This window comes from Paracoccus sulfuroxidans (assembly GCF_007830335.1).
Classification (GTDB): Bacteria; Pseudomonadota; Alphaproteobacteria; order Rhodobacterales; family Rhodobacteraceae; genus Paracoccus; species Paracoccus sulfuroxidans.
In genome coordinates this window covers 49,322-159,938 of sequence record NZ_VLKU01000005.1, presented here as the reverse complement: position 1 = coordinate 159,938, position 110,617 = coordinate 49,322, and the positions used below count along the sequence as shown (strand labels likewise).

Genomic DNA, 110,617 nt, shown 5'->3' with positions numbered 1-110,617 from the left:
GATCCGCGACAGCGGCGTGAAGGGGCTGACGGTCGCCTCGAACAACGCGGGCGTCGATGATTTCGGTCTGGGGGTGCTGCTGCAGACCCGGCAGATCAAGAAGATGATCTCATCCTATGTCGGCGAGAACGCGGAATTCATGCGCCAGTATCTGAGCGGAGAGCTTGAGCTGGAATTCAACCCGCAGGGCACGCTGGCCGAGCGGATGCGGGCTGGTGGGGCCGGTATCCCCGGTTTCTACACCAAGACCGGCGTTGGCACCGTCATCGCCGAGGGCAAGGAGCACAAGGATTTCGACGGCGAGACCTATATCCTTGAGCGCGGGATCGTATCCGATCTGGCCATCGTGAAGGGCTGGAAGGCCGACGAATCCGGCAACGTCGTCTTCCGCAAGACGGCGCGCAACTTCAACGTCCCCGCCGCGAAATCGGGCCGCGTTTGCGTCTGCGAGGTCGAGGAAATCGTCCCGACCGGTAGCCTTGATCCCGATTGCATCCACCTGCCGGGCATCTATGTCCATCGCCTGATCCAGGGGCAGCACGAAAAGCGCATCGAACAGCGCACCACCCGCAAGAAGGAGGCCGTGTGATGGCCGGTTGGGACCGCAATCAGATGGCGGCGCGGGCCGCGCAGGAGCTTCAGGACGGCTGGTACGTGAACCTTGGCATCGGCATTCCGACGCTGGTCGCGAACTACATCCCCGAGGGGGTGGAGGTCACGCTGCAATCGGAAAACGGCATGCTGGGCATCGGGCCCTTCCCCTATGAGGGCGAGGAAGACCCTGATCTGATCAACGCCGGCAAGCAGACGGTGACTGAGCTGCCGCAGACCGCCTATTTTGACAGCGCCGAAAGCTTTGCGATGATCCGCGGTGGCAAGATCGCCATGGCGATCCTTGGCGCGATGGAAGTGGCCGAGAATGGCGATCTGGCGAACTGGATGATCCCGAAGAAGCTGGTCAAAGGCATGGGCGGCGCGATGGATCTGGTTGCGGGCGTCAAGCGCGTGGTCGTGGTCATGGATCACACCAACAAGGCCGGGGAATCGAAGGTCTTGAAGGAATGCACGCTGCCCCTGACCGGCAAGGCCGTGGTGGACCGCATCATCACCAACCTTGGCGTTCTGGACGTCGTGGACGGCGGGTTGAAGATCGTTGAACTGGCCGACGGGATCAGCGAAGACGAGATGCGCAACTCGACCGAGGCGACAATCGTCGGGTGATTGCGGCCCGCGGTTGCCTTAACGGCAACGTCGGGTTGACTTCATCCGGTATATATCCCACAAGGCCGCAATCCCGGGTTGCGGTCTTTTAAGTCTCGGGAAATATTGGCTGAATTCGTCAGCCTGCCCGACTGTTACCTGTTCATTACGTTCACTCTTGCGGGCAATACACGCCCTAATTGCGTCTGTCGGCCTCCCGCGCCTCGATGCTAGAATGAACAGGAAGAAGCCATGCCCGATACCAACGTCAACCTTATGTGGTTGGGGAATCGCGCGTTGCTGGACAGCACGCCAAACAGCAACATCACGCAAACGCAGGCCAATGCGATCCGGAACTGGACCGCGCAAGGGTCGGACCAGCTTGAGGCGGTGTCGCTGCGGGGCAATTACTACGAGACCTCGGATGTGAACGGTCCGCATTTCCGCACGACCTATCTTGCGACCTCTTCGGCGCCTGCCAGCCAGTTCACCTATACCAGCCCGTCAACGGGGCAGGTGGTTTCGGGCATCCGCATCCAGACCTTCTTGCAGGCGAACTACAGCATCACCGTTCACGATGGTGCGGGGAATGCGACGGTCGTCAAGCAGACCGGCGTGCTGATCCAGATGAGCAATGGCGACCTGTTCTTCCGGCCCTCGACTTCGACACTGAATGCTTGGGACAATATCGACCGCATCTCGGAGGTGACGATCGACTCGGTTTCGGTGCTGACCAGTCATGTTGCGACGATGGGTTTCAAGGCCAGCATCTTCGACCTGACTGTCGTCTGCTTCACGCGCGGCACCCTGATCGACACCCCCGATGGTCCGCGCCCGGTCGAGGATCTGCGCATTGGCGATCTGGTCCTGACGCTGGACCGTGGTGCGCAGCCGATCCGCTGGATCGGATCGCGCAAGCTGGATATCGAACTGGCCTGCGTTCCGCGCCTTCGCCCGGTTCGCATCCGTGCAGACGCGCTTGGCGCGGGCGTGCCCAAATCCGATCTGCTGGTCTCACCGCAGCATCGCGTCCTTCTGCGCTCGCGCATCGCGGCGCGGATGTTCGGAGCGGCCGAGGTGCTGGTGGCGGCGAAATCCCTGCTGGGGCTTGACGGGATCGAGGTTGCGGATGATCTGCCCGAGGTTGAATATTTCCACTTCACCTTCGATCAGCATGAGATTGTCGTCGCCAATGGCGCCGAGGCCGAGTCGCTGTTCCCCGGGCCCGAGGCGCTGAAAGCCGTCAGCCCTGCTGCACGCCGCGAACTGGCAGAAATCTTCGTCGACCTTGCCAACCAATCGCCCGAGCCCGCGCGTGAGATCGTCAAGGGCGCGCGCCTGCGCAAGCTGGCCGATCGCCACGCATCGAACGCACGTGCTCTGGTCGATCAACCGGCCATGGCGTGACCAAAGCCTGGAGGCGGGGGCGCTTTTCCCTGTCTCCGCCTTCGGCTAAGGTCCGGGATCATGACCCAGACCCTTTCCGCCGATGACATCGCCCAGCTTTTCACCCGAGACGGTCATTACTTGCGTGCGCGCTGGGGGCGACCGGTCGCCCCGGTGATCTTCGGGCTGGATGACGACAGCCTCGCGATTTTCCGCAATGCGCTGACGGCGGTGCTGCAGGATATCCGCCACCAGATGGTCGAGACTGACCCCGAGATGGGGGCGAATATGATGACCTTTTTCCTGCGCGACTGGGCCGAGCTTGAGGGCATTCCGGATCTTGAACATCTGACCGGCCAGACCGACCTGCTCGCGCGGCTGACGGCGCAGGGCGCGGATCAGTACCGCCTGTTTCGCTTTGACCCCGATGGCGGCATCCGCGCCTCGATCTGTTTCGTGAACATGGGCGGTGGGCTGGCCGATGCCCATCCGGGGCAGTTGGCTGAAACTCTGGCGGTGCGCGCGCTGCTGACATTTGCGGGGGATGTGGCGGTCTCGCCCCGGATCGCGGCGCTTCTGCGGGCGGCCTATGATCCGGTCCTTCCGGTCGCGGCGGATGATCCCTCGGACGCGCTGCGGCTGTTTGCCCGGATGGGCGCGCGCAATGCATAGGTTTCAGGTCCGCGTCTATTACGAGGACACCGATCTGGCGGGGATCGTCTATTACGCGAATTACCTGCGCTTCATCGAGCGCGGGCGCAGCGAATGGCTGCGCGATCTGGGCATTGATCAGGTCGCATTGAAGGCCGAAGGGCTGGTCTTTGCCGTCCGCCGCGTCGAGGCTGATTACCTGCAGCCCGCGAAGTATGACGATCTGCTTGAGGTCCACTCAAGCCTTCGCACGCAGTCGCCCGCGCGGATGGTTCTGCACCAGGAGGTCAGGCGGGGCGAGGTGCTGCTGTTTGCCGCTGACGTCACGCTGGTGGCGATTGGCGAGGATGGGCGACCACGGCGGTTGCCTGCCGCGCTGGTCACGCGAATGGCGGCAGCGGCTGACCCCGGAAAAGCCTGAACTCACCTGAAAGTTGACGCAGAATTGACACCTGTGGGGATTGCCTGGCGGGCGGTCTCTGGTATCTGGCAGGCGAGAAGCCGCAGGTCAGCGGCCATTAGGACAGGCCAAATTTCATGGAACAACTTGCCGCCGCCGCTCAGCCGGTCGACTATTCACTGATTGCGCTGTTCGCGCGCGCCTCGATCACGGTGCAGATCGTGATGGTGATCCTGGTGCTGGCATCGTTCTGGGCCTGGGCGATCATCATCCAGAAATTCATCACCTTTGCGGCGGTGCGTCGCGACTCGGACCGGTTTGACCGGGCCTTCTGGTCGGGCCAGCCGCTGGACGATCTGTTCGACCGCATCGGCGACACCCCCTCGGGCGCGGCCGAGCGCGTCTTTGGCGCGGGCATGACCGAGTGGCGGCGCAGCCACAAGGACGACGGCGACCTGATCGCGGGCGCTCCGGCGCGGATCGACCGGGCGATGACCGTGGCGATCAACCGCGAAAACGACCGCCTGACCCGGGGCCTGCCGTTCCTGGCGACCGTGGGCTCGACCGCGCCGTTCATCGGCCTCTTCGGGACGGTCTGGGGCATCAAGAACTCGTTCGAGGACATCGCGATCTCGCAGAACACCTCGCTGGCCGTCGTGGCGCCGGGCATTGCCGAGGCGCTGGTTGCGACCGCGCTTGGCCTGCTGGCGGCCATCCCGGCGGTGATCTTCTATAACAAGCTCAGCACCGATGCGGACCGGATCACCGGGAACTTCGAATCCTTCGGGGATGAGTTCTCGACCATCCTGTCGCGCCAGCTGGACGAGGAATAAATGGCGGGCGGAGTCGTCAGAAAGCAGCGGTCCGGACGGCGTCGCGCCCGTTCGAAGCCGATGGCCGAGATCAACGTCACGCCCTTCGTGGACGTGATGCTGGTGCTGCTGATCATCTTCATGGTCGCCGCGCCTATGCTGACGGTCGGCGTTCCGCTGGAACTGCCCAAGACCGCCGCGCAATCGGTTCCGGCCGAGCCGGAAGAGCCGCTGAGCGTGTCGATCACCCCCGAGGGGCCGATCATGGTCATGACCAGCGAAGTCCCCGAGGCCGAGCTGATCCCGCGCCTGCAGGCCGTCATCGCCGAGCGGCAGAGCGACAAGATCTATCTGCGTGCGGATGGGGCGCTGCCCTATGCCCGCGTGATGGAGGTCATGGGTGCCCTGAACGCGGCCGGTTTCAGCAACATCGTTCTGGTGACCGATGCAGGCGGGCCGCGGATGAACGGCCAAGCCGGCGAAGGCTGACATTATGGAGCGCAGCGATCGCATCGGGTACTGGGCGTCGGGACTGGCGCATGTCGGCCTGATCGGCTGGGTGATTGTGGGTGGGGCCCTGTTCCGCCCGCAGCCGCTTGAGGCGATCCGGATGACCGATGTCTCGACCATGTCCGAGGCGGACTTTCAGGCCATTGCCGCCGCCGCAGCCGGTGCGGGCCCGGTCGCCGACAATGCCGCGACCACGCCTGCCCAGCCGCAGGCCCCCGCCGATGAAAATCTGGCCGGTGCCCCCGAGGCCGTCAGCCCGCCCGCGCCCGATACGCAGGTGGCTGTTCTGGCCCGTCCCGACCGGCGCCCGGAAGCGCGCCCGGATCTGAGCGATATCGCCAATCCAAACCCGCCCGTCACCGTCGAGACCGTGGCGCCGCAGCCGGTGCCTCCTGCCCAGACGACCGAGACCGCAGCCCCGCCGCAGGCGCAGGACCGCCCGGACCCGAACCGCGCGCCCGCCCAGCCGCCCGAGACTGCCGCCACCCGCTCGGCGCTGGCCCCGCAAAGCTCTCCGCGTCCGCGTGGTCGCCCCGATGGGCTGGCCGAGGCCGCGCAGGCGCGTCAGGCAGCGCAGGCTGCCGCGCGTCGCGAAGCCGCGCTGGCCCGCGAGGCCCAGGAAGCCGCAGCCGAGCAGGCCGCGTCTGCCGAAAGGGCGCGCGATGAAGCCGCCCGCCGCAGCGCCGCCGAACAGGAACGGCAAGAACGCCGCGAAGCCGAATCCCGCGAGGCCGCTGCCGAGCAGGAGCGTCGTGCCTCCGAGGCTGCCGAGCGCAGCCGTCGTCAGGCCGCCGCCGATGCCGAGGCCGCGAAGAAGGAAGAAGAGCGCAAGGCCGCCGAGGCGCGCAAGGCCGAGGAAGAGCGCAAGGCCGCTTCAGATCGTGAAGCCGCTGCCGAACGTCGCGCGGCCGCAGAACGTCGTGAAGCCGAGGCACGCGAAGCCGCCGCCGAGCGCGAAGCGGCAGCCGCCCGCGCCCAGAAAGAGGCTGACGAGGCCGCTGCCGCCGCCCGCGCCAAAGAGCGGGCCGATGCCGAGCGTCGCGCGAAGGAAGAAGAGGCGACCCGTGCGGCGCTGGCCGCCGCGCAGGAAAGCGAGCGTGGCTCTGCCGGACAGGGTGGCGGTGGTGCTGCCGCCAGCGGTCCGCCCTTGTCGCAGGGCGAAAAGGACGGGTTCCGCGTTGCCGTGCAGCAGTGCTGGAACCGTGGCACGCTGTCGACCGAAGCCAGCAATACAGCGGTCTCGGTTAGTTTCTCGATGTCGCAGGACGGCAAGGTGGACGTCGGTTCGATCCGCATGGCGGGCAGCAGTGGCGGCTCGGACGGTGCGGTCAAGCAGGCCTTCGACGCCGCGCGTCGTGCGATCCAGCGCTGTGAGAAGGGCGGCTACAAGCTGCCGCCCGAGAAATACAACCGTTGGAAAGACGTGATCATCGACTTCAATCCGGACGGGAGGGCCAGCATAAGATGAGGTTGGCATCCCCCCCCGTGACCCGATATTCTGCAACCGCAAGCGCTAAGGGGCTGATACATGTTGCGTAGAACTTTGCTGACCTCCGTCCTCGCTCTGGCTTCTCTGGGGCTGGTGGCACCTGCCACGGCACAGGATGGCCCGCTGCGAATCGAAATCACCGACGGTGTCATCGAACCGATGCCCTTTGCCATCGTGGCCTTTGACGAGGGCGGCGCGGGCGAATTCCGCGAACAGGTGCGCAGCCTCGTGGCCGCCGACCTGACCGGCACGGGCCTCTTCCGCGAGATCCCCGCGAACGCCCATATCGCGCGCCCCGACAGCTTCTCGGCCCCGGTGTCCTATGAGGACTGGAAGGCGATCAACGCGCAGGCGCTGGTCACCGTCGGCGTCAGCTCGCAAGGCGGCAAGGTCGTGGTGAAGTTCCGGCTGTTCGACGTGTTTTCGGGCCAACCGCTGGGCGACGGGATGCAGTTCGACGCCAGCAGCGGCAACTGGCGCCGCGCGGCCCACAAGGCCGCCGATCAGGTCTATGCCCGCCTGACGGGCGAGGGCCCCTATTTCGACAGCCGCGTGGCTTTCGTGCAGGAAAGCGGCCCCAAGGACGCCCGCCGCAAGCGCATCGGCATCATGGATTACGACGGCGCGAACACGCGCTGGATGACCGACGATTCCGCGCTGGTGCTGGCACCGCGCTTCTCGCCGGACGGCAACCGCGTGCTTTACACCTCTTACGCCTCGGGCTTCCCGCGCGTCATGCTGATGGACGTGAACTCGATGTCGTCGCGCTCGATGGGCGAACAGCCCGGCACGATGAGCTTCTCGCCGCGCTTCTCGCCCGACGGGCGCTGGATCGTCTTCTCGCTGGAGCAGGGCGGCAACACCGACATCTATCAGATGGACGCAGGTTCGGGCGCGATGCGCGCGCTGACCAACGCCCCCTCGATCGAGACCTCGCCCAGCTACAGCCCCGACGGCAGCAAGATCGTGTTTGAAAGCGACCGCTCGGGCAAGCCGCAGCTTTACGTCATGGGTGCCAGCGGCGGAGAGCCGACCCGCATCAGCTTTGGCGACGGCAGCTATGGCACGCCGGTCTGGTCGCCGCGCGGCGATATGATCGCCTTCACCCGCAAGGTGGGCGGCAAATTCCACATCGGCGTGATGCGCACCGATGGTTCGGAAGAAAAAATGCTGACAGAATCGTTCCTTGACGAAGGCCCCACCTGGGCCCCCAATGGGCGCGTTGTCATGTTTACCCGCGTGACGCCGGGCGGCGATGGCCAGCCTCGGCTGCATTCGGTGGATATTACGGGGCGCAACATGCGTCCGGTGCAGGTTCAGGGCGCGGCCTCGGACCCCAGCTGGGGCCCCTTGCTGCCTTAAGGCGCGGAGAATGGATAAGGTTATGAATAAATACGTTAAATTCGCCGCGATTGGCGCGATCATCGCAGTCTCGGCCTGTTCGCGGCCCGCAGGCCAGGGACCGGCGGTGACCGATCCCTATGGCAGCGGCAACGCGGGTGCAGGTGTCGGCGGCGTCGGAGTGGGCGGGCTGAACAGCCCCGAATACTTCCGCTCGACCATCGGTGACACGGTGCTGTTCCCGCTGGATCAGTCGACGCTGACGCCCGAGGCGCGCCAGACCCTGACCGGCCAGGCGGGCTGGCTGAACCAGAACCTGGGCTATTCCACCGTGATCGAGGGCCATGCCGACGAACAGGGCACGCGCGAATACAACATCGCCCTTGGCGCACGCCGCGCCAGCTCGGTGCAGGAATACCTGATCTCGCAGGGCGTGGCGGCGAACCGCATCCGCACCGTCAGCTATGGCAAGGAGCGTCCGCTGGCGATCTGCTCGACCGAGGAATGCTACACCAAGAACCGGCGCGCGGTGACGGCTGTCAGCCCGGGGGCTGGCAGCTGATGCGTCGGCTGCTTCTGGCAGCGGGTCTGATGCTGGCGGCCTTCCCGGCCGTCGCACAGGACCGCGCCGCGACGCTGGCGGATCTGCGCAGCGAGCTGTCGCAGCTTTCCGGCGACCTGCAGTCGCTGCGCAGCGAGCTGGTGGCCTCGGGCTCGATGGGCTACGCGGCCGCCGGTGGCGTCAGCGCCATCGACCGGATGAACGCGATGGAATCGCGGCTGATGCAGCTGACCGGCCAGACCGAGCAGTTGCAGAACCGCATCGACCGGATCGTCAAGGACGGCACCACCCGGATCGGCGATATCGAGTTCCGCTTGTGCGAGATGGAAGAGGGCTGCGACCTTGGCGCCCTGACCACGCCCACGCTGGGCGAGACGAACAACGGTGGCGGCGGTTCGGCCCTGCCCCCGTCCGATCAGCAGGGCTCGCTGGGGACCGGTGCGTCCCCGGCTGCCCCCAGGACCAATACCCCATCGGCCGGGGCCGCGACTGCTGCGGAACGCGCCGATTTCGACCGGGCCCGGGAGGTGCTCGGTCAAGGTGACTTTCGTCGTGCTGCGGACCTCTTCGCGGCCGTCGCCCAAACCCATGCAGGCGGCCCACTGACCGCCGAGGCGCTGTTCCTGAAAGGGGCGGCGCTGGACAGTGCGGGTGATCTTCCGGCGGCAGGCATCGCCTGGCTGGAAAGCTTCGCCGCAGCGCCTGACGGGCCGCAGGCCCCCGATGCCCTGCTGGGCCTGTCGCGCGCCATGTCGGCCGCCGGAGAACCCCGGGACGGCTGCTTCTATCTTCAGGAAATCATGATCCGTTTTGCCGCCGCACCGCAGGCCGTCGAGGCCGAGAAGCGCGCCATGGCCTCGGGCTGCGAGGATGTCACCGACTCGGCCGAGGTCGAGGGGATGGACCCCGAGGCTGCCGCCGACCTGCAATATGTCGAATGAATTAGGCGTCTCGGTTTTCCGGGCGCTGGATCGGTTGGCGGGCGATATGGGCGCGCTTGGCGTCGCCTTGTCGGGCGGCGGCGATTCGATGGCGCTGCTGCATCTGGCCCATGACTGGGCGGCGGGCCGTCGCCTGATGGCCGCGACCGTGGACCATGGCTTGCGCGAAGGCTCGGCGCAGGAGGCTGCGCTGGCAGGCGAGGCGGCGCAGCGGCTGGGCGTGCCGCATGCCGTATTGCATTGGCAACATGACGAGATCCGGGGAAACCTGATGGCCGCCGCGCGCGAGGCTCGGCTGGCGCTGCTGTCGGAATGGGCGCTGCGCAACGGGCTTTCCGCCGTGCTGCTGGGCCATACGCAGGACGATCAGGCGGAAACGCTGCTGATGCGTCTGGGCCGGGGGGCGGGCGTCGACGGGCTGTCGGGCATGGCCGAGGCGCGCCGTTCGGACGGGATGCTGTGGCTGCGCCCGCTGCTGGGCGTCCAGCGTCAGGCGCTGCGCGACTGGCTGGTCGAGCGCCGAATCACCTGGGTCGAGGACCCGTCGAACGAGAACCCCGATTTCGAACGTGTCCGGGTGCGCAAGGCCATGGAGGCGCTGCATCTTCCCACCGCGCAACTGGCCAGCGTGACGGCGAATCTCGCCTCGGCCCGCGATGCGCTGCAGGTCTTTGCGCAGCAGGTCGCGACGGGGGCAGAGATGCGGGCGGGCTCGCTTCTGCTGCCGCTGGGCGCGTTCAGCCGAGCCCCGGATGAGATCCGGCGGCGACTAATGGTCGCAGGCGTACAGGTGGTCGCGGCGGCCCCTTACCCCCCGCGCCGGGAAACCGTCGCCCATGCGCTGCGGGCCGTCGGGGCGGGGTTTCGCACCACGCTGGACGGGGTGATCGTGCAACCGGCGGCAGGCTGGCTGCACTTTATCCGAGAGCCTGCGACCGCCAACCGCGCGGGGCAGATCGCGCCCGATATCGACGGTATGGCGCTGTGGGACGGGCGTTGGCGGCTTGCTGGCATTGCTCCGGGCGAAACAGTCGGCGCGCTTGGCCATGATGCGCTGGCCAAGCTTGACTGGCGCGCCTCGGGCCTTTTGCGGGACGAGGCCGCATCGACCCCGGCGGTCTGGCAGGCGGGCGCGCTGGTGGCCGCGCCGGTCCTGCGTTCCCATCCCCGGATCACCGCCGAACCACTAAGAACCGAGGGTGAATTCCGCCGTTTGCTCTATTCGCATTGAACCTCGTGGCGGAATCCCTATTTTTACTTCAAAGCTTCAAACCCCGCGGAGGACAGCCTTTGGGCAATGCGCGCAATATCGCTTTCTGGGTTGTGCTGTTTCTGATGATCCTTGCGCTGTTCAACCTGTTCAGCGACGGATCGGCGCAGATGAACAGCCGCCAGATCAGCTATTCCGATTTCATCCAGCGGGTGGAAAAGGATCAGGTCACCGGCGTCACGATTGATGGCGAGAACATTGCCATCACCGACAAGGACGGCAAGCACTACGCCACCGTGCGTCCGCAGGGCGAGGAAATCGCTGACCGCCTGATCAACAAGAATGTCGAGGTTCGGGTCGAACGCCAGCAGCAGTCGGGCTTCATGTCCATGCTGGGCGTCTGGCTTCCCTTCATCCTGCTGATCGGCGTCTGGATCTTCTTCATGAACCGCATGCAGGGCGGCGGCAAAGGCGGCGCGATGGGCTTTGGCAAATCGCGCGCCAAGCTGCTGACCGAAAAGCATGGCCGCGTCACCTTTGACGACGTGGCGGGCATCGACGAGGCCAAGGAAGAGCTGGAAGAGATCGTCGAATTCCTGCGCAACCCGCAGAAATTCAGCCGCCTTGGCGGCAAGATCCCGAAAGGCGCGCTGCTGGTCGGCCCTCCGGGCACCGGTAAGACGCTGCTCGCCCGTGCCATCGCGGGTGAGGCGGGCGTGCCCTTCTTCACCATCTCGGGTTCGGATTTCGTCGAGATGTTCGTCGGTGTCGGCGCAAGCCGCGTCCGCGACATGTTCGAGCAGGCCAAGAAATCGGCCCCCTGCATCGTCTTCATCGACGAGATCGACGCCGTGGGCCGCGCCCGTGGTGTCGGCATCGGCGGCGGCAATGATGAACGCGAACAGACCCTCAACCAGCTTCTGGTCGAGATGGACGGTTTCGACGCGAACGAAGGCGTCATCATCATCGCCGCGACGAACCGCAAGGACGTGCTCGACCCCGCGCTGCTGCGTCCGGGCCGCTTCGACCGCCAGATCTATGTGCCGAACCCCGACATCAAGGGCCGCGAAAAGATCCTGAACGTCCACGCCCGCAAGGTGCCGGTCGGCCCCGACGTCGACCTGCGCATCATCGCGCGCGGCACGCCCGGTTTCTCGGGTGCGGATCTGATGAACCTGGTGAACGAGGCGGCGCTGACCGCTGCCCGTATCGGTCGCCGCTTCGTCTCGATGGAGGATTTCGAGAATGCGAAGGACAAGGTGATGCTGGGCGTCGAACGCCGCAGCATGGTCCTGACGCCCGAGCAGAAGGAAAAGACCGCCTATCACGAGGCTGGCCACGCCATCGTCGGCCTGAGCCTGCCGAAATGTGACCCGGTTTATAAGGCCACGATCATTCCGCGCGGTGGTGCGCTTGGCATGGTGGTTTCGCTGCCCGAGATGGACCGGCTGAACTACCACAAGGACGAGGCCAAGCAGAAGATCACCATGACCATGGCCGGGAAGGCCGCCGAGATCATCAAATACGGTGAGGAAGGCGTCTCGAACGGTCCGGCGGGCGACATCCAGCAGGCCTCGGCGCTGGCGCGTGCGATGGTGATGCGTTGGGGCATGTCTGACAAGGTGGGTGCCGTCGATTATTCGGAAGCGCATGAAGGCTATTCGGGCAATACCGCAGGCTTCTCGATCAGCGCCAGCACCAAGGAGCTGATCGAAAGCGAAGTCCGCGAGATGATCGAGACCGGCTATCAGGAAGCCCGCCGCATCCTGATCGAGAAGAGCGAAGAGTTCGAGCGTCTGGCCAAGGGGCTTCTGGAATATGAGACCCTGACCGGCGAAGAAATCGGCAAGGTCATCCGGGGCGAGGCTCTGGGCGGCGATGACAATTCGGGCGGGTCCTCGATCCCGTCGGTGACGTCCCTGCCGAAAACCGGCCCCTCGGTCGCGCCCCCGGCCGCCGAGCCGCAGCCACAGGGCTGAGCCGAGCCCAAGTCAAACGAGAACCCCCGCGCGCAAGCCCGGGGGTTTTTCTTTCTTCGGTTAGCGCGCCATGTCGGTGCTGAAGCTGAGATTGGCGCCTTCACCCAGACCGAAGTCCTTGGCACCTGCGTTGAGGATTTCGCCGATCTGGTCGCGGGCCTTCGCTGGCAGGTTCTGCGCGGCGTCCCAGACCCGGATCATGCTGCCCAGCGCCTGCTGCTGCGGCGCGTCAAGACCCATTTTGGTCAGCCAAGGGACCGGATGCGGCTCGGCCGCCTCGATGATGGCCGGGCCGATTTCTGGGAAGGTCAGGATATCGTCAATCCTGAGCGGCCACGGGTCGTCAGGGGGCCATCTGCGGATTTTGGCATAGAGATCGATGCAGTGTTTCTCTCCGTTAATCCAGAAACAGACTTGTGCTGGCATGATGAACCTCACAAATGAAAATCAATACGTGAAAAGTTCATTCATTCTGCGCCTCATGGCCGAGTCGTCCAACGGCGGTGACGGGCGTCGTCGCTGTCAGAAAGGACAGGTGCGGGGCCTCAGGGCCGCGCATGTGGCAGATTCGGCCCCCGGGCCCCAGGTTCACAGCAGCAGAAGCATCGCTGCGCCAAGCGCCAGACCCAGGGCAAACCCGAAGTTGATGATGACTGCGGCCGGGCTCATGTTGCGCTCCTTTCCCTGATCGCGGGTGCGACCCCCATGCTTTGATCTGAGGGCAAATCGTGCACATCGGCCAGATCTGACATCGATCGGCGGAAATTCGCTCATCAACTGTGGCATTTCAAACATACTATCGACTTGCGCGAAGGGCTTTGGGCGTGCATCCCTCGCGCATGACCCAAAGACCTGATCCCGCCCAAGAGCTTCCGCAGGGTTCGGCAATGCCAGACCTTCGCGCACGAATCGACCGCCTTGATGAAAGACTGATTGCCCTTCTGGCCGAGCGTTCGGCCCTGATCGACGAGGCAGCACGCATCAAGGCGAAAGAGGGGCTGCCCGCGCGGATCACGTCCCGGGTTGACGAAGTGGCAGAGAATGCCCGCCGCAATGCCGCCGCCGCCGGTCTGGACCCCGATCTGGCCGAGGGCGTCTGGCGTCTCATGATGGAACATTTCATCGCACAGGAAGATCGCGCACTCGAACAACTACGGAGAACCGAATGACTGCTACCCGAATCGACGGAAAGGCTTTCGCTGAGGAACTGCGAAAGAAAATCGCCGCGCAGGTCGCGCAGCTGAAGGCGGATCGCGGGATCGTCCCCGGTCTGGCAGTGGTTCTGGTCGGAGAAGATCCGGCAAGTTCGGTCTATGTGCGCAACAAGGCCAAGCAGACCGCCGAAGTCGGCATGCACAGCTATGAGCACAAGCTGCCCGCCTCGACCTCGCAGGAGGAGCTGCTGACGCTGATCGCCCGGCTGAACGCCGACAAGGCGGTGAACGGCATTCTGGTGCAGCTTCCCCTGCCCAAGCATCTGGATGAAGAGGCGGTCATCAACGCGATCTCGGTCGAGAAGGACGTGGACGGTTTCTCGATCCAGAACGTCGGCCGCCTGTCCACCGGGCAGAAGGCGATGGTGCCCTGCACGCCGCTGGGCTGCCTGATGCTGCTGCGCGACCAGCTGGGCGATCTGTCGGGGATGAGCGCGGTGGTCATCGGCCGCTCGAACATCGTCGGCAAGCCGATGGCGCAGCTTCTGCTGGGCGACAGCGCGACGGTGACGATTGCGCATTCCCGCACCAAGGACCTGCCCTCGGTCTGCCAGAAAGCCGATATCGTCGTGGCCGCCGTGGGGCGTCCGATGATGGTCAAGGCGAACTGGATCAAGCCGGGCGCGACGGTGATCGACGTGGGCATCAACCGCACCGATGACGGGCTGGTGGGCGATGTCGACCCGGCCGTGGCCGATGTCGCGGGCGCGATGACGCCGGTTCCGGGCGGCGTGGGTCCCATGACCATCGCCTGCCTGCTGGCCAATACCCTGACCGCGACCGCGCGGGTGAATGGCCTGCCGGACCCCGAAGGCCTGACGATCTGAGATTTCCGGCACAGGGCCCCGCCGGGGCCCTGTCTGCCATCAGACCGGGATCATCGTTCCTTGCAGCATCGCGACATGGCGGCGCTGATCGCCCGTTTCAGCCCAGACATCCCCCGCCACGACCATGATCCGACGCCCGGGCCGGATCACCCGACCGATCGCGACCAGCCGGTCGCCGCTCGCGGGCGCCAGCAGGTTGATCTTCATCTCGACCGTCATCACCTCGGCCTCTGCGGGCATCAGGGTCAGCGCGGCATAGCCCGCCGCCGTATCCCCGATCGAGAAGGCCAGCCCCGCATGCCCAACGTCATGCTGCTGCCGCGCCAGAGGCAGGATCGGCGCGGTGATGGTCACCTCGCCGCTGCGCACCTCGGTCAGTTCGGCCCCCAGCGTCGTCATCAGCGACTGGCGCGCATAGCTGGCGCGCACGCGGGCCTCGGTTTCAGGCGAGGTGGGCGGGGCATCACTCATCAAACAGGCTCTCCTGAGTTCGGGGGGCGTCAAGGCCAAGGTGCCGCCAGCCCAGCCGGGCCAGCATGCGACCCCGGGGCGTGCGGGCGACAAGGCCCTGCTGCATCAGATAGGGCTCGATGACCTCTTCAATGGCATCGCGGCTTTCCGACAGCGCAGCCGAGAGGGTCTCGACCCCGACCGGGCCGCCGCCATAATGCTCGGCCATCAGCGACAGATAGCGGCGGTCGGCCTGATCCAGCCCCAACTCATCCACGCCCAGCCGGGTCAGGGCGATATCGGCAATCTCTCGCGACAGGCGACCGTCGCCCTCGACCAGCGCGAAATCGATAACCCGGCGCAGCAGGCGTCCGGCGATGCGGGGCGTGCCACGGGCACGGCGGGCGATTTCGCGCGTGCCGGCGGGGTCGCTGTCGATGCCCAGAAGCCGTGCCCCGCGCGAGACGATCAGGTCCAGCTCATCGATGGTATAGAACTGCAGCCGCGTTGGGATGCCGAAACGGTCGCGCAGAGGCGTCGTCAGCAGGCCAAGCCGCGTCGTCGCCCCGACCAGCGTGAAGGGCTGCAGCTCGATCCGCACGGTGCGCGCGGCGGGGCCTTCGCCGATGACCAGATCCAGCTCGAAATCCTCCATCGCGGGATAGAGAATTTCCTCGACCGCCGGATTCATGCGGTGGATCTCGTCGATGAACAGGACGTCGCGCGCCTCAAGGTTGGTCAGGATCGCGGCCAGATCGCCCGCACGCGCCAGCACCGGACCCGAGGTCATCTTGAAGTTCACGCCCAGCTCGCGCGCCATGATCTGCGCCAGCGTGGTCTTGCCCAGTCCGGGCGGGCCGTGGAACAGCGTGTGATCCATCGCCTTGCCGCGCATCCGGGCGCTTTCGATGAAGACGCGCAGGTTCGCCCGCGCCTCGGCCTGACCCACGAAATCCGTCAGCTGCTGGGGGCGCAGCGCGCGGTCTTCGGAATCGCCCTCCATCGGGTCGGGGCGCAGCATGGGTTCGGGTGCGCTCATCCCTGCCTCGCCATGGCTTGCAGGCGGGCGATGCGCTCTTCGGTCGGGGGATGGGTGGCAAACAGCCGGTCCATGCGCAGCGCGTGCAGCGGGTTGATGATATACATCGATGCGGCCGCCGGGTTGCGCTCGGCCGGTTCGTTCACGATGCGCTGCGAGGTCTGCGCGATCCGCGCCAAGGCCGAGGCCAGCGCAAGAGGCTGGCCGCTGATCTCGGCCCCGGTGCGGTCGGCCTCATATTCCCGCGTGCGCGAGATGGCCATCTGCACCAGACCCGCCGCCAGCGGGGCGAAGATCATCGCCACCAGCGCGCCCAGCCCGCCGCCGCGATTGTCGTCCCGCCCGCCCATCATGCTGGAAAACATCATCATATTGCCCAGCATGGCAATCGCGCCCGCCAGCGTCGCCGTGACCGTCATGGTCAGCGTGTCGCGGTGGCGGATATGGGCCAGCTCATGCGCGATGACGCCCGCAAGCTCATCCCGGCTCAGCAGGCGCATGATGCCCTGCGTGACCGCGACCGCCGCATTCTGCGGGTCGCGCCCGGTGGCAAAGGCGTTCGGCTGTTCGGTCTGCAGGATATAGACCTTGGGCATCGGCAGGCCCGCGCGTTGCGCGAGCGTCGCCACCATGTCGAACAGTTCGGGGGCCTGATCGCGGCGGATCTCGACCGCGCCCTGCTGGCGCAGGATCGCCTTGTCGCTGTTCCACCAGGCCCAGACATTGGTCGCCCCCGCCAGCACCAGCGCCAGAATGGCGCCGCCCTGACCGCCCAGCAGCCAACCCATGCCCATCACCAGCGCGGTCATCACCGCCATCAGGACGAAGGTGCGAAGGTTTCCTTGCATCGTCTTACTCCTTTGGTGCCAGCAGCCGCAGGGCCGCGCGGATCAACGCGGGCGTGGTGGCACCGGGTTCCGCGCCTGCGGCCTCGGCCACGGCAGCGGCGGCCTCGGACGGAGCATAACCCAGGTTCGAGAGCGCCGACAGCGCATCCGCACTGGCGCTGGCCGCCGAGGCCTGCGCCGCGCGCGACGGTTTCGGCGCGGGGGCCGGGGCCTCGGGCGCGTCGCCAACGTCTACGACCGGCATCGGCCCCGGATCGACGGTCAGCGCGCCGCCAAGCGCCATGATGGCGGGGGCCTTGTCCTTCAGCTCCATCACGATCCGCTGCGCGAGTTTCGGGCCGACGCCCGGCGCCTTGCGCACCGTCGACCAGTCGCCAAGCGCCAGCGCGCGGGCCAGCGCATCCGGCCCCAGCGTGCCCAGAATGGCCATCGCCACCTTCGAGCCGACGCCCTGAACCGAGGTCAGCAGGCGGTGCCATTCCTTCTCGATCAGGGTGGTGAAGCCGAAAAGCTGCAGCAGGTCCTCGCGCACCAGCAGTTCGGTATAAAGCGCCGCTGCCTGACCCACGGGGGGCAGGGTGGCGGCGGTGCGTTCATTGACATGGACGATATAGCCCACGCCGCGCACGTCGATCAGCACATGATCCTGCGCCCGGTGCAGGATGACGCCAGCAATCCGCCCGATCATGCCGAGGCCTTGATGCGCAGGGACCGGCCCTGAAGGTGATGGGCGTGGCAGATGGCGATGGCCAGCGCGTCGGCGGCGTCCGGCCCCGCCAGCTCGACGCCGGGCAGCATGAAGCGCACCATATGTTCGACCTGTTCCTTGCCCGCATGGCCGACGCCAACGACGGCCTTCTTGACGGCATTGGGGGCGTATTCCCCGATCTCAAGCCCGGCTTCCGCCGGGGCCAGCAGGGCGATCCCGCGCGCCTGACCCAGCTTCAGCGTGCCGACGGCATCCTTGTTGACGAAGGTCTGTTCGACCGCCGCCGCATCGGGCGCATGGGTCGCGATGACCTGCGACAGGCCCCGGAACAGCACCAGCAATCTGGGCCCCAGATCTCCCCCGTCCGAGTGGATGATGCCATTCGCCACATGCCTCAGCCGGGGGCCATCGGTCTCGATGACGCCCCAACCCATGTTCCGCAGCCCGGGGTCTATCCCGATGATCTTCATGCCTGTTTCCTTTTTTCGCGTCATTAGCACGAAACGCGAACATCGCCTAGCGTCTTCCGTGTCTGGGTTGACACCGGGGGGGGCATCCCCCAGACAAAACCAAACAGCGAAGAGTGAGCATGTCCATAGCCCTGATCGCCCTGATGCCGTTCATCGGGGCCCTGTTCCCAGGACTTCTGATCCGTTCCGGCCGCGATGTCGCGGCGCTTGCCTGCGGGACGGCCACCCTGATTGCGTTGATCGGCCTTGTGATCCACGCCCCTGCCGTCTTGGCGGGAGAGGTCCTCACCTCGCGCATCGAATGGGTGCCGCAACTGGGTCTGGCCGCGAATTTCCGGCTGGACGGGCTGGGGCTGCTGTTCGGGCTGCTGATCCTGGGGATCGGCCTGCTGATCATCGCCTATGCCCGTGCCTATCTGTCCGACCGCGACGAATCCGGCCGCTTCTTCACCTATCTGATGCTGTTCCAGGGCGCGATGATGGGCATCGTGCTGTCCGACAACATCCTGCTTTTGCTGATTTTCTGGGAGCTGACCTCGCTGTCCTCCTTCCTGCTGATCGGCTTTCGCAAGGAAACCGAGGCAGGCCGTCGCGGCGCACGCATGGCGCTGACCGTGACCGGCATGGGCGGCCTTGCGATGATCGCGGGCATGCTTCTGCTGGGCAGTATCGCGGGAAGCTATGAGCTTTCGGACATCCTGACCCAGCGTGAGGCCGTTCAGGCAAGCCCGATGTATCTGCCCGCGCTGCTGCTGATCCTGCTGGGCGCCTTCACCAAATCGGCGCAATTCCCCTTCCATTTCTGGTTGCCGCACGCGATGGCCGCGCCGACGCCGGTTTCGGCCTATCTGCATTCGGCGACCATGGTGAAGGCGGGGATCTTCGTGATGGCGCGGCTGTGGCCGGTGCTGTCCGGCACGCCTGAATGGTTCTGGCTGGTCACTGGCGCGGGTCTGGTGACCATGCTGCTGGGCGCGGCGGTTGCCGTGTTCCGCGACGATCTGAAGGATTTGCTGGCCTATTCGACGGTCTCGCATCTGGGCCTGATCACCATGTTGCTGGGCTTTGGCACGCGCGAGGCCGCGATTGCCGCCGTCTTCCACATCATCAACCACGCGACCTTCAAGGCCGCGCTGTTCATGACCGCCGGGATCATCGACCATGAGACCGGCACGCGCTCGATCGCGCGTCTGGGCGGGCTGATGCGGCTGATGCCGATCGTCTTCACCATCGGCACGATTGCCGCCCTGTCGATGGCGGGCGTGCCGCCGCTGAACGGCTTCCTGTCGAAAGAGCTGATGCTGGAAGAGGCGGCCCATACCAGCTTTGGCGGCCCGCATGTGCTGATGGTGCTGGCGACCTTCGCCGCGATGCTGTCGGTCTGCTATTCGCTGCGCTTCATCTGGCAGGTCTTCATGGGGCCCAAGCGCACCGACTATCCGCTGAAGCCGCATGATCCGGGCTTCGGGCTTTGGGCCTCGCCCGCGCTGCTGGCGGTGCTGGTGATTCTGATCGGCCTTGCGCCGCAGGTCATGGCGGGCTGGCTGGTCGAGGCATCGGCCAGCGCGGTCACGCAAGAGGCGCTGCACCCGCATCTGGCCCTGTGGCATGGTGTCACACCTGCGCTGATGATGTCGGGCATCGCGCTCATCGGCGGGGTGATCCTGCTGGCGCTGCAGCCGCGCCTGCTGGCGATCCGCAACAGCTTCCGCCGCCCCGATGCGAAAACCATCTTCGAGGCGCTGGTCAACGCCTGCGTCGGTCTGGCGCAAAAGCTGACCGACGGGCTGACCAATGGCTCGATGGCGCGGTCGCTGGCGGCGATGACGCTGATGGTGGTGATCTGCGGCACCTGGGCCTTCAGCAGCGGGCAGCTGTCCGCGCTGGACCGCCCGATGCTGCCGATCCAGCCGGTGGCGCTGATCGGCTGGTTCCTTGTCGTGGTCGCGACCGTCTGCCTGATCTTCTGGCACCGCAACCGCGTGCTGTCGCTGATCATGGTGGGGATCATCGGGCTGATCGTCTCGGGCTGTTTCGTCTATCTCTCGGCGCCTGATCTGGCGCTGACGCAGATCTCGGTTGAGGTGGTGACGGTCATCCTGCTGCTGCTGGCGCTGAACTTCCTGCCGGGGCACAGCCCGGTTGAAAGCGGCGATCTGCGGCGCGGCTGGCATGTCTTCATCGCGACGCTGGCGGGGCTTGCCATCGGCGGGCTCTCCTATGCCGTGCTGCGCAGCGATTTCGCATTCGCGCCGATCTCGGGCTATATGCTGGCGAACAGCCATGATCTGGGCGGCGGCGACAATGTCGTGAACGTCATTCTGGTCGACTTCCGCGGCTATGACACCTTTGGCGAGATCACCGTGCTGGGCATCGCCGCGCTGACGATCTTTGCCCTGACCGAGACGCTGATCCGTGGGGCCTCGCTGCGCAGGCTGGCCGACTGGATCTCGGGGCGGTCGCGGGCGGGCGATCAGGACCCGCTGATGCTGGTGGTGGCGTCGCGGATCATCCTGCCGATGTCGCTGATGGTCGCCATGTTCATCTTCCTGCGCGGCCATAACCAGCCGGGCGGAGGCTTCGTGGCGGGGCTGATCGTTTCGGTCGCGCTGGTCCTGCAATATATCGGCTCGGGTCTGGTCTGGACCGAGGCGCGCCAGCGCGTCCCCTATCATGGGCTGATCGGCGCGGGCGTTCTGGCCGCCGGGATCACCGGGCTTGGCGCATGGTTCGCGGGCAAGCCCTTCCTGACCTCGGCCTTTGGCTATGTGAAGCTGCCGGGGCTGGAGGAGTTCGAGCTGGCCTCGGCCATGGGCTTTGACCTTGGCGTGTTCCTGTGCGTCGTGGGCGCGGTGATGCTGGCGCTGAACTCGCTGTCGCGGATCGCGCAGAAGGCGCGCCAAAGCATCGCAAGCGAAGGGGGCCTCTGATGGAATTGCTGGTATCCAGTGCAATCGGCCTTCTGACGGCGGCGGGCATCTATCTGGTGCTGCGCCAGCGCAGCTTCCCGGTGGTGCTGGGGATGACGCTGCTGAGCTATGCGATCAACGTCTTCCTGTTCGCGACCGGGCGGCTGGTGGTCAACGCGCCGCCGGTCCTGCAAAAGGGCGTCACGACCTATACCGACCCGCTGCCGCAGGCGCTGGTCCTGACGGCCATCGTGATCTCGTTCGGGATGACCGCCGTCGTGGTGGTGATGGCCATCGGCAGCTTCCTGGAGGGCGGCGATGACCGCATCGACATGCCAGAGGCCGACCGCATCCCCGAGACGGGCGACACGCAGAGAGGGCCGCGGGCATGAACCATCTGATGATTGCCCCGGTCCTGCTGCCCGCCGTCCTGGGCGCGCTTCAGCTTCTGTGGATGCGGGGCGACCTGCCGCTGCAACGGGTGTTTTCGAGCACCGGCACCGCGCTTCTGGTCGTCGTGGCGCTGATCCTGCTGGGGCAGGCCTCGGCGGGCGAGGTGATGGTCTATCGCCTTGGCAACTGGGCCGCGCCCTTCGGCATCGTGCTGATGCTGGACCGGCTGGCGGCGATGATGGTGCTGCTGACCTCGGTCGTGGCGCTGATCGTGCAGATTTACGCCATCGGCTCGGGCTGGGACCGCAAGGGCTGGCATTTCCATGCGCTGTGGCAGTTCCAGCTGATGGGCGTCTGCGGCGCTTTCCTGACCGGCGACGCCTTCAACCTGTTTGTCTTTTTCGAGATCCTGCTGATCGCCAGTTACGGCCTGATGACCCATGGCGGGGGCGAGATGCGGGTCCGCGCGGGCGTGCAATATGTGGTGGTGAACCTGGCGGGCTCGGCGCTGTTTCTGGTGGCGTTGGGCGTGCTTTACGCGGTCACCGGCACGCTGAACATGGCCGATATGGCCGCGCGCGTGGCCCAGATGCCGCCCGAGGATACCGCGCTGCTGCGCACCGGGGCCGTGCTGATCATGCTGGTCTTTGCGATCAAGGCGGCGCTGGTGCCGCTGCATTTCTGGCTGCCCTCGACCTATGGCAATGCGCCGGGGCCGGTGGCGGCGCTGTTCGCGATCATGACCAAGGTCGGCGTCTATGCGATCATCCGCTTCTTCACGCTGATCTTTCCGCATGACACCGTGGCGGGGACGCTGGCCAGTGAGATCCTGCTGCCTGCCGCGCTGATCACGCTGGCCGTGGGCCAGATCGGCATCATGGGCAGCCGCCAGCTTCTGCGGGTGGGTGCATTCGCCGCCCTTGGCTCGGTCGGGACGCTGATGATCGCGGTCTCGCAGATGAATGCCGAGGCGATGACGGCGGCGATCTATTACATGGTCCATTCGACGCTGGCGGCGGCGACGCTATTTCTGGTGCTGGACCTCAGCGCGCGCTGGCGCGGAGATTACTGGCTGCGCGCCGGTACGGTGATGCCGCAATCCGGGCTGGTCTCGGCGTTGTTCTTTGCGGCGGCGGTGGCCGTGGTGGGGCTGCCGCCGTTCTCGGGCTTCATCGGCAAGCTGATGGTGCTGGATGCGACGGCGGGCGCGCCCGCGATGCCGCTGATCTGGTCGGTGATCCTGGTGACCTCGCTGATCGCGCTGGTCGGCATGTCGCGGGTCGGCACGAAGCTATACCTGAAACCCTTTGGCGAGGTCGTGCTGGGCGGCGGAGGCGGCTCTGCCGATTTCCCGACCGCGCCCCTTCGCAGCGATGAGCCCGCGCCCTGGCTGTCGGTCACCGCGATCATGGCGCTTCTGGCGACCGTGCTGGCGCTGACGGTCTTTGCAGGCCCCGCGACCCGCTTTGCGCAAGCGACGGCCGATCAGCTTTACGACCCGGCGCTGTATCTCAAGGCGGTGCTGGCCGATCAGGAGGGCACGAAATGATCCGCCGCATCCTGCCCCACCCGTTCATGACCCTGATGCTGATTGCCATCTGGATGATGCTGGTCAATCGCTGGGCCGTCGGCTCGCTGGTCTTTGCGATCATGCTGGGCATCGCGATCCCGCTGATCACTGCGCCCTATTGGCCCGACAGCGCGCGCTATCGCAGGCCGGGCAAGATCCCCGCGTTTCTGGGGATTGTCGTCTGGGACATCATCAAGGCCAATATCGCCGTCTCGCGCATCGTGTTGTTCATGCCGCGCGACCAGTTGCGCCCGGCGTGGATCTCGATCCCGCTGGAGCTGACCCAGCCCGAGGCGATCAGCGCGCTGGCTGCCACCATCACCCTGACGCCCGGCACCGTCAGCTGCGACCTGTCCGAGGACGGAGGATCGCTGCTGGTCCATTGCCTGCATGCGCCCGAGCCGCAGGACGTGCTGGACGAGATCAAGACCCGCTACGAATCCCGCCTGAAGGAGATCTTCGCATGATCGCCTATGCGCTTTGGCTGGCCTTTGCGGCCTATGGGGTGTCGCTGCTGTTTTGCCTCTACCGCATTGTCGTCGGGCCCACGATCCCCGACCGCGCGCTGGCGCTGGATACGATGACCGTCAATGTCATCGCGCTTCTGACGCTGTTCGGCATCCAGCACGGCACGACGATGTTCTTCGAGGCGTCGATGCTGTTTGCCATGCTGGGCTTCGTGTCGACCGTGGCTTTCGCGAAATTCGTCCTGCGTGGCGACATCATCGAATAGGCAGGGACATCATGGAACTGATCGCTGAAATCGTCGTGACCTTCCTTCTGCTTTGCGGGGCCTATTTCGGCTTCGTCGGCTCTTACAGTCTGGTGCGGCTGCCCGACTCGATGATGCGGCTGCACGGGCCGACGAAATCGGCGACGCTGGGCGTGGGCTCGGTGCTGGTCGCCTCGCTGGTCTGGATGCCGGTCTTTGGCGGCATCGTCAGCTGGCACGAGCTGCTGATCCCGCTGTTCCTGTTCCTGACCGCGCCGCTGACCGGCAATTTCATCGCCAAGGCGATCATGCACCTGTCCCTGCGCCCCGAGGATCTGCCGAAGCCCACCACGGGCGGCACCTGGCGCACCTATGGCCATGATTCGCGCCCGCCGGTTCCGGAAACCGAAGGCCCGAATGAAAAGTGACGCCGCGCGGGCTGCGGGCGTCACCTTGATCGGTTGAGGCGGAGGGGTCGGCTTACAGCAGACCCGCGTGCGCCAGCGCCTTGTCGATCTGCTGCTTGGTGCCAGCGGTCAGGCCGACCAGCGGCAGCCGCACCCGGTCATTGCACAGACCCAGCCGCGACATGGCGTATTTCACGCCAACCGCGCCCGGTTCAAGGAAGATGGCGATGTGCAGCGGCATGAGCTTGTCCTGATACTCCAGCGCCTTGGCGTAATCGCCCGCCAGCGTGGCCTCCTGGAACTGGGCGCACAGCTTTGGCGCGACGTTCGCGGTGACCGAGATGCAGCCGGTGCCGCCATGGGCGTTGAAGCCAAGCGCGGTCGCATCCTCGCCCGACAGCTGGATGAAGTCGTTGCCGCAGGTGATGCGCTGCATCGACACGCGCTCCAGCTTGCCGGTGGCATCCTTGACGCCAACGATGCGCGGCAGCTTCGCCAGCTCGCCCATGGTTTCGGGCGACATGTCGATGACCGAGCGGCCGGGGATGTTGTAGATGATGATCGGCAGGTCCGACGCATCATGCACGGCGGTGAAATGCGCGATCAGCCCGGCTTGCGTCGGCTTGTTGTAATAGGGCGTCACCACCAGCGCACCCTGTGCGCCTGCGGTCTGCGCCGCCTGGATCAGGCTGACGCCTTCGCGGGTCGAGTTCGAGCCCGCGCCCGCGATGACCGGCACCCGGCCGGCGGCGATCTTCACGACGACTTCGGTGACCTTGTTATGTTCATCATGGCTGAGCGTGGGGCTTTCGCCGGTGGTGCCGACCGGGACAAGACCGTGAGAGCCTTGCTCGATGTGCCACTCGACCAGCTTCTCGAGCCCCGTAAGATCAAGTTCGCCATCTGCGGTGAAGGGCGTGACCAGCGCGGGCATGGAGCCTTTGAACATGACAGTATCCTGAAGTTGGGTTCAAACCGGCCATACATGGGCAAAGGCCGCTTGCCAAGGTTGTGAGTTGCGGCATCGTGCCGCTTCCCGCACAAATGCGCTTATGATGCATCCATTGAAAACCCGGCTTCTCGGCTCTGTCCTTGCGCTGGCGGCAAGCCTTGCCGCGCTGCCTGCCATGGCCGAGGACAAGGACCAGCTGGCACGCGCGCTGGCGGCGGCGGGCGCGCGCGACTGGACAGCGGCGACTGAGGCGGCGGCACGCTCGGGGCCGATGGCGGCGGCGCTGATCGACTGGCAGCGGCTTCGCGCCGGGCAGGGCACATGGGCCGAGTATCGCGACTTTGCCGCCCGGCATGGCGACTGGCCGGGAATGGCGCTGTTTTACCAGCGCGGCGATGTGCTGCTGCGCCCAGATCTGCCTGCGGATGAGGTGATCGGCTGGTTCGGTGACCGGCGTCCCGACACGGTGACCGGGGCCATCGCCTATATCTCGGCGCTGCGGCAGACCGATCCGCAGGCCGCCGAGGCCGAGCTTGAGCGTTTCTGGATCAACCAGCCGCTGAACGCGACCGAGCAGCGCCGCTTCCTTGACCGTTTCGGGGCCGAGCTGGTGCCGCTGCATGACAAGCGGCTGGCGACCCTGCTCGACCTTGGCGAATGGCAGGCCGCGCAGGCCATGCTGCCGATGGGCTCGACCGATGCGGCACGGCTGGCGCGGACGCGCATCGCCATGCAATCGGGGCAGGCGGGTGTCGACCGGCTGATCCTCGCGCTGCCCGACAGCCAGCGTGACGATGCCGGGCTGGCGCTGGACCGCTTCCGCTGGCGGGTGAAGTCGAAAATGGGCGATCTGGCCCGCGATCTGATGCTGGAACGCTCGACCAGCGCCGAGGCGCTGCGGCTGCCGATGGAATGGGCCACGCGCCGCGCCGACTATGCCCGCGCGGCCATGCGCGCCCAAGACTGGGCGCTGGCCGAACGGCTGGCCGCCAACCATTTCCTGCCGCAGGGCAGCGACACGACTTTCACCGATCTGGAGTGGCTGGCGGGCTATGCCGCGCTGCGTCAGGGCGCGGCGGACCGCGCGACGGCGCATTTCCAGCGGCTGGCGGCGAACTCGACCAGCCCGATCACCCTGTCGCGCGCCTATTACTGGCAGGCGCGCGCGGCCGAGGCGCGGGGCGACGCCATGGCGACCGAGATCGCCTTCCAGCGCGCCGCCCAGCATCAATCGGCCTATTACGGCCAGCTGGCCGCCGAACATCTGCGCCTGCCCATGTCGCGGGATTTCGCGGTGTCCGGCGAGGGGGTGCAGACCCTGCCCGAATGGCGCGGCAGCGCGCTGCGGGAAAACAACGTCTGGCAGGCGGGCGTCTGGCTGCTGGCCGCAGGGGACGCCGAGCAGGCGCAGCGCTTCTTCCTGCATCTGGCCGAAACCGCCTCGGGCGAGGACATCGGGCGCATGGCGCGGCTGATGCTGGAGGTGAAGCGGCCCTGGTACGCGCTGCGGCTGGCCAAGGCCGCCGCGGCCAAGGGCGCGATCTATCCCGCCGCCTATTTCCCGCTGACCGGGCTTGAGACCAAGCCTCTGGGCCTGCCGCCCGAGCTGGTGATGTCGATTGCCCGTCGCGAGAGCGAATTCAACCACACTGTCAGCTCGCATGCCGGGGCGCTTGGGCTGATGCAGGTGATGCCCGACACCGCGCGCAGCATGGCGCGCAAGCTGGGCGAGCCCTATGACCAGCCCCGCCTGACGCAGGACGCCGCCTATAACGCGCGGCTGGGCGCGGCCTATCTGGAGGGGCTGCGGGAGCGCTTCGGCACTTCGATTGCGCTGACCGCCTCGGGCTACAACGCCGGGCCGGGGCGACCGGCGCGCTGGCTGGGAGAGTTCGGCGATCTGCGCCGCAGCGCCGATCCGATCGAATGGGTCGAGCTGATCCCTTTTGACGAAACCCGCAACTACGTCATGCGCGTGGCCGAGGCGATGCCGATCTATCGCGCCCGCATCTCGGGCAGGCCCGCGCCGCTGGTCCCGACCTATGAGCTGACGGGGGGCGGGCTTCTGCCCCCGCCACCTCAGCCGCCGATCCGGCTGGCTTATTCGAAGCGGCCACCGATGTCGTTGCGGGCGATGTTGCAGGTGGCCATGGGTGGTGCTGCGTTGCAGGTGACGACCCCGCCGCAGGTGGTCCAGCAGGCCGAGGTTGAGGAGGCTAGTTCAGCCCCGCTCGTGCCCGGACCCGCGACCGCCACCAGGTAAAGAGGCCCGCTCCGACGACAATCGCCCCGCCGATGGCCACATGCGGGGCCAGCGTTTCGCCAAAGATGGTGACGCCGAAAAGGCTGATCCAGACCAGCTGCGTATAGGCGAAGGGCTGCAGCGCCGAGGCCTCGGCCAGCTCATAGGCGCGGATCAGCAGGTAATGCGCGGTGCAGGCGGTCATGCACAACAGCAGCAGCCAGGGGAGGTCGGAGGCGGCGATCGGCTCCCACTCGCGCAGGCCGACCAGCGTGATGGCGACGACGCCCGCGATGCCGGTCCAAAAGAAGCTGACCATCGCCGGATCGTCGCGTGCGACATGCCGCGTCAGCAGGCTGTAGACGGCGAACATGGCCGCGCCGAGGAACGGCAGCCCGGCCTCGACCGTGAAGACGCCGCGCCCGGGTTGCAGCACGATCAGGATGCCGATGAAGCCGACGCCGACCGCCGCCCAGCGGCGCCAGCCGATCTTTTCGCCCAGAAACGGCCCGCTGAGCGCCACGATCAGCAGCGGATAGCAGGCAAAGATCGCATGGGTGTTGATGAGGCCCAGCCGCACGAAGGCCTCGACCGTGACGACGACCTCAAAGACCAGAATGACGCCGCGCGCGATCTGGCTTAGCGGGCGCTTGGTGCGGATCGCACGCTTCAGCCCGCCCGGTTGGCGCGCCACCAGCAGCGTGACGAAAAGCGCAAAGAACCAGTAGCGCAGCATCACCACGAAGATCGGCGAGTAGCTGGAGCCAAGATGGCGCGAAATCCCGTCCTGCGCGGCAAAGATCAGCGATGCCGCGCACATCATCAGAATGGCTTTGGTCTGCCCGTCCTGCGCAAGGGCAGTCGGGGGTGCGGCCAGATCTGAGGTCAGCTGGCCGTGTTCATGGTGCTGCGGCATGGCGATGTTCCGGTGAGGTCCAATCGCCTGTGCGCCCGAAAGCGCGAAAGGTCAAGCCGCGACCGCCCCGCTTAGTGCGGAGAGCGGATCACCGTCGCGAATTCATCGAAAAGCAACGTGTTGCAGGCCAGGATCGAGCCTGATTCGATCACACTCTGCTCGGGGCGGATCGGTTCGACAAAGCCGCCCGCTTCCTTGACCAGCAGGATGCCAGCGGCCACGTCCCAGGGCTTCAGCCCGCGTTCCCAATAGCCGTCGTAGCGGCCCGAGGCGACATAGGCGAGGTCCAGCGAGGCCGCGCCCCAGCGGCGCACGCCCGCGGTCAGCGGCATCAGGCGGCTGAGGTCCTTGATGGTCGCGGGCAGGGTGCCGCGACCGGCGAAGGGAATGCCGGTGGCAAAGATCGACTCGATCATCTGGCGACGACCCGAGACGCGGATGCGGCGGTCGTTCAGGAAGGCGCCGTCGCCGCGTTCTGCGGTGTAAAGTTCATCCTTGGCGGCGTCGAAGACCACGGCGGCGACGATTTCGCCCTTGTGCTCCAGCGCGATCGAGACCGCCCAATGCGGCAGGCCGTGCAGGAAGTTGGTGGTGCCGTCCAGCGGATCGACGATCCAGCGGCGAGTGGGGTCCTCGCCTGCTTCCTCGCCGGTTTCCTCGCCCAGCCAGCCATAGTTCGGGCGCGCGCCGCGCAGGTCTTCCTTGATGATCCGCTCGGCCTCGCGGTCGGCGCGGCTGACGAAATCGCCCGCGCCCTTGACGCTGACCTGAAGGTTCTCGACCTCGCGGAAGTCCTTCACGAGGCTGCGGCCCGCCTTGCGCGCGGCCTTGATCATGATGTTGAGGTTGGCGCTGGCCATGGCTGTTCCTTTCGGGGATTGCCCAGCGTCATAGGCGCTTGCCCGCGAAAAGTGAAGCGGTACGCGGTGGAAGTTTGGAAGGGTGCCGCAGCGGGTTGTCGGGGCTCAGCCCGGGAATTCATCCATCAGGATGAAGGTGCCGTCCTGACGCTGATGGGCGTTGATCCGGGGCACAAGGCGACGGAAATGTTCGGTCGCGCAATGGGCGTCCAGCGCCGCCCTGTCGGGCCAGGTCTCGATGAAGATGAAATGCCCCGGGTCCTTCTGATCGACGAACAGATCATAGCTGAGGCACAGAGGCTCGGCCCGCGTCAGGCGCACGAGTTCGTCATAGAGAGGCCGGACGATTTCAACCGCCTCGGGCCGTATGAAATCCTGTGCGATCACCTTGAGCATGGGTTTTCCTTTGACGCCTGCGCGGGTCGGATATCATGGGCATCTGCCCGTCGGAAGGCAGGCGCCTGTCGTTTGACCGGCCACGCGGCATCGTCCGGCGCGAAAGCTCACGCCGGACGGCCCCTTGCCGCGCCAGAGGGATCTAGCGGCGACGGGCGATTTGCAGGGCTTCCACACCTTTGCGGGTGATGCGATAATCGCCGCCATCGCGCGACAGGATCATCTTCTTCCTGCGAAGCGTGCGGAACTCGGTTTCCCCGACCCCGTCCATAAACCAGCCCTCACGCGTGACAAAACTGACATCCAGAAGCGCGTTGCGCCCGTCTTTTTCAACGATGACCCTGCCGCCAAAGGACAGCATTTCGAGCGCTCTGCGCTCAATTTTCGAGATATTCATGATACAACCTATCGGCCGCCACGGCATGGCCATGGCGCGTTCAAACTTGCAGGGGTTCAGCCTGCGATGAAGTTTGAAGCCGGCCCCGGGTCACAAGCGGTGTGACGCGGGGCTTCAGACAGTATGAAAGCGGTTGTGTGTCATGGGCGGGCAGATAGGAAGGCGCCGCCCACGGGTCAAGCTGAGGGCCGGACGCGCGAGCGATGCGTGGGCGAAATACCACAGACAGCGAGGCCCGGTGGATGCGTCACCCTGCCCCCCGCATCAGCCGCACCGGTTCGGTCCGGGCGAGGCGGAGGAAATAGGACATGAAGGGCTGGGCCATGTCCTCGGTGCGGATCGCGGCATACATGCGGCGCACCATGCCGCGACGGGTCAGGGGCAGCAGTTTCAGTTCGGGGTTCGCGGCATGGGCGCGCAGCACCCAGTCGGGCATCACCGCCACCCCGCGCCCCGAGGCGACCAGCATCAGCGCGACCGCCGTCTGCTCGACCTGGCGCAGATGGGCGGGCTCGACCCCGGCAGGATCAAGGAACTGGGAAAAGACGTCCAGCCGCGCCCGCTCCATCGGATAGGTGATCAGCGTCTCGCCGGCCAGATCCTGCGGCTCGGCATAGCCCTTGGCGACCATCGGGTGGTCGGCGGGCACGACGATCGTGGGCGCATAATCGAAAAGCGGCAGGAAGGTGACCTCGGGCATTTCCTCGGGGTCCGACGAGATCACCACATCGACCTGCCCCCGCACCAGCGCGGGCAGCGCCTTCAGCGACAGGCTGGAGCGGATGTCCAGATCAACCTCGGGCCAGGCGCGGCGGAAACTGTCCATCACCGGCAGCAGCCAGTCGAAGCAATGGTGGCACTCCATCGCGACATGCAGACGACCGGCGCGGCCCAGCTCGACGGCGCGAAACTCGGCCTCGGCGGCGTCAATCAGGGGCAGCACCTGCTCGGCCGTGCGCAAGAGCCGCATCCCCGCCGCGGACAGGCGCAAGGGCTTGGTCTTGCGCAGGAAAAGCTGGACGCCGGTCTGTTCCTCCAGCGCCTTGATCTGATGCGAAAGCGCCGATTGCGTCAGGTTCAGCACCTCGGCCGCGCGGGCCAGGCCGCCCTGTTCATGGATCGCCCGCAGGCTGCGCAGGTGCCGGAGTTCCAGATGCATCTTGAGCGGTTCTCATGAAGATGTTGCGGATTATGAATTTGTCTCACTTCAGCTGGCATGGCACAAGCCCTGCAACAAAAGGATGATCTGCCATGACCACGCCCGCCGTCAGCTTCGAGTTCTTTCCGCCCCGGAATCTGGACCAGTCGTTCCGTCTGTGGGAAACCGCACGCGCCCTTGCGCCGCTGGGTCCGGACTTCGTCTCGGTCACTTACGGGGCCGGTGGCACGACGCGCCAGCTGACGCATGAGGCGGTGACGGCGCTGGCCTCGCATTGCGGGCTGAACGTGGCGGCGCACCTGACCTGCGTCGAGGCGACGCGGGCCGAGACCCTGCAGATCGTCCAGGATTACGCCGATGCCGGGATCACCGAGATCGTGGCCCTGCGCGGTGACGCCCCGCAGGCGCAGGCGAAATTCGCCCCGCATCCCGACGGGTTCGCCGATTCGGTCGAGCTGATCGCCGCCATCGCCGAGCGTGGCGACATGACCATCCGCTGCGGCGCCTACCCCGAGCCGCATCCGGACAGCCCCGACACCGCCGCCGATGTCGCCTGGCTGAAGCGCAAGTCGGACGCTGGCGCGACCAGCGCGATCACCCAGTTCTTCTTTGACGCCGACACCTTCTTCCGCTTCCGCGACAAATGCGCAGCGGCTGGTGTGCGCGCGCCGATCATCCCCGGCATCCTGCCGATCCAGGGCTGGGCCGGTGCCCGCCGCTTTGCCGAGCGTTGTGGCACCTCGGTTCCGCAATGGGCCGAGGAGGCCTTCGCCCAAGCGGGCAAGGAAGGCGAGGCGCGGCTGGCGCTGGATGTCTGCGTCAACCTGTGTGAGCAGTTGATCGCGGGTGGCGTCGACCGGCTGCATTTCTACACGCTGAACAAGCCCGAGCTGACGCTGCAGGTCTGCGGTCGTCTGGGCCTGCACCCGCAGAACGATATCGATCAGGCGGCCTAAGCGTTAACGCGGCAGGGCATCCTCATCGATGATCTGCCGTGGCGCTCGCCGGGGCCTGCGCCGCGGGGCCGCGCTTTCCAGTGCGCCGACCAGCAGTGCGGGGCCGGTATAGGGGATGGGCACGCTGTCGTGCAGCGCCTCGGACGGGTCCTCGCCTGCGATGCGCGGCGCGCGCGCCAGAAACGCCTTGCCCCAATGCCGCCATGAACCGACCGAGGGCGCGGTCGGATCGCAGGGGAAATGACGCTGCCAGCCGTCGGGCAGCTCAAGCCCATAGGACTGCGCCTTCGTCAGCATCCAGACCAGCGGAATATTCGCCAGCGGGCGGGCAAACTCCATCCCGTCCAGCTGGCCGCCGATGTCGGGATGGCAGCCGCGAAACCAAATCTGCTCGACCCGGCCAGCGGCGTTCTTGCTGTCCCAGAGGACCGGATAAAAGGCCGAGCGCGTCTCATCCAGCGCCAGCGCCTGCAGCCCGTGTTCGATATGAGGTCCAAGCTGTTCGTCATGGAAGCGAAAGCGCGGTGCGGTCAGCATCCACAGGAACGGCAGCCGCAACCCCAAGGCCTTCACCGTGTCGAAAGTGCCGATCATGCGAATGGGCACGGTGGCGTGGCAGTAGCGGTCGCGAAACTGCGCGCGGGTCTGTTCATCGGCGCGGCTGCGATACAGCTGCCATGCCATGCGCGCGTGCTTGTCGGTCATGCATTCGGGGCGCAGAAGGCCCACACGCTCGATCATTCCGGCCAGCGAACGGACGCCAAAGGCCCCGCGCGAATAGCCGAACATGAACAGCGGATCGCCCGGCTCCCAATGCCGGGCCAGCCAGTCATAGGCCTGGGCGATATGCGTCTCAAGCGCGCTGCCCATGGCAAGGCTGGGCAGGTGGCGCCATGCGTTCCACTGTTCCCCCGCCGAATAATGGATGCGCAGGCTGTGCGGGACCGGGCTGGGTCTGCTGCTGAGCAGCGTGTGAATTCGCGCAATCGAGGTGCGCTGGCCCCGCTCCAGCGAAGCCAGTGTCCCGTCCATCAGCACCACGAAGGTGTCAGTTTCCCGTATACTCGTCATACTCGTCACAATCGAAACTGGGCGCGACGCGACGGTGCGAGGGGCGGCTTAGAGGAGGCTCTTCACCGTCAGTTGCGCCATCTGGCCGAAGCCGTTGAAATGGGTGTTGGTGACCAGCGAATAGGCCCCCGCACCGTGGAAAATCACGTAGTCGCCTTCCTGGATATCGGCGGGCAGCGCCATTTCTCCGGGCAGGCGGTCAAGCGAATCGCAGGTCGGCCCGAAGATGGCGCGCGGCTGCGGTTCCTGCTCGCGCAGCGTGCCTTCGGGCGAAAACACCTGCAGCCGATCAAGATTGCCGATCTGCGGAAGCTCGGTCAGCGCACCGTAAACCCCGTCGTTGAGGAAGACATTCGCGCCGTCGCGCACCGCCTTGACCCGCGCGATCAGCGAGAACGCATCGGCGCAAAGGCCGCGCCCGGGCTCGCAGACAAGCGCGGGGGTGTCGGGGCCGAAGGCCTCTGCCGTGGTCTGGCCGATCCGGTCAAAGATCGCGGTCAGGTCGGGCTCGATCCCCCCCACGCGATGCGAGGGGAAGCCGCCGCCCACATTCAGCCGCCGCACCTTCACGCCCGCCGCCTCGCAGATCTCGGCGGCCATGCGGATATAGCTTTCCCATGCGGCGGGGTCGTTGCATTGCGTGCCGGGGTGGAAAGTCAGCGAGGGGATATAGCCACGCTCGGCGACCGCCCGCAGAAGCTCGGCCGCAAGCTCGGGCGAGGAGCCGAATTTCGAGCCGAAATCATAGGCGGCCCCCAGCACCGGCAGCTTGAAACGCGGCGAGATCTCGCAATCTTCGGCCGGAACGCGGGCGAAGAGCTTCTCCAGCTCGGACCGGCTGTCGACCGACCAGGCGCGAATCCCGGCCTCGACCGCATGGGCGATTTCCGCCTGCGCGCGGACGGGGTTGTGATAGTGCCGCGCGGCCGAGGGGGCGAGCCGCCCGATCAGGTCGATCTCATAGGGGGAGGCCACGTCAAAGCCCTTGATGCCCGCAGCCGTCAGCGTGCGGATCACCGCCTCATCCGGGTTCGACTTGACGGCATAGGTCACAAGGCCCGGAAATCCTTCGTGAAATCGTCGCGCGGCCGCTTGCAGAACGGTCGGCGCGAACACCATCACCGGGTTTTCGGGCGTCAGCGTCCGGATGATTTCAGCGGGGTTGTCCCAGATCGTCTTGGCCCAGCGGCCTTCGGTCAGTCCCATTGGCATTCCTTCCTGCACGCAGGTATTCCTGTACAGAACTATGCTGCGCCCAAGCTGTTCCGATTTCGCCAACGAAAAGGGTGGAACTGGCGGTGATTTTCGTTATTTTGACGCCTCGATTGGCAATATGACGATGGTGGTCATGGACGAGCTGGACCGTGGGATACTTGCCCACCTGGCGCAGGATGCACGGATGTCCGTGGCGGTACTTGCACGACGACTGAAGGTGGCACGATCGACGGTTCAGGCCCGGCTGGAACGGCTGGAGACCTCGGGCGCGATTGCCGGATATACCGTCCGGCTGGGTGAGGCGGCGCGGTCGAATCGCATTCGCGCCACCTGCCTGCTGGCGGTCGAGCCGCGCGCGCAGGTCGCGATTCTCAGCCGCCTGCGGACCTTCCCCGAGGTTGAGCGCATCCACACCACCAGCGGTCGGGTCGATCTGCTGCTGCAACTGGCCGCACCCTCGACCAGCGTGCTGGACGATGTGCTGGACCAGATCGGCAGCCTTAGCGGCGTGCGCTCAAGCGAAAGCCTGATTCACCTCTCGACCAAGCTGGACCGGGCCGTCTAGGCGGCGCGGAACAGGGTAATCAGGCTGTCGCCATAGCGCCGCTGATCGATCTGAGTCAGCCCGTCCGGGGGCAGGGGGGGCGAGCTTTCCTCCCACACCAGCATCGCACCGGGCGCAAACCAGCCGCCCGAGACCAGAGAGGCGGCGGCCTTTTCGCCCAGACCCATGCCATAGGGCGGGTCCATGAAGACAAGCCCATAGCCCGCGCCCCGATTCTCGCCCAGTTGTGTGGCGTCGCGCCGCCAGACATCGGTGGCGCCCATGGCGCGGCATTTCTCGATATTGGTGCGCAGCAGGGCGCGGGCCGCGACGCCGTCATCGACGAAGGCCACGCGCGCCGCACCGCGCGACAGAGCCTCAAGGCCCAGGGCCCCGGTCCCGGCAAACAGGTCCAGCACGCGCGCGCCGGGGATCGGATTGCCATGCGTGCCGTTGATCAGCAGGTTGAAGATCGATTCGCGCACCCGGTCGGTGGTCGGGCGCAGATGGGCGACCGCATCGCCCTCACCGACATCGGCCAGCTTCAACCCGCGCAGATTGCCGCCAATGATCCTCATTTCATCAACTCCTTGAGGTCGGTGGCGGTCTCGATGGCCTCGGGCGCGGGTGAGCGGCCGCTTTCGATCAGCCGCTTGCCGATCATATAGGCGCGGGCATCGTTCAGCGCGTCGATGGCCAAGAGGCGCGGGCCGCGGAAATACCAGACGCTGCCGCCGCTGTCGCTGTGGCGCTGGACGATGCTGTCGTAGTCGTGGTTCAGCCCGGCGATCTGCAGCTTGGCGTCGAACTGATCCGACCAGAACCAAGGCTTCGGGACATAGGGCTGGTTCGCACCCAGCATATTGGCCGCGACCGCCTCGGCCATATCGATGGCGTTGCCGACGCTTTCCAGCCGCATCCGGCCGAATTCGTCATGCGGAAAGCTGGCGCAATCGCCCGCCGCCCAGATCGCCGGGTCCGAGGTCCGGCCGAATTCATCGGTGGCGATGCCGTTGTCGAGTTCCAGCCCCGCCGCCTCGGCCAGTTCGGTCGCGGGTGTGATGCCGATGCCCACGATGACCGTATCCGCCGGAATATGCGTGCCATCGGCCAGCATCACGCCATCGGCGCGGTCGGTGCCAGTGATGCGGTCCAGTGCGCGGTTCTCGATCAGCTGGACGCCGTGGGACTGGTGCAGATCGCGGATCATCGCGGCGGTTTCCGAGGCGGCGACGCGGCCCAGAATGCGGGGCGCGGCCTCAATCAGCGTGACCTCGACCCCCAGCTTGCGGGCGACGGCTGCGGCCTCAAGGCCGATATAGCCGCCGCCGATCACCACCACGCGGCGACCGGGTGTGAGGTCAGGGGCCAGCGCGTCAATATCGGCCAGCGTGCGCACGACATGCACGCCGCGAAGCGCACCGCCCATGTCGGCGGGCAGGGCGCGGGGGGTCGATCCCAGCGTCAGGGCCAGCGCGTCATAAGGGATCTGGCCCTTGTCGGTTGTTACCCGCTTTGCGGCCCGGTCGATGCCCGTGGCCCGTTCACCCAGACGCAGCGTGATGTCATTTTCGGCCCACCAGGCGGGCGCGCGCAGGGTCAGCCGATCGACGCCCATGTCGCCCAGCAGATAGGCCTTCGACAGCGGCGGGCGCTGATAGGGCGCGACCGGCTCATCTCCGACAATCGTGATGGTCCCCGCATGCCCAAGCGCGCGAAGTTTCGCCGCCAGCGAGGCGGCGGCCTGACCCGCGCCAAGGATCACGATGTTCATGTTGCGGCCTCACTGGTTCACGTCTGGCGCGCACCCTATAGTCGCGCCCGAACTGTTGCAAACCACGGAGGACGATATGGCCATCTCGAAAGGTGACAAACTGCCCAAGGCGACCCTGCTGAAGCTGGGTGCCGAAGGGATCGAACAGGTGGATCTGGCCGAGGCCACCAAGGGCCGCGCCGCGATCTTTGCCGTGCCGGGCGCCTTCACGCCCACCTGCTCGAACGCGCATATGCCCAGCTTCGTGCGCTCGGCCGACCAGTTCCGTGCCAAGGGCATCGACCGGATCATCTGCGTCACGGTGAACGATCCCTTCGTCGCGACCGCATGGGCCAAGGATACCGGCGCGGATGGCGCGGGGATCGAGGTTCTGGCCGATGCCGATGGCAGCCTGACCAAGGCGCTCGGCATGGATTTCGACGCCCCGCCGGCGGGCCTGCTGGGCCGCTCGAAGCGTTATGCCATGCTGGTGCGCGGCGGCGTGGTCGAGGAGTTGGAGCTGGAAGAAAGCCCCGGTGCGTGCTCGGTCACCTCGGGCGATTCGCTGCTTGAAAAGGCCTGATCGGCCTTTGGGTTCGGCGTCAGGCTGAATAGATCCACGAATGCCTGCGCGGCGGCCATGTCGCCGTGCAGGACCACCAGACCCGAGGCGACCGCATCGGCCACCGACATCGGGCCATAGACGACCATCGCCATGTCATTGCCCGTCTGGGCGGACAGGGTGAAATCCGCCTCGATCTTCTTGCTGGCCGTGACGAGGGGCAGCCCGGTGTCCGACAGCGACACCTCGAACCCCTCACGCCCGATCACCATCCCCGCCCGCAGACCCCGCCCCGCCGCACGATCCTGCGCCACAGTCGCGCCAATCGAGATCATCAGGGCCGAGGCGCTGATGAACCGCATGTGGTCATGCCCCGGCATCAGAAGCGCCCAGCGGCACAGCTCGATCAGCACCGGCATCAGCATGCGGCCATTGTCGCTCAGCTGATAGATCCCGAAATCGCTGTCATGTTCGACGACGCCCACATCGACCAGCTGGCCCAGACGCTGGGTCAGCACACTGGCCGTCAGACCCGGCAGGCCCGCGCGAATCATCTGGAAGCGCTTGGGGGCGAACATCAGCTCACGCACGACCAACAGCGCCCATCTGTCCCCGACAAGATTAAGCGCATGGGCACCAAGGCACCCTTCATCATAGCGGAGTTTCTGCGGTTTCTGAGTGTCTGTCATAAAAACAAATTAACAGTTGCTTTTTAATACTTCAAGAGTCATCGTTCCAGCATCAGGGATCAAAGCTCCCGAGAAATGGAGGAGAGGATGACCTACTACTCTGGATTTGTTCTGGCTGTTCCGACCGCGAACAAGCAGAAATACATTGATCATGCGCAGAAGGCCTGGCCCTTTTTCGAACGCCGCGGCGCGATCCGCATGGTCGAAAACTGGGGCGTCGACGTGCCGCATGGCAAGGTGACGGATTTCTATCGCGCCTCGCAGGCCAAGGATGACGAAACCGTCCTGTTTTCATGGATCGAATGGCCGGATCGGGCGACGGCGGATGCCGCCTTCCAGAACATGATGGAAGACCCCGACATGCAGGCCATGAGCGAGATGCCCTTCGATGGCATGCGCATGATGTGGGGCGGGTTCGAGCCCATTGTTGATGTCTCGCAAAAGGAGGCTGTGGCATGAGCTATCACGGCAAACCGGTCTGGTTTGAATTGTCGACGCCCGCGGGCGGTGGCTTTGCCCGGGCTGAGGCCTTCTATGGCGGTCTGTTCGGCTGGACATTCCAGAACGCTGGCATGGAGGGTTTCGACTATCATCTGGCCTCAAGCGGGTCGGATATGGTCGCGGGCCTGATGGAGCTGGACACAGCCGAGCGTCCTCCCTCTTGGCTGATCTATATTGCCGCCGACGACACGGATGCGGCCACCGCCAAAACCAAGTCCAAGGGTGGCCAGGTCCTGATGGAGCCTGCCGACATTCCGGGCACCGGCCGGTTTGCCGTCCTGACCGATCCGCAGGGCGCGCCCTTTGGCGTCCTGCAACCCTCGCCGATGGATCCGCCTCCGCCCGAAGACTCGGGCGCGTGGAACCAGAAGAAGACCGGGCATGGCAACTGGATCGAGCTGATGTCGACCGATCCGGTCGCGGGGTTTTCCTTCTATTCCGACGTGTTCGGCTGGACCAAATCATCCGCCATCGACATGGGTGAGATGGGCACCTACCAGCTGTTCAACCATGACGGCGCCGATATCGGCGGCATGATGGGCCTGGGCAATGCGCCGGTTCCGTGCTGGCTGCCCTATTTCGGCGTCGATAGCGCCACCGATGCCATCGAGCGCATCAAGTCGCTGGGCGGCACCGTCATCCACGGGCCGACGGAAGTTCCCGGTCCGGCCTATATCGTCATCGCGCATGATCCGGACGGCGCGTATTTCGCGGTCGTCGGACCGAAGTAGGCACAGTGCCTTGACCTGTTCCTTGCGAGGCCGTCAGGGCATCGCAAGGGCAGGTTGGGGCATGTCACGCGGCCAGCGGTGCCGCATCACCCCCGATAGGGTCGGCGCCGTGGACATTGTGGCCGACATTGCTGGGTTGGCAGAACCAGATCAGCAGTATGATCCAGCCGACGATGGGGACGAACACCAAGAGCTGCCACCAGCCGCTGCGGCCGGTGTCATGCAGCCGCCTTGCGCTGACGGCCAAGGATGGCAGCAGGATGACCAGCGAGTAGAGATCGGCAATGCCCAGCTCGGCACCGCCCTGCGCAAAACCAAGCACGATGCCGACGATCACGTTGAACAGGGCGAACCACCAATATTCAGCGCGTCTTGCCCGCCCTGAAAAGGTCGCGAATTTGGAAAAGCAGGCGCCGACGGCCTCAAACATGTTCATGACAGACTCCCGAAGAACTTCCGGCAGTATTTCAGCGAGAGTTTAATAACCCGTTAATCGGTCCCGAACGCGTGCGCCTCTTGGACTCTGGGCGCTGTTTCGCTATCCCCGACGCAACAGATGGGGTGACCGCGATGGCCATGGAAAAGAATTTTGACGCGCAAGAAGCCGAAGGCCGGATCGCGCGTGAATGGGAAGCAACGAGTGCATTTGCCGCAGGCGCCAATGCCAAGCCGGGGGCCGAGAGCTTTTCGGTCGTTATTCCGCCGCCGAACGTCACGGGCAGCCTGCACATCGGTCACGCGCTGAACAACACGCTGCAGGACATTCTGGTGCGCTGGCACCGGATGCGCGGCTTCGACACGTTGTGGCAACCCGGTCAGGACCATGCCGGGATCGCGACCCAGATGGTGGTCGAACGCCAGATGGCCGAGCGTCAGGAACCCAATCGCCGCGAGATCGGGCGCGAGGCCTTCATCCAGAAGATCTGGGCCTGGAAGCGGGAATCCGGTGATACGATCATGAACCAGCTGAAGCGTCTGGGCGCCTCTTGCGACTGGTCGCGCAATGCCTTCACCATGTCGGGCGCGCCCGGTGCGCCTGCGGGCGAGGAGGGCAATTTCCACGAGGCCGTGCTGAAGGTCTTTGTCGACATGTATGACAAGGGCCTGATCTATCGCGGCAAGCGGCTGGTGAACTGGGACCCCCATTTCGAGACCGCGATCTCGGATCTGGAGGTCGAGAACCGCGAGGTTCCCGGCCATATGTGGCATTTCAAATACCCGCTGGCGGGCGGTGCCACCTATGAATATGTCGAGCGGGACGAGGACGGCAACGTCACCCTGCGCGAAACCCGTGACTATATCAGCATCGCCACCACTCGCCCCGAGACCATGCTGGGCGATGGCGCGGTTGCCGTGCACCCTGATGACGCGCGCTATGCCCCCATCGTCGGCAAGCTGGTCGAGATCCCGGTCGGTCCGAAGGCGCTGCGCCGCCTGATCCCGATCATCACCGATGAATATCCGGACCCCGATTTCGGCTCGGGCGCGGTGAAGATCACCGGCGCGCATGATTTCAACGACTATGGCGTCGCCATGCGCAACAACATCCCGCTTTATGCGCTGATGGATGGCAAGGGCGCGATGCGCGCCGACGGGCTTGCCTATGAGGAGAGCGCCGAGATCGCATCCCGTGCTGCCCGGGGCGAGGATGTGGGCGACGTCTCGAACGTGAACCTGGTCCCCGAGGATCTGCGCGGGCTTGATCGCTACGAGGCCCGCAAGGCGGTGATCGACCAGATCAACGCCGAGGGGCTGGCGGTCACCTATCTGCACAAGGAAATCGAGAAAGAGACCGGCGCCGAGCATCTGGAGCGTCGGCCTCTGGTCGATGCCAAACCGATCATGCAGCCATTTGGCGACCGTTCGGGCGTGGTGATCGAGCCGATGCTGACCGACCAGTGGTTCGTCGACACCGCGAAGATCGTGGGTCCGGCGCTGGATGCCGTGCGCGATGGCCGCACCAAGATCCTGCCCGAGCAGCATGAGAAGGTCTATTTCCACTGGCTGGAGAATATCGAGCCCTGGACCATCAGCCGCCAGCTGTGGTGGGGCCACCAGATCCCGGTCTGGTATGGCCTCGACATGCGTCTGGAAGGTCAGGTCGATGACGATGGTGACGGCGCGCTGGACGATGTCGAGATCTTTGCCCTGCTTGAGGAAGGGCTGGTCCATCGCGACGAGATCCATCGCAGCGCGGCGAATTTCCACGACGTCGCCGCGAAATTCCGCGATGCCATCGCCGATCTGCCGCAGCCGCTGGAGATTGCCCGCGTCATCGAGGTCGCCGACCGCGAGGCTGCTGTTGACGCCTTCGCGCAAGGTCTGGCCGATTACAACCTGACGCAGGACCCGACCAAGCTCGTCTATCCGGTCTGGCGCGACCCCGATGTGCTGGACACCTGGTTCAGCTCGGGTCTCTGGCCGATTGGCACCCTTGGCTGGCCCGAGGATACGGCCGAGCTGCGCAAATACTTCCCGACCTCGACCCTGATCACCGGCTTTGACATCATTTTCTTCTGGGTCGCCCGGATGATGATGATGCAGCTGGCCATTGTCGGCGACATCCCCTTCCGCGCGGTCTATGTTCACGGGCTGGTCCGGGACGAGAAGGGCGCGAAGATGTCGAAGTCGAAGGGCAATGTCATCGATCCGCTGGTGCTGATCGACGATTTCGGCGCCGACGCGCTGCGCTTTACCCTGACCGCCATGGCGGCCATGGGGCGCGACCCGAAGCTGGGGCCGAAGCATGTCGAAGCGAACCGCAACTTCGTCACCAAGATCTGGAACGCCTCGCGCTTTGCCGAGATGAATGGCGTGCGTGGCGGCGGTACCCTGCCCGAGCCGAAGAACGTCGTGAACCGCTGGATCATCGGCGAGGTCGCCCGCATCCGTCTGGCGACCGACGAGGCACTGGCGGCCTATCGCTTCAACGATGCAGCAGCCGGGCTTTACGCCTTCGTCTGGGGCAAGGTCTGCGACTGGTATGTCGAGCTGTCAAAGCCGCTGTTCGACGGTGAGTTCCGCGAGGAAACTCAGGCCACGATGGGCTGGGTTCTGGATCAGTGCTACACCATGCTGCATCCGATCATGCCCTTCGTCACCGAAGAGCTTTGGGCGCTGACTGGCGACCGCGCGGGCATGCTGGTGCATGGCGACTGGCCGGAATATGGCGCGGAGCTGATCGACGCCGAGGCGGACCGGCAGCTGAACTGGGTGATCTCGGTCATCGAGAACATCCGCTCGGCCCGGCAGCAGATCGGCGTGCCTGCGGGCGCGCGCCCCGATCTGATCGTGACCGAAGCCGATGCGTCAGCCCGCGCGGCGCTGGCTGCCAATGCGCCGCTGATCGAGCGTATGGCGCGGGTCAACGCGCCGGTCGATGGGCAGATGGGACGCGGGATGATCTCGGTCGCGGCCTATGGGGCGAGCTTTGCCCTGCCGGTTGGCGAGATGATCGATGTTGCGGCGGAAACCGCGCGGCTGGAGAAGGTCGTCGCCAAATCCGAGAAGGATGCGGGCGGGTTGTCGGGGCGTCTGTCGAACCCGAAATTCGTGGCCAATGCCGAACCCGAGGTCATCGAGGAGACGCGCGAGAAGCTGGCGGCGCTGGAGGATGACATCTCGCGGCTGAAGGCGGCGCTGGCGCAGTTGCGCGCGATGTAGGCGGGTTGCGCGGGCGGGGCGTCGGATGCGGCGTCCCGGCCGTAGCAGCGTTGGAATTTGGGTATTTCAGCAACGAAGAAGCCGTCCGTCAGGGGCGGCTTTCTTTGTTCATGCGGCATGGGCCGCGCGAAGTGAGGCGGCGATCAGCTGGGGGACTTCGGGTGCGGCGCCGACGGGGGGCAGCAGGGCGCCCTGGAAGCCTGCGGTGGTGAGAGCTTCGGGAATGTCTCCGGTCACGTGTTCGGCGCGGGTGGCGAAGAGCGGCAGGCAGATCGCCCGCGCGCCGAGGTTTTGGGCGGCGTCCTTGAGGTAGGGGGCCTCTTCGATGAAGCCGCAGGTGGTCTGGGCGAGGCCGGGCGACAGCGCCTCGGCCATGGCCCAGGCGGCGCGGGCCGGTGCGCGGGAGCGACCGGAACCGTGGGCGGCCAGAAGGAGGGTCGTTTCTTCGGTGGGCCAGCCTTTGTCCTGTGCGGTGCGGGCCACGATCTCGCGGCAAAGCGCAGGCAGGCGCGGGTCGCTGCCGAAGGGGGGAAGGACGCGCGCCATCTCGGCCCCGGCCTGGGCGAGGCGTCGCGGCAGTTCGCTTTGGCTGAACCAGCCCTCGGCCATGAACATGGGATAGACGAGGACCGCATTGTCGACGCTGCGGTCAAGCGCGCCGGGTTTGGCGAGCGTCGCGCCCCGGATCCGGGCATCGGGAAGAAGTGCTGCGACTTCGGCGGCAAGGGCCTCGACAGCCTCTTGCTGCGGGTCGGGGTCGCCGGGCTGGCCATGCGTGACGATGACTGCCCGCAGGGGTCTGGCAGCATCACTCACGGAAGGCATCCGCGAAGGGGGCCGGGATCGAGAACTCGGTCAGGGCGCGGGCGCGTGCCATGGCCGACATCTTGCGCGCGGTCTTGTCGACGATCCGCTGCAGCTCATCCGGGTCGCGGCCCTCGGCGAAGGGGCCGAGATACCAGCGGATGAAGGTGAAGCAGGCCGCATCCTCGAGCGCTTGCACATCGGCGTCGCGCTTGATGCCCTGTTTGGTCAGCATCTGCCGGGCGTGGCCGATCTGATCCTCGGGATAGCCCGCGTCCTGCATGATCTCGGCAATCCGCTGGGCGTGGCGGCGCCCTTGTTCGGTCCGCCAGGCCAGATAGCCGGGGCGGTCCATGGGGAAATCGGCGCGGGGCAGCTTCCAGCGCTCGATATGCTGGCCGCGGCAGGCGATGCGCAGCGGCTCGGAGGCATCGGGGTACAGCGCCTCCTGTTCGGCCGTCATGCGTTGGCCGTAGAGCAGCGCCTCGGGCTGGCCGTCGGAAAGCGTGGGGTCCTGCGCGTTGGCGCGGTCGATGGCGTCGAAAGCTGTCTGAAGGCGGGTCATGGGTCCTCCTGTGTCGGGGGCATTGTGCCGCAGCCTGCGCCGAGGTCAACGCGATTGCGAAGGGGCAGCCGCGGTCCTAGGGTGCGCGCATGGATGGATGGGTCGAATTCGGACTGGCGATGGCGAGTTTCCTCGCCTCGCATGTCGTGCCGGTGCGGCTGAAGACGCCGCTGGTGGGCGCGCTTGGGCGGCGGGGCTATCTGATCGGCTACAGCCTGCTGTCGCTGGTGCTGCTGTGGTGGCTGATCACGGCTGCCGGGCGCGCGCCCTTCGTCGAGCTTTGGCCGCAGCAGGTCTGGATGCGCTGGCTGGTCAATCTGGCCGTGCCGGTTGCCATCGCGTTGGGCGTGACGGGTGGCATGGTGGGGCTGATGGCGGCCTTCGCGCTGTGGGCGAGCGCGCATCTGATCGCGAATGGCGATCTTGCGCATGTGATCCTGTTCGGCCTGCTGCTGGTCTATGCGCTCTTCGGGCTGATGCTGGGTCTGCGCAAGGGCGCGCGCTGGCGCGTCACGCCGATGCGGCTGGCCCTGGGGCTTGGGCTGTGGGCTGGACTTTATCTGCTGCATCCGCTGCTGACAGGGGTCAGCCCGGCACCCTGAACGCGGCGGGGATGCGATCCTCGCCCTCCAGCACCAGATCCGCGATCAGCCCGGCTATAGCAGGGGCCATGCCGAAGCCGATCTTGAACCCGCCGTTCGCGACAAAATGACCCGGACGCCCCGGCCAGGCCCCGACCAGAGGTGCCCGCGACTTCGCGCGCGGCCGCACCCCGGCCCAGCGGTCGATGACCGGCGCGTCCTGAAGCGCAGGACAGATGCGGCGGGCCTTCTCGATCAGCGCGTCCAGCTGGGCATCGGTGCCCATCCCGTCCCATTCGCGCTCTGAGGTTGAGCCGATGGCCACCGTCCCATCCCCATGCGCCACGATATGCAGCGCATCGGCAAAGACCTGCGGGGTCGCGCCCGCATCGAAGGCCAGCAGCGCCGACTGGCCCTTGACGCCATTGCCGCCGAAGGGCGCAAGCCCGGCGGCTCCAGTGGCCCAGATCGCGGGCCGATCTGGATCGGCTGGGGCATGCTCGATGATCTCGCCGCCCTGCGTACGAATGGCGGAGGCCAGCGAGGCCAGTGCCGCACGCGGGTTCAGCCGCGCGGTCAGGTTGTCGACCAGCCAGAGGCCCGAGGCGCTTGCGGGCACCAGTGTGGCCTCGGGACGGTCGGTCAGCTGCATCTGGGCCCAATCCGGCCAGTTGGCACCCGCCGCTGCGATCCGCTCCTGCAGCCGCGCCTCGGTTCCCGGCTCAACCGGCTGAATGCGCCCGGTGCGGCCATAGCCCGGATCGATGCCGCCAATCGCAGAAATCTCGGCCCACCAATCCGCAGCACCCGCCAGCGCCTGCATCTGGATCTGCTTCTTGTCGTTCCAGTTCTCGGGCGCATGCGGGGCCAACGCCCCCACATGCCCGCCTGATGAGCCGTCACCGATCCGCCCGGCCTCGTGGATGCGCACGCGGGCGCCGCGCCGGGTCAGCTCCCATCCGCAGGCCAGCCCAAGGATGCCCGCGCCCGCAATCTCGATCACCTTTGCGCTTGCCATTTCCCGATCCTCGCCGCATCTGCCGGGAAAAGGAGTTAGCGCGGATGACCCAGCCGGACCAGAGCGGACTGACGTGGCGCGACGGGAATATCCCGGTCTCGACCCGTTTCGACGATCCCTATTTCAGCCTGAACGGCGGCCTTGCCGAGACGCGGCATGTCTTCCTGCAAGGCAACGAGCTGCCTGCGCGGCTGCGGCCCGGCTTCCATGTCGCGGAGCTGGGCTTCGGCACCGGGCTGAACCTGCTGGCGCTGGCCCAGATTGCCGATGTGCCCCTGCGCTTCACCTCATTCGAGGCTTTCCCGATGACCCGCGCGGAACTTGAGCGCGCCCATGACGCCTTCCCCGAACTGGCTCCGCTGGCGCAAGAGCTGCGCGCGGGCTGGCATCTGCCGCACTTCCGCGTGGGCCAGGTCGAGGCCGAGGTGATCCGGGGCGACGCCCGCAGCCTTCTGCCCGGCTGGCAGGGGCAGGCGGATGCCTGGTTCCTCGACGGCTTCTCGCCCGCCCGCAACCCCGAGCTTTGGGGCGAAGATCTCATGGCCGAGGTCGCCCGCCACACCCAACCGAACGGTAGTTTCGCCACCTATACCGCCGCCGGGCATGTGCGCCGGGCGCTGGCAGCTGCAGGTTTCCAGGTCGAGCGCACGCCCGGCTTTGCCGGAAAGCGCCATATGAGCCGGGGCCGGCTCCCTAGCGTCTGACCTCGGGGATGCGCGAGGGTGCATAGTCCAGCGGCGCATGCGGAGGACGGCCCCGCGTCTCGCGCCAGAAGCTCGTGCCGCCGCGCCGGATCAGCAGGGGAATGCAAAGCAGCACGCCGGCCACGAACCCCACGGCATGCGCATAATAGGCAACACCGTCCGCTGGCACGAAGAGGGTCGAGAACAGCTGCAGTGCAAACCAGGCACAGAGCAGCACCCAGGCGGGAATGGTGAAACGACGAATGATGATGATGATGATCGCGATCACATCGACCCGGGCCTTCGGGAACATCAGCAGATAGCCCCCCATCACCCCGGCAATCGCACCCGAGGCGCCGATCATCGGCACGGCGCTGTAGGGATCGGCGGCAATCTCGCCCCCGGCGGCGGCCAGCCCGCAGGCCAGATAGAACATGAGGAAGCCGAAATGCCCCATCTCATGTTCCAGATTGTCGCCGAACACCCACAGAAACAGCATATTGCCCGCGATATGCATGATGCCTGCGTGCAGGAACATATGGGTGACGAGCCCCCACAGGAACTGGCCATGGGTGACGGCCACAGGGTAAAGCGCCAGCCTGTCCCACAACTCGACCATGCCGCCCGCCCAAGGCATCGTCAGCAGGAACATGACCACATTCACGAAGATCAGCCCCGTGGTGACATAGGGCGTCGTGTCGGACGGATTGTGATCGCGAATGGGAAACATGGGCGCGCGTCTGATCCTCTGCAACTGAAAGCGTGACGCAGGGCCCGCCCCAAGGCAAGCGGTAGACGAAGGCCCCAGTCGACCCCGCCTCACCAAAGCCGACGCTCAGCCATTTCTCCGTTGACCAAATACCCAAACCCGCCCGCGCCAGACGCGGTACGGCCTCAGTTCAGCGATTTCGAACCCATCTTCAGGAACTTCTCGCGCCGGTCGCGCACCAGTTCCGCCGGTTTCAGGCTGGAAAGCTCGGCCAGCATCTCGGAGATCACCTGCCCGACGGCGGTGACGGCATCGGCAGGGGCGCGCTGCGCGCCGCCTGTCGGCTCGGTGATGATGCGGTCGATCACGCCCAGCTTCTTCAGGTCCTGCGCGGTCAGGCGCAACGCCACGGCGGCCTCGCGCATCTTCTCGGCGTCCCGCCACAGGATCGAGGCGCAACCCTCGGGCGAGATCACCGAATAGATCGAATGCTCCAGCATCGCGATGCGGTTCGCGGTGGCAAAGGCCACGGCGCCGCCCGATCCACCCTCACCGATCACGACCGAGACCAGCGGCACACCGATCTGCAGGCATTTCTCGGTGGCCCGCGCGATGGCTTCGGACTGGCCGCGCTCTTCCGCGCCCTTGCCGGGATAGGCACCCTGGGTGTCAACCAGCGTGATGACCGGAATGCGGAAGCGGTCGGCCAGATCCATCAGACGCACGGCCTTGCGATAGCCTTCGGGCCGGGCCATGCCGAAATTGTGATGGATGCGCGACTTGGTATTGTTGCCCTTTTCATGGCCGATGACCACGCAGGGCTGGTCATTGAAGCGTGCGAGGCCGCCAAGGACGGCGTGATCCTCGCCAAAGGTGCGGTCGCCCGCCAGTGGCGTGTATTCGGTGAAAAGCTGGGTGATGTAATCGCCGCAATGCGGGCGCTCGGGGTGGCGCGCGACCAGCGTCTTGCGCCAGGGATCAAGGTTTTTATACAGATCCCGCAGCATGTCGCCGGCCTTCTTGTCCAGCGCGGCGGCTTCCTTCTCAAGATCGACGCCCTCACCTTTTCTGGCCAGGACACGCAGTTCTTCGGCCTTGCCTTCAATATCGGCAAGGGGCTTTTCGAACTCGAGATAGGTCATATGTGGCTCCGGACTGTCGGTCGGTCGGGCTCTATATGATCGCCGGGGCGGCGGAATGCAACTTTTCGATTAGACCCGCCCGCGCGGCGGCCCGGCAGGACGCGGGCTATTGCGGGATGAAGCCGCTCAGATCCCCGCGCTCGCGCGCCTTGTTCAGCAGCCAGAGGCCCAGATCGGGCGATTTACGCAGCCAATGGCCGTCGAATTGCACCTCGACATGGCGGTCGTCGATGGTCACGTCGCGCATCAACTCTCCGGGCGATGACAGGTTACGCCCCAGAAGCTTCAGCCAGCGCGGATGGAAACAGGCCGAGGGGTAGACCCCCGTCAGCAACTCATCGGGTCGCAGCGCCTCGCCATGAAAGGCGTCGGCGTCGATGCGGGTCGCAAAGCGCATCATCGGATGTCGATGATCGATGCCCAGAAGCCGGTTCAGGCTGTTCTCGGGCCCCTTGCCGTCGGGATCCAGCGGCTCGAGTGAATGGAAGCGCCGCGCGTCGGCCCAGTCGCCCAGCATCCACAGCCCGCACCAGACCCCGCCGGGGCGGGTCTCAAGCCCCTCGATCTGGTCAAACCCGTCAACCGGGCGCGCGCCGGTATAGCAAAGCGGCTGGTCGAAGAACGACGCCCAGTCGGCCCAGGGCGATTCCAGACGGTATAGATATCTCATCGGTCCCAGCGGGTAAGGGCGTCCTCATCCGCTTCCCTGGCCGAGACCCATTCGCCGGGCCCGTCAACGCCGATCTCTCGCTTCCAGAAGGGGGCGCGGGATTTCAGCCAATCCATCAGATATTCGGCCGCCTGAAAGGCCGCGTCGCGGTGGCGGGCGGCGGTGGCGACCATCATGATCGGCTCACCCACGGTCAGCCTGCCGTGGCGGTGGATGATCCGCCAGTCATCCAGCTGGAAGCGTTCGGCGGCTTCGCGGCCATAGCGCTCCATCAGCGATTCGGTCATGCCGGGGTAATGCTCAAGCTCCAGCGCGACCAGACGGCCGCCCTCATCCCTGACCAGACCCGAGAAGGTGACGACCGCGCCCGAACCGCTGCCGAACCCCTGCATTTCCTGGCCAAGGTCGAAGGCTTCGGTCTGAACTCGCGCGGACATCGCTCAGCCTCCGGTCATCGGGGGAAAGAAGGCCACCTCGCGCGCGCCGGTCAGCGGGGTGTCCAGATCGGCCAGCTCCTGATCGACGGCGACGCGCACCGCCGACAGGTCCGAGAGCGCGGCGGCGTGATATTCATCCATCGCGATCAGCTGCGCGACCAGATCGCGCACGGTTGCGGCCTCGGTCTCGATCCGCTCTTTGGGCTGGCCGATGCGCTCACGCAGCCAGGCGAAATATAGGACATCAAGCCGCATCATTGTCCCGCAGCCATGGCCGCGCCTTGTCGAAGTAATCCCAGCCGGTGACCACCGTCAGAATCGCAGCGATCCAGATCAGCACCAGCCCGGCCTGAGTCGCCAGATCGGACCAGGCGTCGGACCAGGGCAGGCCGGTTTCGCCGACCAGCGGCGGATGGCCGACCTCGTAATAATTGAGGCCCGTGCCCAGAAACAGCACCGCAATCGCCACCATCTGTGCTGTGGTTTTCCACTTCGCCAGCTTGGTGACCTTCAGCTGACGCGCATCATTGCCCAGAAATTCGCGCAGGCCCGAGACGAAGACCTCGCGGAACAGGATCAGCGTGGCGGGCAGGATCAGCCAGGGGTTCATCCCCGAATAGCCGGTGATGACGACGATGGCGATGATGACCATGGCTTTGTCCGCAATCGGGTCCATCGCCGCGCCGAAGCGACTTTCCTGTCCCCAGGCGCGGGCCAGATAGCCGTCGAACCAATCGGTGACGGCGGCCACCAGAAACAGCGCCAGCGCTGCAAAATCGGCAAAGGGACGGCCGAAGAAGAAGAACATCAGCGGCACGAGAGGGGCCGCGATCAAGCGCAGCAAGGTCAGGATATTGGGCAGGTTCCAACGCATGGCGACAAGCTAGTCCGATTGGCGTGCGGGGGGAAGGGGTCCGAGCCCCTTTGCCCGCTCGTCACTGACTGTGGAAGTGATCGACGATCTTCTGTGCCAGCTGTTCGCTGATCCCGTCGACCGCAACCAGATCGGCCAGACCGGCGCGCGAGACCGCTTTGGCGCTGCCGAAATGGGCCAGAAGCGCGCGCTTGCGGCTGGCCCCCACCCCGGCGATTTCGTCCAGAGGGTTGCTCATCGTGGCCTTTGCGCGCTTGGCGCGATGGGTGCCGATGGCCCAGCGGTGCGCCTCGTCCCGCATGCGCTGGACGAAGTACAGCACGGGGTCGTTCATCGCCAGCGCGAAGGGGCGCTGGCCGGGGCGGTGGAATTCCTCTTTCCCGTGGTCGCGGTCCTCACCCTTGGCGACGCCGATCATGGGGATGTCCTCGACCCCCATCTCGGCCATGATCTCATGCACGGCGCTGACCTGACCGGCACCGCCGTCGATCAGCAAAAGCTCGGGCCAGGTGTCGCCCTGACGGTCGGGGTCTTCTTTCAGCAGACGCGCGAAGCGGCGGGTCAGCACCTCTTTCATCATGCCGAAATCGTCGCCCGGCGTGATCTCGGTACCCTTGATGTTGAACTTGCGATACTGGCTTTTGATCCAGCCATCGGGGCCCATGACCACCATGCCGCCCACGGCATTCGTGCCCTGAATGTGGCTGTTGTCATAGATCTCGATCCGCTGCGGGGGCGAGGGCAGCTCGAACTTCTCGGCCAGCCCCTCCAGCAGACGCGCCTGAGCGGCACTTTCCGACATGCGGCGGGCCAGGCTTTCGCGGGCGTTGCGCAGGGCGTTCTCGACCAGCTCGGCCTTTTCGCCGCGCTGAGGCACGCCCAGCACCACCTTGCGCCCGGCCTTTTCGGTCAGCGCCTCGGACATCAGGTCCGGGTCCTCGATCCCATGTGACAGCAGAAGCATGCGCGGAGGAATCTTGCCGTCATAGAATTGCGCCAGAAACGCCTGCATCACCTCATCAGGCGATTCGACGCCGTTGAGGCGCGGATAGAAATCGCGGTTGCCCCAGCTTTGATTGCCGCGGATGAAGAAGACCTGCACGCAGGCCTGCCCGCCCTCTATGTGAAGGGCGATGACATCGGCCTCGGGGACGCCGCGCGGGTTGATCGCCTGCACCGACTGAACGGCGGTCAGCGCCTTGATGCGGTCGCGCAGGGCGGCGGCGCGTTCATATTCCATCGCCTCGGCGGCCTCGGCCATCTCGGTAGCGAGGCTGACCTGAATGGCGGTCGACTTGCCCTGCAGGAACTTCTCGGCATCCGCCACAAGGGCGTTGTAATCCTCCAGCCCGATCCGTCCGACGCAGGGGGCCGAGCAGCGCTTGATCTGATACAGCAGGCAGGGCCGCGTCCGGTTCGAGAAGGTCGCATCCGTACAGGAGCGCAGCAGAAACACCCGCTGCAACTGGTTCAGGGTGCGGTTGACCGCACCCGCGCTGGCGAAGGGGCCGTAATAGTCGCCCTTTTCCGATTTCGCGCCGCGATGCTTCTTGATCTGCGCGAAGGTGTGCGATTTCGCGACCAGAATATTCGGGAAGCTTTTGTCGTCGCGCAGCAGCACGTTATAGCGCGGCTTTAGCTGCTTGATGAGGTTCTGCTCCAGCAGCAGCGCCTCGGTCTCGGTGCGCGTGGTCAGGAACATCATCGAGCAGGTTTCGCGGATCATCCGCGCGATCCGCGCCGAATGCCCCGTGCCGCGCGCATAGTTCGACACCCGCGCCTTCAGATTGCGCGCCTTGCCGACGTAAAGAACCGCCCCCTGCGCATCCAGCATCCGGTAGACGCCGGGCGAGCTGTCCAGCGTGCGCAGGTAGTCCTGAATGAGGCCGTGGCCGGTTTTGGCAGGGGGTTCTTGGGTCATGACACGCAGTTGGCGATTCTTTGCCCGGGCTGCAAGTTCCGGTCTGGAAGATCAAGCATAAAGCTGTCCACGGAATCTGTGGATAACTCTGTGCATGAGCTGGGGGGGACAGCACGAAACACAAGCAGGCGTTGGGTTTCCATCGAACTGATTAAAAAATAGGCAGTAAAATAGCGGGTTGAAAAACAACGATATTTTTCGTGATCGCCACAATCATATGAATTCGTTGGCAGAATCGTTACCAAAATGTGACCAAGCGGTTCAAAGTGGACAACTTGACGACGCAGTGCAGCGAAACATCGCTACTCAACCCCCAGAACATCCGGAGTACGCCAGCCCAGATGCTGCCCGCCGTCCACGCAGATCAGCTGGCCGGTGACCGATGTGGCGTCCAGAAAATACCCCACAGCCGCCGTGATATCGGCGGGACCCGCACCCCGTTGCAGGATGGTGGCGGCCCGCTGATTGGCGAAATGGCTGTCCGACTGGCGCACGCCCTGAACCGTCGGGCCGGGGCCGATGGCGTTCACCCGCACGTCCGGGGCCAGCGCCTGTGCCGAGGTCTGGGTCAGCCACCACAGGCCCGCCTTGGCGATGGAATAGGTCATGAATTCGGGGGTGGGTTTCAGCACGCGCTGGTCGACCATGTTGATGATCAGGCCTTGGGCGCAATGCTCGGTCCCGTCGAAGGTCGCGCGCGCGGCCTGTGCGGCGAAGGCCTGCGTCAGCAGGAACGGCGCCTGCAGGTTCGAGCCGATGTGCCGGTCCCAGCTAATCAGATCAGCGGTGCGGATGTTGTCATATTCAAAGATCGAGGCGTTGTTCACCAACACCTTCAGCGGACCCATCTCTTCGCGGATCTGCGGGATCAGCGCCTGCACCTGCGCCGGGTCCAGAAGGTCGGCGTGGAAGGTCTGGGCCTTGACGCCCAGGGCGCGGGCCTCGGCGGCGGTTTCCTCGGCCTCGGCGGCCGAGCTGCCGTAATGGATTGCGACGTCATGTCCGCGTCCCGCCAGGTAAAGCGCAATCGCTTTCCCCAGCCGTTTTCCGGCTCCGGTCACCAGGGCTGTCACATCAGGCTCCTTAACTTACCAACGGTCGTTGCGACCGATACCCAGCAGGCGCGCCATCATGCGCCGAAAACCGGGGCCGCCCGCGATGGCGATGGCGACAATGATGATGAGGCAAAGAATGGCGGTCTTGATCATGGCCCATTGGCTCCGAATCGAGAGAAGGCGGCACGTTCCTCCAGCGATCCGATGACCTCATCCGCCGACAGGCCGAAGCGGCGGAACAGGGGCACGCGCTGGCTGTAGGGCATGAAGCGCAGGTCCTCGCCGTAAAGCTCGCGCATCTTGGGGACCATATGGGCGATGCCGTCGGCAAGGCCCAGCTCAACCGCCTCGAGCCCGGTCCAGATCTCGCCGGTGAAAAGATCGCGGTCGGGCGGCAGGCGGTTTCCGCGCCGCTTCAGGATCTGTTGCTTGAAGGCCGTGTGGATCGGGCCCAGCAGGCGTTCGAGGCGCGCGACATCCTCGGGCGTTTCGGGGCGGAACGGGTCCAGCATGGATTTCGAGCGGCCTGCGGTATGCACGCGACGCTCGACGCCGACCTTGTGGATCAGTTCGGTGAAGCCGAAGCCCGCCGAGATCACGCCAATCGACCCTAGAACCGAGCTTTCATCGGCCCAGATGAAATCGGCGGCACTGGCCAGCCAATAGCCGCCCGAGGCCGCGACATCCTCGACAAAGGCATGGACGGGAACGTCATGTTCTTCCGCAAGGCGGCGGATGCGCGCGCCGATCAGACTGGACTGCACGGGCGAGCCGCCCGGAGAGTTCACGATCAGCGCCACCGCCACCGGCTTCTTGCGCTTGAAGGCGCGCTCCAGCATCGGGGCCAGCCCGGCGTCCGAGAGGCCCGGACCGCCACGCCCCGAAATTCCGATCGCGCCCTGAAGACGGACAACGGCGACGCGGGGCGGGCGTTTGAGATATGGGATCTTCATGTCATCCCAGATAGGCTTCGGCTGCCGGTCGGGCAAGTGTCATGGCTGGTTGCGCAGAAATTCCAGCACTTCGGCGCGGTCGGGCATCGCGTCTCCGGCGCCGTGACGGGTGACCTGCAGGGCGGCGGCAGCGGCGGCATGGCGCAGTGCGGTCGCCGGATCCTCGCCCCGGTCGAGCCCGGCGGCGAACCAGCCCGCAAAGCAGTCGCCCGCGCCGGTCGTGTCGACAGCTTTGACCCGGAAGGCGGCCTGGCGATGCGTCTGGCCGGTCTTGAGGTCGCGGTACTCGGCCCCGTCAGAGCCATGGGTGATGAGCAGTCCCTCAACCGGCAGATCCTCGCCCGCCTCGGCAAACAGCGCCCGCGCCTCCAGCGCGTTCAGCGCAAGGATCGAGGCATGGGGCAGCACGGCGCGCAGCGGCTCGATCTGGAAGGGCGCGGCGGAATAGATGACCCGCGCGCCCGCAGCCTTCGCGAGGGCGGCGGTTTCGGCCTGCTGGTTGGTCTCATTCTGCATCATCAGCGTATCGCCCGCGCCGATGGATTTCAGCGCCTGAGCCAGCGCCTTCTCCTGCAGCGCGCGGTTCGCGCCGGGGTGGATGATGATCGAGTTCTCGGCCGCCTCGTCGACCAGAATGATCGCATGGCCGGTTGGCTCATTGCTCAGCCGGGCGATGGTGGCGGTCTGGACCCTGGCGGCGGTCAACCGCTCTTCGACCCAATCGTCCTCGGTGCCCATTGCGCCTAGATGGATGACCTCGGCCCCCGCACGTGCGGCAGCGACCGACTGGTTTGCGCCCTTGCCGCCCAGCCCGCGCGTATAGGCCAGCGAGGCAATCGTCTCTCCGGGCTGGGGCAGGGTCGGCAGGCGATAGACATGATCGATGTTGATGGAGCCAAGGTTGTAGATCGTCATGTCGATGGGTGTCCCGGTCGTGGTTCGCGTTGGCGCGCAATGTGGCTTTTCCGGGGTAGGGTTGTCCAGCCGGAGGCGGCCGCCCGCAATGAAAAACGCGCCCCGAGGGGCGCGTTTCAAGTCTTGGTCCGGTCGGATCAGTCTTCGCGACGCGAATGCTTGACCGAGTGCCAGAGCTTCTTGTTCGTCAGGTACAGCAGCACCGACAGAACGATCAGGAACACCACCGAGATCAGGCCGACTTCCTTGCGGGCCATCATCTTCGGCTCGGCCGTCCACATCAGGAAGGCCGAAACGTCGCGGGCCATCTGGTCGACGGTGGCTTCGGTGCCATCCTCATAGGTGACGACGCCTTCGCTCAGCGGTGCGGGCATCTGGATCCAGTTCCCGGCGAATGCCGCGTTGTGATAGAGCACCGCGCCCGCTTCTTCCTTGTCTTCGCCATTATAGCCGACAAGAACCGCGTGGATGTATTCTGGACCGCCGGTGCCCTTCATCAGCTGGTTGAAGCCCAAGCCGATCGGACCGTGGAAGCCCGCCCGTGCCTTCGCCATCAGCGAGAGGTCAGGACCCATGCCCATGCCGTGAATAGTCGGGAAGTGATCCGTCGGCTCACGCGGACGGTCTTCGCCAGTTTCGGCATCGGGGATGGTCAGAGCGGCCGCGTAGGCGCGCACCTGATCTTCGGGCAGTTCCGGGCCACCGGCATCGCCCAGCGTGCGCAGGGCGACATATTGCAGGCCGTGGCAGGCCGCGCAGACCTCGGTGTAGACCTGCAGGCCGCGCTGAAGCTGGTGCTGGTCATAGCGACCGAAGGGACCTTCGAAGCTGAACGAGATGTCCTCGATGTGCTGACCACCGTGATCGGCAGCAGCTTCCTCGGCAGGCGCTGCGGCGTCGGTCGCAGCGGGTGCTTCCTCAGCCGGAGCCTCGGTTGCGGCAGGAGCCTCAGCAGCAGGCGCTTCTTCAGCGGGAGCTTCGGTTGCAGTAGGCGCTTCAGCGGCCGGTGCTTCTTCAGCCGGAGCCTCGGTTGCGGCCGGAGCCTCAGCCGCCGGTGCTTCCTCAGCCGGAGCCTCGGTCGCAGCAGGAGCCTCAGCAGCAGGAGCTTCCTCAGCCGGAGCCTCGGCTGCAGCAGGGGCCTCAGCAGCAGGCGCTTCCTCAGCCGGAGCTTCGGTTGCAGCAGGGGCCTCAGCGGCCGGTGCTTCCTCAGCCGGAGCCTCGGTTGCGGCAGGAGCTTCAGCAGCAGGCGCTTCCTCGGCCGGAGCCTCGGTTGCAGCGGGAGCCTCAGCAGCCGGTGCTTCCTCAGCGGGAGCTTCGGTCGCAGCAGGCGTTTCAGCCGCCGGGGTCGCGGCTGCCGGAGCGGCAGCCGTACCCGATTGATAGCTCGAACCGGCGGGCGCAGTCGTGCCCGTCGCGGTCGAGGAGTCCTGGGCGATTGCCCCTCCGGCCAATGCGACGGACAGTGCCGCAACAGCCGTGAGCGTAGCGTTCCTCATGGTCATTGTTGCCTCTCCTTACTCGGCAGGATGGGTCTGGGACCCGTAATGGGCGTTGAAGTCTTCTTCGATGGTCTGCGGCATCGGCGCCGGCTTCTCGATGATGCCCAGCAGCGGCAGGATCACCAGGAAGTAGAGGAACCAATATGCGGCACCGGCCAGCGCGATGTAGGGATAGATCCCTTCGGCCGGCATGGCGCCAACCCACATCAGGACGACGAAGTCGACGGCCAGCAGCCAGAACCACCACTTGAACAGCGGGCGATAACGGCCCGAGCGCACGCGCGAGGTGTCCAGCCACGGCACCAGCGCCATGACCACGATCGCGCCGAACATCGCCAGAACGCCGAAGAACTTGGCGTCGATGATGCGGAACGACAGGAAGTTGACCAGCTGCACCAGCCAGACGTCAGCCGTGAAGGCGCGCAGGATGGCGTAGAAGGGCAGGAAGTACCATTCCGGGACGATATGCGCAGGCGTCGCCAGCGGGTTCGCCTCGATATAGTTGTCCGGGTGGCCCAGATAGTTCGGCATGAAGCCCACGATCGCGAAGAACACGACCAGGATGACGGCCAGCGCGAACAGGTCCTTGATCACGAAATAGGGCCAGAAGGGCAGGGTGTCCTTCTCGGCTTCCTCTTTCGAGCCGCGACGCACTTCAACACCGGTCGGGTTGTTGTTGCCGGTGGTGTGGAAGGCCCAGATGTGGACGATGACCAGCGCGGCGATCACGAAGGGCAGCAGATAATGCAGCGAGAAGAAGCGGTTCAGGGTCGGGTTGTCGACGGCCGGGCCGCCCAGCAGCCAGGTCTGGATCGGCTCGCCGATGCCCGGAATCGCGCCGAAAAGGCCGGTGATCACGGTGGCGCCCCAGAAGGACATCTGGCCCCAGGGCAGAACGTAGCCCATGAATGCCGTCGCCATCATCAACAGATAGATCAGCATGCCGATGATCCAGGTCACTTCGCGCGGGGCCTTGTACGAGCCGTAGTAGAGACCGCGGAAGATGTGGATATAGACGGCAAGGAAGAACAGCGATGCGCCGTTCGCATGCAGGTAACGCAGCATATAGCCGCCGTTCACGTCGCGCATGATGTGCTCGACCGAGGCGAAGGCCAGGTCGACATGGGGCGTGTAATGCATGACCAGGACGATGCCGGTCACGATCTGCAGCGCCAGACAGAATGCAAGGACGATGCCCCAGATCCACCACCAGTTCAGGTTCTTGGGGGTCGGGATCATCAGGGTGTCGTACATCAGGCCGACGACGGGGAGGCGGCGGTTCAGCCAGCGCTCGAAACCCGTCTTAGGCTCGTAATGGTCGTGGGGAATTCCGGCCATGTGCGCCTCCTCAGCCCAGCTTGATGGTGGTTTCGTTGACGAATTCTGCAACGGGGATGTGCAGGTTCTGCGGAGCCGGGCCCTTGCGGATGCGGCCGGCCGAATCATAGTGCGAGCCGTGGCAGGGGCAGAACCAGCCGTCGAAATCGCCTGCGCCGTCACCGATCGGCACGCAGCCGAGGTGGGTACAGACGCCGATCATCACCAGCCATTCGCCCGCCTCGTCCATCGCGCGGTTCTGGTCAAGCGCGGGCTCGCCCGGCTTGTTGGCGTTTTCGGCGTTCTGGTCGATCAGCTGGCTCAGCTCGACGGCGCGAGCTTCCTCGATCTCTTTCGCGGTCCGGCGGCGAATGAACACGGGCTTGCCCAGCCATTTCACCGTCAACTGCGTACCAGTTTCGACGCCGCTGACATCGACCTGGATCGAGGCAAGCGCCTGCACATCCGCCGAGGGGTTCATCTGGTTGACAAGGGTCCAGGCTGCGGCCCCGGCAGCGACGGTACCGGCACCGGCCGTCGCATAATAGAGGAAGTCCCTCCGGGTGGCGCCGTGATCGCCTGCGTGTTCATCTGCGTGGGACACGGGTCTGATCTCCATTTTTGCCCCAAAGGGCCATATGTCGAAACGGGCCGCTAAATACACAGCCCTCGCGAGGGCGGTTCTAGCGATCAAATTACAGTCAGTCCAGCGGGGCTAAGCTGGAGCGGATGCGCAAATGGTCTCAGGTGTGGGATTTCTGTTGCGTCCAAGTAGCGCAGGGCAGGATGTTTCCGCTCACATCGGGGGCATCAGAGCAGCCCCTCGCTGCGGAAGCTGAGTTCGCGCGACTTCCCGATGATCAGGTGATCATGGACCGTGATTCCCATGACATCGGCGGCTGAGACGATGCGCCCGGTCATGACGATATCCGCCTCGGACGGGGTGGGGTCGCCTGAGGGGTGGTTATGGACCAGAATCATCGCGCTGGCGTTCAACTCCAACGCGCGGCGCATGATCTCTCGCGGGTAGACGGGGACATGGTCGACCGTGCCGCGCCCCTGCTCCTCATCGGCGATCAGGACGTTCTTGCGGTCGAGGTAGAGAACGCGGAACTGCTCGATCTCTCGATGCGCCATGGCGGTGTGGCAATAGTCCAGCAGCGCGTCCCAGCCCGCCAGCACCGGGCGATGCATCACGCGAGAACGTGCAAGCCGCGCCGCTGCCGCCTCGATGATCTTGAGTTCGATCACCACGGCGGGGCCCACGCCTGCCACCTCGGCCAGCCGGGCGGGCACAGCCGAGATCACCCTGTTGAAATCGCCGAATTTTTCGATCAGCCGACGAGCCAAAGGCTTGACGTCTTGTCGGGGAATGGCGCGAAACAGCACCAGTTCCAGCAATTCGTAATCGGGCAGCGCCTCGGCCCCGCCCTGCATGAAGCGGTCGCGCAGACGCGCGCGGTGATCGGCCAGATAGCTGGGGGTTTTCGGGTCCGGTGCGGCCTCCTGGCCGCGAAAGCCCGAGGGCACAATTGCTTCATCCCCGGCGGGGGAGAAGAGCGGCAGAGGGGCTTCGTGAAAGGCGCGATTCGGGCTCATGCCCCAAAGTTCGCATGCGAGGATGAACGACAGGTTAACGCGCCCGGGGCCATGGGCCACCGGGCGTGTCTGGTCAGCTTTTCATCTCGTCCCAGAACCCTTTGATCTTCTGGAAGAAACCGGAAGTCTGGGGGCTGTTGTCGGCCTTGATGTCCTCGAACTCGCGCAGCAGTTCCTTTTGCCGCGCGGTCAGGTTCACCGGGGTCTCGACGGCCAGTTCGATCAGCATGTCGCCCGGCTCGCCATTCATGCCCGCGCCGTGGCGCAGAGGCGGCATGCCCTTGGCGCGCAGGCGAAGCTGCTTGCCCGACTGGGTGCCCGAGGGCACCTTGACCCGAGAGCGTCCGCCGTCGATGGTCGGAACCTCGATTTCACCGCCCAGAGCCGCCGTCGCCATGCTGACGGGGATCTGGCAGGCCAGCATCTTGCCGTCGCGGATGAAGATCGGGTGTTCCTTGACCTCGATGAAGATATACAGATCGCCCGCCGGACCGCCGCGCATTCCGGCCTCACCCTCGCCTGCAAGGCGGATGCGGGTGCCGGTTTCGACGCCTGCGGGGATATTGACCGAAAGGCTGCGTTCCTTTTCGATCCGGCCCGCGCCGTGGCATTCCTGACAGGGATTCTTGATGATCTGGCCCTGACCGTTACAGGTGGGGCAGGTCCGCTCGACCGTGAAGAAGCCCTGGCTGGCGCGCACCTTGCCCATGCCCGAACAGGTGGGGCAGGTCGCAGGCTCAACCGAGCCTTCCGCGCCGGTGCCGCTGCAGGCCTCGCAGGCGACCGAGCCGGGAACGGTGATCGCCTTCTGGATGCCGGTGAACGCTTCTTCCAGCGAGACGCGCAGGTTGTAGCGCAGGTCCTGCCCGCGGCTGGCGCGCTGGCGTCCGCCCTGACCGCCGCGGCGGCCCATCATGTCGCCGAAGAGATCCTCGAACACATCCGCAAAGGCCGAGCCGAAATCGCCCTGACCATTGCCGCGCCCGAAACCGCCCATGCCGCCATGTTCGAAGGCGGAATGGCCGAAGCGGTCATAGGCCGCCTTGCGCTGGCCGTCCTTCAGGCATTCGTAGGCTTCGTTGACTTCCTTGAACGCAGCCTCGGATTTCTTGCAATCATTGTTGCGATCCGGGTGCAGTTCCTTGGCCTTGCTGCGATAGGCCTTCTTGATCTCGTCAGCGGAGGCTGTGCGACCGACACCAAGCACATCGTAGTAATCACGTTTTGACATCTTGAGTAACGCTCGGCCTTTCAAGAGATGACCGGCCCGCGGCTTGCGCTGCGGGCCGATCTGTTAGTCGCACTTACTTGCGCTTGTTGTCGCCCAGGTCTTCGAAATCGGCATCGACGATCTCGTCATCGATGTCGCGCGGGCCGGGCTCGTGATCCGTGTCGGCCGCTTCGGCTTCCGACTGGCTGGCCTTGTAGATGGCTTCGCCCAGCTTCATCGAGGCGTCCATCAGGTTCTGGATGCCACCCTTGATCTTGCCGGCATCGTCCGACTTGAGGGCTTCTTCCAGCGCACCGCTGGCCAGTTCGATCGCTTCCACCGTCGAGCCGTCGACCTTGTCGCCATGCTCTTCCAGCGACTTCTTGGTCGAGTGGATCAGGCTTTCGGCCTGGTTGCGGGCTTCGACCAGTTCCTTGCGGGCCTTGTCGGCTTCGGCATTCGCCTCGGCGTCCTTGACCATTTTCTCGATGTCCTCATCGCTGAGGCCACCCGAGGCCTGGATCGTGATCTTCTGTTCCTTGCCGGTGCCCTTGTCCTTGGCCGAGACCGAGACGATGCCGTTGGCGTCGATGTCGAAGGTGACTTCGATCTGCGGCATGCCACGCGGCGCGGGCGGGATGTCCTCAAGGTTGAACTGGCCCAGCATCTTGTTGTCTGCGGCCATTTCGCGCTCACCCTGGAAGACGCGGATGGTCACGGCGTTCTGGTTGTCCTCGGCCGTCGAGAAGATCTGCGACTTCTTGGTCGGGATCGTGGTGTTGCGATCGATCAGACGGGTGAACACGCCACCCAGCGTCTCGATGCCCAGCGACAGCGGGGTCACGTCCAGCAGCACGACGTCTTTCACGTCACCCTGCAGAACACCGGCCTGAATGGCCGCGCCAAGCGCCACGACCTCATCGGGGTTCACGCCCTTGTGGGGCTCTTTCCCGAAGAAGGCCGTCACTTCCTCGATCACCTTGGGCATGCGGGTCTGACCGCCGACCAGAACGATCTCGTCGATGTCGCCCTTGGACATGCCAGCGTCTTTCAGCGCTTCCTGAACCGGCTTCATGGTGCGCTTGATCAGGTCGCCGACCAGGCTTTCCAGCTTGGCGCGGGTCAGCTTGATGACCATGTGCAGCGGCGTGCCGGTGTTCTTGTCCATCGAGATGAACGGCTGGTTGATTTCGGTCTGCGAGGCCGAGGACAGTTCGATCTTGGCTTTCTCGGCGGCCTCTTTCAGGCGCTGAAGGGCCATCTTGTCCTTGGTCAGGTCGACGCCATGCTCTTTCTTGAACTCGTCAGCCAGATAGTTGACGACGCGCATGTCGAAGTCTTCGCCACCCAGGAAGGTGTCGCCGTTCGTCGATTTCACTTCGAACAGGCCATCGTCGATTTCCAGGATGGTGATGTCGAAGGTCCCGCCACCAAGGTCATAGACCGCGATGGTTTTCGATTCTTTCTTGTCCAGACCGTAGGCCAGAGCGGCGGCGGTCGGCTCGTTGATGATGCGCAGCACTTCCAGGCCCGCGATCTTGCCCGCGTCCTTGGTGGCCTGACGCTGGGCGTCGTTGAAATAGGCGGGAACCGTGATGACCGCCTGGGTCACCGTCTCACCCAGATAGCTTTCGGCGGTTTCCTTCATCTTCTGAAGGATGATCGCGCTGATCTGGGCGGGGCTGTATTTCTCGTCATGCGCCTCGACCCAGGCGTCGCCATTGCCACCGTCGACGATGTCATAGGGGACCAGCTTGCGGTCCTTTTCGACTTCCGGATCGGTGATCTTGCGCCCGATCAGGCGCTTGACGGCGAACACCGTGTTCGAGGGGTTGGTCACGGCCTGACGTTTCGCAGGCTGACCCACCAGACGCTCATTGTCGGTGAATGCGACGATCGACGGCGTGGTACGGGCACCTTCCGAGTTTTCGATGACCTTCGGTTGGCTGCCGTCCATAATTGCGACGCAGCTGTTGGTGGTTCCGAGGTCGATGCCGATAACTTTGGCCATTCTATAACCTTTCTTGCGGCGATTTAAGGGTTGCGGGTCCGATTACGGCCCCCGTGAAACCCGATCCCATTGATTGATTTGACCGGCGCGTCATGCCGCTCCGGCCGTGTTCAATCGAGTATATAGGAAGGGCTCCGACGGCCTGCAAGTTTGGCGTGCAGGCCAATTTGGTCATTATTTGGCACGCCGTCTGCTGCGGAAGTTGGTAGGTCAGGGGCAACATGAAACGGCTTATCTCGCGGCGTTCCAGCTGATCGAGGCGGATCTGCGGGTCACGAACTCGGCCATCAGCCCGATCATCAGAAGCGCCAGCGTCACATAGATCGGATAGCTGATGTTCGAGTTGCGGGGCGAATAGTTGATGAAGGCGAATCCGCGCGTCTGGTCGATGATGTGAAACAGCGGGTTCCAGGCGAACATGTGCAGCATGAACAGCGGCAGGGTGTTGGCGACGAACATCTTGCCCGAGGCCAGCATGTTGATGCGCTGATAGAACTGCGACAGAATCTTGGCGGCCTCGGGCCACCAGGGGCGAAGGGCCAGGAAGATCAGCCCGATGCAACAGCCTGAAAACCACGCCAACAGCAGCATGCCATAGCAGGCCAGCGGATTCTCCAGATGGATCGGATTGATCAGCGCATTATAGCCGGTCAGGATCACCAGGCTGGAGAAGGTCTGGCGGTAAAGCGTCGCCAGTGCCGCGGCGGAAATGCTGATCGCCGTGTTCATCGGCCCGTGCATCATCATCGCATTGGTCGGGTTCCCGGCAGATGAGACCGCGCCGATGGCCTGTGAATGGGCCATGAACATGAAGATCCCGGTCATGATATAGACGATGAAATCGCCCCGGATGGGCGATTTGCGCACGCCGATGATCCAGAACATCGCGTAAAAGCCGATGATCATCACCAGCCCCTGCACCAGCGTCATCAGCAGCCCGACCACGGCGTTGCGCTGGCCTTTGCGCAGCTCGTTCACGGTGACATGATAGATCAGCGAAAGCGTCGTGAACGCGGCCTGAAGCATGTTCCGGTTCTGGCGCTGTTCAAACATCGTTATGCTGCACTCTGACAAAACGGCCGGGCGCTTGCCCATTGCGATCCGCAGCATCATAAGGATCGCAGACACGGTGTTCAATCGGGCTCTCGGCATGAGGCTCGGGAACGGAAAGGAAAACGGATGCAATTCGATCGAATGATCGCTGAAATGCGCCGCCTCGCCCTGAAGGCCGGGGATGAGATCATGAAGATCTACAATGCCGAGGATTTCGACGTCCGGACAAAATCCGACGCCTCGCCGGTGACCGAAGCCGATGAGGCCGCAGATGCCCTGATTTCTGCAGGTTTGCGGGCAGAATTCCCGGATATTCCGCTGGTGACCGAGGAACAGGCGGGCACGCATGGCCAGTCGGTCTCGACCTTCCTGATCGTCGATCCGCTGGATGGCACCAAGGAATTCGTCCAGCGCCGGGGCGATTTCACCGTCAATATCGCCTATGTGGAAAACGGCGTGCCGCGCTTTGGCGTGGTCTATGCGCCCGCGAAGTCGCGGCTGTTCTACACCACCGCAGAAGGCGGCGCGGTCGAGGAAATGGCGCCCTTCGGCGACCAGCCCGGCGAAATCTCGCCCATCGGCGTCAACAGCATGCCCGACAATCGCGGCCTGATGGTCGTCGCCTCGAAATCGCACCGCGATCAGGCGACCGACGATTATATCGCCCGCTATGCGGTACGCGACATGACCTCGGCGGGTTCGTCGCTGAAATTCTGTCTGGTCGCGACCGGCGAGGCCGATCTTTACCCGCGTCTGGGCCGCACGATGGAGTGGGACACGGCGGCGGGTGATGCGGTGCTGCGCGGCGCGGGCGGTCAGGTGGTGCGTTTCGACGATCACACGCCGCTGGCCTATGGCAAGCCGGGCTTCGACAACCCCTTCTTCATCGCCTTCGCCCCCGGCGTCCTGCTGGCCAAGGACTGATCCATGTCCGTCGTTCTGATCATTCCCGCGCGGCATGCCTCGACCCGTTATCCCGGCAAGCCGCTGGTCGAATTGCGCGGCCATCAGGGCCAGCCGCTCAGCCTGATCCGGCGCAGCTGGGACGCAGCCATGGCCGTTCCCGGCATCGACCGGGTGATCGTCGCGACCGACGATGCCCGCATTGCCGAGCATGCGCAGGGCTTCGGGGCCGAGGTCGCGATGACCTCGACCGAGGCGCGCAACGGCACCGAGCGTTGCGCGGAAGCCGTCGCCAATCTGGGCCTCTCACCCGAGATCGTGGTCAACCTGCAGGGCGACGCGCCGCTGACCCCCGCCTGGTTCGTCGAGGAGCTGGTCAAGGGTTTGCGCGCCGATCCGGGTGCGGATGTCGCAACGCCGGTGCTGCGCTGCTCGGGCGCGATGCGCTCGGATCTGATCGCCGACCGCGTGGCAGGCCGGGTGGGTGGCACCACCGCCGTCTTCGGCGACGACATGCGGGCGATGTATTTCTCGAAAGAGGTCATTCCCTTCGCTGCTGCGGACTTTGGCCCCAGCGATCCGACCCCGGTCTTTCACCATGTCGGCGTTTATGCCTACCGCCCCGCCGCGCTGGCCGAATACCCCAGCTGGGGCGAGGGCCGCTGCGAGGTCCTCGAAGGGCTCGAACAGCTGCGCTTTCTCGAGCGCGGGCGCCGCATCCTCTGCGTCGAGGTTGAAGCCCGTGGCCGCGAGTTCTGGGAGCTGAACAACCCCTCCGACGTCCCGAAGCTTGAGGCAATGATGCAGCGCATGGGCATCGCTTGACCGCTGATCCCAGGGATCCGGGCGCGGGGCAGGGTCCCGCGCTCAGCATCGTGGTCGTGTCGCACAAGCGTCCCTCGGAACTGGCGCTGTGCCTTCTGTCGCTGGAACAGCAGACCCATCCCCGATTCGAGGTCATTCTGGTCGCGGATGGTGGCTCCATCGACATCCGACCCGATCTGCCGCTGAAGCGCATCCGCTTCGACACGCCGAATATTTCGCTGGCGCGGAACGCGGGCATCGCGGCGGCGGCAGGGCCGGTTGTGGCCTTCATCGACGATGACGCAACGGCCGAGCCCGGCTGGGCTGAGGCGCTGGCCGCAAGCTTTGCCGATGATCGGGTGATTGCCGCGACCGGACGCACGCGCGGCCCTGACGGGCTGCGCTGGCAGGTCACGGCCGAGCGCGTGACGCCTTCGGGCACCACCTATCCCATCACCGTCAAGGGCCCGGCCCTGCTGGGGGTCGAGGGCGGCTGCCCGGTCGGCACAGTCGGCACGAATTGCGCCTTCCGCCGTTCCGCCCTGACCGAGATTGGCGGTTTTGACCCGGCTTTCACCTATTTTCTGGATGAAAGCGACGTGAATATGCGGCTGGCCCGGCGCTTCCCGACCGGGCTGACCGCCATCGTGCCCAAGGCGCAGGTAGTGCATGGCGTGGCGGCGGCTGCGGTGCGGCTGCGGGGCGGGGTGCCGCTGGATCTGACGACCATCGGGCGTTCGGCCGCGATCTTCGCGGCGCGCCACGGCGGGCATCTGGACGACCTGCGCCGCTATCAGAAGCTGCGCGTCATGCGGCAGATGGTGGCGGGGCGCATCGATCCCTCGCAGATCGCGCCGATCCTGCGAACGCTGGAACAGGGGATCGCCTCGGTCAGGACGCCTAATCCGCCGCCTTCGGGCTGGTCAGAGCCGCCTCCGCCCGAGTTCCTTCCGATGCCCGCCCGACCCCGCAAGCCAGAGCTGCATCTGGCCGGTTGGCACTGGCACGCGGCCACGCTGCGCAGGCAGGCCGCGCAGGCCGTGACCGAGGGGCAAGTTGCGCGTATACTGCTTCTGACGCCCAGCTTTCTGCCCCATCGCCGCGCGCTGACGCCGCAGGGCTGGTGGGAGCAGCATGGTGGGCTTTGGGGCGCCTCGCAGCCGGGTGATTCGGCCCTGATGATGATGCCGCGCGGCCAGCGGATCCGGCGCGAAATGGGCATTTACGCCGAAATCAATGCATCAGATGGGCCATTTGATGCCAGACCTAACGAAAATCCAAGTGGCTAGGCATCTTGCGGTCGGAATATCATCAGCCTCTATTGTAGACGGGCACGGAACCGAACAGATAGTGCACCGTTAGTACGGGCGTCCAATTCAGGAGACCAAATCAATGAGTCGCAAAGTTTCCAAAGCTATTTTTCCGGTTGCCGGTCTGGGGACGCGATTCCTGCCTGCCACGAAAAGTATTCCCAAGGAAATCATGACCCTGGTTGACCGCCCGCTGATCCAATACGCGATCGACGAGGCTCGTGCGGCTGGCATCACCGAATTCATCTTTGTCACCTCGCGGGGCAAAGGCGCGCTGGAAGATTACTTCGACCATGCGCATGAACTTGAGTCGAACCTCAAGAAAGCCGGCAAGACCGAGCTTCTGGACGTTCTGCGCAACACCAACATGGATTCCGGCGCGATTGCCTATATCCGCCAGCACAAGGCGCTGGGCCTTGGCCACGCCGTCTGGTGCGCGCGCCGTCTGGTCGGCGATGAGCCTTTCGCCGTCATCCTGACCGATGACGTCATCCTGGGTGAGCCGCCCTGCCTTCAGCAGATGGTCGAAGCCTATGAAGAGACCGGCGGCAGCATGGTCGCCACCATGGAAGTCTCGCCCGAGAAGACCAAGTCTTACGGTGTGCTGGACGTGGCAGAGGATATGGGCGCCATCGTCCGCGCCAAGGGCATGGTCGAAAAGCCGCAATCGAACCCGCCGTCGAATCTGGCGGTGATCGGGCGCTATATCCTTGCGCCTTCGGTGATGAACAACCTCAACAAGCTGAAGCAGGGCTCGGGCGGGGAAATCCAGCTGACCGACGCGATTGCCGATGAGATCGAGGAAGGCCGCGACGTCTATGGCCTGCGCTTCCGCGGCCAGCGCTTCGACTGCGGCTCGAAAGCGGGCTTCCTGCAGGCGACCGTGGCTTTCGGTCTGGCCCGGGATGAGCTGAAGGACGAATTCGGCGACTACCTGACCGAGCTTCTGTCGATGCGGAAGGCTGCCGAGTAATCCATGGCTGTTTCTGTTCTTGTTACTGGCGGTGCGGGCTATATCGGCTCGCACGCGTGCAAGGCTCTGCGCAACGCAGGCTTTGAGCCAATCACCTATGACAACCTGTGCACCGGCTGGGCCGAGGCGGTGAAATTCGGCCCCTTCGAGCAAGGCGACCTGCTGGACCGCGCCCGTCTGGATGAGGTGCTGGCCAAGCATCGCCCCGTGGCGATCATGCATTTCGCCGCGCTCAGCCAGGTGGGCGAGGCCATGCGTGAGCCCGGCAAATACTGGCGCGGCAATGTCAGCGCCTCGCTGAACCTCATTGAGGCGGCGGTCGCGGCCGGGGTGAAAAGCTTCGTCTTTTCCTCGACCTGCGCGACTTATGGCGATCATGACGGCGTGGTTCTGGACGAGAACACGCCCCAGACGCCCCTGAACGCCTATGGGGCCAGCAAGCGCGCCATCGAGGATATGCTGAAGGATTTCGGGGCCTCGGACGGGCTGTCGAGCGTCATCTTCCGCTATTTCAACGTCGCGGGCGCCGACCCCGATTCCGAGGTGGGCGAATTCCATCAGCCCGAGACGCATCTGGTCCCGCTGATCCTGGACGCCATCGATGGCAAGCGCCCGGCGCTGACGATCCATGGCACCGACTACCCGACGCCCGACGGCACCTGCATCCGCGATTATGTCCATGTCATGGATCTGGTCGACGCGCATGTGCTGGGGCTGCGCTATCTTCTGGACGGCAAGGTCGCGCCCGGCGGGCATGAGGTCTTTTGTCTGGGCACCGGCAACGGCTTCTCGGTGCGCGAGGTGATCGACCATTCGCGCCATGTGACCAACCGCCCCGTGCCGCTGACCGAGGGGCCGCGCCGGGGCGGCGATGCCGTCAAGCTGGTCTCGGGCAGCGAAAAGGCGATCTCGGTGCTGGGGTGGCAGCCGGACCGCTCGACCCTGCCGCAAATGATCGGCGACGCATGGCGCTGGCATCAGAACGGCGGATATGAGCGCTGATCCGGCGCTGGTTCTGGATGTCTCTCGTCTGATTTCCCGTCTGGGGGGTGGTCCCGCCACCGGCATCGACCGGGTCGAGGCAGCTTGGCTGCGACATCTGCGAACCAGCGGGCGCAATCATCTTCTTCTGTGTCGGGTGCGCCGGGGGCAGCTTCTGCTGCCGCCGCAGGCGGGCGAGGCGATTCAAGGCTGGCTGGACGGCGCGACCGACCGGCTGCCGCCTGCGGGTCTGCTGGACCGGCTGGCGGGCCGTCGCGGCTTGCCCGCGCGGGCCGAGGCTGCCTTGCGCCGCATGGCGCTGCTGCGGACCCCACGCGACGGGCGCGGCCTTCTGCGCCGCATTCGCAAGCGGTTGGGAAAAGACACCGTCTATCTGAACGTCGGTCATGCCAATATCGACGCAGCCCTTTGGCAATCGCTTGAGGGGCTGCGCCGCGTTGCCCTGATCCATGACACGATCCCGCTGGATCACCCCGAATTCACCCGCGCCGGTCAAAGCGAGAAATTCCGCGCCCGTTTCGAGGTGCTGATGCGCCATGCCGATGGCCTGCTGACCGTCTCGGACGCGACCCGCAAGGACGTCATGCGCTGGCGCAATAAGCTGGGCCTTCCTGACCACGCGCCGATCTCGCCTGCCCATATCGGCACCGATCTCAGCACGCCAGACGTGTCGCGCCTGCCCGCCGGGTTAGACCTGACGCGCCCCTATTTCCTGACCCTCGGCACCATCGAGCCGCGCAAGAATCACGCCCTGCTTCTGGATGCCTGGGAGGCGCTGGCCCGCCGCATGCCCGCCGAGAAACTGCCCCGGCTTTTCATCATCGGCAGGCGTGGCTGGGAAAATCATGAAGTGTTCCAGCGACTTGATGCGCTGCCCGCGAATGGCGCGGTACAGGAGTTCAACGCGCTTGACGATGGCGCGGTGGCCGAGATCCTGTCGCGCAGCCATGGGCTGATGATCCCCAGCCGGGCCGAGGGCTTCGGCCTTCCCCTGACCGAGGCGGCGGCAAGGGGCGTGCCGATCTTTTGCGCCCCGCTGCCCGCCGTGCAGGAATTGCTGGGCGATTACGCCAGATATCTGTCGCCGGATGATCCCTTGTGCTGGGCGGGGGCCGCGGCCTTGTTGGCTCCGTCCTTGCCACTGCGGCTTGAGCCGCTAAAAGTTCCGCAATGGGAAAGCCATTTTGGTTTAGTTTTTAAATCATTTTGCGATAGAACGCCTTCGTTTGGTCCGCAGACAGGAAAGTGATCCGCGCCTTTGTCACGCCTTTTCGGTGCCTTTCGCCGTAAACTCAGATTACGCGCCCGGCGGCAATGGCTGCTGGGTCGCGCGATTCGGCGCCACCGCAGGTTGAAATCGATTTCGGACAATACCGCGCAGATCAATCACGACGATATTTTGGTCTTCATGACCATGCGCAATGAGAAGCCCCGGCTGGCCTATTTCCTCGACTATTATCGCAAGATCGGCGTGCGGCATTTTCTGGTGGTCGACAATGGCTCGGAGGATGGCGGGGCCGAGTATCTGGCGGCGCAGCCCGATGTTTCGGTCTGGATGACGCGGGCCAGCTATCGCGATTCCCGCTTCGGGATGGATTGGATCAACTGGTTGCTGCGCCGCTATGGGCGCGGGCATTGGTGCCTGACGGTCGATCCGGATGAGTTTCTGGTCTATCCGCATCTGGACACGCGGCCGCTGCGGGCCTTGACCGACTGGCTGGATTCCTCGGCGGTGCGGTCATTCTCGGCCATGTTGCTCGACATGTATCCCAAGGGCACGGTTGAGGCGCAGAGCTATGAGGAAGGCCAGAACCCGTTCGAGATTGCCGCCTGGTTCGATCCGGCGAATTACGCGATCCGCAAGAATCACGAATACGGAAACCTGTGGATTCAGGGTGGCCCGCGCGCCCGGGTCTTTTTCCGCGACGATGCCGAAAATGCGCCCGCGCTGAACAAGATCCCGCTGGTGAAATGGGAACGCTGGTATGCCTATGCCAGCTCGACCCATATGCTGCTGCCGCGATCGCTGAACACCGTCTATGCCGAGGATGGCGGCGAAAAGGTCGCGGGATGCCTGCTGCATGCGAAGTTCCTGCCGGGTTTCGCCGAAAAATCGGCCGAGGAAATGCGCCGGGGCGAGCATTATTCGGACAGTCAGGAATATCGCGCCTATCATTCCGGTCTGCAGGACAGCCCGGACCTCTGGTGCGAACATTCGCGCGAATACAAGGACTGGCGGCAGCTTGAGGATCTGGGCCTGATCTCGAGAGGGAACTGGGCATGAGCGGCGACGCCCCGATCAGGCTGGGCACGATCATGCTCTGCCATAATGAGCTGGGCATCGCCGCGCGCATGGCCCGGACCTGGGCCGAGCAAGAGGTTGCCGTTGCCGTCCATGTCGACCGCAAGACGCAAGGCGCGCAGGTCGATCAGATGCGGGCCGAGCTTTCCGATCTGCCGAATGTCATCTTCAGCCGTCGCCGCGTGTGCGAATGGGGCCGCTTCAGTCTGGTGCAGGCCACGCAGGACGCGGCCAGCGCGCTGCTGCAGCAGTTTCCCGATCTGACGCATGTGATGGTGGTCTCGGGTTCCTGCCTGCCGTTGCGCCCGATCCAGGATCTGCGCGCCTTTCTGGCGCTGCATCCGAACCGCGATTTCATCGAAAGCGTCACAGCCGAGGATGTGGGCTGGACCGTCGGCGGCCTGAACGAGGAACGCTTCACGCTGCGGTTTCCGTTCTCTTACACCCGGCATCGGCAGCTTTTCGACCGCTACGTCGATCTGCAGCGCCGGCTGCGCTATCGCCGCCGCATCCCGCAGGGGCTGGTGCCACATCTGGGCTCGCAATGGTGGTGCCTGACGCGGGCCACGCTGACGGCGATTCTGGATGATCCCCGCCGCTCCGAATACGACCACTATTTCAGCAGGGTCTGGATCCCCGATGAAAGCTATTTCCAGACGCTGGCACGGCATCATTCCTGCAGCATCGAAAGCCGCTCGTTGACGCTGTCGAAGTTCGACGGACAGGGGAAACCCTATGTCTTCTACGACGATCACTGCCAGATTCTTGAGGAATCGCGCTGTTTCGTCGCCCGCAAGATCTGGCCTCTGGCCGAGGGGCTTTACCGCCATTTCCCCCGCCCGGTCGAGGATCAGCCCTCACCGGCCGAGCCGCAGCCGCTGCGTCTGGACCGGCTGGTGAACATGGCGGTGGCACGGCGCAATCAGGGGCGGCCGGGGCTTTACATGCAAAGCCGCTTTCCGCACATGAACCACGAAAGCGGCAAGACCGCAGCGCCCTATGCGCTGATGCAGGGCTTCGCCGACCTGTTCCCGGATTTCGAGGATTGGCTTGCGACCCGCGTCGATGCCGATGTGCATGGCCATCTGTTCGCGCTGCACGGGGCCGAGTTCGCCGGGCGCGGAGCGATCGGACCGGGTGGGCTGCCCGACAGCGCGCAGATGCGCGATCTGGACCCGCGCGGCTTTCTGGCGAACCTTGTCCGCTCGACCGCGCGCACGCAGATCTGGCAATACAGCCCGCGTGATGAGCAGACGCTGAACTGGTTCGTGGCGACCGACCCCAATGCGACGCAATTCGTCATCACCGGGGCCTGGGCCGTGCCGCTTCTGTATTCGGGCATGCCCTTTGACGATATCCGGCGCGTCGCCGCGATCCTGCAGCGGACCGAGCTTGAGCAGATGCGGATCATGAATTCGGTCTGGCAGAAGGCGCGGACGCATATCTGGACGCTGGCCGATTTCGCTGCGCGTCCGGCGGGGGTGCTCAGCCAGACGCTGCGGCAACTCGGCGGCGATGGCGAGGCGGTGACCGAGCTGCCGCAGATGCGCGATCTGCAGGGCATGGGGCGCTTTTTGCAGCGCCTGCGCAACGCCGGGCTGCAACCGCAGCTCATGGGCGATTTCCCGGCGACCGACGACGGACCCGCCGCAGAAAGAGAAAGTTGATATGACGCAGAAATTTCGCGGTTTTGTGGTATTTGCCGAAATGCGGACCGGCTCGAACCTGCTGGAAGCCACGCTGAATTCGGTCAAGCGCGTGACCTGCTTTGGCGAGGCGTTCAACCCCTATCTGATGGGCTGGCCCGGCAAGGATGAGATGAAGGGCATCACCAAGGCCGAGCGGGACGCCGACCCGCTGCGCCTGCTGAATGCGCTTCTGGACAAGCCCAACCACCTGCCGGGCTTTCGCTATTTCCATGACCACGACCCGCGCGTCTTCGATGCGATTATCGACGATCCGACAGTGGCCAAGATCATCCTGACGCGCAACCCGATCGACAGCTATGTCTCGATGGTGCAGGCGCGGGCCACCAATCAGTGGAAGCTGAACGAGACCCAGACCGCGATCCCCGCGACCGTGCGCTTCGATGCCGCCAAGTTCCACGAGATGACCGGCCGGATCGAGGAGTTTCGCCTGACGATCCAGCGCCGCCTGCAGGCCTCGGGGCAGACGGGCTTCTGGCTGGGGTATGAGGATCTGCGCGACACCGGCGTGATGACCGGCCTGCTGCACTGGCTAGGCCGGACCGAGCTGGAGCATGTTCCGCCTGCGACCGATCTGGTGCCGCAGAACCCTCAGGAACTGTCCGAGAAGGTCAGCAATTTCGACGAAATGCAGGCCGAACTGGCCAAGCTTGATCCCTTCATGCTGCAACGCATTCCGAACTTTGAGCCGCGCCGGGGCCCTGCCGTTCCCTCATTCCACGCGGTCGAGGCGGGGGCGGGCGTGCTGTTCATGCCGGTGCGCGGGGGGCCGACGCAGCCGGTGCTGAAATGGCTGCGCCAGATGGGGGAGGTGCAGGGCGATTTCACCCAGAGCACCTTGCGACAGTGGAAGCGCGGACACGTGGGGCATCGCAGCTTCACGGTGCTGCGCCACCCCCTGCCGCGTGCCTGGGCGGCGTTCGAGCAGCTTCTGTCGGGTTCAAACAGCGATCTGCGCCGCTTGCTATGTGACGTGCACCGCGTGCCGCTGCCGCCTGACAGCGACATTCCGGCGCTGACGCAGGACCGCAAGGTTGAGCTTTTCGCGAATTTTCTGGAATTCCTGCGCCGCGCGGTCAGCGGTCAGACGACGCTGGCGGTGCAGGCGGGCTGGGCCACGCAATCCGAGGTGCTGGCGGGATTCTCGCGCCTTGGTCAGCCCGACATGATCCTGCGCGAGGCGGATCTGGCCCGCGATCTGGGCTGGCTGGCGACCAGCTCGGGCGTGACCAATGCAGCGGTGCCGCCCGCAGCGGAGCCTCTGCCCGCATTTCTGGACAGTGCCGAGCTGCGGCAATCGGCGAAGAAAGCCTATCTGCGCGATTACCTCGCCTTCGGTTTCGCCGATCAGCCCTGAGGGGTCATGGCCTTGCGTTGGCGCGCGCGCTCAAGCCCCAGCTTATGCTCGCGCCAGATGATCAGGATGCCCGCCAGAATGACCAGCGCGGCCCCCGCCAGCATGATGCTGGTCGGGGCCTCGCCAAAGACGAACCAGCCCAGCACCAGCGCCAGCAGCATCGAGGAATATTCGAACGGCGCCACCAGCGAGGCATCCGCCGCCCGATAGGCCGAGGTCAGAAGGATCTGCCCGATCCCGCCCAGCAGCCCCGTGACCACCAGCAGCACCGCGGTCGTCGGGTCGGGCATCACCCAGCCATAGGGCAGGGTCAGCAGCGACAGCAGCGTCGAGGTGATCGAGAACCAGAAAACGATGGCCGAGGTCCGCTCTTCATGCACCAGCTTGCGCACGAAGATCTGCGCCAGTGCCGCGCAGGCGGCGCCTGCCAGCGTGACGACCGCGCCCAGCGTGCGGCGCAACTGGGCATCGGGGTCATCCGCCGAGCTGAGACCCAGCTGCGGCGACAGGATGATCAGCACGCCCACCAGCCCAAGCGCGACCATGGCCAGCCGGAAGGCCCGCACCTCCTCGCCCAGAAACATCGCGGCAAACAGGACCGTCAGCAACGGTGCGGCATAGCCGATGGCGGTGACCTCGGGGAAGGGCAGCAGGGTCAGCGCCCAGAACCCCAGGCACATCGCCGCCGTGCCGACCACGCCGCGATAGAAATGGCCCATCGGGCGGAAGGTCTTGAGGCCGGTCCGCAACTCCCTTCGCCAGATCAGCCAAGCGATGATCACCGGGATCGCGAAGAACGAGCGGAAGAAGACCTGCTGCCCCGGCGGGATACCAGCCGATTCCGAGGTACCCTTGATCGTCGCGGCCATCAGCGTGAACACCGCCACGCTTGCGCATTTCAACAAGATCCCTGCGATCGGGTTCTGCGAGGTCAGACTGGGTGCGGTGTTCATTTCAGCCGTGCGCTTGCCCATCTGGCGGCATCAGCCACCGTCGGGTCGGGATCGTCCAGCAAGGATTGCGCGACCGGGCGAAGCTCTGCAAGCCCTGAGTTTCCAATGGCATATAAAACATTGCGCACCATGCGGTCGCGCCCGATCCGCTTGATCGGGCTGCCCGAATAGAGCGCGCGAAAGCCTGCATCGTCCAGCATGGCAAGCTCGGCCAGCGCGGGCGCGCCATGGGGGCCGTGATAGCGCATCTCGGTCGCGGCCTGCGCGAATTTGTTCCAGGGGCAGACGGCGAGGCAATCGTCGCAGCCATAGATGCGATTGCCCAGAAGGGGGCGCAGTTCCGGGTCGACCGGGCCTTTATGCTCGATGGTCAGGTAGGAAATGCAGCGGCGCGCATCCAGCTGGAAGGCCGCAGGGAAGGCCTTGGTCGGGCAGGCATCCAGACAGGCGGTGCAATTCCCGCAATGCTGGACCTCGGGCGCGTCGCGCGGAAGTTCATGCGTGGTGAAGATCGCGCCCAGAAAGAACCAGCTTCCCAACTGCCGCGACAGCAGGTTCGTGTGCTTGCCCTGCCAGCCCAGCCCCGCCGCCTGTGCCAAAGGTTTCTCCATGACCGGGGCGGTGTCGACGAAGACCTTGATCTCCCCGCCCGCCGTGTCGATCAGCCAGCGGCCCAGCCGCTTCAGGCGCTTCTTGACCAGATCGTGGTAATCCTTGCCCTGCGCATAGACGCTGACCGCGCCGCGATCCTTCTGGTGCAGCACCTGCATCGGGTCGTGTTCGGGGGTGTAAAGCTCGGCCAGCATGATGATCGAGCGCGCCTCGGGCCAAAGCGCCGTTGGATCGGCGCGCCAATGGCTGCGGTCCGCAAGCCACTCCATCTGGCCCTGATGGCCATCGGCCAGAAAGGCGGCCAGCCGCTCGGGCAGCGCGGGGGCCGCATCGGGGGCGCAGATGCCAAGGGCCGAGAAGCCCTCGACGTGCGCCTGTTCCTCTAGCCGTTGGCGGATCTCGGCAGGGTCAGAAATCAAGCAGCGCATAATGCGGCGCGGGATGGACGCCCGGAAGCTGGTCGGCCAGAAGGCTGCGGAAGGCAGGCCGCGACTTGATCGTCGCATACCATTCCTGCAGCGTGGCGCTGCGCGTCCAGTCGACGTCCGAGATATAGTCGAGGCACGAGAAATGCGCCGCCGCCGTGAAATCGGCCAGCGTCATCATGTTCCCGGCCAGCCAGCGGCGGGTTTCCAGCAGGCTGGTCATGTAATCCATGTGATATTTGATCGCCTGCAGCCCGGCCTTGACGGTGCGGCTATCGGGATAGCCTGCGCGCATGACCTTCTTCCACACACGCTCGGTCATGATCGGGCGGGTGACCTCGGCGTTGAACTTGTCGTCGAACCAGGCGCAGAGCCTGCGCACCTCATACCGCTCGGGCGCCGAGGAGGGCATCAGGGCCGGGGTCGGGTGGGTTTCGTCCAGGTACTCGCAGATCGCCTGACTTTCGGCCAAGAGCCGCCCGTCCATCCGCAGCACAGGCAGCTTGCCGGCGGGGTTGCGGCGCAGGATCTCGGACCCTGCCTCCCAATAGCGGTCCTCGACCAGCTCGACCTCGATCCGCTTTTCGGCCAGCACGAGGCGCACCTTCCGGCAGAACGGCGACAGCGCGATGTGATAAAGACGGATCGTCGAATTGGGCGAGGAAGTATTCATTGAGGGGAACCGGGTCTTGTCACGACTGACATGCTTGATACGCCCGAGGGCCGCACGTTTCAACCTTGCGCCACGGGGCTGCGCCGGTTTCCACCAAATCTTGCAGATCGCCTAGCGCGGCAGCTTCAGGCAACTGTCCCGCCCGTCCTGCGCGATGGTCGCCGCGCCGTCAAGAATCCCCCGCGTCCGGCGCGAGCCCGTGTCGGGTTTGCGGGTTTTGGGCGCAGGCAGGATCGAGGCCAGCGCCGCCGCCTGCCGGGGCGTCAGCTTGTCGGGCGTGGTCTTGAAATGATGCCGGGCGGCGGCGGAAATGCCGAAGACGCCGGGGCCGAATTCGGCAAGGTTCAGATAGACTTCGACGATCCGGCGCTTGGACCAGAACAGCTCGATCATCGGGGTATAGGTCGTCTCCATCACCTTGCGCGGCCAGCTGCGGCCCTGCCAGAGGAAGACGTTTTTCGCCGTCTGCTGGGTCAGGGTCGAGGCCCCGCGGCTTGAGCCAGAGGCCACGACCTTGCGGATCTCGATCATGTCGAACCCCCAATGCGCGCAGAAATTCGCGTCCTCGGCGGCCACGACCGAGCGGACCATGACCGGAGCAATGTCCTCGATCGGGGTCCAAGCGCGGGGGGTGCCGGGAAATTCGCGCTGCCCTTCGATGATGGTCCAGGTGGTCGGCGGGTTGATCATCGAGAACAGCAGGACCAGCACGACCATCAGCCCCAGAAAGCGCAGGCCCAGCCAGCGGATCCAGCCCCACAGCCACAGCAGCGTGCCCTGCACCAGCGGACGGCGGGGCAGAGGGGTTTCATCAAGGGTTATTTCACGTCGGCGCGGCATGGCCCCGGCGTCTCATGTCAGAGCCGCCGGGGTCAAGGGCTGTTGCCCGTTCCGCGCGAATTATGCCTTGGGCGTGGTTTCAGCGCTGTCGGTGGCGGGCAGCGGGGCCTGTTCGACCTCGGGTGCGTCGCCGCTTTCAAACGCCTCGCGCAGCTTGGCGTCAGCATCGGCGGAAAGGTTCGTCTGGATGATATGGCCACGTTTATGGAAGGCCTTCAGGCGGTCCAGAACCTTGTCGGCGGTGGCCTTGCGGATCAGTACGAAATCGGCCGAGCCGCCATTCGGCACCGCCGCGCTGACCTGCCGGATGAAATCATCATTGATGCCGATATCGGTCAGCTTGCCCGCAAGCGCGCCCGAGGCCGCGCCGACCGCCGCACCCAGAAGCGGGTTCAGGAACAAAAGCCCGACCAGAGTGCCCCAGAAACCGCCGCCGACGGCCCCGGCTGCGGTGGTGTTCAGCGCCTGATGCAGCTTGATCTTGCCATCCTGATCGCGCGTGACGACCACGATATCCTCAAGCTCAAGCAGGTATTCCTGCTGCAGCTTGACCAGCTCATCGCGCAGGTCAAAGCCGGTTTTCTCATCATCGAATGCAACAACGACCAGATCGGACATGGGGAAATCCTTTGTGACAGGGAAGCGCGTTCGACCCTCAACGCAGGTGCGGAAGCGGCGTTCCCGGCGAAATTGCTGCGACAGCACAAAGGGCGGCTTTTGGCCGCCCTTTCGGTTTTTCCGCTTGTTGATCCTTACTCTGCCGGGACCGCTTCCAGATCGCCCACTTCGGCAATCGGGAAGGGCAGATGTGCCAGCATCTCGCGCGGGCAGACCTGCAGGAAATTCGCCTTCTCCTCGGCCCAGAACTGCAGGATGTCGGCGGCCTTCTGCGAGCCGGTCTCGCGCTGGTGACGCTCGACCATCGACTTCAACTCATCTTCCCAATGCGGCTGGGTGACCGGGCAGGTGATCAGCGACTCGGGGTTGATGTAGTCGCGGGCCACGCCCTCGGGGTCGTAAAGATAGGCCATGCCCCCGGTCATCCCGGCGCCGAAGTTCGCGCCGATGCGGCCAAGGATGACGGCGATGCCGCCGGTCATGTATTCGCACCCGTTCGAGCCGCAGCCCTCGATCACCACCTTCGCGCCCGAGTTACGGACGGCGAAACGCTCACCCGCGCGGCCTGCGGCGAACAGATAGCCGTCGGTCGCGCCGTAAAGCACGGTGTTGCCGATGATCGTGTTGTCGGCGGCGATCAGGTTTGAATCCATCGCCGGACGCACGGCAATCGTGCCACCAGAGAGGCCCTTGCCCACATAGTCGTTGGCATCGCCCCAGACCTCGATCTTCAGGCCCGGCGCAGCAAACGCGCCCAGCGACTGCCCGGCCGAGCCGGTCAGGCGCACGGTCAGGTGGTCGGCCTGCAGGTTGTTGCGCATGCCGAAGGTCTGCACGATCATCGACGAGGTGCGCGTGCCGACCGTGCGCAGCGTATTCCGCACCGCATAGCTGAGCTGCATCTTCTCTCCGTCCGAGAAGAAGCGGCTGGCATCGCGGATGATTTCGGCATCCAGCGTATCCGGCACCGCGTTGCGCGGCTTCGAGCGGTCGTAGACGATCTTGTCCCAGCCATCGACGGTGATCAGCAGCGGGTTCAGGTCCAGATCGTCGAGGCCCTTGTCGCCACGGCTGACCTGCGTCAGCAGATCGGCGCGGCCGATCACCTCATCCAGGCTGCGCGCCCCGATAGAGGCGAGGATCTCGCGCACTTCGGTCGCATAGAAGGTGATCAGGTTCACGACCTTGTCGGCGCTGCCGGTGAACATTGCGCGCAGGCGCTCATCCTGCGTGCAGACCCCCACGGGGCAGGTGTTCGACTGGCACTGACGCACCATGATGCAGCCCATGGCGATCAGCGCGGCGGTACCGATGCCGTATTCCTCGGCCCCCATCATCGCGGCCATGACGATGTCGCGGCCGGTGCGCAGCCCGCCATCGGTGCGCAGCGTCACCCGGTCGCGCAGCTTGTTCATCGCCAGAACCTGATGCGCCTCGGTCAGGCCCATTTCCCACGGCAGGCCCGCGAATTTGATCGAGGTCGCGGGGCTGGCCCCGGTGCCGCCATTGTGGCCCGAGATCAGGATGACGTCGGCCTTGGCCTTGGCCACGCCCGCCGCAATGGTGCCGACGCCCGAGGAGGCCACCAGCTTCACCGTGATCTTGGCGCGCGGGTTGATCTGCTTCAGGTCATAGATCAGCTGCGCCAGATCCTCGATCGAGTAGATGTCGTGATGCGGCGGCGGCGAGATCAGCGTGACCCCCGGCGTCGAATGCCGCAGGCGCGCAATCAACTTGGTGACCTTCATGCCGGGAAGCTGGCCGCCCTCGCCGGGTTTCGCACCCTGGGCCACCTTGATCTCCAGCTCTTCGCAGGCGTTCAGGTATTCGGCGGTGACGCCGAACCGGCCCGAGGCGACTTGCTTGATCTTGGCGCAGGGGTTGTCGCCATTGGGCAGCGGCTGGCTGTGGGCCGGGTCCTCACCACCCTCGCCGCTGTCGGATTTCGCGCCGATGCGGTTCATGGCGATGTTCAGCGTCATATGCGCCTCGGGCGACAGCGCCCCAAGGCTCATCCCCGGCGTCACGAAACGCTTGCGGATCGAGGTGATGCTTTCCACTTCCTCGATCGGGACCGCCTTGCCCAGCGGCTTGATGTCCAGCAGATCGCGAATGTGGATCGGCGGGTTCGCCCGCATTGTCGCGGTGAACTGCTTCCAGATGTCGTAGGAGGCCTTGTCGCAGGCCAGCTGCAACAGCTTCATCGTATTGGCTTCCCAGGCGTGTTTCTCGCCCGAGCGGCGCGCCTTGTAGAAGCCGCCGACCGGCAGAAGCTCGGTCGCGTCCTGGGTGAAGCCCTTGTCATGCGCCTCGATCAGCTTGGCCTGAAGGCCGTGCAGACCGATGCCCGAGATGCGGCTGTGCATGCCGGGGAAATATTCCGCGACCATGGCGCGCGACAGGCCCACGGCCTCGAAGTTCAGGCCACCCCGGTAAGAGGACAGGACCGAAATCCCCATCTTCGCCATGATCTTCAGGATGCCCGCGTCAATCGCGTTGCGATAGCTGCTCATGATGTCGATCAGGTTGCCGTCCAGCAGCCCGCGCTCGATCCGGTCGGACAGTGTGTCCTGCGCCAGATAGGGGTTCACGGTCGTCGCCCCGCAGCCGACCAGCACCGCGAAATCATGCGGGTCGATGCATTCGGCGGAACGCACGTTCAGCGAACAGAAGGTGCGCAGGCCCTTGCGGGTCAGCCAGCCATGCACCGCCGAGGTGGCAAGGATCATCGGCACGCCGATGCGGGTGTCGGAAATCCCCTCATCGGTCAGGATAATATGGCCCGCGCCGGAACGCACGGCATCCTCGGCCTCGTTGCGGATGCGCGTCAGGGCATGGCCAAGCGCGTCGGGACCGCCCTCTGCATCGAAGGTGCAATCGATATGCGTCGCCTGATCGCTGAACATGCGGGTCAGTTCCTCGAACTCGCCATTGGCGAGGAAGGGGCTTTCCAGCATGGTGATCTCGGTCTGGGCGCTGCTTTCGTCCAGCACGTTCTTGAGGTTGCCAAAGCGCGTGCGCAGGCTCATCACCCGGGTTTCGCGCAGGCTGTCGATGGGCGGGTTGGTGACCTGGCTGAAGTTCTGGCGGAAGTAATGCGACAGCGGCCGGTACTGGCGCGACAGCACCGCCGGAGGCGTGTCGTCGCCCATCGAGGCCAGCGCCTCTTTGCCGTCCTCGGCCATGGGGGCGAGGATGCTCTCGATCATCTCGATGTTATAGCCCGCGGCGATCTGGCGGCGGCGCAGTTCATCGCCGTCGAATTGCGCGGTTTCGGGCAGTTGCGCCATCAGCTCAGAGGGCTGCACGACCTTTTCCACCCAGTCACCGAAGGGCTGGCTGGAGGCCAGACGGTCCTTGATCTCGCGGTCGTGGTACAGCTTGCCCTCGGCCATATCGACGGCGATCATCTGGCCCGGTCCAAGCGCGCCTTTTTCCAGCACGACGGATTCGGCCACCGGCACCATGCCCGCTTCCGAACCGGCGATCAGCAGCCCGTCGCGGGTGACGACAAAGCGCATCGGGCGCAAGCCGTTGCGGTCAAGCCCGCCGCAGACCCAGCGACCATCGGTCATCGCCAGCGCCGCCGGGCCGTCCCAGGGCTCCATGACCGAGTTGCAATAGGCGTACATATCCGCCCAGGGCTTCGGCATGTCGGTCGTGGCCTTCGACCAGGCCTCGGGGACCAGCATGGTCTTGGTCATCGGGGCCGAACGGCCCGAGCGCACCATCACCTCGAACACCGCATCAAGCGCCGCCGAGTCGGAGGAGCCCGCCGGGATGATCGGCTTGATGTCCTCGGCCATTTCCCCGAAGGCCTTCGAGGCCATGCGGATCTCATGGCTGCGCATCCAGTTCGAGTTGCCCTTCAGCGTGTTGATCTCGCCGTTATGGGCCAGCATACGGAAGGGCTGGGCCAGCCACCATTGCGGGAAAGTGTTGGTCGAATAGCGCTGGTGATAGATCGCGAAGGCGCTCTCGAACCGCTCATCCTTCAGGTCGGGATAGAATTCAGCGACCTGTTCGGCCAGCATCATGCCCTTGTAGATGATGCTGCGGCACGACAGCGTGCAGATATAAAGGCCCGCGATCTGGGCGGCGATGGCCGCCTTCTCGATCCGGCGGCGGATGATGTACAGCTCGCGCTCGAACTGCTCTTCATCGATGTCCTTTTCGCAGCGGATCAGGATCTGCTCGATCTCGGGGCGGGTGGCATTGGCTTTTTCGCCCAGAACGGCGGTGTTCACCGGGACGTGGCGCCAGCCATAGATGTAGTGCCCCATGCGCAGGACTTCGGATTCCACGATGGTCCGGCAGCGCTCCTGCGCGGAAAAATCGGTGCGCGGCAGAAAGACCTGCCCGACAGCGATCAGCTTTTCGCGGTCCGGCTCATGCCCGGTGCGGCGGACCTGATCATAGAAGAAGCGGACCGGGATCTGCACATGGATGCCCGCGCCGTCGCCGGTCTTGCCATCGGCATCGACAGCGCCGCGGTGCCAGACGGCCTTCAGCGCATTGATGCCGTTTTCCACGACCTTGCGGCTGGCGCCACCGTCGATCGAGACCACCAGACCGACGCCGCAGGACGAATGCTCATCCTCGTGCCGGTAAAGCGAATGCTCGGCCATCCACTGGCGGCGGGCTTCTTCCTGTTCTTGCCAATTGCTCATCTGGGGTGACCTTCCTTGGTCTTGCGCCGGGGCGCGAATATCATTCCTGGGACGGGCCTGAGGTCAGGCGGTCGGGGGCGTCAGGTGGTCGGGGGCGTCAGGTGGCGTCGGACAGCGCCTTCAGCCGGTTGATGAGGCCGGGCGCGCGGCCATCGACCATCTGCATTTCGCAGTCATATTCCGGCTTCGTGGCACCAAATCCGGGCTCGCCGGGGAAGGCGAAGGTGACGGGGGTGTCGTTGCTTTCCTGCGCGGCACCGGTCCAGTCGCGCGAATGCTCGACCCCGCCATAGAAGCGGCCATGTTCGCGGTTGATATATTGCTTGCCGCTGCGTTCGATCAGCACATCGCCGCTTTGGCTATAGGTGGTCAGGTTGAACTCGGTGATCTCCAGCGGCACGTTGTCGATGGTGACCGTTTCGCCGGTCAGGATGTCCTTGCCGACGTGATGCAGCCGCTCGCCATTGTTCGAGCGGGTCCAGAAGTCGAAATCATCCTCGCCACGCTTCAGCAACTTGCGGAACGAGGCGTGGTCCTTGGCCTCGGGCTCCAGCACATCGGTCAGGCCGGTCACCAGATTGGTGCTTTCCATCCAGCGCGTCTCGACGTCGATGCGCGAGGTATAGACCTCGCCCTCATTGGTGAAATAGCTGACGCGCTGGTCGCCGGGGGCATCGCTTGAGCAGATGTAATGCTGCGAAACGATGCATCCGCGGTTCTGAATGGTCATCTTCAGCTCGCATCCCGAAGGCGGGGTGTAAGGGGTCGCGGCCTGCGCGGGCAGGGCGCCGCTGAGGGCCAGCAGCGCGGCTGGCGTCAGGATGGCAGCAGGAAGTTTCATGGCTCCGCTCCTTATTCGGCGGCGACGCGGGCCGCGCCGATCAGATAATCCGCGATGCTGTCGGCAGCCTCGCGCCCGTCGCGGATCGCCCAGACGACCAGCGAGGCCCCGCGCACGATATCACCCACCGCATAGACGCCCGGCAGGCTGGTGGAATGGGTCTGATAGTCGGCCTTGATCGTGCCCCAGCGGGTCACTTCCAGCCCGTCGACGCCCCAGAGGCGCGGGATTTCCTCGGGCTCGAAGCCAAGCGCCTTGATGACCAGTTCGGCCGGTTCGTCGTAATCCGCGCCGTCGATCAGCTCGGGCGAGCGGCGGCCCGACACATCGGGCGCGCCCAGCCGCATCTTCTGCACGCGGACCGCGCTGATCGAGACCGGCTCGCCATCGACGTCCACCTCTTGCGCGGTCATCGCCTCACCGGTGACATGGCCCGAGAAGGCCCCCGGCGCGGTCAGCCAGACGAATTCGACGCCCTCTTCCTCGGCATTCTGCACCTCGCGCTGCGAGCCGGGCATGTTCGCCCGGTCACGGCGATAGAGGCATTTCACCGATTGCGCGCCCTGACGGATTGCGGTGCGCACGCAGTCCATGGCGGTATCGCCGCCACCGATGACGATGACGCGCTTGCCGCTGGCGTTCAGCTCTCCATCCTCGAAATCGGGGACCTCATCGCCCAGATCGACCCGGTTCGAGGCGGTCAGATAATCCAGCGCCTTCACCACGCCACGCGCATCGGCATTGTCGATGTCCAGATCGCGGGTCTTGTAGACCCCCGTCGCGATCAGCACCGCGTCATGCTTGCCGCGAATGGCGTCGAAGCTGATGTCCTCGCCGATGTTGGTGTTCAGCACGAATTCCACCCCTCCATCGGCCAGCAGGCGGTTGCGGCGCTCGACCACTTCCTTCTCCAGCTTGAAGCCGGGGATGCCATAGATCAGCAGGCCGCCCGCGCGGTCGTGGCGGTCATAGACGGTGACCTGAAAGCCCATGCGGCGCAGACGGTCGGCGGCGGCCAGCCCGCCCGGACCCGCACCGATGATGCCGATGGATTCAAGACGCTCCTCGACCGGGGCGGCGGGCTGGACCCAGCCGTTTTCCCATGCGGTATCGGTGATGTATTTCTCGATCGCGCCGATGGTGACGGTGCCGTGGCCCGATTGCTCGATGACGCAATTCCCCTCGCACAGACGGTCCTGTGGGCAGATGCGGCCGCAGATCTCGGGGAAGGTGTTGGTTTCCTGACTGCGGGCATAGGCCTCGGCCAGGCGGCCCTCGGCGGTCAGGCGCAGCCAGTCGGGGATGTTGTTGTGCAGCGGGCAATGCGACTGGCAATAGGGCACACCGCATTGGCTGCAACGGCTGGCCTGCTCGGTCGCCTTGGCGGCGGCGAATTCGCGATAGATCTCGTGGAAGTCTTCCGAACGCGCGGCTGCGTCACGCTTTTCAGGCATCTCGCGCCCGATGGTGACGAACTTGAGCATCTTCTGCGTTGCCATGGCTGCGCGTCCTTCGCTGGCGAGGTTACATATCGGTTGATATGAAACGGCGAAGGAAAATAAAAGTCAGCCGTGCTGACCTAAATTACGATTTATCCCGCTGAGAGGTAAAATCCGGGGGGTGTAGTGCAAGAATTGGGTCAGTAGTGTTTACCCAATTACCAAAAGGGCAAGCAGAGCCACGCTTCCGACGATGATTCGCCACCAGGCGAAGAAGGCGTATCCGTGCTGCGACAGGTAGTTCAGCAGCCAGCGCACCACGATCACCGCCGCGATGAAGGCGCAGATGAAGCCCACGACGACATTGCCCAAGGCGGCCGAGGTCAGCACATCGCGGTTCTTGTAGAGGTCGTAGACGAAGGCTCCCAGCATGGTCGGCATCGACAGGAAGAAGCTGAATTCAGCCGCCGCGCGCTTCGATGCGCCCAGCATCAGCCCGCCCACGATGGTCGCCCCCGACCGCGAGACGCCGGGGATCATCGCCAGACACTGGATGAAGCCGATGGCGATGGCGACGGGCAGCGGGAAATCCTCGGCGCTGAAGTATTTCGGGTTCGTCGCGCGGCGGTCGACCGCCAGCAGGACGAAACCGCCAAGGATCAGCATGATCGCGATCAGCATCGGCGTCTCGAACAGGACGTCCTTGATGAAGCCATGCGCCAGCACGCCGATGACCGCTGCGGGCAGGAAGGCCAGCACCACGGCGGCGATGAAATGGCGCGATCTGGGATCGCTGCCCGCGGTCGAGAAGATGTGCCACAGCCGCCCGGCATAGACGCCCAGAATGGCCAGAATCGCGCCCAGCTGGATCAGCACCTCGAAGGCGCGGCCCGGCGAATCAAAGCCCAGAAAATGCCCGGCCAGCAGGATATGGCCGGTGGACGAGACGGGGATGAACTCGGTCAAACCCTCAAGCAGGCCCAGAACGGCCGCGACGATCGTATTGTTGTCCATCAGCCCCGCCTTCAGTTCTGGCGAAGGTTCTTGGCGCTGTCGATGATGGCCTCATACTGCCCGCGCCGCCGGAACCGCCACAGGTATTCCGGGATCACGGCAGAGGCGGCGATGGGCTCGATGCCCAGTTCGGCAAAGCCGCGCGCCTCGGAGGAGACCAGATTGTTGCTGCGCAGCGTCCGGGCCTGATCGCGCGTCAGGATCTTGTTCGACACCAGCCCGCCCGTGACCACCTGCCCGGCGTCCAGGACCGAGCCCAGAACGCCCGACATCCAATGCGGCAGGCCGATGACCAGCTTGCGGCGGTCGATGGTGCGCAGGGTCAGATGGGCGATCTCGCGCATGCTCAGCACGTCCGGCCCACCCAGTTCATAGATGCCCGGCTGGGCCTTGCCCGACGCGCCCAGAAGCGCGGCTTGGGCGACGTCGCCCACATGGACCGGCTGCACCTGCGTGCGCGGGGCGGGAACGGCCAGAATTGGGCCCAGCAGGCTCATCCCGGCGATCTTGTTGAAGAATTTGTCCTCGGCCCCGAAGATGATCGAGGGGCGCAGGATGACGGCATCGGGGCGGTGCATGAGAACTTCGATCTCGCCCTGACCCTTCGTCGCGGCATAGCGGCTGATGGATTCAGGGTCCGCGCCAAGCGCCGAGACATGCACGAAATGCTGGACGCCGCTTTCCGCCGCGATCCGGGCGATGCGACCGGCGGCCTCGGTGTGGACGGCCTCGAAGGTGTTCTTGCCGCTGCCGGCGATGATGCCCGCGCAGTTGATCACGGCATCGGCGTCGGCCATGCAGGCGCGGACCGACAGGTCGTCGCGGACGTTGCAGGGCACCGGCTCGACCTGACCCGGCGTGCCATAGGTGCGCACGACGCCAGCCAGCGCGGGACGCCTGACGGCGATGCGGATGCGCCACCCTTGCGCGGCCATGATGCGGGCGATCTGCCGCCCCAGAAAGCCCGAGCCGCCATAGATGGTGACCAGTTTGGATGCAGACATGCGGCGCTCCTTGTTGAGGGTGGCTTTGCGCTCAATACCCAAGGCCGTCGCCAGCGGCAAGCGGTGCGCGCGTCCGCGCGGCAATGCGGTCGGCCACCCGCAGCGCGTTTGCGGCAATCGTCAGGCTGGGATTGACCCCGCAAGAGGTCGGCATGAAGGACGAATCCGCGACATGCAGGTTCTCGACCCCGTGGACGCGGCAGTCGGGGTCCAGCACGCTGGTCGCGGGATCGGTGCCAAAGCGCAGGGTGCCGCAGGGATGGGCAAAGTTCAGTTCCGGCGCGCTGCCCATGAACATGGCGCGATGCGGCCGGAACGCCGCGCGCATGGCTTTGCGAAAGGCGGCGCGGCGGGTCAGCAGCTCGTCCGCCACGTCATAGTGAAAGCTCAGCCGGTCCACATCATCGCCCGGCAGGACGCGGTTCGTCAGGTAGGGCAGGTCCTCCAGCACGCCCACGAAGACCTTGGCATTGCCCAACACCTTCGCTCCCACCATCGCCGGAATGCGCAGCGCATGCCGCAAGGGCCGCAGACTGCGCAGCGCCGAGCGGTCGAAGCGCGTGTTCATCGCATGCAGGATCTCTCCATATCCGGCGACAAGGCCCATGGATTGCACCGTGCCGAACCGGTGCCCCTGCTGGTAATAAAGGTCGCGCATGCTGATCGAGCGGGACGCGCCTTCCCGCGCCGCGCCGCGCCCGGCCCAGACGGCCATGATCTCGCTGAGGTGGAACATCAGGTTGCGCCCCACCAGATCGTTCCGGTTCCCCAACCCGTTCGGCCAGTCCTCGGACGTCGAGCGCAGCAGCAGCGAGGGCGAGCCCAGCCCGCCGCCCGACAGCACATAGTGGCGCGCGTGAAGCTGGATCTGCTTGCCGTCCCGCTGGCAGGTGATGCCGGTGACGCGATCCGGCCCGGCGTCGATCCGCAGGACCGTGCAGCGGTCGATCAGCGCCGCCCGCCCGGTGTCAAGCGCGGGCAGCACCCCGGCCGAGCGTCCATCCATCTTGCAGCGCCGCCCACAGCGCCGCCCGAAGCAATTCGCGCAATCGGGCAGGAAGCGCGCGGCCATATGCGTCTGGTAGGGATGCATCCCGGCGCGCCGCAGGTCCTCCATCAGCGCCGCATCCGATTGCGGCAGGGCGCGCGCCGGACCGGGCAGGGCGGGTGCCGAGGGGTCCAGCGGGTCTGGCTCTCCGCTGATGCTGAAGTAATGCTCGGCCAGTGCATAATAGGGGGCCATCTGGTCATAGCCGACCGGCCAGCCGCCCGTCGGATGCGGGTGGCTGTCGGTCTGGTCCAGATCGTGACGTTCGGGCCGTTCAAGTGTTGCGGCATAGAACAGCGAGGTCCCGCCCACGCCTGCGGCGATCATGCCGTCCAGTTCGCACCATGTGCCGTCCAGCTCGGCGCGGATGCGCTGCGGCCAGATCCCCTGCGCCAGCCGTTCCTCGGGTGGGTCGATGCCGCTGGGCAGCCCGTCCGAGAACTGATCGCCCAGATCCGGCCCCTTCTCGACGAAAAGCACCGAGAGGCCGGATTCGGCCAGACGACGACCGACCGTCCCCCCACCGATGCCGGTGCCGATGACGATGACATCCCAGATGCGCGAGGCGGCTGCGTCCATGACTGTTCCTGAAATACGGACCCTGGCTTTCAGCAATGACGTCAAGCCTGTGCCGTTTGTAGTGTCTCGCTTCGAAAGGCGGCAAGCTGTTGTATTCTACAGGTTCGGGCTTCGGGCGATGTCTGCATGGACTGCCAGCCCGAAGGGCCCCGCATGGGTCAGTCTAGCGGTCTTTTCGGGGTTGAGACAGGAAATGTGAAAACTGGATGAAAAACTTGCTCGACCCCCGTTGACACCCCCCGAGACTGGCCTTAGTTACCCCCCTCACGCAGACCTGCCCAGGTGGCGGAATTGGTAGACGCGCACGGTTCAGGTCCGTGTGCCGCAAGGCGTGGAGGTTCGAGTCCTCTTCTGGGCACCAAAAAACCCCCGCAACGTTTCGACGTTGCGGGGGTTTTTCTTTGCCGCCTCGGCCCGGCACGACTCATGCCAGAAGCGCTGCGTAACCTCTTGCTTTTGCAAGGGCGCGGGATAACGCTGCCTGCGACAGGGAATGAGCGATATGGTAAACAGGACTACAGCTTCGACCTCGATGCCGCGTCGCGTGGCGGCGATGATCACCGGCCGGGCGATTACGCTTTTCGCGCGCGTGCTGACGGCGGTGCAGGCCATCTGGCAGGGCGCGCTGCCTGACAGCCGCGTCCAACGCATCTATTACGCCAACCATTCCAGCCACGGTGATTTCATCCTCGTCTGGTCGATCCTGCCGACGCGGCTGCGCCAGCAAACGCGGCCGGTGGCGGGGGCGGATTACTGGGGCGGCTCGGGCCTGCGCGCCTTCATCGGGCGCGACGTCTTCAACGCCCTGCTGATCGAGCGGCAGGCCGATGGCCGAAGCACCGACCCGGTCGAGACCATGGCGCAGACCCTTGATGAGGGCTCGTCGCTGATTCTGTTTCCCGAAGGCACGCGCAACCTGACCGATGAGGTGCTGCTGCCCTTCAAAAGCGGCCTTTACCATCTGGCGAAGGCGCGGCCCAAGGTCGAGCTGGTGCCCGTCTGGATCGAAAACCTCAATCGCGTGCTTCCCAAGGGCTCGTTCATCCCGGTGCCGCTGATGTGCCGCGTCATTCTGGGCGCGCCTTTGTGGCTGGCCGAGGATGAAAGCAAGGAGGCGTTTCTGACGCGCAGCCGCGACGCGCTTCTGGCGCTGAAGCCGGGAAGGGAGGCCTGAATGGAGAACGCGCAATCCGATCTGCTGACGGTCATCGGGGCCATCGGCGGCGTGCTGGTTCTGGCCTCGGCCATTGGCGGCATCCTGCATCTGCGCCTGTCGCCCAATGGCGAAAACGCCGCCATCGACAACCTGAACGACCGCATCCGGTCGTGGTGGATCATGGTCATCGCCATGTCGCTGGCCTTTCTGGGCGGCAAGGCGGGGGTGATCCTGCTGTTCGGCTTCTGCTCTTTCGCGGCCCTGCGCGAGTTCATGACGCTGACGAGCGCCAACCGGCATGACCACTGGTCGCTGGTCTGCGCGTTCTTCGTCGTCCCGCCCATCCAGTATTACCTCATCTGGATCGGCTGGTACGGGCTCTATGCGATCTTCATCCCGGTCTATGTCTTTCTGCTTTTGCCCATCATCTCGGCCTTCCGGGGCGAGACGCGGAACTTCCTGATCCGCGTGGCCGAGATGCAATGGGCGCTGATGATCTGCGTCTTCTGCGCCTCGCATGTGCCGGCGCTGCTGAACCTGAAGATCCCCGGCTATGAGGGGCGCAACGTCCTGCTGATCGCCTTCCTCGTGGTCGTCGTGCAGCTCAGCGACGTGCTGCAATATGTCTGGGGCAAGCTGATCGGACGCCGGAAGATCGCGCCCGCGCTTTCGCCCTCGAAAACGGTCGAGGGGTTCGTGGGCGGCAGCCTGTCGGCCACGGCAGTCGGCGCGGCGCTGTGGTGGATGACGCCCTTCAACCCGTGGCAGGCGGCGATCATGGCCTTCACCATCACCATGCTGGGCTTCTGCGGCGGGCTGGTGATGTCGGCGATCAAGCGCGACCGGGGGATCAAGGATTGGGGGCATTCGATCGCTGGGCATGGCGGCTTCATCGACCGGCTGGATTCGGTGGTCTTCTCGGCCCCGATCTTCTTCCACCTGACCCGCTATTACTTCAGCCTTGGCTAGGGGCACCGCATGAATGACACGTCAAACCGTCGCCCGCTGGCCAGCCGTCAGACCGGCTGGGCGGCGGCTGTCACCCGCAGGCTGGCCGCGACCAGCATCACGCCGAACCAGATCTCGATGCTGGGGATGGGGGCCGCGCTGATCGCGGGCGCGGCGCTTTGGGGGGCGGGGCATACAGAAGGCGTGGCGCGGATTGCGCTGCTGCTGTTGGGGGCGCTGGGCATTCAGGCCCGGCTGCTTTGCAACCTCTTCGACGGCATGGTCGCCATCGAGGCCGGGCGCAGCGCCCCGGATGGCGGCTTCTGGAATGAGTTTCCCGACCGCGTCTCGGACCTGCTGATCCTGATGGGCGCGGCTTTGGGCATTGGCGAGCCGTCGCTGGGCTGGGCGGCGGCGGGCTTTGCCTTCCTGACCGCCTATGTGCGCGAACTGGGGGTGAACTGCGGCGCGGGGGCGGATTTCGCCGGGCCGATGGCCAAGCAGCACCGGATGGCGCTGATGACCGGCGCGGCCCTTCTGTCGGTGCCGGAGCCGCTGTGGCACGGTCACGGTCAGGTGCTGCGGATCGCGCTGTGGGTCGTCGCCATCGGCACGGGTTTCACCGTCCTGCGCCGTTGCTGGCGGCTGGTTGCGCGGCTGAAGCGCGGCTAAAGCGGCAGCGCGGTGGTGTGCTTGACCCGCCGCAGCGCGAAGGTCGAGGACGAGCCCGCAATCGCCGTATGCTCAAGGATCGAGCGCATCAGCACGCGTTCGTAATCGGCCACGTCATGGGCCACCACATGCAGCAGATAGTCCCAATCGCCGCTGGTCGAATAGCATTCGACCACCTCTTCATGCGATTCGACAAATGCCTCGAAGGCGGCGCGCGTGGCCTGATCCTGCGCCTTCATCCGGATGTGGCAAAACACGTCCAGCCCGCGCCCGATCTGTTCGGGCACGACCAGCCGCACCTGCGGGCCAAGGATGCCCGCATCCTCCAGCGCGCGGACGCGCCGCCAGCATGAGGCAGCCGAGGCCCCGACCTGATCGGCCAGATCCTGATTGCTGATCCCCGCATTGCGCTGCAGCACGCGCAGGATTCGCCGGTCGATAGGGTCCAGTTGAGCGGTCTGTTTCATGGACTGGCCATTCTTGAAACGTCTTGCTCAATCCTGCCGCAGTTTGCGTCAGATGTGAAACGCATTTTTGCCCCGATGCGCGCAAACTGTTCGAAAGGGTTTCGACTGAAGGATGTAGATCATGGGACAAGCCGCCACGCAGATCCTGCGCCGCAACGCCCCCTCGGCCGCCATCGACTGGCGCGCGGTCGTGCGCCATGTGGCTGTCAGCCGCGCGCTGGACGAGCTTGAAGAGACGCGGCTCGTCCCCGAGAAAAAGATCCATTACCAGTTCTCGGCGCGCGGCCATGACATGGCGCAGGTGCTTCTGGGGCTGCAACTGACCGGGGCGCATGACGCGCTTTGCGGCTATTACCGCTCGCGTCCGTTGCTCTTGTCGATTGGTGTGCCGCCGGTTGAGGCGCTTGGCTCGGCCATGGCGCGCGAGGGCGGCTATTCGGACGGGCGCGACATCGGGGTGGTGTTCAACTATCCGACGCAGAAGGGCGCTATGGCGCTGCCGATGTCGGGCGGCGTCGGGACGCAATACACCCCCACGGCGGGCTGGGCGCAGGCGCTGAACTATTACGCCGATGTCATGGGCTCGGCCCCGCATGGGGATTCGATTGGCGTGGTGCTGGGTGGCGATGGCTCGGTCGCGGCGAATGGTTTCTGGGCCTCGCTGGTGATGGCGACGACGCTGCGCCTGCCGATGCTGTTCTATATCGAGGACAATGGCTACGGCATCTCGGTCCCGTCGACGCTGCAGACGCCGAACGGCAATATTGCTGCGAACCTCTCTGGCTGGCAGGGGCTGACGATCTTCGAAGGCGACGGCACCGACCCGGCCGAGGCTGCGCGCCTGACCGCCGAGGCCGTGGCCCATGTCCGCAAGGGGCGCGCGCCCGCGATGCTGCGCCTGACCGTGCCCCGGCTGGAGGGGCACAGCTTCCAGGACACCCAGACCTATAAATCCGAAAAGGTGATCGCCGCCGAAAACGCCCGCGATCCCTGGCCGAAGCTGCAGAATTATCTGGTGCCCTCGGTGATGACGCAGGCGGAATGGGACCAGGTGCTGGTCACCGCCGCGACCGAGGTCGAAGCCGCGCGCGAGGCGGCCGAGGCGCGGCCCCCGGCGAAAGGCGCATCGGTCCTGCGCCACGTTTTCTATGACGGAGAGATGCAGCAGGTCGGCGGCTGCCTGCGGGGCGAGATGGTCCCCTCGACCGACCAGCCCGCGCCGGAAGGCCAGCGCATCAACATGGTCACCACCATCCGCCGCGTGCTGGATCAGGAAATGGCGCGCAACAACCGCATGGTGATCTTTGGCGAGGATGTCGGCCAGAAGGGCGGCGTCCATGCCGTCACGCTGGGCATGCAGGAGAAATTCGGCACCGACCGCGTCTTCGACACCTCGCTTTCGGAAGAGGGCATTATCGGCCGCGCCGTCGGCATGTCGCTGGCCGGTCTGCTGCCCGTGCCCGAGATCCAGTTCCGCAAATATGCCGAACCCGCGACCGAGCAGATCAACGATTGCGGCTCGCTGCGTTGGCGGACGAACAACCGCTTTGCCGCGCCCATGGTCGTGCGCATGCCGGTGGGCTTCTTCAAAAGCGGCGACCCCTGCCACAGCCAGACGAATGAGGTGGCGTTCCTGCACGCGCCGGGCTGGCGCGTCGCCGTACCCTCGAATGCCGAGGATGCGGTGGGCCTTCTGCGCACGGCGCTGCGCGGCAACGATCCGGTGATGTTTCTGGAGCATCGCGCGATGCTGGACCATTCCTGGGCGCGGCGTCCCTGGCCCGGCAATGATTTCGCGCTGCCCTTCGGCAAGGCGCGGTTCATACGGCGCGGCGACCGCGCGACCGTCGTGACCTGGGGCGGCATGGTCGAGCGCTGTGATGAGGCCACGCGCGACCTGCCCGTCGACCTCTTGGACCTGCGGACGCTCTCGCCCTGGGACCGTGAGGCGGTGCTGGCATCCGTCTCGCGCACGCATCGCTGCCTGATCGTGCATGAGGATCTGCGCAGCGCCGGGTTCGGGGCCGAGATCGCGGCGACCGTCGCCTCGGAGGGTTTCCAGTTCCTCGACGCCCCGGTCGAGCGGCTGACCATGCCCGACGTCCCCAGCCCCTATAGCCCGGTGATGCTGGAGCATGTGCTGCCCTCGGTCAGCCAGATCCGCGCCCGCCTGCAAGAGATGATGGAGTTCTGATGATCGACGTGATGGTTCCGCTGGAGCAGGAAGGCACGACCGCCGTCGTCTCGGGCTGGCTGCGGCAGGTGGGCGACCGGGTTGCGCTGAACGACCCGCTGGTCGAGCTTGAGACCGACAAGGTCTCGGTCGAGGTGCCCGCGCCCGCCGAGGGCGTGGTGGCCGAAATCCTTCTGTCAAAGGGCGATGAGGCGAAGCCCGGTCAGGTCCTGGCCCGGCTGCGTCCGGTCGAAGAAATGGCGACGCCTGCACCCGTACCCGAGGCCAGCGATGATGCGGCGCGGGAGGTGGCGCAGCCTGCGGGCAAGGACCGCTCGGGCTGGTTTTCACCCGCCGTGCGCAAAGCACTGGCCGAAACCGGCATGGACCCCCGCAGCCTGCGCGGAACGGGCCGCGACGGGCGGCTGACGCTGGCCGATGTTGAACGCGCGGCCCGTGCGCCCCGCGCTGCCGAGCCGGTGGCCATGGCCCCGGCGGTGCAGCCGCAGCCCTCGACGCCGGACCCGGCGAATGGGCGCAGCACCTCGGTCCCGCACGATTCCATGCGTCAGGCGATTGCCCGCAACATGCTGAAGTCGGTGACCGAAGCGCCCCATGTCACCGCCGTGTTCGAGGCCGATTTCAGCGCCATCATCGCCCATCGCGCCCGCCACAAGGCCGCAATGGCGCAGCAGGGCATCGCGCTGACCTATACGGCCTATCTGCTGGCGGCCTCGGCCCGCGCCATGGCAGCGGTGCCGCAGGTGAACGCCCGCTGGCACGACGACCGGCTGGAGATGTTCGGCGACATCAACATCGGCATCGGCACGGCGCTGGGCGACAAGGGGCTGGTCGTCCCGGTCATCCGCCGCGTGCAGGATCTGTCGTTGTCGGGCGTCGCCGCCTCGCTTCAGGATGCGACGACGCGGGCCCGCGACGGCCATCTGCGCCCCGAGGATGTGCGGGGCGGCAGCTTCACCATCTCGAACCACGGGGTTTCGGGGTCGCTGTTTGCCGCGCCCATCATCATCAACCAGCCGCAGGTCGCGATCCTGGGCGTCGGCAGGCTGGAAAAGCGCGTTGTCGTGCGCGAGGCAGGCGGCGTCGACACCATCCAGATCCGGCCGATGGCCTATGTGTCGCTGTCGATCGACCACCGCGCGCTGGACGCGCATCAGGCGAATGGCTGGCTGTCGGCCTTTGTCGCCGCACTCGAGGACTGGCGCGACTAATGCGCCGGGGCCGGTGCGCCGGCCCCATGCCTTGGGCGCTGCATCAGAAAGACCACCGGCAGCATCGCGAACGCGCCCCAGCCGGTCAGCAGGAACACGTCGCGGAAGGCCAGCATCTGCGCCTGCTGGGCAACGATCTGGCCCATGCGGGCGGCGGTCTCGGGGCTGACCAGCGGCAGGCCCATCTGCTGCGCCCAGGCCTGTGCCTGCGGGCTGACGGCGGTGATATGGGCGCCAAGATCGCTCCAATGGATCTGCGCGCGCGATGAGATCTGCCAGCCCGCGATGGCGATGCCGACCGAGCTGCCGACCTGCCGGATCACCCCGTAAAGCCCCGAGGCCTCGTCCTGCCGCTCGCGGCTGATGTTCTGGAAGGCGACAGTCGACATCGGCACGAAGAAAAGCCCCATCCCGATCCCCGAGGTGACGCCGGGCCAGGCCAGATCCCAGAACCCGGCATTGAGGTTCAGCCCCGCAAGCTGCAGGTTGCCAAGGCCCGTCATCACCAGCCCCACCGCCACCAGCAGACGCGGATCGAAGAGCCTCAGCAGCAGCGACCCGGTGATGACCATGGTCGCCCCGGCGGCCAGCCCGCGCGGCATGAACAGATAGCCCGCGTTCAGGACGTCGAAGCCCAGAAGCCCCTGCACGAACAGCGGAAGGATGGCGAGCGTGCCGAACATCGCAAGGCCGAAGCCCATCATCGCGATATTGGCGGCGGCAAAGCTGCGGTCGGAAAACAGCGACAGATCGACCACATTCCGCGCATTGCCATAGCCATGCGCGATGAAGGCCACGCCCGCGAAAACAAAAATCAGCAGGCAAAGCTGGATGAAATGCGACGAGAACCAGTCGCGGCTTTCGCCCAGATCCAGCATCATCTGCAACCCGCCCACGGTCAGGATCAGCAGCGTCAGCCCGGTCCAGTCGATGGGCACGTCCTTTGGCTCTTCCTTCGGCAACCCGCCCGCCATCAGCGACAGGGCGAAAGCGGCGATCGGCAGGTTGACATAGAAGACGGCGCGCCAGCTGAAATGCTCGGTCAGGATTGCGCCGATGGTCGGACCCAGCACGGGGGCTACGACCACGCCCAGCCCGAACATGGCCATGGCCTGCCCGCGCTTTTCGCCGGGGAAGCTGTCGAACAGGATCGACTGCGACAGCGGGATCAGGAAGGCGCCGAACAGGCCCTGCAGGATGCGGCACAGCACCATCATCTCGATATTCAGCGCCGCGCCACACAGCGCCGAGGAGGCCGCAAAGCCGATGATCGCCGTCATGATCAGCCGCCTGCGCCCAAAGCGGCGCGCCATCAGCCCGGTCAGTGGCATCGCCGCCACCGCCGAGACGATATAGCTGGTCAGGATCCAGACCGTCTGGTCGCTGGTGATGCCGAACGCGGCCTTCATATGGGGCAGGGCGACGTTCACGATGGTGCTGTCCAGCACCTCAAGAACGGCGGTCATCACGACCGCGACCACGACACCCCATTTGACCTGTTCGCCCGACATTTTGCTGCGCCCGCCGCTATGGCTGCCCGCCGGTCGTGTCGACCGTCACCGTGGTCGACGCGCCCGTGCGCAACTGCAGCGCCGGGTCCGAGGGCGCCTCATCCAGCGCCACCCGCACCGGGAAGCGCTGCGTCACCTTGACCCAGTTGCCCGAGGCGTTCTCGGGCGGCAGCAGCGAAAAGCTGGCCCCCGAGCCCGCGCCGATGCTGTCCACATGCCCCTTCAGCCGCAGGTTCGGATACATGTCGACGGTCACCGTGGCGGGCTGACCCGGGCGGATGCGGTCAAGGTCGGTTTCCTTGAAATTCGCCTCGATCCACCAGCCATTGTCCTCGACGATCGAGAAAAGCTGCTGCCCGTCGCTGACCACCTGACCCGGGCGCAGCGTGATATTGGCGGCCCAGCCGCTGGTCGGCGCGATGACGCGGGCATAGCCCAGCGACAGCTTGGCCTGATCCAGCTCGGCCTGCGCGGCGCGCACCTGGGCATTGTCCGCGCCGCTGGAGCCGTGCTGGTCGCGCGCAGCCTTCAGCGAGGCCTCGGCGGCGGCGACCTCGGCGATGGTGACGTCCAGCTGCGCTTGCGCCTGATCCAGCGCCGCGCGGGCGACATCGCCCTTGGCAAACAACGCGCCCTGCCGGTCGTAGGTCAGCTGGGCGTTCGACTGATTGGCGCGCGCTGCCGCCAGCCGTGCCTCGGCCTGCGAGATATCGGCGTCCGAGACGCCCGTGCCCTGCATCGCAATGTCCAGCCGCGCCTGCGCTGCGGCGACGGCGGCCTGCATCTCGGTGTCCTCGATGGTGAAAAGGGCGTCCCCGGCGGCGATGCGCTGGTTCTCGATCACGTCGACCTGCACCACCTTGCCGCCGATCTGCGGCACCACGGTCACGATATTGGCGGTCAGATAGGCGTCATCGGTGGACGGGTGCAGGGCGCTGTGTCGCCACCAGAACCACATTCCCACGCCCGCGACGATGGCCAGTGCTCCGATGACGACAAGCTTTCTGTTCATGATAATCCGATCCTTGAAATTCCGCCCCCGCCGCCTCGGGCGGACGGGTGCGTCCTGAAATCCGCTTGCTGTCGATGCAGCCGGTCGTCCGATGGGCCGCTGAACTTATCGCGATCAATGGAAACTGTCGCACGGGTTTTACAGTTCCCCCGCAGGACGGACCAGCCGGTGCCGCGCGCCGTATTCGAAAGGGATGGACGTGTCGACCAAGCCGGAACAGCCAGACCCGCATGATCCGGCTGATGACGATTCTCCGGCCTCTCACGCTGATCTGGACGACAGCGATCCGGCGCTGGCGGCGCGTCCACGTCGCATCCGCAGGCGCGCGCCGAGGAAGCGCCTGTCGCAGATCCTGACCACCATCGCCGCCGACAACAGCCGTGAACGGATCTCGGTTCGCGATCTGATGGCGATGATGCCGGGGCGTGCGCTGACCGGGCTGATCCTGCTGTTCGCGGCCCCGAATGTCGTGCCGGGCCCGCCGGGGCTGTCGACCGTGCTGGGCCTGCCGCTGGTCTATCTGACCTTCCAGCTGATGATGGGCAAGAAGCCCTGGCTGCCCAATCTGATCGCCGAACGCTCGCTGATGCGCGAGGATCTGGCGGCGATGGTCGACCGCATCGCGCCGCTGCTGGCGCGGGTCGAGCGGCTGCTGCGCCCGCGCTTTTACCTGCTGGCGAACCGGCGGGCCGAGCATGTCGTGGGCGCGTTCTGCCTGCTTCTGTCGATCATCCTGACGCTGCCGGTTCCCTTGGGCAACATGCTGCCTGCGCTGGCGATCAGCCTGATGGCGCTAGGGCTCTTGCAGCGGGACGGGCTCTGGGTAGCCATCGGCGGGGCGACGGGTGTCGTTTCTCTGTTCATCGTGGCCGGAGTCGTCTATGCGTTGCTGAAAGCGGCCGCCTTTATCATTATGAGCGCTTTCTCCTGAGCGGGACCCATGTGGATTGAAATAGCAGTTGTTGTCCTGCTGACCTTGTTCAACGGTTTGTTGGCGATGTCCGAACTTGCCATCGTTTCGGCGCGCACCGCGCGGCTGAAAGTGCTGGCCGACAAGGGGAACCTGGGCGCGGCGACAGCGATCCGGCTGGCGGAAAATCCGGGCCGGTTCCTGTCCTCGGTGCAGATAGGCATTACGCTGGTGGGGGTCCTGTCGGGCGCGTTTTCGGGTGCCACGCTGGGCGCGCGCCTTGCCGCTGCGCTGCCGGGCATGGGCGTGCCGCCATCGCTGGCGCAGCCCTTGGGCATGGGCGGCGTGGTCGTCGCCATCACCTATCTGTCGCTGATCGTGGGTGAGCTGGTCCCCAAACAGATCGCTCTTGGCGCGCCCGAGCGTGTGGCCGCGCGGGTCGCGCCCTTCATGCTGCTTTTGTCGCGCATTGCCGCGCCGCTGGTCTGGTTTCTGGACCGCTCGGGCAAGATGGTGCTGGCGCTGTTGCGGCAGACCGGCGACAATGACAGCGGCATCAGCGACGAGGAAATCCGTCTCGTCATCGCCGAGGCCGAAAACGCCGGCGTCATGCACCGCGCCGAGACCGAGATGATCGCCGGCGTCATGCGCATCGCCGACCGCACCGCGCGGGGGCTGATGACCCCCCGGCGCGAGATTGAGGCCATCGACCTGGCCGACAGCTATCCCGCAATCATCCGCAAGTTCCGCGATTCCCACCGCACCCGCTTGCCGGTCAGCGACGGCGACCCGAACAACCTGATCGGCGTCGTGGCGACGACCGACCTGCTGAGCGCGGGCAAGATGCAGGATTTCGATCTGCGCAAGGTGATGCATCCCGCGCCCATCATCCCCGAGACGCTGGACGCGCCCGAGGTCATCTCTCGGCTGCGGGCCTCGCAGGGGCAGATGCTGCTGGTCTATGACGAATACGGCCATTTCGAAGGCGTGGTGACGCCGATGGACGTGCTGGAAGCGATCACCGGAGAATTCGCCGGTTTCGACGACGACGAGCCGAAGGTGGTCGAGCGTGAGGATGGCAGCCTGCTGGTCGCGGGCTGGATGCCGGTCGATGAGTTCGCCCACCGCCTCGGGGTCTCGCTGGATGAGGATCAACATGATTTCTCGACCGTCGCGGGGCTGGTGCTGGACATCGCGGGCGAGCTGCCGCAGGCGGGCCATGTCGTGAACTGGCAGGGCTGGCGGATCGAGGTGATCGATATGGACGGTCGCCGCATCGACAAGCTGCTGGTCAGCCGCGTGCCCTTCGCCGAATAGGCGCGCGCGATAACGGTGACTTGTTGCGAGGTGCGGGTGTGATAATCTGCGCCGATGAATTTCACACTTCGACAGATCACCTATTTCGTTGCCGTCGCCCGGCACGGGCATTTCGGCCGCGCGGCGGAAACCGTCAACGTCTCGCAGCCCGGCCTCTCTAGCCAGGTGGCCGAGTTGGAGGGGCGGCTGGGCGGCGCTCTGTTTGACCGGGGCGCGGGCAATACGCCGGTCGTGCTGACGGCCCTGGGTGAGAAGCTGCTGCCCGTCGCCATCGAGCTTCTGGAAACGGCCGAGCGTCTGGGCAGTCTGGCCCGCGCGCGCAGCATTCCTTTGTCGGGGCGGTTGCGCATGGGGATCATCCCGACCGTCGCGCCCTATATGATCCCGCATCTGATCCCCCAGCTGCGCCGCGAACACGAGGCGCTGCAGCTGGAACTGCATGAGCTGGTGACCGACGACCTGATCGAGGGGATTGCCCAGCGGCAGCTGGATGTCGGCATCATGGCGCTGCCAGTCGGGCAGGCCGATCTGCTGTCCGAGCCTGTGTTGCGCGACCGCTTCCTGATCGCGCTTTCCGAAGATGACACGACCGTGCTGTCGGGTCCGGCCAAGCCCGAATCCATCGCTGTCGACCGGTTGCTGCTCTTGGCCGACGGGCATTGCCTGCGTGATCAGGCGCTGGAGGTCTGCGGGCTGCGGCAGGCGCAGCGCCACCACCTGAACCTTGAGGCGACCTCGATGGCCACCCTGATGCGGATGGTGGCCTCGGGCATGGGCATGACGCTGATCCCGAAGCTGGCGCTGGCCGATGAAAATCGCGATGGGCGCCTGCGGATCGTGCCGTTTGCGGCCCCTGCGCCCTCGCGCGATCTGGCGGTGGTCTGGCGCCGCAACTCGGAGCACGAGGCCGACGCGCATGGGCTGGCCGCCGCCGTGCGCGGACTGGCCGGGCAGTTGGGGCTGGAGCCGATCCCGGCCTAGCGCGTTTGGACGCTGAACGGGATCCGTATGGTTTCGGTCTGTCCCGACGGCGGCGGGACCAGGCGCGGCATTCGCCCGGCCTGACGGCTGAGTGCCGCGTCGACATTTGCATCCCCCGAGGATTGCGTCAGGCTGACACTGGTGACCTGCCCGGTCGAGCTGATCGTCAGTGTCAGTGCACCCGAGACCGTGCCGCGCCGCGCGCCATGTCTGGTGCGCATCATATGCCGGGTGACGCGACCCTGGATCTGCTGGGCCCATGAGGCCTTCGCGGCGGGGCTGGCATTGGCGCCGCCACTTTGCGCAGCCGTCCGGTTCGATTGCTGGCCCTGAACCTGCGTCGCGCGCTGCGAGGCCTGCTGCTGGGGCGCGTGTTCGCGGCGGGGTTCGTCGCGCCGACGCTCTTCGCGTCGTTCTGCGACCTCGGGTTCAGGCTCTGGTTCGGGGCGCTCGGGCCGGGCGCGGGGACGGGCCGAGCGTTGCAGCACCACCGCATCGGTCGGCGGCGGCAGCAGCGTGGCCATGTCGGGAAGCTCTTCCAGCTCCGGCAGCGGGTCGAGCGCGACCTCCGGCTCAGGTTCAGGCTCCGGCTCGGGTTCGGGCTCAGGTTCGGGCTCAGGTTCGGGCTCAGGTTCCGGCTCAACCGCGCCGCTCAGTTCCTGCGATTCCTCTTCGGCCAGCGGTGCGGCCGCCTCGGGGATGGGCGCCAGATCGACGAAGACCGCCTCGGGGATGCCGGGCAGCGCCGAGGCTTCGGCGCGATTGTTGAGCCACCAGAGGCCCGCCGCATGCAGCGCAAGGACGCTGGCCGCTGCCGCCCCCCATAGCGCGCCTTCGCGCAGGAAACCCGCGCCGCGACCGCTCATTGCGTCGCTCCGGCGGGGGCGGCGTCGGCTGCTGCGGGTGCGGCTGCTGCAGGTGCAGGGGCGGCTGATGTCGCCTCAAGCCCCACCAGCGCGATCTTCAGATAGCCCGCCTCGCGCAGCGAATTCATCACGCCCATCAGATCGCCATAGCTGACCGACTCATCGGCGCGCAGGAAGATGCGCTGTTCCCGGTCGCCGCCGGTGGCGCTTTCCAGCGCCGCCTTCAGACCGTCCGGCGCGATGTCTTCATTGCCAAGCGCCAGCGTGAGGTCGGGCTTCACCGAGACATAGATCGGCGTGTCGGGCCGTTGCGCCGGGGTCGCGTTCGAGATCGGCAGGTCGACGTTCACATCGACCGTCGCCAGCGGTGCGGCCACCATGAAGATGATCAGCAGCACCAGCATCACGTCGATGAAAGGGGTGACGTTGATCTCGTGGTTCTCGGCCAGTTCGTCGTCGGCGCCTTCGCGGATGCCACCGGCCATGGTTACTCTCCTGCCTGCGGACGGAGGGTGCGGAAGTCGAGGTCACGGCTGGTCAGCCGCCCGACGCCAGCGGCGGCATCGGCCAGACGCATCCGGTAGCCGGTCACCGCGCGCGCGAAGACGTTGTAGATGACGACCGCCGGGATCGCCGCGACCAGACCGATGGCGGTGGCCAGCAGCGCCTCGGCGATGCCGGGGGCGACGATGGCGAGGTTCGTGGTCTGCGATTCCGAAATGCCGATGAAGCTGTTCATGATGCCCCAGACAGTGCCGAACAGGCCGACGAAAGGCGCGGTTGAGCCGATGGTGGCCAGAACACCCGTGCCGCGACCCATGCGGCGACCGGCCTGCGCCTGAATGCGCTCAAGCTCCGAGGAGATGCGTTCCTTGACGCCGTCATCGCCCGCTGCGTCCAGCGCCGGGGCCGAGCGGTCATATTCGGTCGAGGCCGCACGGATCATCCGCGACACCGGATCGCGGCGCTTGCCCGAGGAGGCCAGCGCGGCAGGCAGGCTGGCCGAATGCTGGATGCGGCGCAGGCCCGTGCCGACGCGGCGCGAGGCGCCCCACAGCTCCAGAAGCTTGGCGACAAAGACCGTCCAGGTCACGACCGAGGCGAAGGCCAGGCCGATCATCACGCCCTTCACCACCCAGTCCGCCGCCATGAACATGCCCATGGGCGAAAGGTCGTGCGGCAGGCTGGGGTCGCGCGCGCTGTCCTCAGCGACCACCGGAGTGGCGGCAGGCTCTGCGGGCGTGGCGTTCGGCGTCGCAGTTGCGGGGGTGTCAGCGGCGGGCGTGGCCGGGACGGCTGTCGTGGATGCTGCAGGGGCATCTGCCGTGGGTGCAGGCTGCGAGGCGGCTGCCGGAGCGGTCGAAGTCGAGGTTCCTGCAGGATCAGCAGCAGGCGCGTCGGTCGCCGTGGTTGCAGCAGGCGCTTCAGCCGGGGCAGTTGCTTCGGTGGAGGAGGTTGCCGCAGGGGCGGTCTCAGCGGGCGTCGTTGCCGTGGGAGTGGTCGCGGCGGGGGCTGCGGGCGTAGTCGTCGCTGCTTCGGGGGCCGTCGGCGTGCTGGTCTCGGATGCGGGCGGCTGGGTTCCCGGCGTCGTCTCCTGCGCCTGCAGCGGTTGCGTAAGCATCAGACAGGCGAAGGTCAGTGCGAGTCCGAGCGTCGGGCGCTGCGCCGGCAGGAAAGTCATGGCGGTCCTCAATCTTGCATCAGGGTTCGGACCGCGTGCGGCTGGTGCAAGGCGCGCAAGGCGCGGTGCTTTGGCATGCCGCGGTTTTTTTCCCTATCGAACACCAATGTAAAATTGTCAACTATTCACCAGCGGCCATTCGCCGTTGATCCGGCGCGCGGCATCTGCGCCCGGACACCCGTTCGGCCCAAGGGGGAAGGGGTCAGGCGCGCGTGGCGATGACCTTGGCGGCGGCCTCGATGGCGCCGGAGCCGTGGGGGATGGCCAATGCCTGCAGGCCTGCCTCGATCACGGCCAGCGCGCCCAGCACCTGATGGGCGCTGCAATGGCCCATATGGGCGATGCGCAGCGCGCGGTCCGGGTCTTCGGCACCGAGGCCCAGCCCCAGCGTCAGCCCCGCCTTGGCGGCGGTCCATTCGCGCAGCGCGGTGGCGTTCGGGAATTGCGCGGCGGTGACGGAACGCCCCCGCGCAGCAGGATCGGCGACGGTGGCGCGGATGCCGTGACCGCCCGCACCCCAGGCGTCCAGCGCTGCCCAAACGGCCTCGGCCAGACCCAGATGGCGCGCCCATGCGGCCTCAAGCCCTTCTTCATCCAGCAAAATATCCATCGCCTCGGCCATGCCATAGACATGCTGGACCGGCGGCGTGCCGCCCCAGAACTGCCAAAGCTCGGTCGCATCGGCACGGCTGGTCCAGCCCCAATAGGGCGTGGTCAGGTCGGTGCGCCCCTTGGCCCGCGCCTTGTCCGAGAACCAGACGAAGGCCATGCCGGGCGGCACCATCAGCCCCTTCTGGCTGGCCGAGACCAGCACATCGACGCCCCATTCGTCCATCAGCATCGGCTCGCAGCCCAGCGAGGCGATCGAATCGACCGCAAACAGCGCCGGATGATCGCCGATGGCGGCGCGCAGCGCGGGAATATCGGCGCGCACGGAACTCGCGGTATCGACCTGACAGACCAGCACCGCCTTGATGCGATGGCCCGCATCGGCGCGCAGCCGGTCGGCCAGCCGCTGCGGATCGGGGGCAGTGGGGCCGAAATCCATTTCCTCGATCTCGATCCCCAGATCGCGGGCAGAGGCGGCCCAGCCCCGGCCGAAATGGCCCGAGGTCAGCACCAGCGCCAGCTCTCCGCGGTTGAAGAGGTTGGTGTTCGCGGCCTCCCACCCGGCATGGCCGTTGCCGATATAGGGGGCGAGATGCGCGCGCGTCCCCGCCAGCCGCTTGAGCTGGGCAATCATGCGCAGGTTCACCTCGGCCAGTTCCGCGCCATAGATGTCGGGCGAGGGGCGGTGCATGGCGCGCAGCACGCGCTCGGGCACGGGCGAGGGGCCGGGGATGGCGATGGTCTGGCGTCCCTGTGCGAAGCTCATGTGGTGGTTCCCTTGCCAAATGGTCGTGCCTGCTGATCCGGAATCGGTATGCCGCGCCGGTTGCAAGGTCAACGGTCGCCGCAGCCCGACTTGCCCCCGCCCCCCGCGCGGCTTATCCCTTCAGATCAGCAAGCTGGCCCGAGGGACGATGCCCGACCGATCACACAACACCGCAAACCTGTTCGCCCGGATGTGGCGCGACTATCTGCATCCCTATTGGGCAAGGATCGGGCTGGCGCTGTTTTTCCTGATCATCGAGGGCTCGACGCTGGGCCTGCTCAGCTGGATGCTGAAGCCGCTGTTCGATCAGGTCTTCGTCGGCGGCGATACCGGTGCGATCTGGTGGGTGGGCGGCGTGATCTTCGCGCTGTTCCTGCTGCGGGCGGGCACCTATATCGTCAACCGCAGCCTGATGACCTCGGTCTCGCTTTCGGTGTCGACGACGATGCAAGCCGATCTGCTGCGCCATATCATGACGCTGGATTCGCGCTTCTTTCAGGACAACCCGCCCGGCGCGGTGATCGAACGCGTGCAGGGCGACAGCATCGCTGTGCAGGGCGTGTGGTCCACCTTCATCTCGGGCGCGGGGCGCGATCTGGTGTCGCTGCTGTCGCTGTTCGGCGTGGCGATTGCGGTCGATCCGTGGTGGACGCTGACGGCGCTGGTGGGCGCACCCCTGCTGATCGTGCCGACCGTGCTGGTCCAGCGCTATATTCGCCGCAAGATGCGGCAGAACCGCATCAACGCCAGCCAGCGCGCAACGCGGCTGGATGAGGTCCTGCACGGGATCAACGCGGTCAAGCTGAACCGGATGGAGGATTACCAGCACAGCCGTTTTTCGGCCATCGTCGACCGCATCCGCCGGGCCGAGATCAAGATGTCCGCCACCGGCGCGACCGTTCCCGCGCTGGTTGATGTCGTCACCGGCATCGGCTTTGTCGGCGTTCTGGCCCTTGGCGGGGCCGAGGTCACGCGGGGTGAGCGGACGGTGGGCGAGTTCATGTCCTTCTTCACCGCCATGGCGCTGGCCTTCCAGCCGCTGCGCAGGCTGGGCAGCCTGGCCGGAACCTGGCAGATCGCGGCCGCCTCGCTGGAGCGGATCTATGCGGTGCTGGACATGCGCCCCAGCATCATCTCGGGCCCGCGCAGCGCGCCTCCGCCCGACACGACGATCCGCTTTGACGACGTGCGCCTGTCCTATGACGAAACCGAGGTGCTGCGCGGTCTCAGCTTCGTGGCCGAGGATGGCCAGACGACCGCGCTGGTCGGGCCTTCGGGGGCGGGAAAGTCGACCGTTTTCAACCTGCTGACGCGGATGGTCGATGCGCAATCGGGGCAGATCACGCTGGGCGGCGTGCCGCTGCGCGAGTTTGATCTGGGCACGCTGCGCGATCAGTTCTCAACCGTCAGTCAGGATGCGGCGCTGTTTGACGAAACGCTGATGGAAAACATCCTGCTGGGGCACCCCGTCGATGAGGACGCGCTGCGCCGCGCCACCGTCGCGGCCCATGTCGCCGATTTCACCGATGCCTTGCCGCAGGGGCTGGAGACGCCGGTGGGCCCGCGTGGCTCGGCGCTTTCGGGCGGGCAGCGGCAGCGCGTGGCGATTGCCCGCGCGATCTTGCGGGATTCGCCGGTCTTGCTGCTGGATGAGGCGACCAGCGCGCTGGATGCCGCCTCCGAGCGGCTGGTCCAGCAGGCGCTGGACGAACTGTCGGTCGGCCGCACGACGCTGGTCATCGCGCACCGGCTGTCGACGGTGCGCCGGGCCGACAAGATCATCGTGATCGAGGCCGGGCGGGTTGTCGAACAGGGAAGCCATGACCAACTCATGGCGGCGGGCGGCGCCTATGCGGCGCTGGTGCGGCTGCAATTCGGAGACAAGTGATGCGACGGATACTGGCGATCTCGGGCAAGGACAGGGTGCAGCTTCTGCAGGGGCTGGTGACGAATGACGTGGCGCATGGGCCAAGCTGGTCCGCGCTGCTGACGCCGCAGGGCAAATACCTGTCGGATTTTCTGGTGATCCCGGATGGTGACCGCTTGCTGATCGACATTGACGAGCGGCTGGCCGATGACCTGCTGCGCCGCCTCAGCATGTACAAGCTGCGCTCGGACGTGCAGATCGCGGCCACCGACATTCAGGTCTCGCGCGGGACCGGCCCGGCCCCCGAGGGCGCGATTGCCGACCCCCGGCATGAGGCTTTGGGTTGGCGGCTTTATGGCCCCGAGGGCGGGGATGACGGCACCGATTGGGACGCGATCCGGGTCGAGCATACGATCCCCGAAACCCTTGCCGAACTGATCCCGAACGAGACCTTCATTCTGGAGGCGGGGTTCGATCGGCTGAACGGGGTCGATTTCCGCAAGGGTTGTTTCGTCGGTCAGGAGGTCACCGCGCGGATGAAGCACAAGACCGAGCTGCGCAAGGGCCTGCGCACCGTTTCGGTCGAGGGCGAGGCCACACCCGGCACGCCGATCCTGATGGAGGACGGGCGCGAGGCCGGGGTGCTGTTCACCCAATCCGGCGGCCGCGCCATCGCCTATCTGCGCTTTGACCGGATGAATGGCCCGCTGACCGCCGGAGAGGCGCGCGTCCAAGCGTAACACCAAGCGCTAGAACAGCGACAGCTGCACGCCTTGATCTTCGGCCTCAGCCTCGAAGCCTGAGATCGTGATGCCCAGCAGCCGCGCGCCGCGCGGATCGGGCAGGACGGTCGCGGCAAGGTCGCGGGCCAGCGCCAGCATCTCGGCCTCGTCCCGCACGGCATGGGGCAGGGTGCGCGCCCGCGTGACCTGCCGGAAGTCCGAGAACTTGACCTTGACCGTCAGCGTCCGGCCCTGGAGCTCATTCCGGCTGAGGTGCCGCCAGACCTTTTCGGCCAGCGCGGCCAGCGCCTCATGCGCCTCATCCAGCGTCATCAGATCGGCGAAATAGGTGTTCTCCGCGCCGATGGATTTGCGCGTGCGGTCGGGGCTGACGCTGCGGTGATCGATCCCGCGCGAGATGTTCCAGTAATAGCGCCCGGATTTCCCGAAGCGGCGGGTCAGCAACTCCAGTTCCTGCTGGCGCAGATCCGCGCCGGTGTGGATGTCCATGGCCTGCATCTTGGCCGCCGTGGCGGGGCCGATGCCGTGGAACTTGCCGACGGGCAGGGTCAGGACGAATTCAGGCCCACGCTCGGGCGGGATGACGCAAAGCCCGTCGGGCTTGTTCTGGTCCGAGGCAAGCTTGGCCAGAAACTTGTTGTAGCTGACGCCCGCGCTGGCGGTCAGCCCGGTCGTCTGACGGATGCGGGCGCGGATTTCGCGGGCGATCTCGGTCGCGGTCTGGCCGGGGCTCAGGTGGTTGGTCACGTCCAGATAGGCCTCGTCCAGCGACAAAGGCTCGACCAGCGGGGTGTAGCTGTCGAAGATCTCGCGGATTTGGCGGCTGACAGCGCGATAGACGTCGAAGCGGGGTTTGACGAAGACGAGGCCGGGGCACAGCCGCAGCGCGCGCTTCGAGGGCATGGCCGAGCGCACGCCAAACCGCCGCGCCTCATAGCTGGCGGCGGCGACCACCCCGCGCTGGATGCCACCCACGGCGACGGGGACGCCCCGCAGCTCGGGATTGTCGCGCTGCTCGATCGAGGCGTAATAGGCGTCCATATCGACATGGATGATCTTGCGGATCGTCCCGAGCGAGGTTTCATCCTCGGGCTGCGCCTTTTGTGCCAGCTGATCTGTGGGGCCGCCGTTTTCCATATCCTGTCCCGGTCTGACGGAACAAATAGTAAACGTCCGGGCGGAAATAGCCAAGCCCGCAGCGTTGCAGACGAAAACGCGGGGCGCAGATGTTGTCCGGCGCGCCCCGCGTGGATTTCGATGCTGAACCGATCAGGCGTAAAGGTTCTGCACGCCGACCTTGGCGTGGATCTGGTTCACCGTGTCGCGGTCAAGCCCAAGCGCCTCGGCCAGCGTGTGCAGGTATTGCGCCTCACGCTCATTGTCGAAGTCGATGGCCATCAGCGACATCAGGTAAAGCTGCGGACCGGCCTCTTTCGGGGTCTCGGCGGCCAGGGCCTTTGCGTCGACGGGCGCGGCCATCTGCTCGCGGATGAAGGCGCGGTCTTCCTCATCGATGTCGCCGAAGGCCTCCATCAGGCGGGCCTTTTCGGCCTCGTCGATGGTGCCGTCGGATTTGGCGGCCTGAATCATCGCCTTCAGGAACAGGCCCGCAAGGGCGTTCTGCTCGGGGGTCGGGGCGACCTCAGGCTCCTTGCCGGTTGTGACCGAATCGTTGAAGAGTTCACCGAAGCTTGCGTCATTCGAGGGCTGGGAATCACGCTGCGCGAGACCGCCGCCCGACGAGGTGCCCGGACGCGTCTGCGCCTGCGCCTGAGAGCCGCCGCCCAGCAGATCGCCCAGGATGCCGCCGAGGCCACCGGCTGCTGCACCCCCCAGAATGCCGCCAAGGGCACCGCCCGAACGCTGGCCGCTTTGCGGCACCCGCGAGGAGGTCAGGTCGTCAAGGATGCCACCCAGACCTCCCTGCGCGCCGCGCGAATTCGGCCCGCCATAGCGCGCGCCCGATCCTGCACCTGCCGAGCGCCCGCCCAGCACCTGACCCAGCACGTCGCCGAGACCACCCGAGCCCGCCTGACGTCCGCCCTGCGACGAGGTGTTGTTCTGCAGCAGATCGCCCAGAATTCCGCCCTGACCTTTCGAGCTTGTGCCGCCCTGCTGGCGATTTTTCATATAGGTGCCGATGCCCTTGGCAAGCATGACACCTGCGGCGACCCGTGCGAGGGATTTCATTAGGCTCATTGATTCCTCCGGTGCGGTTTCCGGCCCGACGTCTGGCGGGCCCGGATATGCCATCTGAACGCGGCAGGGCGAAGCCGGTTCCGCCACCTAGGGATTATGCGCTTGCGTGCTGCACGCCCTTGATTTTTCCCACGCGCGCTTATAAGTCGCGGCGGATGTTTCTCGGGGGCCGTCGCGCGGGCGGTCTCCACGATAGGAGGCCATGATGGCAAAGGCAAAGTTTGAACGTACGAAACCGCACGTCAACATCGGCACGATTGGCCACGTTGACCACGGCAAGACCACGCTGACGGCGGCGATCACGCGCTATTTCGGCGACTTCAAGGGCTACGATCAGATCGACAACGCCCCTGAAGAGAAAGCACGTGGCATCACGATCTCGACGACGCACGTTGAGTACGAGACCGCGACGCGTCACTATGCGCACGTCGACTGCCCCGGCCACGCCGACTATGTGAAGAACATGATCACCGGCGCGGCGCAGATGGACGGCGCGATCCTGGTTGTGAACGCTGCTGACGGTCCGATGCCGCAGACGCGCGAGCACATCCTGCTGGGCCGTCAGGTCGGCATCCCGTTCATGGTCGTCTACATGAACAAGGTTGACCAGGTCGACGATCCGGAACTGCTGGAACTGGTCGAGATGGAAGTGCGCGAGCTGCTGTCGTCCTACGACTACCCGGGCGACGACATTCCGATCATCAAGGGTTCGGCTCTGGCCGCTCTGGAAGGTCGCGATCCGGAAATCGGGGAGAACTCGATCAAGGCGCTGCTGGAAGCCG

The 110,617-nt window shown here is 65.5% G+C and carries 109 protein-coding genes and 1 tRNA gene (1 of these 110 only partly in view); 51 read left to right on the top strand and 59 right to left on the bottom strand.

What is annotated here, in order from left to right; translation table 11 throughout:
• From IQ24_RS09710 to ftsH, 13 genes are all read left to right on the top strand, one after another.
• A protein-coding gene (locus IQ24_RS09710; RefSeq protein WP_145397756.1) for a CoA transferase subunit A crosses the window boundary here: on the top strand, positions 1-589 show its 3' portion. It extends 119 nt beyond the left edge of the window; only the last 589 of its 708 coding nucleotides appear in the window; its start codon lies beyond the left edge, outside the window; its stop codon occupies positions 587-589.
• Complete coding sequence (locus tag IQ24_RS09705; protein ID WP_145397755.1) at positions 589-1,221, top strand: 3-oxoacid CoA-transferase subunit B; 633 nt, start codon at positions 589-591, stop codon at positions 1,219-1,221. Before IQ24_RS09710 ends, IQ24_RS09705 begins: the two co-directional genes overlap by 1 nt.
• Before the next feature lie 231 nt (positions 1,222-1,452).
• Entirely contained in the window at positions 1,453-2,607 is a 1,155-nt protein-coding gene (locus tag IQ24_RS09700; RefSeq protein WP_145397754.1) for a Hint domain-containing protein, read from the top strand.
• Between the two features lie 60 nt (positions 2,608-2,667).
• Positions 2,668-3,258, top strand: coding sequence for a hypothetical protein (locus IQ24_RS09695; protein WP_145397753.1), 591 nt, complete (start codon positions 2,668-2,670; stop codon positions 3,256-3,258).
• Positions 3,251-3,658: a tol-pal system-associated acyl-CoA thioesterase gene (ybgC, locus tag IQ24_RS09690; RefSeq protein ID WP_145397752.1), complete on the top strand. Its 408-nt coding sequence runs from the start codon at positions 3,251-3,253 to the stop codon at positions 3,656-3,658. The genes IQ24_RS09695 and ybgC overlap by 8 nt, the downstream gene beginning before the upstream one ends.
• Before the next feature lie 116 nt (positions 3,659-3,774).
• The gene (tolQ, locus tag IQ24_RS09685; RefSeq protein WP_145397751.1) at positions 3,775-4,470 is read left to right on the top strand and encodes a protein TolQ; all 696 of its coding nucleotides are present in this window, start codon (positions 3,775-3,777) and stop codon (positions 4,468-4,470) included.
• A complete protein-coding gene (locus tag IQ24_RS09680) occupies positions 4,471-4,938 on the top strand; it encodes an ExbD/TolR family protein (RefSeq protein WP_145397750.1) in 468 nt (155 codons plus the stop codon).
• 4 nt (positions 4,939-4,942) lie between these two features.
• On the top strand, positions 4,943-6,427 hold the full coding sequence (gene tolA / locus IQ24_RS09675; RefSeq protein WP_145397749.1) for a cell envelope integrity protein TolA: 1,485 nt from the start codon (positions 4,943-4,945) through the stop codon (positions 6,425-6,427).
• A gap of 60 nt (positions 6,428-6,487) precedes the next feature.
• Positions 6,488-7,810: a Tol-Pal system beta propeller repeat protein TolB gene (gene tolB / locus IQ24_RS09670; protein WP_145397748.1), complete on the top strand. Its 1,323-nt coding sequence runs from the start codon at positions 6,488-6,490 to the stop codon at positions 7,808-7,810.
• 22 nt (positions 7,811-7,832) lie between these two features.
• On the top strand, positions 7,833-8,351 hold the full coding sequence (gene pal, locus IQ24_RS09665) for a peptidoglycan-associated lipoprotein Pal (RefSeq protein WP_145397747.1): 519 nt from the start codon (positions 7,833-7,835) through the stop codon (positions 8,349-8,351).
• Positions 8,351-9,292, top strand: coding sequence for a tetratricopeptide repeat protein (locus tag IQ24_RS09660; RefSeq protein WP_145397746.1), 942 nt, complete (start codon positions 8,351-8,353; stop codon positions 9,290-9,292). Before pal ends, IQ24_RS09660 begins: the two co-directional genes overlap by 1 nt.
• Positions 9,282-10,523: a tRNA lysidine(34) synthetase TilS gene (tilS, locus tag IQ24_RS09655; protein ID WP_145397745.1), complete on the top strand. Its 1,242-nt coding sequence runs from the start codon at positions 9,282-9,284 to the stop codon at positions 10,521-10,523. The genes IQ24_RS09660 and tilS overlap by 11 nt, the downstream gene beginning before the upstream one ends.
• Before the next feature lie 59 nt (positions 10,524-10,582).
• A complete protein-coding gene (ftsH, locus tag IQ24_RS09650; protein ID WP_145397744.1) occupies positions 10,583-12,481 on the top strand; it encodes an ATP-dependent zinc metalloprotease FtsH in 1,899 nt (632 codons plus the stop codon).
• Positions 12,482-12,541: 60 nt separating this feature from the next.
• Here ftsH and IQ24_RS09645 read toward each other — a convergent pair whose 3' ends face one another.
• Together IQ24_RS09645 and IQ24_RS09640 are read right to left on the bottom strand one after the other, a co-directional pair.
• Positions 12,542-12,907, bottom strand: a complete 366-nt coding sequence (locus tag IQ24_RS09645; protein WP_145397743.1) for a hypothetical protein — start codon at positions 12,905-12,907, stop codon at positions 12,542-12,544.
• Positions 12,908-13,069: 162 nt separating this feature from the next.
• A complete protein-coding gene (locus tag IQ24_RS09640) occupies positions 13,070-13,255 on the bottom strand; it encodes a hypothetical protein (RefSeq protein WP_145397742.1) in 186 nt (61 codons plus the stop codon).
• 113 nt (positions 13,256-13,368) lie between these two features.
• Between IQ24_RS09640 and IQ24_RS09635 the strand changes: the two genes are divergently transcribed.
• The gene (locus IQ24_RS09635) at positions 13,369-13,650 is read left to right on the top strand and encodes a chorismate mutase (protein ID WP_242008057.1); all 282 of its coding nucleotides are present in this window, start codon (positions 13,369-13,371) and stop codon (positions 13,648-13,650) included.
• Positions 13,647-14,522 (top strand): bifunctional methylenetetrahydrofolate dehydrogenase/methenyltetrahydrofolate cyclohydrolase FolD, encoded by an 876-nt coding sequence (gene folD, locus IQ24_RS09630; RefSeq protein WP_145397740.1) that lies wholly within the window; start codon positions 13,647-13,649, stop codon positions 14,520-14,522. The genes IQ24_RS09635 and folD overlap by 4 nt, the downstream gene beginning before the upstream one ends.
• Before the next feature lie 39 nt (positions 14,523-14,561).
• Here folD and IQ24_RS09625 read toward each other — a convergent pair whose 3' ends face one another.
• From IQ24_RS09625 to ruvC, 5 genes are read right to left on the bottom strand one after another with little or no spacing between them, the layout of a single operon-like run.
• A complete protein-coding gene (locus IQ24_RS09625) occupies positions 14,562-14,993 on the bottom strand; it encodes a PaaI family thioesterase (RefSeq protein WP_145397739.1) in 432 nt (143 codons plus the stop codon).
• On the bottom strand, positions 14,986-16,011 hold the full coding sequence (gene ruvB, locus IQ24_RS09620; RefSeq protein ID WP_145397738.1) for a Holliday junction branch migration DNA helicase RuvB: 1,026 nt from the start codon (positions 16,009-16,011) through the stop codon (positions 14,986-14,988). The genes IQ24_RS09625 and ruvB overlap by 8 nt, the downstream gene beginning before the upstream one ends.
• Positions 16,008-16,859, bottom strand: a complete 852-nt coding sequence (gene htpX / locus IQ24_RS09615) for a zinc metalloprotease HtpX (RefSeq protein ID WP_145397737.1) — start codon at positions 16,857-16,859, stop codon at positions 16,008-16,010. Before htpX ends, ruvB begins: the two co-directional genes overlap by 4 nt.
• 4 nt (positions 16,860-16,863) lie before the next feature.
• Positions 16,864-17,547 (bottom strand): Holliday junction branch migration protein RuvA, encoded by a 684-nt coding sequence (gene ruvA / locus IQ24_RS09610; protein ID WP_145397736.1) that lies wholly within the window; start codon positions 17,545-17,547, stop codon positions 16,864-16,866.
• A complete protein-coding gene (gene ruvC, locus IQ24_RS09605) occupies positions 17,544-18,038 on the bottom strand; it encodes a crossover junction endodeoxyribonuclease RuvC (protein WP_145397735.1) in 495 nt (164 codons plus the stop codon). Before ruvC ends, ruvA begins: the two co-directional genes overlap by 4 nt.
• Positions 18,039-18,157: 119 nt before the next feature.
• Here ruvC and IQ24_RS09600 point away from each other — a divergent pair, with 119 nt between their 5' ends.
• Genes IQ24_RS09600 through IQ24_RS09575 form a run of 6 tightly spaced genes read left to right on the top strand, consistent with a single transcriptional unit; the run spans position 18,158 to position 24,050 of the window.
• A complete protein-coding gene (locus tag IQ24_RS09600; RefSeq protein ID WP_145397734.1) occupies positions 18,158-20,968 on the top strand; it encodes a monovalent cation/H+ antiporter subunit A in 2,811 nt (936 codons plus the stop codon).
• The gene (locus tag IQ24_RS09595) at positions 20,968-21,339 is read left to right on the top strand and encodes a Na+/H+ antiporter subunit C (RefSeq protein WP_145397733.1); all 372 of its coding nucleotides are present in this window, start codon (positions 20,968-20,970) and stop codon (positions 21,337-21,339) included. The genes IQ24_RS09600 and IQ24_RS09595 overlap by 1 nt, the downstream gene beginning before the upstream one ends.
• Positions 21,336-22,889, top strand: a complete 1,554-nt coding sequence (locus IQ24_RS09590; RefSeq protein ID WP_145397732.1) for a monovalent cation/H+ antiporter subunit D — start codon at positions 21,336-21,338, stop codon at positions 22,887-22,889. Before IQ24_RS09595 ends, IQ24_RS09590 begins: the two co-directional genes overlap by 4 nt.
• Positions 22,886-23,377 carry a Na+/H+ antiporter subunit E gene (locus IQ24_RS09585; protein WP_145397731.1) on the top strand — a complete coding sequence of 164 codons (492 nt, stop codon included), beginning with the start codon at positions 22,886-22,888 and terminating at the stop codon, positions 23,375-23,377. The genes IQ24_RS09590 and IQ24_RS09585 overlap by 4 nt, the downstream gene beginning before the upstream one ends.
• Positions 23,374-23,643 (top strand): K+/H+ antiporter subunit F, encoded by a 270-nt coding sequence (locus IQ24_RS09580; RefSeq protein WP_145397730.1) that lies wholly within the window; start codon positions 23,374-23,376, stop codon positions 23,641-23,643. Before IQ24_RS09585 ends, IQ24_RS09580 begins: the two co-directional genes overlap by 4 nt.
• 11 nt (positions 23,644-23,654) lie before the next feature.
• The gene (locus tag IQ24_RS09575) at positions 23,655-24,050 is read left to right on the top strand and encodes a Na+/H+ antiporter subunit G (RefSeq protein WP_242008056.1); all 396 of its coding nucleotides are present in this window, start codon (positions 23,655-23,657) and stop codon (positions 24,048-24,050) included.
• 52 nt (positions 24,051-24,102) lie between these two features.
• Here IQ24_RS09575 and dapA read toward each other — a convergent pair whose 3' ends face one another.
• The gene (gene dapA, locus IQ24_RS09570; RefSeq protein ID WP_145397729.1) at positions 24,103-24,978 is read right to left on the bottom strand and encodes a 4-hydroxy-tetrahydrodipicolinate synthase; all 876 of its coding nucleotides are present in this window, start codon (positions 24,976-24,978) and stop codon (positions 24,103-24,105) included.
• Between the two features lie 106 nt (positions 24,979-25,084).
• On the opposite strand from dapA, the gene IQ24_RS09565 reads away from it, so the two are divergent.
• Positions 25,085-27,244 carry a lytic transglycosylase domain-containing protein gene (locus IQ24_RS09565; protein ID WP_145397728.1) on the top strand — a complete coding sequence of 720 codons (2,160 nt, stop codon included), beginning with the start codon at positions 25,085-25,087 and terminating at the stop codon, positions 27,242-27,244.
• Here the strand turns inward: IQ24_RS09565 and IQ24_RS09560 are convergent.
• The 5 genes from IQ24_RS09560 to IQ24_RS09540 all read right to left on the bottom strand — a co-directional run bounded on the left by IQ24_RS09560 (position 27,198) and on the right by IQ24_RS09540 (position 30,951).
• Positions 27,198-28,139 (bottom strand): DMT family transporter, encoded by a 942-nt coding sequence (locus tag IQ24_RS09560; protein ID WP_145397727.1) that lies wholly within the window; start codon positions 28,137-28,139, stop codon positions 27,198-27,200. The genes IQ24_RS09565 and IQ24_RS09560 overlap by 47 nt on opposite strands.
• A gap of 71 nt (positions 28,140-28,210) precedes the next feature.
• Positions 28,211-28,999 (bottom strand): inositol monophosphatase family protein, encoded by a 789-nt coding sequence (locus IQ24_RS09555; RefSeq protein WP_145397726.1) that lies wholly within the window; start codon positions 28,997-28,999, stop codon positions 28,211-28,213.
• A 105-nt stretch (positions 29,000-29,104) separates the two neighbouring features.
• Positions 29,105-29,395, bottom strand: a complete 291-nt coding sequence (locus tag IQ24_RS09550) for a putative quinol monooxygenase (protein ID WP_145397725.1) — start codon at positions 29,393-29,395, stop codon at positions 29,105-29,107.
• Positions 29,396-29,537: 142 nt separating this feature from the next.
• The gene (locus IQ24_RS09545; RefSeq protein ID WP_199756535.1) at positions 29,538-29,825 is read right to left on the bottom strand and encodes a YjhX family toxin; all 288 of its coding nucleotides are present in this window, start codon (positions 29,823-29,825) and stop codon (positions 29,538-29,540) included.
• A 214-nt stretch (positions 29,826-30,039) separates the two neighbouring features.
• Positions 30,040-30,951 (bottom strand): LysR family transcriptional regulator, encoded by a 912-nt coding sequence (locus IQ24_RS09540; protein WP_145397724.1) that lies wholly within the window; start codon positions 30,949-30,951, stop codon positions 30,040-30,042.
• A gap of 92 nt (positions 30,952-31,043) precedes the next feature.
• Here IQ24_RS09540 and metF point away from each other — a divergent pair, with 92 nt between their 5' ends.
• On the top strand, positions 31,044-31,907 hold the full coding sequence (metF, locus tag IQ24_RS09535) for a methylenetetrahydrofolate reductase [NAD(P)H] (protein WP_145397723.1): 864 nt from the start codon (positions 31,044-31,046) through the stop codon (positions 31,905-31,907).
• A gap of 3 nt (positions 31,908-31,910) precedes the next feature.
• On the opposite strand, the gene IQ24_RS09530 is transcribed toward metF, so the two are convergent.
• Positions 31,911-32,978: a DUF2235 domain-containing protein gene (locus IQ24_RS09530; RefSeq protein ID WP_242008054.1), complete on the bottom strand. Its 1,068-nt coding sequence runs from the start codon at positions 32,976-32,978 to the stop codon at positions 31,911-31,913.
• A 48-nt stretch (positions 32,979-33,026) separates the two neighbouring features.
• Complete coding sequence (locus tag IQ24_RS09525; protein WP_145397722.1) at positions 33,027-34,184, bottom strand: type III PLP-dependent enzyme; 1,158 nt, start codon at positions 34,182-34,184, stop codon at positions 33,027-33,029.
• A 142-nt stretch (positions 34,185-34,326) separates the two neighbouring features.
• On the opposite strand from IQ24_RS09525, the gene IQ24_RS09520 reads away from it, so the two are divergent.
• A complete protein-coding gene (locus tag IQ24_RS09520) occupies positions 34,327-34,758 on the top strand; it encodes an Lrp/AsnC family transcriptional regulator (protein WP_145397883.1) in 432 nt (143 codons plus the stop codon).
• Here IQ24_RS09520 and rsmD read toward each other — a convergent pair.
• Positions 34,755-35,315, bottom strand: coding sequence for a 16S rRNA (guanine(966)-N(2))-methyltransferase RsmD (gene rsmD / locus IQ24_RS09515; protein ID WP_145397721.1), 561 nt, complete (start codon positions 35,313-35,315; stop codon positions 34,755-34,757). The genes IQ24_RS09520 and rsmD overlap by 4 nt on opposite strands.
• Positions 35,312-36,511 carry an NAD(P)/FAD-dependent oxidoreductase gene (locus tag IQ24_RS09510; RefSeq protein WP_145397720.1) on the bottom strand — a complete coding sequence of 400 codons (1,200 nt, stop codon included), beginning with the start codon at positions 36,509-36,511 and terminating at the stop codon, positions 35,312-35,314. The genes rsmD and IQ24_RS09510 overlap by 4 nt, the downstream gene beginning before the upstream one ends.
• A 76-nt stretch (positions 36,512-36,587) precedes the next feature.
• Between IQ24_RS09510 and IQ24_RS09505 the strand changes: the two genes are divergently transcribed.
• Entirely contained in the window at positions 36,588-37,073 is a 486-nt protein-coding gene (locus tag IQ24_RS09505; RefSeq protein WP_145397719.1) for a peroxiredoxin, read from the top strand.
• On the opposite strand, the gene IQ24_RS09500 is transcribed toward IQ24_RS09505, so the two are convergent.
• Positions 36,968-37,741 carry a winged helix-turn-helix transcriptional regulator gene (locus IQ24_RS09500; protein WP_145397718.1) on the bottom strand — a complete coding sequence of 258 codons (774 nt, stop codon included), beginning with the start codon at positions 37,739-37,741 and terminating at the stop codon, positions 36,968-36,970. The two genes, IQ24_RS09505 and IQ24_RS09500, sit on opposite strands and share 106 nt — an antisense overlap.
• Before the next feature lie 87 nt (positions 37,742-37,828).
• Here IQ24_RS09500 and IQ24_RS09495 point away from each other — a divergent pair, with 87 nt between their 5' ends.
• A complete protein-coding gene (locus IQ24_RS09495) occupies positions 37,829-38,200 on the top strand; it encodes a DUF1428 domain-containing protein (RefSeq protein ID WP_145397717.1) in 372 nt (123 codons plus the stop codon).
• Entirely contained in the window at positions 38,197-38,973 is a 777-nt protein-coding gene (locus tag IQ24_RS09490; RefSeq protein ID WP_145397716.1) for a VOC family protein, read from the top strand. The genes IQ24_RS09495 and IQ24_RS09490 overlap by 4 nt, the downstream gene beginning before the upstream one ends.
• A gap of 64 nt (positions 38,974-39,037) precedes the next feature.
• On the opposite strand, the gene IQ24_RS09485 is transcribed toward IQ24_RS09490, so the two are convergent.
• Positions 39,038-39,403, bottom strand: coding sequence for a DUF805 domain-containing protein (locus tag IQ24_RS09485; RefSeq protein ID WP_242008052.1), 366 nt, complete (start codon positions 39,401-39,403; stop codon positions 39,038-39,040).
• A 140-nt stretch (positions 39,404-39,543) separates the two neighbouring features.
• Between IQ24_RS09485 and IQ24_RS09480 the strand changes: the two genes are divergently transcribed.
• A complete protein-coding gene (locus tag IQ24_RS09480) occupies positions 39,544-42,636 on the top strand; it encodes a valine--tRNA ligase (RefSeq protein WP_145397714.1) in 3,093 nt (1,030 codons plus the stop codon).
• A 108-nt stretch (positions 42,637-42,744) separates the two neighbouring features.
• Here IQ24_RS09480 and IQ24_RS09475 read toward each other — a convergent pair whose 3' ends face one another.
• Complete coding sequence (locus tag IQ24_RS09475; protein ID WP_242008050.1) at positions 42,745-43,452, bottom strand: CbiX/SirB N-terminal domain-containing protein; 708 nt, start codon at positions 43,450-43,452, stop codon at positions 42,745-42,747.
• Entirely contained in the window at positions 43,445-44,005 is a 561-nt protein-coding gene (locus IQ24_RS09470) for a DUF4202 domain-containing protein (RefSeq protein ID WP_145397712.1), read from the bottom strand. Before IQ24_RS09470 ends, IQ24_RS09475 begins: the two co-directional genes overlap by 8 nt.
• An 89-nt stretch (positions 44,006-44,094) precedes the next feature.
• Here IQ24_RS09470 and IQ24_RS09465 point away from each other — a divergent pair, with 89 nt between their 5' ends.
• Positions 44,095-44,607, top strand: coding sequence for an NnrU family protein (locus IQ24_RS09465; RefSeq protein ID WP_145397711.1), 513 nt, complete (start codon positions 44,095-44,097; stop codon positions 44,605-44,607).
• Here the strand turns inward: IQ24_RS09465 and IQ24_RS09460 are convergent.
• Positions 44,591-45,604, bottom strand: coding sequence for an NAD(P)/FAD-dependent oxidoreductase (locus tag IQ24_RS09460; RefSeq protein ID WP_145397710.1), 1,014 nt, complete (start codon positions 45,602-45,604; stop codon positions 44,591-44,593). The genes IQ24_RS09465 and IQ24_RS09460 overlap by 17 nt on opposite strands.
• Positions 45,605-45,648: 44 nt before the next feature.
• Between IQ24_RS09460 and mnmC2 the strand changes: the two genes are divergently transcribed.
• Positions 45,649-46,308, top strand: a complete 660-nt coding sequence (gene mnmC2 / locus IQ24_RS09455; RefSeq protein WP_145397709.1) for a tRNA (5-methylaminomethyl-2-thiouridine)(34)-methyltransferase MnmC2 — start codon at positions 45,649-45,651, stop codon at positions 46,306-46,308.
• Here the strand turns inward: mnmC2 and IQ24_RS09450 are convergent.
• The 17 genes from IQ24_RS09450 to IQ24_RS09370 form a co-directional block, all read right to left on the bottom strand.
• Positions 46,298-47,017, bottom strand: coding sequence for a rhomboid family intramembrane serine protease (locus IQ24_RS09450; RefSeq protein ID WP_145397708.1), 720 nt, complete (start codon positions 47,015-47,017; stop codon positions 46,298-46,300). The genes mnmC2 and IQ24_RS09450 overlap by 11 nt on opposite strands.
• Before the next feature lie 164 nt (positions 47,018-47,181).
• Positions 47,182-48,138: an acetyl-CoA carboxylase carboxyltransferase subunit alpha gene (locus IQ24_RS09445; protein WP_145397707.1), complete on the bottom strand. Its 957-nt coding sequence runs from the start codon at positions 48,136-48,138 to the stop codon at positions 47,182-47,184.
• Positions 48,139-48,244: 106 nt separating this feature from the next.
• Positions 48,245-48,808, bottom strand: coding sequence for a hypothetical protein (locus tag IQ24_RS09440; protein ID WP_145397706.1), 564 nt, complete (start codon positions 48,806-48,808; stop codon positions 48,245-48,247).
• On the bottom strand, positions 48,805-49,245 hold the full coding sequence (locus tag IQ24_RS09435) for a molybdenum cofactor biosynthesis protein MoaE (RefSeq protein ID WP_145397705.1): 441 nt from the start codon (positions 49,243-49,245) through the stop codon (positions 48,805-48,807). The genes IQ24_RS09440 and IQ24_RS09435 overlap by 4 nt, the downstream gene beginning before the upstream one ends.
• 3 nt (positions 49,246-49,248) lie before the next feature.
• The gene (gene moaD / locus IQ24_RS09430) at positions 49,249-49,500 is read right to left on the bottom strand and encodes a molybdopterin converting factor subunit 1 (RefSeq protein WP_145397704.1); all 252 of its coding nucleotides are present in this window, start codon (positions 49,498-49,500) and stop codon (positions 49,249-49,251) included.
• Complete coding sequence (gene pgsA, locus IQ24_RS09425) at positions 49,490-50,119, bottom strand: CDP-diacylglycerol--glycerol-3-phosphate 3-phosphatidyltransferase (protein ID WP_145397703.1); 630 nt, start codon at positions 50,117-50,119, stop codon at positions 49,490-49,492. Before pgsA ends, moaD begins: the two co-directional genes overlap by 11 nt.
• Before the next feature lie 61 nt (positions 50,120-50,180).
• Positions 50,181-52,040, bottom strand: a complete 1,860-nt coding sequence (uvrC, locus tag IQ24_RS09420) for an excinuclease ABC subunit UvrC (RefSeq protein WP_145397702.1) — start codon at positions 52,038-52,040, stop codon at positions 50,181-50,183.
• A gap of 302 nt (positions 52,041-52,342) precedes the next feature.
• Complete coding sequence (locus tag IQ24_RS09415) at positions 52,343-53,113, bottom strand: SDR family oxidoreductase (RefSeq protein WP_145397701.1); 771 nt, start codon at positions 53,111-53,113, stop codon at positions 52,343-52,345.
• Between the two features lie 131 nt (positions 53,114-53,244).
• Positions 53,245-54,048, bottom strand: a complete 804-nt coding sequence (locus IQ24_RS09410) for a S49 family peptidase (RefSeq protein WP_145397700.1) — start codon at positions 54,046-54,048, stop codon at positions 53,245-53,247.
• Positions 54,049-54,087: 39 nt separating this feature from the next.
• Positions 54,088-54,963 carry a ribokinase gene (locus IQ24_RS09405; RefSeq protein WP_145397699.1) on the bottom strand — a complete coding sequence of 292 codons (876 nt, stop codon included), beginning with the start codon at positions 54,961-54,963 and terminating at the stop codon, positions 54,088-54,090.
• Positions 54,964-55,100: 137 nt separating this feature from the next.
• The gene (locus IQ24_RS20490; protein ID WP_145397698.1) at positions 55,101-56,465 is read right to left on the bottom strand and encodes a cytochrome c1; all 1,365 of its coding nucleotides are present in this window, start codon (positions 56,463-56,465) and stop codon (positions 55,101-55,103) included.
• Positions 56,466-56,477: 12 nt separating this feature from the next.
• Positions 56,478-57,800 carry a cytochrome b gene (gene petB / locus IQ24_RS09395; RefSeq protein WP_145397697.1) on the bottom strand — a complete coding sequence of 441 codons (1,323 nt, stop codon included), beginning with the start codon at positions 57,798-57,800 and terminating at the stop codon, positions 56,478-56,480.
• A 10-nt stretch (positions 57,801-57,810) separates the two neighbouring features.
• Complete coding sequence (gene petA, locus IQ24_RS09390; protein WP_145397696.1) at positions 57,811-58,398, bottom strand: ubiquinol-cytochrome c reductase iron-sulfur subunit; 588 nt, start codon at positions 58,396-58,398, stop codon at positions 57,811-57,813.
• A gap of 191 nt (positions 58,399-58,589) precedes the next feature.
• Positions 58,590-59,378 carry a RadC family protein gene (radC, locus tag IQ24_RS09385; RefSeq protein ID WP_145397695.1) on the bottom strand — a complete coding sequence of 263 codons (789 nt, stop codon included), beginning with the start codon at positions 59,376-59,378 and terminating at the stop codon, positions 58,590-58,592.
• Positions 59,379-59,451: 73 nt separating this feature from the next.
• A complete protein-coding gene (gene dnaJ, locus IQ24_RS09380) occupies positions 59,452-60,609 on the bottom strand; it encodes a molecular chaperone DnaJ (protein WP_145397694.1) in 1,158 nt (385 codons plus the stop codon).
• A 73-nt stretch (positions 60,610-60,682) separates the two neighbouring features.
• Positions 60,683-62,599 (bottom strand): molecular chaperone DnaK, encoded by a 1,917-nt coding sequence (gene dnaK, locus IQ24_RS09375; RefSeq protein WP_145397693.1) that lies wholly within the window; start codon positions 62,597-62,599, stop codon positions 60,683-60,685.
• Between the two features lie 231 nt (positions 62,600-62,830).
• Positions 62,831-63,625, bottom strand: coding sequence for an ABC transporter permease (locus IQ24_RS09370; RefSeq protein ID WP_338419466.1), 795 nt, complete (start codon positions 63,623-63,625; stop codon positions 62,831-62,833).
• Between the two features lie 153 nt (positions 63,626-63,778).
• Between IQ24_RS09370 and cysQ the strand changes: the two genes are divergently transcribed.
• The 9 genes from cysQ (at position 63,779) to IQ24_RS09325 (ending at position 74,009) form a co-directional block, all read left to right on the top strand.
• Positions 63,779-64,576 (top strand): 3'(2'),5'-bisphosphate nucleotidase CysQ, encoded by a 798-nt coding sequence (gene cysQ, locus IQ24_RS09365; RefSeq protein WP_145397691.1) that lies wholly within the window; start codon positions 63,779-63,781, stop codon positions 64,574-64,576.
• Between the two features lie 3 nt (positions 64,577-64,579).
• Positions 64,580-65,380, top strand: coding sequence for a 3-deoxy-manno-octulosonate cytidylyltransferase (locus IQ24_RS09360; RefSeq protein WP_145397690.1), 801 nt, complete (start codon positions 64,580-64,582; stop codon positions 65,378-65,380).
• Positions 65,377-66,648, top strand: coding sequence for a glycosyltransferase family 2 protein (locus IQ24_RS09355; RefSeq protein ID WP_145397689.1), 1,272 nt, complete (start codon positions 65,377-65,379; stop codon positions 66,646-66,648). Before IQ24_RS09360 ends, IQ24_RS09355 begins: the two co-directional genes overlap by 4 nt.
• A gap of 103 nt (positions 66,649-66,751) precedes the next feature.
• Entirely contained in the window at positions 66,752-67,642 is an 891-nt protein-coding gene (locus IQ24_RS09350; protein WP_145397688.1) for a UTP--glucose-1-phosphate uridylyltransferase, read from the top strand.
• Positions 67,643-67,645: 3 nt separating this feature from the next.
• Positions 67,646-68,644 (top strand): UDP-glucose 4-epimerase GalE, encoded by a 999-nt coding sequence (gene galE, locus IQ24_RS09345; RefSeq protein ID WP_145397687.1) that lies wholly within the window; start codon positions 67,646-67,648, stop codon positions 68,642-68,644.
• Positions 68,634-69,893: a glycosyltransferase family 4 protein gene (locus IQ24_RS09340; protein ID WP_145397686.1), complete on the top strand. Its 1,260-nt coding sequence runs from the start codon at positions 68,634-68,636 to the stop codon at positions 69,891-69,893. The genes galE and IQ24_RS09340 overlap by 11 nt, the downstream gene beginning before the upstream one ends.
• Positions 69,894-69,995: 102 nt before the next feature.
• Positions 69,996-70,928, top strand: a complete 933-nt coding sequence (locus IQ24_RS09335; RefSeq protein WP_242008048.1) for a glycosyltransferase family 2 protein — start codon at positions 69,996-69,998, stop codon at positions 70,926-70,928.
• Entirely contained in the window at positions 70,925-72,613 is a 1,689-nt protein-coding gene (locus IQ24_RS09330; RefSeq protein WP_242008046.1) for a beta-1,6-N-acetylglucosaminyltransferase, read from the top strand. The genes IQ24_RS09335 and IQ24_RS09330 overlap by 4 nt, the downstream gene beginning before the upstream one ends.
• 1 nt (position 72,614) lies before the next feature.
• Positions 72,615-74,009, top strand: coding sequence for a hypothetical protein (locus tag IQ24_RS09325; protein WP_145397684.1), 1,395 nt, complete (start codon positions 72,615-72,617; stop codon positions 74,007-74,009).
• On the opposite strand, the gene IQ24_RS09320 is transcribed toward IQ24_RS09325, so the two are convergent.
• From IQ24_RS09320 to IQ24_RS09270, 11 genes are all read right to left on the bottom strand, one after another.
• Entirely contained in the window at positions 74,000-74,962 is a 963-nt protein-coding gene (locus IQ24_RS09320) for a DMT family transporter (protein ID WP_145397683.1), read from the bottom strand. The two genes, IQ24_RS09325 and IQ24_RS09320, sit on opposite strands and share 10 nt — an antisense overlap.
• A complete protein-coding gene (gene queG / locus IQ24_RS09315) occupies positions 74,959-76,002 on the bottom strand; it encodes a tRNA epoxyqueuosine(34) reductase QueG (RefSeq protein ID WP_145397682.1) in 1,044 nt (347 codons plus the stop codon). The genes IQ24_RS09320 and queG overlap by 4 nt, the downstream gene beginning before the upstream one ends.
• Entirely contained in the window at positions 75,983-76,672 is a 690-nt protein-coding gene (fzlA, locus tag IQ24_RS09310) for an FtsZ-binding protein FzlA (RefSeq protein WP_145397681.1), read from the bottom strand. Before fzlA ends, queG begins: the two co-directional genes overlap by 20 nt.
• A gap of 111 nt (positions 76,673-76,783) precedes the next feature.
• Positions 76,784-77,512 carry a monofunctional biosynthetic peptidoglycan transglycosylase gene (gene mtgA, locus IQ24_RS09305; RefSeq protein ID WP_145397680.1) on the bottom strand — a complete coding sequence of 243 codons (729 nt, stop codon included), beginning with the start codon at positions 77,510-77,512 and terminating at the stop codon, positions 76,784-76,786.
• Positions 77,513-77,572: 60 nt separating this feature from the next.
• Positions 77,573-78,130 (bottom strand): DUF1269 domain-containing protein, encoded by a 558-nt coding sequence (locus tag IQ24_RS09300; RefSeq protein WP_145397679.1) that lies wholly within the window; start codon positions 78,128-78,130, stop codon positions 77,573-77,575.
• Positions 78,131-78,264: 134 nt separating this feature from the next.
• Entirely contained in the window at positions 78,265-82,800 is a 4,536-nt protein-coding gene (gene gltB, locus IQ24_RS09295) for a glutamate synthase large subunit (protein WP_145397678.1), read from the bottom strand.
• Positions 82,801-82,897: 97 nt separating this feature from the next.
• Positions 82,898-83,641 carry a hypothetical protein gene (locus tag IQ24_RS09290; RefSeq protein WP_242008044.1) on the bottom strand — a complete coding sequence of 248 codons (744 nt, stop codon included), beginning with the start codon at positions 83,639-83,641 and terminating at the stop codon, positions 82,898-82,900.
• An 11-nt stretch (positions 83,642-83,652) separates the two neighbouring features.
• A complete protein-coding gene (locus IQ24_RS09285; protein WP_145397677.1) occupies positions 83,653-85,140 on the bottom strand; it encodes an NAD(P)-dependent oxidoreductase in 1,488 nt (495 codons plus the stop codon).
• Positions 85,141-85,290: 150 nt separating this feature from the next.
• Entirely contained in the window at positions 85,291-86,094 is an 804-nt protein-coding gene (locus IQ24_RS09280; RefSeq protein ID WP_145397676.1) for an undecaprenyl-diphosphate phosphatase, read from the bottom strand.
• An 11-nt stretch (positions 86,095-86,105) separates the two neighbouring features.
• Positions 86,106-87,098: a complex I NDUFA9 subunit family protein gene (locus tag IQ24_RS09275; protein ID WP_145397675.1), complete on the bottom strand. Its 993-nt coding sequence runs from the start codon at positions 87,096-87,098 to the stop codon at positions 86,106-86,108.
• Between the two features lie 31 nt (positions 87,099-87,129).
• On the bottom strand, positions 87,130-88,725 hold the full coding sequence (locus IQ24_RS09270) for a GMC oxidoreductase (RefSeq protein ID WP_145397674.1): 1,596 nt from the start codon (positions 88,723-88,725) through the stop codon (positions 87,130-87,132).
• 276 nt (positions 88,726-89,001) lie between these two features.
• Between IQ24_RS09270 and IQ24_RS09265 the strand changes: the two genes are divergently transcribed.
• The 4 genes from IQ24_RS09265 to IQ24_RS09250 all read left to right on the top strand — a co-directional run bounded on the left by IQ24_RS09265 (position 89,002) and on the right by IQ24_RS09250 (position 91,501).
• Positions 89,002-89,086: transfer RNA gene (locus IQ24_RS09265), tRNA-Leu, on the top strand.
• Between the two features lie 141 nt (positions 89,087-89,227).
• Positions 89,228-89,899 (top strand): lysophospholipid acyltransferase family protein, encoded by a 672-nt coding sequence (locus tag IQ24_RS09260; RefSeq protein WP_242008035.1) that lies wholly within the window; start codon positions 89,228-89,230, stop codon positions 89,897-89,899.
• Positions 89,900-90,850, top strand: a complete 951-nt coding sequence (locus IQ24_RS09255) for a phosphatidate cytidylyltransferase (protein WP_145397673.1) — start codon at positions 89,900-89,902, stop codon at positions 90,848-90,850. It begins immediately after the preceding gene.
• Between the two features lie 9 nt (positions 90,851-90,859).
• Positions 90,860-91,501 (top strand): CDP-alcohol phosphatidyltransferase family protein, encoded by a 642-nt coding sequence (locus IQ24_RS09250; RefSeq protein ID WP_145397672.1) that lies wholly within the window; start codon positions 90,860-90,862, stop codon positions 91,499-91,501.
• Here the strand turns inward: IQ24_RS09250 and IQ24_RS09245 are convergent.
• Positions 91,498-91,968 carry an Lrp/AsnC family transcriptional regulator gene (locus IQ24_RS09245; protein ID WP_145397671.1) on the bottom strand — a complete coding sequence of 157 codons (471 nt, stop codon included), beginning with the start codon at positions 91,966-91,968 and terminating at the stop codon, positions 91,498-91,500. The genes IQ24_RS09250 and IQ24_RS09245 overlap by 4 nt on opposite strands.
• 121 nt (positions 91,969-92,089) lie before the next feature.
• Between IQ24_RS09245 and IQ24_RS09240 the strand changes: the two genes are divergently transcribed.
• Positions 92,090-94,162, top strand: coding sequence for a transketolase C-terminal domain-containing protein (locus IQ24_RS09240; RefSeq protein ID WP_145397670.1), 2,073 nt, complete (start codon positions 92,090-92,092; stop codon positions 94,160-94,162).
• Entirely contained in the window at positions 94,162-95,373 is a 1,212-nt protein-coding gene (locus tag IQ24_RS09235) for a dihydrolipoamide acetyltransferase family protein (RefSeq protein ID WP_145397669.1), read from the top strand. The genes IQ24_RS09240 and IQ24_RS09235 overlap by 1 nt, the downstream gene beginning before the upstream one ends.
• Here the strand turns inward: IQ24_RS09235 and IQ24_RS09230 are convergent.
• The gene (locus tag IQ24_RS09230) at positions 95,370-96,884 is read right to left on the bottom strand and encodes a DHA2 family efflux MFS transporter permease subunit (protein ID WP_145397668.1); all 1,515 of its coding nucleotides are present in this window, start codon (positions 96,882-96,884) and stop codon (positions 95,370-95,372) included. The genes IQ24_RS09235 and IQ24_RS09230 overlap by 4 nt on opposite strands.
• A 16-nt stretch (positions 96,885-96,900) precedes the next feature.
• Positions 96,901-97,896, bottom strand: coding sequence for an HlyD family secretion protein (locus IQ24_RS09225; protein ID WP_242008033.1), 996 nt, complete (start codon positions 97,894-97,896; stop codon positions 96,901-96,903).
• 193 nt (positions 97,897-98,089) lie between these two features.
• On the opposite strand from IQ24_RS09225, the gene IQ24_RS09220 reads away from it, so the two are divergent.
• Genes IQ24_RS09220 through IQ24_RS09210 form a run of 3 tightly spaced genes read left to right on the top strand, consistent with a single transcriptional unit; the run spans position 98,090 to position 101,104 of the window.
• Positions 98,090-98,827 (top strand): exopolysaccharide biosynthesis protein, encoded by a 738-nt coding sequence (locus IQ24_RS09220; protein ID WP_145397666.1) that lies wholly within the window; start codon positions 98,090-98,092, stop codon positions 98,825-98,827.
• 9 nt (positions 98,828-98,836) lie between these two features.
• Positions 98,837-100,123, top strand: a complete 1,287-nt coding sequence (locus tag IQ24_RS09215; RefSeq protein ID WP_145397665.1) for a hemolysin family protein — start codon at positions 98,837-98,839, stop codon at positions 100,121-100,123.
• 54 nt (positions 100,124-100,177) lie between these two features.
• The gene (locus IQ24_RS09210) at positions 100,178-101,104 is read left to right on the top strand and encodes a hydrogen peroxide-inducible genes activator (RefSeq protein ID WP_145397664.1); all 927 of its coding nucleotides are present in this window, start codon (positions 100,178-100,180) and stop codon (positions 101,102-101,104) included.
• Here the strand turns inward: IQ24_RS09210 and IQ24_RS09205 are convergent.
• The 4 genes from IQ24_RS09205 to IQ24_RS09190 all read right to left on the bottom strand — a co-directional run bounded on the left by IQ24_RS09205 (position 101,101) and on the right by IQ24_RS09190 (position 105,026).
• Positions 101,101-101,970 (bottom strand): energy transducer TonB family protein, encoded by an 870-nt coding sequence (locus IQ24_RS09205; RefSeq protein WP_145397663.1) that lies wholly within the window; start codon positions 101,968-101,970, stop codon positions 101,101-101,103. The genes IQ24_RS09210 and IQ24_RS09205 overlap by 4 nt on opposite strands.
• Complete coding sequence (exbD, locus tag IQ24_RS09200) at positions 101,967-102,455, bottom strand: TonB system transport protein ExbD (protein WP_145397662.1); 489 nt, start codon at positions 102,453-102,455, stop codon at positions 101,967-101,969. The genes IQ24_RS09205 and exbD overlap by 4 nt, the downstream gene beginning before the upstream one ends.
• A gap of 2 nt (positions 102,456-102,457) precedes the next feature.
• Complete coding sequence (gene exbB, locus IQ24_RS09195; RefSeq protein WP_145397661.1) at positions 102,458-103,651, bottom strand: tonB-system energizer ExbB; 1,194 nt, start codon at positions 103,649-103,651, stop codon at positions 102,458-102,460.
• Between the two features lie 202 nt (positions 103,652-103,853).
• Positions 103,854-105,026, bottom strand: a complete 1,173-nt coding sequence (locus IQ24_RS09190) for a pyridoxal-phosphate-dependent aminotransferase family protein (RefSeq protein WP_145397660.1) — start codon at positions 105,024-105,026, stop codon at positions 103,854-103,856.
• A gap of 148 nt (positions 105,027-105,174) precedes the next feature.
• Between IQ24_RS09190 and IQ24_RS09185 the strand changes: the two genes are divergently transcribed.
• Both IQ24_RS09185 and ygfZ read left to right on the top strand, forming a co-directional pair.
• Positions 105,175-106,914, top strand: coding sequence for an ABC transporter ATP-binding protein (locus tag IQ24_RS09185; RefSeq protein WP_145397659.1), 1,740 nt, complete (start codon positions 105,175-105,177; stop codon positions 106,912-106,914).
• Positions 106,914-107,633, top strand: coding sequence for a CAF17-like 4Fe-4S cluster assembly/insertion protein YgfZ (gene ygfZ, locus IQ24_RS09180; protein ID WP_145397658.1), 720 nt, complete (start codon positions 106,914-106,916; stop codon positions 107,631-107,633). The genes IQ24_RS09185 and ygfZ overlap by 1 nt, the downstream gene beginning before the upstream one ends.
• Positions 107,634-107,642: 9 nt before the next feature.
• Here the strand turns inward: ygfZ and dinB are convergent, their stop codons facing one another.
• Together dinB and IQ24_RS09170 are read right to left on the bottom strand one after the other, a co-directional pair.
• Positions 107,643-108,773 (bottom strand): DNA polymerase IV, encoded by a 1,131-nt coding sequence (gene dinB / locus IQ24_RS09175; RefSeq protein WP_145397657.1) that lies wholly within the window; start codon positions 108,771-108,773, stop codon positions 107,643-107,645.
• A gap of 132 nt (positions 108,774-108,905) precedes the next feature.
• A complete protein-coding gene (locus tag IQ24_RS09170) occupies positions 108,906-109,835 on the bottom strand; it encodes a DUF533 domain-containing protein (RefSeq protein WP_145397656.1) in 930 nt (309 codons plus the stop codon).
• A 205-nt stretch (positions 109,836-110,040) separates the two neighbouring features.
• Between IQ24_RS09170 and IQ24_RS09165 the strand changes: the two genes are divergently transcribed.
• On the top strand, positions 110,041-110,617 hold a 577-nt coding region (locus IQ24_RS09165; RefSeq protein ID WP_145397879.1), incomplete at its 3' end, for a GTP-binding protein.

Coding starts and splice junctions, on each gene's coding strand:
- mnmC2 (WP_145397709.1), top strand. CDS start 45,649: ATGACCCAGCCGGACCAGAGCGGACTGACGTGGCGCGACGGGAATATC.
- ruvB (WP_145397738.1), bottom strand. CDS start 16,011: ATGAGCGCACCCGAACCCATGCTGCGCCCCGACCCGATGGAGGGCGAT.
- IQ24_RS09585 (WP_145397731.1), top strand. CDS start 22,886: ATGATCCGCCGCATCCTGCCCCACCCGTTCATGACCCTGATGCTGATT.
- IQ24_RS09540 (WP_145397724.1), bottom strand. CDS start 30,951: ATGCATCTGGAACTCCGGCACCTGCGCAGCCTGCGGGCGATCCATGAA.
- galE (WP_145397687.1), top strand. CDS start 67,646: ATGGCTGTTTCTGTTCTTGTTACTGGCGGTGCGGGCTATATCGGCTCG.
- rsmD (WP_145397721.1), bottom strand. CDS start 35,315: ATGAGGATCATTGGCGGCAATCTGCGCGGGTTGAAGCTGGCCGATGTC.
- IQ24_RS09660 (WP_145397746.1), top strand. CDS start 8,351: ATGCGTCGGCTGCTTCTGGCAGCGGGTCTGATGCTGGCGGCCTTCCCG.
- gltB (WP_145397678.1), bottom strand. CDS start 82,800: ATGAGCAATTGGCAAGAACAGGAAGAAGCCCGCCGCCAGTGGATGGCC.
- IQ24_RS09565 (WP_145397728.1), top strand. CDS start 25,085: ATGCATCCATTGAAAACCCGGCTTCTCGGCTCTGTCCTTGCGCTGGCG.
- IQ24_RS09600 (WP_145397734.1), top strand. CDS start 18,158: ATGTCCATAGCCCTGATCGCCCTGATGCCGTTCATCGGGGCCCTGTTC.
- IQ24_RS09500 (WP_145397718.1), bottom strand. CDS start 37,741: ATGACAGACACTCAGAAACCGCAGAAACTCCGCTATGATGAAGGGTGC.
- IQ24_RS09245 (WP_145397671.1), bottom strand. CDS start 91,968: ATGAAACAGACCGCTCAACTGGACCCTATCGACCGGCGAATCCTGCGC.
- IQ24_RS09450 (WP_145397708.1), bottom strand. CDS start 47,017: ATGTTTCCCATTCGCGATCACAATCCGTCCGACACGACGCCCTATGTC.
- IQ24_RS09205 (WP_145397663.1), bottom strand. CDS start 101,970: ATGAGCGGTCGCGGCGCGGGTTTCCTGCGCGAAGGCGCGCTATGGGGG.
- petB (WP_145397697.1), bottom strand. CDS start 57,800: ATGGCCGGAATTCCCCACGACCATTACGAGCCTAAGACGGGTTTCGAG.
- metF (WP_145397723.1), top strand. CDS start 31,044: ATGACCACGCCCGCCGTCAGCTTCGAGTTCTTTCCGCCCCGGAATCTG.
- IQ24_RS09640 (WP_145397742.1), bottom strand. CDS start 13,255: ATGAGCGAATTTCCGCCGATCGATGTCAGATCTGGCCGATGTGCACGA.
- IQ24_RS09230 (WP_145397668.1), bottom strand. CDS start 96,884: ATGTCGGGCGAACAGGTCAAATGGGGTGTCGTGGTCGCGGTCGTGATG.
- tolA (WP_145397749.1), top strand. CDS start 4,943: ATGGAGCGCAGCGATCGCATCGGGTACTGGGCGTCGGGACTGGCGCAT.
- IQ24_RS09270 (WP_145397674.1), bottom strand. CDS start 88,725: ATGGACGCAGCCGCCTCGCGCATCTGGGATGTCATCGTCATCGGCACC.
- folD (WP_145397740.1), top strand. CDS start 13,647: ATGACTGCTACCCGAATCGACGGAAAGGCTTTCGCTGAGGAACTGCGA.
- uvrC (WP_145397702.1), bottom strand. CDS start 52,040: ATGACCCAAGAACCCCCTGCCAAAACCGGCCACGGCCTCATTCAGGAC.
- cysQ (WP_145397691.1), top strand. CDS start 63,779: ATGCAATTCGATCGAATGATCGCTGAAATGCGCCGCCTCGCCCTGAAG.
- IQ24_RS09560 (WP_145397727.1), bottom strand. CDS start 28,139: ATGCCGCAGCACCATGAACACGGCCAGCTGACCTCAGATCTGGCCGCA.
- IQ24_RS09405 (WP_145397699.1), bottom strand. CDS start 54,963: ATGACGATCTACAACCTTGGCTCCATCAACATCGATCATGTCTATCGC.
- IQ24_RS09370 (WP_338419466.1), bottom strand. CDS start 63,625: ATGCTTCAGGCCGCGTTCACGACGCTTTCGCTGATCTATCATGTCACC.
- pal (WP_145397747.1), top strand. CDS start 7,833: ATGAATAAATACGTTAAATTCGCCGCGATTGGCGCGATCATCGCAGTC.
- IQ24_RS09520 (WP_145397883.1), top strand. CDS start 34,327: ATGGACGAGCTGGACCGTGGGATACTTGCCCACCTGGCGCAGGATGCA.
- IQ24_RS09525 (WP_145397722.1), bottom strand. CDS start 34,184: ATGGGACTGACCGAAGGCCGCTGGGCCAAGACGATCTGGGACAACCCC.
- IQ24_RS09240 (WP_145397670.1), top strand. CDS start 92,090: ATGGGACAAGCCGCCACGCAGATCCTGCGCCGCAACGCCCCCTCGGCC.
- IQ24_RS09275 (WP_145397675.1), bottom strand. CDS start 87,098: ATGTCTGCATCCAAACTGGTCACCATCTATGGCGGCTCGGGCTTTCTG.
- exbD (WP_145397662.1), bottom strand. CDS start 102,455: ATGGCCGGTGGCATCCGCGAAGGCGCCGACGACGAACTGGCCGAGAAC.
- IQ24_RS09595 (WP_145397733.1), top strand. CDS start 20,968: ATGGAATTGCTGGTATCCAGTGCAATCGGCCTTCTGACGGCGGCGGGC.
- IQ24_RS09250 (WP_145397672.1), top strand. CDS start 90,860: ATGAATGACACGTCAAACCGTCGCCCGCTGGCCAGCCGTCAGACCGGC.
- IQ24_RS20490 (WP_145397698.1), bottom strand. CDS start 56,465: ATGACCATGAGGAACGCTACGCTCACGGCTGTTGCGGCACTGTCCGTC.
- IQ24_RS09695 (WP_145397753.1), top strand. CDS start 2,668: ATGACCCAGACCCTTTCCGCCGATGACATCGCCCAGCTTTTCACCCGA.
- IQ24_RS09220 (WP_145397666.1), top strand. CDS start 98,090: ATGGACGTGTCGACCAAGCCGGAACAGCCAGACCCGCATGATCCGGCT.
- IQ24_RS09590 (WP_145397732.1), top strand. CDS start 21,336: ATGAACCATCTGATGATTGCCCCGGTCCTGCTGCCCGCCGTCCTGGGC.
- moaD (WP_145397704.1), bottom strand. CDS start 49,500: ATGCGGCTTGATGTCCTATATTTCGCCTGGCTGCGTGAGCGCATCGGC.
- IQ24_RS09320 (WP_145397683.1), bottom strand. CDS start 74,962: ATGAACACCGCACCCAGTCTGACCTCGCAGAACCCGATCGCAGGGATC.
- IQ24_RS09700 (WP_145397754.1), top strand. CDS start 1,453: ATGCCCGATACCAACGTCAACCTTATGTGGTTGGGGAATCGCGCGTTG.
- IQ24_RS09625 (WP_145397739.1), bottom strand. CDS start 14,993: ATGAGTGATGCCCCGCCCACCTCGCCTGAAACCGAGGCCCGCGTGCGC.
- ruvC (WP_145397735.1), bottom strand. CDS start 18,038: ATGAAGATCATCGGGATAGACCCCGGGCTGCGGAACATGGGTTGGGGC.
- petA (WP_145397696.1), bottom strand. CDS start 58,398: ATGGAGATCAGACCCGTGTCCCACGCAGATGAACACGCAGGCGATCAC.
- dinB (WP_145397657.1), bottom strand. CDS start 108,773: ATGGAAAACGGCGGCCCCACAGATCAGCTGGCACAAAAGGCGCAGCCC.
- tilS (WP_145397745.1), top strand. CDS start 9,282: ATGTCGAATGAATTAGGCGTCTCGGTTTTCCGGGCGCTGGATCGGTTG.
- ybgC (WP_145397752.1), top strand. CDS start 3,251: ATGCATAGGTTTCAGGTCCGCGTCTATTACGAGGACACCGATCTGGCG.
- IQ24_RS09495 (WP_145397717.1), top strand. CDS start 37,829: ATGACCTACTACTCTGGATTTGTTCTGGCTGTTCCGACCGCGAACAAG.
- IQ24_RS09290 (WP_242008044.1), bottom strand. CDS start 83,641: ATGAAACTTCCTGCTGCCATCCTGACGCCAGCCGCGCTGCTGGCCCTC.
- IQ24_RS09645 (WP_145397743.1), bottom strand. CDS start 12,907: ATGCCAGCACAAGTCTGTTTCTGGATTAACGGAGAGAAACACTGCATC.
- IQ24_RS09485 (WP_242008052.1), bottom strand. CDS start 39,403: ATGTTTGAGGCCGTCGGCGCCTGCTTTTCCAAATTCGCGACCTTTTCA.
- IQ24_RS09190 (WP_145397660.1), bottom strand. CDS start 105,026: ATGAGCTTCGCACAGGGACGCCAGACCATCGCCATCCCCGGCCCCTCG.
- tolQ (WP_145397751.1), top strand. CDS start 3,775: ATGGAACAACTTGCCGCCGCCGCTCAGCCGGTCGACTATTCACTGATT.
- IQ24_RS09440 (WP_145397706.1), bottom strand. CDS start 48,808: ATGAGATATCTATACCGTCTGGAATCGCCCTGGGCCGACTGGGCGTCG.
- IQ24_RS09555 (WP_145397726.1), bottom strand. CDS start 28,999: ATGGCCAGCGCCAACCTCAACATCATGATCAAGGCCGCGCGCAAGGCG.
- ygfZ (WP_145397658.1), top strand. CDS start 106,914: ATGCGACGGATACTGGCGATCTCGGGCAAGGACAGGGTGCAGCTTCTG.
- IQ24_RS09215 (WP_145397665.1), top strand. CDS start 98,837: ATGTGGATTGAAATAGCAGTTGTTGTCCTGCTGACCTTGTTCAACGGT.
- tolB (WP_145397748.1), top strand. CDS start 6,488: ATGTTGCGTAGAACTTTGCTGACCTCCGTCCTCGCTCTGGCTTCTCTG.
- IQ24_RS09445 (WP_145397707.1), bottom strand. CDS start 48,138: ATGACCTATCTCGAGTTCGAAAAGCCCCTTGCCGATATTGAAGGCAAG.
- dnaJ (WP_145397694.1), bottom strand. CDS start 60,609: ATGTCAAAACGTGATTACTACGATGTGCTTGGTGTCGGTCGCACAGCC.
- IQ24_RS09480 (WP_145397714.1), top strand. CDS start 39,544: ATGGCCATGGAAAAGAATTTTGACGCGCAAGAAGCCGAAGGCCGGATC.
- IQ24_RS09510 (WP_145397720.1), bottom strand. CDS start 36,511: ATGAACATCGTGATCCTTGGCGCGGGTCAGGCCGCCGCCTCGCTGGCG.
- IQ24_RS09285 (WP_145397677.1), bottom strand. CDS start 85,140: ATGGCAACGCAGAAGATGCTCAAGTTCGTCACCATCGGGCGCGAGATG.
- IQ24_RS09170 (WP_145397656.1), bottom strand. CDS start 109,835: ATGAGCCTAATGAAATCCCTCGCACGGGTCGCCGCAGGTGTCATGCTT.
- IQ24_RS09300 (WP_145397679.1), bottom strand. CDS start 78,130: ATGTCCGATCTGGTCGTTGTTGCATTCGATGATGAGAAAACCGGCTTT.
- IQ24_RS09330 (WP_242008046.1), top strand. CDS start 70,925: ATGAGCGGCGACGCCCCGATCAGGCTGGGCACGATCATGCTCTGCCAT.
- IQ24_RS09410 (WP_145397700.1), bottom strand. CDS start 54,048: ATGAAGATCCCATATCTCAAACGCCCGCCCCGCGTCGCCGTTGTCCGT.
- IQ24_RS09680 (WP_145397750.1), top strand. CDS start 4,471: ATGGCGGGCGGAGTCGTCAGAAAGCAGCGGTCCGGACGGCGTCGCGCC.
- IQ24_RS09225 (WP_242008033.1), bottom strand. CDS start 97,896: ATGAACAGAAAGCTTGTCGTCATCGGAGCACTGGCCATCGTCGCGGGC.
- IQ24_RS09460 (WP_145397710.1), bottom strand. CDS start 45,604: ATGGCAAGCGCAAAGGTGATCGAGATTGCGGGCGCGGGCATCCTTGGG.
- pgsA (WP_145397703.1), bottom strand. CDS start 50,119: ATGCGTTGGAACCTGCCCAATATCCTGACCTTGCTGCGCTTGATCGCG.
- dnaK (WP_145397693.1), bottom strand. CDS start 62,599: ATGGCCAAAGTTATCGGCATCGACCTCGGAACCACCAACAGCTGCGTC.
- IQ24_RS09185 (WP_145397659.1), top strand. CDS start 105,175: ATGCCCGACCGATCACACAACACCGCAAACCTGTTCGCCCGGATGTGG.
- mtgA (WP_145397680.1), bottom strand. CDS start 77,512: ATGCCGCGCCGACGTGAAATAACCCTTGATGAAACCCCTCTGCCCCGC.
- IQ24_RS09235 (WP_145397669.1), top strand. CDS start 94,162: ATGATCGACGTGATGGTTCCGCTGGAGCAGGAAGGCACGACCGCCGTC.
- IQ24_RS09350 (WP_145397688.1), top strand. CDS start 66,752: ATGAGTCGCAAAGTTTCCAAAGCTATTTTTCCGGTTGCCGGTCTGGGG.
- IQ24_RS09580 (WP_145397730.1), top strand. CDS start 23,374: ATGATCGCCTATGCGCTTTGGCTGGCCTTTGCGGCCTATGGGGTGTCG.
- IQ24_RS09260 (WP_242008035.1), top strand. CDS start 89,228: ATGGTAAACAGGACTACAGCTTCGACCTCGATGCCGCGTCGCGTGGCG.
- exbB (WP_145397661.1), bottom strand. CDS start 103,651: ATGACTTTCCTGCCGGCGCAGCGCCCGACGCTCGGACTCGCACTGACC.
- IQ24_RS09435 (WP_145397705.1), bottom strand. CDS start 49,245: ATGTCCGCGCGAGTTCAGACCGAAGCCTTCGACCTTGGCCAGGAAATG.
- IQ24_RS09340 (WP_145397686.1), top strand. CDS start 68,634: ATGAGCGCTGATCCGGCGCTGGTTCTGGATGTCTCTCGTCTGATTTCC.
- queG (WP_145397682.1), bottom strand. CDS start 76,002: ATGCGCTGCTTGATTTCTGACCCTGCCGAGATCCGCCAACGGCTAGAG.
- IQ24_RS09550 (WP_145397725.1), bottom strand. CDS start 29,395: ATGCTCAAGGTGATCGCACAGGATTTCATACGGCCCGAGGCGGTTGAA.
- IQ24_RS09545 (WP_199756535.1), bottom strand. CDS start 29,825: ATGGCCATGCCGTGGCGGCCGATAGGTTGTATCATGAATATCTCGAAA.
- ruvA (WP_145397736.1), bottom strand. CDS start 17,547: ATGATCGGGCGGATTGCTGGCGTCATCCTGCACCGGGCGCAGGATCAT.
- IQ24_RS09635 (WP_242008057.1), top strand. CDS start 13,369: ATGCCAGACCTTCGCGCACGAATCGACCGCCTTGATGAAAGACTGATT.
- IQ24_RS09705 (WP_145397755.1), top strand. CDS start 589: ATGGCCGGTTGGGACCGCAATCAGATGGCGGCGCGGGCCGCGCAGGAG.
- IQ24_RS09360 (WP_145397690.1), top strand. CDS start 64,580: ATGTCCGTCGTTCTGATCATTCCCGCGCGGCATGCCTCGACCCGTTAT.
- IQ24_RS09465 (WP_145397711.1), top strand. CDS start 44,095: ATGGATGGATGGGTCGAATTCGGACTGGCGATGGCGAGTTTCCTCGCC.
- dapA (WP_145397729.1), bottom strand. CDS start 24,978: ATGTTCAAAGGCTCCATGCCCGCGCTGGTCACGCCCTTCACCGCAGAT.
- IQ24_RS09255 (WP_145397673.1), top strand. CDS start 89,900: ATGGAGAACGCGCAATCCGATCTGCTGACGGTCATCGGGGCCATCGGC.
- IQ24_RS09530 (WP_242008054.1), bottom strand. CDS start 32,978: ATGACGAGTATACGGGAAACTGACACCTTCGTGGTGCTGATGGACGGG.
- fzlA (WP_145397681.1), bottom strand. CDS start 76,672: ATGAATACTTCCTCGCCCAATTCGACGATCCGTCTTTATCACATCGCG.
- IQ24_RS09575 (WP_242008056.1), top strand. CDS start 23,655: ATGGAACTGATCGCTGAAATCGTCGTGACCTTCCTTCTGCTTTGCGGG.
- radC (WP_145397695.1), bottom strand. CDS start 59,378: ATGAGCCCGAATCGCGCCTTTCACGAAGCCCCTCTGCCGCTCTTCTCC.
- IQ24_RS09470 (WP_145397712.1), bottom strand. CDS start 44,005: ATGACCCGCCTTCAGACAGCTTTCGACGCCATCGACCGCGCCAACGCG.
- htpX (WP_145397737.1), bottom strand. CDS start 16,859: ATGCAAGGAAACCTTCGCACCTTCGTCCTGATGGCGGTGATGACCGCG.
- IQ24_RS09505 (WP_145397719.1), top strand. CDS start 36,588: ATGGCCATCTCGAAAGGTGACAAACTGCCCAAGGCGACCCTGCTGAAG.
- IQ24_RS09280 (WP_145397676.1), bottom strand. CDS start 86,094: ATGGACAACAATACGATCGTCGCGGCCGTTCTGGGCCTGCTTGAGGGT.
- IQ24_RS09210 (WP_145397664.1), top strand. CDS start 100,178: ATGAATTTCACACTTCGACAGATCACCTATTTCGTTGCCGTCGCCCGG.
- IQ24_RS09325 (WP_145397684.1), top strand. CDS start 72,615: ATGACGCAGAAATTTCGCGGTTTTGTGGTATTTGCCGAAATGCGGACC.
- IQ24_RS09490 (WP_145397716.1), top strand. CDS start 38,197: ATGAGCTATCACGGCAAACCGGTCTGGTTTGAATTGTCGACGCCCGCG.